This is a genomic window from Pseudomonas putida (assembly GCF_050989985.1).
In the GTDB taxonomy this organism is placed as follows: Bacteria; Pseudomonadota; Gammaproteobacteria; order Pseudomonadales; family Pseudomonadaceae; genus Aquipseudomonas; species Aquipseudomonas putida_AI.
In genome coordinates, this window is sequence record NZ_CP158815.1 from 1077360 (window position 1) to 1190709 (window position 113350).

The following is a 113350-nucleotide window of genomic DNA, read 5'->3' on the forward strand; positions in this document are numbered from 1 at the left end:
TTCTCGGTTCCGGACTCCACCGGCAAGATCGTGGGTATCGATGCTGACTACTGCCGCGCTGTGGCCGCTGCCGTATTCGGCGATGCGACCAAGGTCAAGTTCAGTCAGTTGAACGCCAAAGAGCGCTTCACCGCGCTGCAGTCGGGCGAAATCGACATCCTGTCGCGCAACACCACCATGACCAGCTCCCGTGACGCTGGCATGGGCCTGAAATTCCCGGGCTTCATTACCTACTACGACGGCATCGGCTTCCTGGCCAACAACAAGCTGGGCGTGAAGAGCGCCAAAGAGCTGGATGGCGCAACCATCTGCATCCAGGCCGGTACCACCACCGAGCTGAACGTTTCGGACTACTTCCGCGCCAACGGCCTGAAATACACCCCGATCACTTTCGACACCTCCGATGAAAGCGCCAAGTCGCTGGAATCCGGTCGTTGCGACGTGCTGACCTCCGACAAATCCCAGCTGTTCGCCCAGCGCAGCAAGCTGGCCGCGCCGAAGGACTATGTCGTTCTGCCGGAAACCATTTCCAAGGAACCACTGGGCCCGGTCGTGCGTAACGGCGACGACGAGTGGCTGGCCATCGTGCGCTGGGTTGGCTACGCCATGCTCAACGCTGAAGAGGCAGGTGTGACTTCGAAGACTGTCGAAGCCGACGCCAAGTCCACCAAGAACCCGGACGTCGCTCGTCTGCTGGGTGCCGACGGTGAATACGGCAAAGACCTGAAAGTGAAGAAAGACTGGGTTGTGCAGATCGTCAAGCAGGTCGGCAACTACGGTGAAGTGTTCGAGAAAAACCTCGGCAAGAACACCCCGCTGGAAATCGACCGCGGCCTGAACGCGCTGTGGAACAACGGCGGCATCCAATACGCACCACCAGTGCGCTGATGGTTCTATCACCCGGCAGGCCAACTGCCGGGTGATGTTCTGTTCCATTATTTCCGGGGCACTTCATGCAAAATTCAATCGGCGCACCAAAGCAGAGGCTCAGCCTCAGCGATCCTAAAGTGCGTGCGTGGCTTTTCCAGATCATCACCATTGTCGCGGTGGTCTCGATGGGCTGGTACCTGTTCGATAACACGCAGACCAACCTTCAGCACCGGGGCATCACCTCCGGTTTCGACTTTCTGGAGCGCAGTGCCGGTTTCGGCATCGCTCAACACCTGATCAACTACACCGAAGCGGACAGCTATTCGCGCGTGTTTGTCATCGGCCTGCTCAATACCTTGCTGGTGAGCTTCATCGGCGTGGTTCTGGCGACCATCCTCGGCTTCATCATCGGCGTGGCCCGACTGTCGAAGAACTGGATCATCGCCAAACTGGCGACAGTGTATGTGGAGGTTTTCCGTAACATCCCGCCGCTGCTGCAGATCCTGTTCTGGTATTTCGCGGTGTTCCTGACCATGCCGGGTCCGCGCAACAGCCATAACTTCGGCGATACCTTCTTTGTCAGCAGCCGTGGTCTGAACATGCCGGCCGCGCTGATGGCCGAGGGTTTCTGGCCGTTCGTGGCCAGTGTCGTCGTGGCCATCGTTGCCATCGTGCTGATGAGCCGCTGGGCGACCAAGCGCTTCGAGGAAACGGGCGAGCCGTTCCACAAGTTCTGGACTGGCCTTGCCATATTCCTGGTGATCCCGGCGCTGTGCATCCTGATCTTCGGTGCGCCTGTGCACTGGGAAATGCCGGTGCTCAAGGGTTTCAACTTCGTCGGTGGCTGGGTACTGATCCCGGAACTGCTGGCGCTGACCCTGGCGCTGACCGTGTACACCGCGGCGTTCATCGCCGAGATCGTGCGTTCGGGCATCAAGTCGGTCAGCCACGGCCAGACCGAAGCGGCGCACTCGCTGGGCCTGCGCAACGGTCCGACCCTGCGCAAGGTGATCATCCCGCAAGCCCTGCGCGTGATCATTCCGCCGCTGACCAGCCAATACCTGAACCTGGTGAAAAACTCCTCTCTGGCCGCCGGTATCGGTTATCCGGAAATGGTTTCGCTGTTTGCCGGGACCGTGCTGAACCAGACCGGCCAGGCGATCGAGGTGATTGCGATCACCATGAGCGTGTACCTGGCGATCAGTATCAGCATTTCCCTGCTGATGAACTGGTACAACAAGCGCATTGCGCTGATCGAGCGGTAAGGAAAAGCGCATGAGCACTCATACATTCAAACCCGACATGCCCCCACCGAGCAGTAGCATCGGCGTGGTGGCGTGGATGCGCGCGAACATGTTCTCCAGCTGGCTCAATACCCTGCTGACCCTGTTCGCGTTCTACCTGATCTACCTGGTGGTCCCACCAATCATTCACTGGGCGATTCTCGACGCCAACTGGGTTGGCACCACCCGCGCCGACTGCACCAAGGAAGGCGCCTGCTGGGTGTTCATCCAGCAGCGTTTTGGCCAGTTCATGTACGGTTACTACCCGCCGGAACTGCGCTGGCGCGTGGACCTGACCGTGTGGCTGGCGGTCCTCGGCGCGGCACCGCTGTTCATCTCGCGCTTCCCGCGTAAAGCGGTGTATGGCCTGAGCTTCCTGGTGATCTACCCGATCATTGCCTGGTGCCTGTTGCACGGCGGCGTCTTCGGCATCACTCAAGTGGCGACCAGCCAGTGGGGCGGCCTGATGCTGACCCTGGTGATCGCCACCGTCGGCATCGCCGGCGCGTTGCCGCTGGGGATCGTCCTGGCGCTGGGTCGTCGTTCGAACATGCCGGCGATTCGTGTGGTCTGCGTGACCTTCATCGAATTCTGGCGCGGCGTGCCGTTGATCACGGTGCTGTTCATGTCCTCGGTGATGCTGCCGCTGTTCCTGCCAGAGGGCATGAACTTCGACAAGCTGCTGCGGGCACTGATCGGCGTGATCATGTTCCAGTCGGCCTACGTGGCCGAAGTGGTGCGCGGCGGTCTGCAGGCGATCCCCAAAGGTCAGTACGAAGCGGCCGCGGCGATGGGCCTGGGTTACTGGCGCAGCATGGGCCTGGTGATCCTGCCGCAAGCCCTGAAGCTGGTGATCCCCGGCATCGTCAACACGTTCATCGCGCTGTTCAAGGACACCAGCCTTGTGATCATCATCGGCCTGTTCGACCTGCTCAACAGCGTCAAGCAAGCCGCCGCCGATCCGAAATGGCTGGGCATGGCCACCGAAGGCTACGTGTTCGCTGCCCTGGTGTTCTGGATTTTCTGTTTTGGTATGTCCCGCTACTCCATGCATTTGGAACGCAAGCTGGACACAGGCCACAAGCGCTAAGTCGCTACCTAATTTAGGAAGTTTTCCGATGAGCGAAGCAATCAAACAGCCTGTGGGCCCTGAAGGCATTATTCAGATGCAGGGCGTGAACAAGTGGTACGGCCAGTTCCACGTGTTGAAAGACATCAACCTCAACGTGAAGCAGGGCGAGCGTATCGTCCTGTGCGGCCCGTCGGGTTCCGGCAAGTCCACCACCATCCGCTGCCTCAACCGCCTGGAAGAGCACCAGCAGGGGCGCATCGTGGTCGATGGCGTGGAACTGACCAACGACCTCAAGCAGATCGAAGCGATCCGCCGTGAAGTCGGCATGGTGTTCCAGCATTTCAACCTGTTCCCGCACCTGACCATCCTGCAGAACTGCACCCTGGCGCCGATGTGGGTGCGCAAGATGCCTAAGCGCAAGGCCGAGGAAATCGCCATGCACTACCTGGAACGCGTACGCATTCCGGAGCAGGCGCACAAGTACCCGGGGCAACTGTCCGGCGGCCAGCAACAGCGCGTGGCGATTGCCCGTGCGCTGTGCATGAAACCGAAAATCATGCTGTTCGACGAACCGACTTCGGCGCTCGACCCCGAGATGGTGAAAGAGGTTCTGGACACCATGATCGGCCTGGCCGAAGACGGCATGACCATGCTCTGCGTAACCCACGAAATGGGCTTTGCGCGTACCGTGGCCAACCGCGTGATCTTCATGGACAAGGGTGAAATCGTCGAACAGGCCGCGCCGAACGACTTCTTCGACCACCCGCAGAACGAGCGCACCAAGCTGTTCCTGAGCCAGATCCTGCATTGATGCCAGACTGACACCAAAAACAAACCCGGCCTTGTGCCGGGTTTGTTTTTTCTACTGTGGGGTTACGAAGCAGTTAGGGTCTCGTGCTCTTTATGCACCGTATGCGTGAAGCCCCTTAAATCTGCGCCTTCACCGAGTGATTTTGCATCGGCGAGTAAATACGGATAGCGATCAAGCAGGCGCATCAGCAACACCAGTGTTTTCGGAGGAAGTACCTCACCACGTTCGTAGCGGGAAAACGCGTTGTGCCCGCCGCCGGACAGTAGTTGCACCGCGTCTTTTTGCGTCAGATGCAGTTTACGGCGGATTCGTTTCATCTCCTCGCCGATCATCTGCCTGGCTGCCATGACCAGTTCGTCACCTGCCTTCGAATGTCGGTCTGAACAACAGTCGTCCAATTCGACTTCCCCGCACATCTGGCATTCCCAGCCAGACAAATCATCCACGCGTCGTTCCATTCCGTTGACGCTCATGGTTTCACTGCGACCCTCGAAATGCCGCATTCCTTCTCTGGCTCCACAGCTGAAACACTGCTGGGTTTTCATTGGGACTTCTCCTTGAAGGAGATTACTGGCGGACCACCGCCGGGGCGATACGTCACCTTGATGTAAATCTCCATACCGTATGAATTGATGTGATACACGTCCTGCCAGACGCGATGATCGTGATAAGTGGTCATCGACTTGTACAGCATCTTTCCTTGGAGCTCGAAAACGACCTCTTGCATCTGTATGAGGTTCAAACCGAGGGTCCTGCCGCTGTTTTTAGCAGTGGTGGTGAATGCTTTGCGGCCAAGTCGCCTGACGTCCGCCTTGATCACCGCCAAGTCGTAATGGGGTGTGCTCTTCTCCATAAGAAACCGTAAACCTTATCCCTAAAATTACCCTTAAAGGGTAATTTTGACCAATCGAAAATCCCGCTCCTTTTTCCGCTCTCTGACCGTAGGCGGTTGCCGTCCTACACGAAGCTGACTAACATGTCAGAAAATTCATCCTATGATTGGATGAAAGGGCGAATTCCATGTCAGACATTTTTCCATTAGTGAAACGATCCCTGGTCGATCAGGCCCTGGATCAGTTGCGTCAGCGCATCAACCAGGGCGTGTGGGTCGTCGGCCAGCGCCTGCCCACCGAACCCGAGTTGTCCGCCGAGCTGGGCATCAGCCGCAACACCGTGCGCGAAGCGATGCGGGTGCTGGCGTTTTCCGGGTTGATCGAAATCCGCCAGGGCGACGGCAGTTACTTGCGGGCGGTGGTCGATCCGCTGGACACCCTGAAGGTGCTGTCGCAGTGCTCCCTCGAACAGGCCCGCGAAACCCGACACATTCTTGAGGTCGAGGCGATCGGCCTGGCGGCAACGCGCCGCACCGAGGAAGACCTGGTGGCCTTGCGTGAGGCGCTGGGTGTCAGCGGCAGCCACTATCACGGCGATCTCGATACCTACATCGCCTGCGACCTGGTGTTCCACCGTCGCCTGGTGGACGCCGCGCACAACCCGACCCTCAGCGAGTTGTATCGCTATTTCTCCAGTGTCGTCGGCGCCCAGTTGCGGCATTGCCTGAACATCACCCCGCGCCGCCAGGAAGTGTTCGACCTGCATGTCGAGCTGCTCGACGCTGTCGAGCAACGCGACCCGGAACGGGCCAAAGCCTTGTCGAGGCAGTTGATCAATGAACCTTGAAGCCGAGAACGCCATGTCCAGCAGCCAGATCACCGAAGCCAAACGCAAGGCGGAGCTCGAAGAGCTGCTGATCGACGCCGAAGCCGACGATGAACAGGTCCAGCAAAGTCATCCGGTTCTGCGGCGGCCGTGGTTGTTGCTGCTGGGTTTGATCCTGGTGGCGCTGAACCTGCGTCCGGCGCTGTCGAGCATGGCGCCGATGCTCAGCGAGGTGTCGAAAAGCCTTGGGTTATCGGCGTCCCAGGCCGGTTTGCTGACGACATTGCCGGTGCTGTGTCTGGGGCTTTTTGCGCCACTGGCACCGATTCTGGCCCGACGTTTCGGTGCCGAACGGGTGGTACTGGGCATTCTTTTGACCCTCGCTGGCGGGATAATCCTGCGCAGTTCGTTCGGTGAAATCGGCCTGTTCGCCGGCAGTGTGCTGGCCGGCGCGAGCATCGGCGTGATCGGTGTGTTGCTGCCGGGCATCGTCAAACGCGATTTCGCCAAACAGGCCGGCACCATGACCGGCGTCTACACCATGGCCCTGTGCCTGGGCGCGGCGATGGCGGCGGGTGCGACTGTGCCGCTCAGCGAGCACTTCGACAAAAGCTGGACCTTGGGTCTCGGTTTCTGGGTGATTCCGGCGCTGGTCGCGGCGCTGTTCTGGTTGCCGCAAATCGGGCAAAAACACGGCTCGCATCACGTTGCCTACAGGGTTCGCGGCTTGTTGCGGGACCCTTTGGCCTGGCAAGTGACCCTGTACATGGGCCTGCAATCGTCCCTGGCGTACATCGTGTTCGGCTGGTTGCCGTCGATCCTCATCGGGCGCGGATTGACGCCCACCCAGGCCGGCCTGGTGCTCTCCGGCTCCGTGATCGTGCAACTGGCCAGTTCACTGGCTGCACCGTGGCTGGCGACCCGCGGCAAGGATCAACGCCCGGCCATCGTCATCGTGATGGTGATGACCCTTGGCGGCCTGTTCGGTTGCCTTTACGCACCGATCGAAGGCCTGTGGGGCTGGGCGATTCTGCTCGGTCTGGGGCAGGGCGCAACCTTCAGCCTGGCACTGACCCTGATCGTGCTGCGCTCGCGCGATTCCCACGTCGCGGCCAACCTGTCGAGCATGGCCCAGGGCTTCGGTTACACCCTGGCCTCCATGGGGCCGTTCGCGGTGGGTATCGTGCATGACTGGACTGGCGGCTGGAACGCCGTGGGCTGGATCTTCGGTGTGATCGGCATCGGTGCGATCATCGCCGGGCTCGGCGCCGGACGAGCCCTGTACGTTCAGGTTCAAAGCGAAAAAATCTGAATATCTCGCACTGCTGGCATTCGGCCCACGAATGCCAGTGGTCTTGCGTGAGTTTGCAGACTATCGTGCAGGGCATCTTTCGATGCCAATCCGCACAACAGGGAGTCTGCCCATGAGTGAAGCCCACAGCGCCGTGATCACCCGTTTCTACGAGGCCTTCCAGCGGCTGGATGCCGAGGCCATGGCCGCTTGCTATACCGACGACGTGGTGTTCAGCGATCCGGCGTTCGGCGAGCTGCGTGGCCGAGATGCGGGCGACATGTGGCGCATGCTCACCACTCGCGCCAAGGATTTCTCCCTGACCTTCGACAACGTGCGCAGCGATGAACGCACCGGTGGCGCCCATTGGGTGGCGACCTATCTGTTCAGCCAGACCGGCAACGTCGTGGTCAACGACATTCAGGCGCGCTTCGTCTTCCGCGACGGCAAGATCTGCGAGCATCACGACCGCTTTGATCTGTGGGCCTGGTCGCGTCAGGCCCTGGGATTCAAGGGGCTGCTGCTGGGCTGGACACCCCTGGTGAGAAACGCCGTGCGCGCGCAGGCCCTGAAGGGGTTGAAGGCATTTCAGGCCGGTCGCTGATAAGATCGCGGTCTGTTTCTTTCAAGCCTTGATCCTCAAGTGACTACCCACAGCGAAAATCCTGTCGAAGCCGAACCTGCGGTGAGCAAGCGCTGGTTCGTCTACCTCGTGCGCGCGGCCAATGGTTCGCTCTACTGCGGGATCAGCGACGATCCCGTGCGCCGCTTCGCCAAGCACCAGAGCGGCAAAGGCGCGCGCTTCTTTCTCTCCAGCCCGGCCATGGCGCTGGTTTATACCGAGGCCTGCCGCGACAAAAGCGAAGCGTTGCGTCAGGAACGGTTGATCAAAAAACTCAGGAAGAGCGCCAAGGAATGCCTAGTGGCCAGTGCCGCCGCTGGCTTATCAATCTGACTGATCGGTTGCCATCAGGCAGATCCGTATTCTGCCCACCGATTGCGCGCTAAGCTGGTGATCCCTTCTGAGTGCGGCGGAGCCGAGCATGTCCGAGTTGATTCTTCATCATTACCCGACGTCCCTCTTCGCCGAAAAGGCCAGGCTGCTGCTGGGCTTCAAAGGCTTGTCCTGGCGCTCGGTGAAGATCCCGCCGGTGATGCCGAAACCCGACCTGACAGCCCTGACCGGTGGCTACCGCAAGACGCCGGTGTTGCAGATCGGCGCGGACATCTATTGCGATACAGCATTGATCGCCCGCCGGCTGGAGCAGGAAAAAGCCCTGCCGGCGTTCTTCCCGGAAGGTCAGGAAATGATCGCCGCGACCTTCGCCGCGTGGGCCGATTCGGTGGTGTTCCAGCATGCGGTCAGCCTGGTGTTTCAGCCGGAATCGATCGCCGCGCGTTTCGGCAGCTTGCCGCAGGAGGCGATCAAGGCATTTCTGGCGGATCGTGCCGGATTGTTCAGTGGCGGCAGCGCCAGCCGATTGTCCGCCGAGCAGGCCAAACATCAATGGCCGACCATCATGGCGCGTCTGGAGCAGCAGTTGCAGCGCGAGGAAGGTGACTACCTGTTTGGCGAACCCTCGATTGCCGACTTCGCCATGGCGCATCCACTGTGGTTTCTCAAGGCCACACCGGTGACGGCGCCGTTTGTGGATAACTACCCGGCCGTGTCGGCATGGTTGGCGCGGGTTCTGGGTTTCGGTCATGGCGCGTCGAGTGAGATGATTTCGGAGGAGGCGCTTGAGGTTGCGCGTAATGCCACGCCTGCTGCGTTGCCGGATGAGGTGTTTGATGAGCCGAATGGTTTCGAGGCGGGTCAGCAAGTGGTGATCGCCGCCACTGACTATGGCGTTGATCCGGTGGCGGGGGAGTTGTTGTTTGTCGGCAGCGAAGAGCTGATCCTGCGCCGCGAAGATCCGCGTGTCGGTGTGCTGCATGTGCACTTTCCGCGATTGGGTTTTCGTATCGAAGCACGCTAACACACACCTGTGGCGAGGGAGCTTGCTCCCGCTGGACTGCGCAGCAGTCCCTCTTTTGGGGGCGCTTCGCAACCCAGCGGGAGCAAGCTCCCTCGCCACAAGTGGAATGTGAACCGGATGGTTTACTTCAGCGCAGCCAGAATCGCATCCGGGTCATACCCGCGAATCAGCGTCCCGTTCACATCGAAGAATGGAATCCCGCCACCACCCAGCGCCTGGTAGGCCTTGCGCGCCTCGGCATCTTTCTCGATGTCGAATTCCTTGTACGGAATGCCTTTCTGATCAAGAAAGCGCCGGGTCTGTTTGCAGTAGCCGCACCATTCGGTGGTGTAGAGCACGACCTTGGCCGTGGCCTGGGTCTGCTCGGACACCACTTGCGAGGGATTGAGCACCCGCTCGATCTTGCCCCAGTTCTGATAAACCACGACCACCAGCAAGACCAGCAGGCATTTCTTCAGCACATTGCCCAGCATCAGTTGCGACGCTTGAGCTGGTCGGTAAGCGAGGTCGGCAACCCTTTGATGATCAAGGTGCCGGCTTCTTCGTCGTACTCGATCTTCGAGCCCAGCAGGTGCGCTTCGAAACTGATCGACAAGCCTTCGGCGCGGCCGGTGAAGCGGCGGAACTGGTTCAGGGTACGTTTATCGGCCGGGATCTCCGGCGACAGGCCGTAGTCCTTGTTGCGGATGTGATCGTAGAAGGCTTTCGGGCGTTCTTCGTCGATCAGTTCCGACAGCTCCTCCAGGCCCATGGGCTCGCCGAGCTTGGCCTGGCTGCTGGCGTAATCCACCAGGGTCTTGGTTTTCTCCCGGGCGGAGTCTTCCGGCAGGTCTTCGCTTTCGACGAAGTCACTGAAAGCCTTGAGCAGGGTGCGGGTTTCGCCGGGACCATCGACGCCTTCCTGGCAGCCGATGAAGTCGCGGAAATATTCCGAGACCTTCTTGCCGTTCTTGCCTTTGATGAACGAAATGTACTGCTTGGATTGCTTGTTGTTCTGCCACTCGGAGACGTTGATGCGCGCCGCCAGGTGCAACTGGCCCAGGTCCAGGTGACGGGACGGGGTCACGTCCAGTTCGTCGGTCACCGCCACGCCTTCACTGTGGTGCAGCAGGGCGATGGCCAGGTAGTCGGTCATGCCTTGCTGATAATGGGCGAACAGCACGTGGCCACCGACCGACAGGTTCGACTCTTCCATCAGCTTCTGCAGATGCTCCACCGCCACGCGGCTGAAGGCGGTGAAGTCCTGGCCACCCTCGAGGTATTCCTTCAGCCAGCCGCTGAATGGAAAGGCACCGGACTCCGGATGAAACAGGCCCCAGGCTTTACCCTGTTTGGCGTTGTAGCTTTCATTGAGGTCGGCAAGCATGTTCTCGATGGCGGCGGACTCGGCCAGTTCAGAGTCGCGAGCGTGGAGAACTGCGGGTGTGCCGTCGGGTTTTTTGTCGATCAGGTGGACGATGCAATGACGGATCGGCATGGGCTTCTCGGCTGGTTGGAGCGGCTGGTTGAAGAGAGCGGGGCGGGCTCCCCGAAAAAGCGCCCAGTGTACCGCAATGACACGCAGACGCCCCCTGTAGGAGCTGCCGAAGGCTGCGATCTTTTGACTTTGCCTTTTAAAAACAAGATCAAAAGATCGCAGCCTTCGGCAGCTCCTACATAGGGGAAGAAGGGCAATTGCGCGGCGACCGACGGCGCTTATGCTGTTTTTTCCCGATTTAGAGCAATAAAGCTGACCAAACGGGTAGCTGGAAGCGGATATTTCCCCGTCTCTGTGCTAGTTTTGCCCGGTCTTGCGCGAAGTCACTGCGTTAAGCGTGCAGTCAGCAAATGTCAGGTCGAACCAAACCCTGATTTCGGCATCTATAACCCGACTCGTCGCGGTTATGGCCGAGGGTGCCAGATCCAGAAGATCGGGCTCGATGGCTGACACTGCACTCTGCAATCCATATGAAATTTGATAGGGAAGGAACACTAAATGGCTCTTACTAAAGACCAACTGATCGCCGACATCGCTGAAGCCATCGACGCGCCAAAAACCACCGCGCGTAACGCTCTGGACCAACTGGGCCAAATCGTTGCCGATCAGCTGGAAAACGGCGGCGAAATCACCCTGCCAGGCATCGGCAAACTGAAAGTGACTGAGCGTCCTGCCCGTACCGGCCGTAACCCTTCGACCGGCGCTGCCATCGAAATCCCTGCCAAGAAAGTGATCAAGCTGGTTGTGGCCAAAGCCCTGACCGACTCTGTGAACAAGTAAGACGCAGCGAAAAAAACCGTGCACCGGAGCGATCCGGGCACGGTTTTTTTGTGCCTGCGATTCAGCGATTGACCCGCAAGCATTCCCCTAACCACTGTAGGAGCGAGCCTGCTCGCGATAGCGGTCTGACAGGCACATTGATGTGTCCGATCCAACGCCATCGCGAGCAGGCTCGCTCCTACAGGGGATCTGCATCATTTCTCGGATTTTTGCGCCCAACGTCCACGCCAAACCTGCTGCTGTGCCGGGGTCTGAAAGGTCCAGGCCACGAAGCGGCTTTGCTTCTGGCCCTGGGACATTTCCACTACACGGCTCTCCAACGCACCGGCCTTTTTCAGTGCCGTTTGCATCGCCGGCAGGTTCGAGGCTTTCGATACCAGGGTGCTGAACCACAACACCTGTTGCCCCACCTGCGCGCTCTCGCTGATCAATTGCGTAACGAAGCGGACCTCGCCGCCCTCGCACCACAATTCCGCCGCCTGACCGCCGAAATTCAGCACCGGCAGTTTGCGCTTCGGATCGGCCTTGCCCAGCGCTCGCCATTTGCGGCTGCTGCCGCGCGTGGCTTCCTCCAGGGAGGCGTGGAACGGCGGATTGCACATCGTCAGGTCGAACCGCTCCTCGCTCTCGAGCAAGCCCAGGAGAATCTGCTTGCGGTTGGATTGCTGGCGAATCTGGATGGCCTTGTTCAAGCCGTTGGCCGCAATGATGGTTTTGGCCGCGGCGATGGCGGTGGCATCGATGTCGGAGCCGAGGAAGTGCCAGCGATAATCGCTATGGCCGATCAGCGGGTACACGCAGTTGGCGCCGGTGCCCACGTCCAGCACCTTCACCGCGGCGCCACGGGGAATCACGTCGTCATTGCCGCTGGCCAGCAGGTCGGCGAGGAAGTGCACGTAATCGGCACGCCCCGGCACTGGTGGGCACAGGTAGTCGGCTGGAATATCCCAATGGGCAATGCCGTAGAACGCCTTGAGCAGCGCCCGATTGAACACCCGCACGGCTTCCGGGCTGGCGAAGTCGATGCTTTCCTTGCCGTACGGATTGATGATCACGAACTTTCCCAGCTCCGGCGTGCTTTTGATCAGCGCCGGGAAGTCGTAACGACCCTGGTGGCGATTGCGCGGATGCAGGCTGGCCTTCTCCCGTGGCTCCACGGCTTTGGCCGGGGTCGCGGTGTCAGGCTTTTTACGCGCGGGTTTGGGGGTACGAGGGGTGTTCATGGGCGTGATCGATTCAGGTATGGCAAAAAGTGGCGGGCATTGTCCCACATCTACAGGCAACTCCTACAGGGGATGTTGGAGTTTTTGAATAAAAAAGGGAGGCCACACGGGCCTCCCTTTTTCATTGCGATGTGCCGTTACAGGCTGGCAATCCGCGCATGCTGCTCCGCCAGTTTGCCCAGAGCCTGTTCGGCTTCGGCCAGTTTGGCGCGTTCCTTGTCGATGACTTCAGCTGGCGCCTTGTCGACGAAACCGGCGTTCGACAGCTTGCCGCCGACGCGTTGCACTTCGCCTTGCAGACGCTGGATTTCCTTGTCCAGACGCGCCAGTTCAGCACCCTTGTCGATCAGGCCGGCCATTGGCACCAACACTTCCATCTCGCCGACCAGTGCGGTCGCCGACAGCGGTGCTTCTTCGCCAGCGGCCAGCACGGTGATCGATTCGAGGCGTGCCAGTTTCTTCAGCAGGGCTTCGTTCTCGGTCAGGCGACGCTGATCCTCGGCGCTGACGTTCTTCAGGAACAGCGGCAGCGGTTTGCCCGGGCCGATGTTCATTTCGCCACGGATGTTGCGCGTGCCGAGCATCAGGCCCTTGAGCCACTCGATGTCGTCTTCGGCGGCCTGGTCGATGCGTGCTTCGTTGGCCACTGGCCAAGGCTGCAGCATGATCGTCTTGCCTTCGATACCGGCCAGCGGCGCGATGCGCTGCCAGATTTCTTCGGTGATGAACGGCATGAACGGGTGGGCCAGACGCAAGGCTACTTCCAGTACGCGTACCAGGGTGCGACGGGTGCCGCGCTGGCGCTCGACCGGCGCGTTTTCGTCCCACAGCACAGGCTTGGAGAGTTCCAGGTACCAGTCGCAATACTGGTTCCAGATGAACTCGTACAAGGCTTGTGCGGCCAGGTCGAAACGGAACTGATCCAGCTGACGGGTCACTTCGGCTTCAGTGCGTTGCAGCTGCGAAATGATCCAGCGGTCGGCCAGCGACAGCTCGTAGGCTTCGCCGTTCTGGCCGCAGTCTTCGCCCTTGTCCAGCACGTAGCGCGCGGCGTTCCAGATCTTGTTGCAGAAGTTGCGATAGCCTTCGACGCGGCCCATGTCGAACTTGATGTCGCGACCGGTGGACGCCAGCGAGCAGAAGGTGAAGCGCAGGGCATCGGTGCCGTAGCTGGCGATACCCTCGGCGAACTCGTCGCGGGTCGCTTTCTCGATCTTCTTCGCCAGTTTCGGCTGCATCAGGCCCGAGGTGCGCTTCTGCACCAGGGTTTCGAGCTCGATGCCGTCGATGATGTCCAGCGGGTCCAGGACGTTGCCCTTGGACTTGGACATCTTCTGGCCCTGGCCATCACGCACCAGACCGTGCACGTATACGGTCTTGAACGGAACCTGCGGGGTGCCGTCCTCGTTCTTGATCAGGTGCATGGTCAGCATGATCATCCGGGCGACCCAGAAGAAAATGATGTCAAAACCGGTGACCAGTACATCGGTGGAGTGGAATTTCTTCAGGAACTCGGTTTTTTCAGGCCAACCCAGGGTGGAGAAGGTCCACAGGCCCGAGCTGAACCAGGTGTCGAGAACGTCGTTGTCCTGTTGCAGCGTTACGTCCGCAGCGATGTTGTGCTTGGCACGCACTTCGGCTTCGTCGCGACCGACGTAGACCTTGCCCGACTCGTCGTACCAGGCCGGGATCCGGTGGCCCCACCACAGCTGACGGCTGATGCACCAGTCCTGGATGTCGCGCATCCAAGAGAAGTACATGTTTTCGTACTGCTTGGGCACGAACTGGATGCGGCCATCTTCAACGGCGGCAATCGCAGGCTCGGCCAATGGCTTGGTGGACACGTACCACTGGTCGGTCAGCCAAGGCTCGATGATGGTGCCGGAGCGGTCGCCTTTCGGCACTTTCAGGGCGTGATCGTTGACGCTGACCAGCAGGCCTGCGGCATCGAAGGCGGCGACGATTTGCTTGCGCGCTTCGAAACGCTCGAGACCCGCGTATTCAGCTGGGATCTTGCCGTCGATGCTCTCGTTCAGCGTGCCGTCCAGGTTGAATGCCTGGACCGCTGGCAGGACGTTGGCGTTCTTGTCGAAGATGTTCAGCAGCGGCAGGTTGTGGCGCTTGCCGACTTCGTAGTCGTTGAAATCATGGGCCGGGGTGATTTTCACGCAGCCGGTGCCGAATTCTGGGTCGCAGTAATCGTCGGCGATGATCGGGATGCGGCGGCCGACCAGCGGCAGCTCGACAAACTTGCCGATCAGGGCTTTGTAGCGTTCGTCGTTCGGGTTAACCGCGACGGCGGAGTCGCCGAGCATGGTTTCCGGACGCGTGGTCGCGACGATCAGGTAATCGTTGCCTTCAGCGGTCTTGGCGCCGTCGGCCAGCGGGTACTTCAGGTTCCACAGGAAACCTTTCTCGTCGTGGTTTTCCACTTCGAGGTCGGAAATCGCCGTGTGCAGCTTGGTGTCCCAGTTGACCAGGCGCTTGCCGCGGTAGATCAGGCCGTCTTCGTGCAGGCGCACGAAGGCTTCTTTAACGGCTTCGGAAAGACCGTCATCCATGGTGAAGCGCTCGCGGCTCCAGTCCACGGACGAGCCGAGGCGGCGGATCTGACGGCTGATGTTGCCGCCGGACTGATCCTTCCACTCCCAGACTTTCTCGAGGAATTTGTCGCGGCCCAGATCATGGCGATTCTGGCCCTGGGCTTCGAGTTGACGTTCCACCAGCATTTGCGTGGCGATACCGGCGTGGTCGGTGCCCGGCTGCCACAGGGTGTTGCGACCCTGCATGCGGCGGAAACGGATCAGGGCGTCCATGATCGCGTTGTTGAAGCCATGACCCATGTGCAGGCTGCCGGTGACGTTCGGCGGCGGGATCATGATGGTGTAGGACTCGCCCGCGCCTTGCGGGGCGAAGTAATTTTCAGACTCCCAGGTGTTGTACCAGGAAGTTTCAATGGCGTGCGGCTGGTAGGTCTTATCCATGCGCGGCGGGACCCTATTGGCATTTATTCAGGAAAAGCCGATGAGTATAGCGGGGATAAAGTGATAGGCGTAGAGCGAGGCGCCAACGGATTGGGGAAAATTCGCGACCGGCTGGGGATGTATTTTGATAATCAGGACGCCATCGCGAGCAGGCTCGCTCCCACAGAGGCAGGTGATTACTGTGGGAGCGAGCCTGCTCGCGATGGCAATTACTCAGGCAACGCGATTCAGGTCGTTATGCCGGGTTTCCTTGAGGCACAGCACGGCAATCAAACTCAGCACCGCCGCCCCGGACACATACCCGCCGACATAACTCAAACCGCCCATCGCCACCAGCTTCTGGGCGAAGAACGGTGCCGCCGAAGCGCCGACGATCCCGCCCAGGTTGTAGGCCGCCGAAGCGCCGGTATAACGCACGTGGGTCGGGAACAGCTCCGGCAGCAGCGCACCCATCGGCGCGAAAGTGACGCCCATTAGAAACAGTTCGATGCTCAGGAACAGCGCCACGCCCCAGGTCGAGCCGTGGGTCAGCAACGGTTCCATCAGGAAGCCGGAGAGAATCGCCAGCACGCCACCGACGATCAGCACCGGTTTGCGCCCGAGCCGGTCGCTGGCCCAGGCCGACAGGGGCGTCGCCGCCGCCATGAACAACACGGCGAAGCACAGCAGGCCGAGGAAGGTTTCGCGGCTGTAGCCGAGCGTCGCCACGCCATAGCTGAGGGAGAAAACGGTCGAGATGTAGAACAGCGCGTAACACACCACCATCGTGCCGGCGCCCAGCAAGACCGGCAGCCAGTACTGGCTGAACAGCTCGATCAGCGGGATCTTCACCCGTTCCTCACGGGCCACTGCATTGGCGAACACCGGTGTTTCGTGAAGTTTGAGGCGCACGTACAGGCCGACCATCACCAGTGCGGCGCTGAGGAGGAAGGGAATCCGCCAGCCCCAGGAGCGGAACTGTTCGTCGTCCAGGATCATCGCCAGGGTCAGGAACAGACCGTTGGCCGCGAGAAAGCCGATAGAAGGGCCGAGCTGCGGGAACATGCCGAACCAGGCGCGCTTGTCTTTGGGCGCGTTCTCGGTGGCCAGCAATGCCGCGCCACCCCATTCGCCGCCCAGTCCCAGGCCCTGGCCGAAGCGCAGCACGCACAGCAGGATGGGCGCCCAGGCGCCGATGCTGTCGTACCCCGGCAACACGCCAATCAAAGTGGTGCACACGCCCATCAACAGCAGGGAGGCCACCAGGGTCGATTTTCGGCCGATGCGATCACCGAAGTGACCGAACAGCGCCGAACCAAGGGGCCGGGCGAGGAAGGCGATGCCGAAGGTCAGGAAGGCCGACAGCATCTGTGCCGTGCCGGAGGTCTGCGGAAAGAACACCGGGCCGATCACCAGCGCCGCGGCGGTGGCATAGACGTAGAAATCGTAGAACTCGATGGCGGTGCCGATGAAGCTCGCCGTGGCAACGCGGCCGGCGGAGTTCGTCGGTTGCGCAGGTGTGGAATCGCTGTAAGTCGTGCTGGTCGTCATGCGGTAATCCCTGACAGTCATGTGCCCCAGTGGAGCGAATTATTATGGTCGAACACCCAGGGATGTGGGTTTGCAGCGGAGTGCGGGTAGCACGGTGCAGAGGGGGCTTGGGTAAGCGGATCGATTATAGGAAGGGAGCTAACGAATCAACAAGGACAAAAAAAATCACCACCGACGGCGGCGATCCCTTGATCTGTTATCGGGCCGCAACGATGGCGGGCGCCGAATTGGTCTGCCAGATCAATACTCGCGTCACGCGATTGTCCTCGGTTTGCAGTATTTCCAGGCGATAGCGGCCTATTTTCAGGCAGACCGCGCTCTCGGGAATGGTTTCCAGGGCTTCGGTTACCAGGCCGTTCAAGGTTTTCGGGCCATCACTGGGCAGGTGCCAGCCCAGGCTCTTGTTCAGTTCGCGGATGGTGGCGGCGCCATCGACCACCAGGCGTCCGTCGGCCTGAGGATGAATGTGCGGGTTATCCAGGCTCTGCTGGCTTTCGAATTCGCCGACGATTTCTTCGAGAATGTCTTCCAGGGTCACGATTCCCAGCACTTCGCCGTACTCGTCGACCACCATGCCCAGGCGGCGCTGCTGCTTGTGGAAATTCAGCAGTTGCAGTTGCAGCGGGGTGCTTTCCGGTACGAAGTAGGGCTCGCGACTGGCGGCCAGCAGGGCTTCCACCGTCAGGCTGCCATCGGCCAGCAAATGCCCGATTTGCCGGGTGTTGAGCACTGCTTCGACCTGGTTGATGTCACTGTGGAACACCGGCAGGCGTGTGCGGTTGTTATCGCGCAATTGTTCGATGATTTCGTCGATCGGGTCGTCGAGGTTGATTCCGTCGACTTCACTGCGCGGAACCAGGATGTCATTGACCGTAATGTTGTCCAGCGCGTGAATGCCGGGCAGCGAATGCGGGCGGCAGACGGCAGGTTCCTGATCGTCGTGCCTTTCCTTCGGTGGTTCGTCTTCGCTTTGCTGCACCACTTTGGCTTTACGCACGAAAGGGCGCAGCAGCAACTGGCTGATGGCGTTGAGCAGCCAGGCGGCCGGATAGAGGATTTTCAGCGGTATCGCCAGCAATTGGTTGCCCAGGGCCAGGATCGCATCCGGATGGCGAGCGGCGAGGGTGCGCGGCAGATAGTCGGTAAAGACAAGCAGCACTGCGCCCGCACCGAGGCACGCCGCCCAGGGACCGTTTTCCGCCCAGGTGAAAATCGCCAGCAGGGTGCAGATGACCACCACCAGCGTGCGGCACAGGGTATTGCAGAGGATCAGGCTGTTGAGCGGGAAAGTCAGCCTAGCCAGCGGCTTGTCACTTGAACGCGACGCGGTGCGCTTGGCCAGCAGCTGCTGGTGGGCGGACTCGATGGCGGAGAACAGGCCCGACCATAAAATCAGCAGAGCCACTACCGCGAGCATTGGCCCTAAGGGCAAGTCGTCCATTAATGCCGCCCGTCAGATGTGCAGGATGTATTCGCGGACCAGCTTGCTGCCGAAATAGGCCAGCATCAGCAGGCAGAAACCGGCGAGGGTCCAGCGAATGGCCTTGTGTCCGCGCCAGCCGAGACGGTTGCGGCCCCAGAGCAGGACGCTGAAGACGACCCAGGCCAGGCAGGCCAGCAGGGTCTTGTGCACCAGATGCTGGGCGAACAGGTTCTCCACGAAGAGCCAGCCCGAAATCAGCGACATCGACAACAGCGACCAGCCGGCCCAGAGAAAGCCGAACAACAGGCTTTCCATGGTTTGCAGCGGCGGGAAGTTCTTGATCAGCCCGGACGGGTGCTTGTGCTTGAGTTGATGGTCCTGGACCAGCAGCAGCAAGGCCTGGAACACCGCGATGGTGAACATGCCGTAGGCGAGAATCGATAGCAGGATATGGGCAAGGATGCCCGGCTCCTCGTCGATGACCTGCACCGTGCCGGCGGGGGCGAATTGCGCCAGCAACACGGTCGCGGCCCCCAACGGGAACAGCAATACCAGCAGGTTTTCCACCGGGATCCGCGAGCAGGCGATCAGGGTCAGGGCAATGACCGCGGCGGCAATCAGGCTGGCGGCAGTGAAGAAGTCCAGGCCCAGGCCGATCGGCGTAACCAGGTGGGCGATGAGGCTGGCGCTGTGGGCCAGCACGGCGAGCACGCCGAGTGTGACCAGCAGACGTTTGTTCGCCTTGGCGCAACTGGCCAGGCGCGTGCCTTGATAGAGAGTCGCAGCGGCATATAAGCAGGCGGCGGCGAGGGTGGTGAGCAAACTGGGTGACAAGGGGAGCATAAGTCCTGTTAGGCAAGCCCGAAAGTCGCTGAGTTTGGCATAGAACCCCCACGGCACGAAAGACCAGTCAAACTGACGGCGGGTGTGCGCCAGACGCAGTCTTCGCTATAATCCGCGACCTGCCCACGCCGCAGGCTCGCCGAGAACATGTTTCGTCCGGTCCGGGCCGCCATTATCCCGGTCTACTCAGGGCCTGAAAGGATCGCGCAATGTTTGAAAACTTAACCGACCGCCTCTCGCAGACGCTGCGCCATGTCACCGGCAAGGCCAAGCTGACCGAGGACAACATCAAAGACACCCTGCGCGAAGTGCGTATGGCGCTGCTTGAGGCCGACGTCGCCTTGCCGGTGGTCAAGGACTTCGTCAACTCGGTCAAGGAACGCGCCGTCGGCACCGAAGTGTCGCGCAGCCTGACGCCGGGCCAGGCCTTCGTGAAAATCGTCCAGGCCGAACTCGAAAGCCTGATGGGCGCGGCCAACGAAGACTTGAACCTGAGCGCCGTTCCGCCTGCCGTGATCCTGATGGCCGGTTTGCAGGGTGCCGGTAAAACCACGACCGCCGGCAAGCTCGCGCGCTTCCTCAAGGAGCGCAAGAAGAAATCGGTGATGGTCGTGTCTGCGGACGTTTACCGTCCGGCAGCGATCAAGCAGCTGGAAACCCTGGCGGGCGACATCGGTGTGACGTTCTTCCCGTCCGACCTGAGCCAGAAGCCGGTCGACATCGCCCAGGCTGCTATTAAGGAAGCAAAACTCAAATTCATCGACGTGGTCATCGTCGATACCGCCGGTCGCCTGCACATCGATGAAGAGATGATGGGCGAGATCAAGGCCCTGCATGCCGCGATCAACCCGGTCGAAACCCTGTTCGTGGTCGACGCCATGACCGGCCAGGACGCCGCCAACACGGCCAAGGCCTTCGGTGATGCGCTGCCTCTGACCGGTGTGATCCTGACCAAGGTCGACGGTGATGCCCGTGGCGGTGCCGCGCTGTCGGTCCGCGCCATCACCGGCAAGCCGATCAAGTTCATCGGTATGGGCGAGAAGAGCGAAGCGCTCGACCCGTTCCACCCTGAGCGTATCGCTTCGCGCATCCTCGGCATGGGTGACGTGCTCAGCCTGATCGAACAGGCCGAAGCGACCCTCGACAAGGAAAAGGCCGACAAGCTGGCCAAGAAGCTGAAGAAGGGCAAGGGCTTCGACCTCGAAGACTTCCGCGATCAGCTGCAACAGATGAAGAACATGGGCGGCCTTGGCGGCCTCATGGACAAACTGCCGAACATGGGCGGTGTGAACCTGGCGCAGATGGGCAATGCCCAGAGTGCGGCAGAGAAGCAGTTCAAGCAGATGGAAGCCATCATCAACTCCATGACCCCGGCCGAGCGCCGCGACCCTGAGCTGATCAGCGGTTCGCGCAAGCGCCGTATCGCCATGGGTTCCGGCACCCAGGTGCAGGACATCGGTCGCTTGATCAAGCAGCACAAGCAGATGCAGAAGATGATGAAGAAATTCTCCGCCAAAGGCGGCATGGCCAAGATGATGCGTGGCATGGGCGGTATGTTGCCCGGCGGCGGCATGCCAAAAATGTAAAGAATCCGCGCCGGTCATCGTGCCGGCGCAGACCCGCAGGGAGGCGGGATCTCCAGCAAACCCGCGCTTGGCGGGAGCTGACCGGCCGTTTTAAGCGACGGCTCTATAGCAAATCTGCATGGCGACCGATAGGCCGCCGGAAAAAGTCATTTGCAAAAGTCCGGATATTCCTTAGAATATGCGGCCTTTCGGGCACCCATGCCCGCTGTGCCTTTAGATTTGCAGCACCGACTACAGGAACGATGTTCACATGCTAACAATCCGTCTTGCCCTTGGCGGCTCCAAAAAGCGCCCGTTTTACCACCTGACCGTAACCGACAGCCGTAACCCGCGCGACGGTTCGCACAAGGAACAGGTTGGCTTCTTCAACCCTGTTGCTCGTGGTCAGGAAGTCCGTCTGTCCGTGAACCAAGAGCGCGTAGCCTACTGGCTGAGCGTTGGTGCACAGCCTTCTGAGCGCGTTGCTCAGTTGTTGAAGGACGCTGCTAAGGCTGCGGCCTGAGCAATATGAACGCGACGCCAGCTGTTGCTGATGATTTGATCGTTATCGGCAAGATTTATTCTGTCCATGGCGTTCGCGGCGAAGTGAAGGTGTATTCCTTTACTGATCCGATTAAAAACCTGCTGGATTACAAAACCTGGACGCTCAAGCGTGACGGCAATGTAAAGCAGGTAGAGCTGGTCAGCGGACGCGGGAATGACAAATTCCTGGTCGCGAAGCTCAAGGGTCTCGATGATCGTGAAGAAGCTCGTCTTCTGGCCGGTTATGAGATCTGCGTGCCGCGCAACATGTTCCCTGAACTGACCGACGGCGAGTACTACTGGTACCAGCTGGAAGGTCTCAAGGTCATCGACACCCTCGGACAACTGTTCGGGAAGATCGATCACCTGCTGGAGACCGGCTCGAACGATGTAATGGTGGTCAAGCCTTGCGCTGGCAGCCTGGATGATCGCGAACGCCTGTTGCCCTATACCGAGCAATGCGTGTTGGCCGTCGACCTGGTCGCGGGCGAGATGAAGGTGGACTGGGACGCGGATTTCTAAGCGTGGCTAATTTGCGCGTAGAAGTGATCAGTCTGTTTCCCGAGATGTTCTCCGCCATCAGCGAGTACGGCATCACCAGTCGGGCGGTGAAACAGGGGCTGTTGCAGCTGACCTGTTGGAACCCGCGAGACTACACGACGGATCGACATCACACTGTGGATGATCGCCCATTTGGCGGTGGTCCGGGCATGGTGATGAAGATCAAGCCCCTGGAAGACGCATTGGTTCAGGCCAAGGCAGCCGCCGGGGAGGGAGCGAAGGTGATTTACCTGTCCCCCCAAGGCCGTCAACTGAATCAGTCGGCGGTACGCGAACTGGCGAATCTGGATGCATTGATCCTGATTGCCGGTCGTTATGAAGGCATTGACGAGCGCTTTATAGATGCTCATGTCGATGAAGAGTGGTCGATTGGCGACTATGTACTGTCTGGCGGCGAGCTGCCGGCGATGGTCCTGATCGATGCGGTTACACGACTGCTGCCCGGAGCTTTAGGGCATGCGGACTCCGCCGAGGAAGATTCCTTTACGGATGGTTTGCTGGATTGCCCGCACTACACCCGACCGGAGGTGTATGCGGATCAGCGTGTTCCCGACGTATTGCTAAGTGGCAATCACGCGCACATCCGGCGTTGGCGTTTAAAGCAGTCCCTTGGTCGGACCTTTGAACGACGCGTCGATCTTCTGGAAAGCCGCTCGCTTTCTGGAGAAGAGAAGAAGCTGCTCGAGGAATACATCCGCGAGCGGGACGATAGTTAACAACGTATCGATGGTAGATCCGACGATTTACCTTAGGAGCACAGCATGACTAACAAAATCATCCTTGCACTCGAAGCAGAGCAGATGACCAAAGAGATCCCTACCTTTGCCCCGGGCGACACCATTGTCGTTCAGGTGAAAGTGAAGGAAGGCGACCGTTCCCGTCTGCAAGCGTTCGAAGGCGTTGTAATCGCCAAGCGTAACCGCGGCGTGAACAGTGCATTCACCGTGCGTAAGATCTCCAACGGTGTTGGCGTAGAGCGTACTTTCCAGACCTACTCCCCGCAAATCGACAGCATGGCTGTCAAGCGTCGCGGTGACGTACGTAAAGCCAAGCTGTACTACCTGCGCGACCTGTCGGGTAAAGCAGCTCGCATCAAGGAAAAACTGGCTTAAGTCCAGCTTCCGATGCAGAAAAAAGCAGCCTACGGGCTGCTTTTTTGTTGCCTGTTATTTTTGCTTGTGGGAGCGAGCCTGCTCGCGATGCGGTTTTTCAAGCCCCGCTGACCTCCGGCTGAATCAACGCCAGCAGCGTCCAGCCCGCCGACGGCTTCTGCGCGCTATCCGGTGTGACCACATGCACCCAGCCAGCTGCATCGCGCATGAACAGCAGCGTCGCGCGATCACCGTGCAATGCCCGGTAATCCTCCCAGCCGAAGCCTTCCTTCAAAGTCGTGGTGTACAACTCGGCACCCTGGCTCAGTTGACTGGCGAGCTTGCCGTAGGTCATCGCCTCGCTGCCCAGTTGATTGGCGCGATGCTCCAGGCTGGTCCGGTGCTTGTCGGAACGGCGACTCTCCTGGCCGCTGGTCAGGCCGAACATCCGCTGATGGCCGAAGTCGTGGCGAAACCGCATCAACGCCAGGGTATTCATTTCGCCTGACGGTGACAGCGCCAGCAAATGGCCAAGCCCCACCAGATCCAGATGCGCGTCCGCATGTTGTGAGGCTGGATTGCCGAAATAGGTTGGCAATCCTTCCATTCGTGCCGCCCGGATATTTTCCCAGCTGGAGTCGGTCAGCAAAACGCGTGTATCCAACTGTTGCAGTGCTTTGCCGAGGGTTCGTGCAGGGCCATTGGCGCCGATGATCAGAAAGCCGCTGGGCGCCGGCTCCGCAACCTTCAGCAGGCGCGCCAGCGGGCGAGCCGTCGCACTTTGCAGTACTACGGTGCCGATGATCACTGCAAAGGTCAGTGGCACCAGCAACAGCGCGCCGTCGTGCCCGATCTCGTCCAGGCGGATGGCGAATACGGCGGACACCGCTGCAGCGACAATGCCGCGTGGGGCGATCCATGACAGCAGTGCCCGCTCGCGCCAGTTCAGGCTTGAACCCGCCGTGCAGAGCAACACGTTCAAGGGCCTGGCAATGAACTGAATGACCAGCAGCAGAATCAATACCAGTGGCCCGAGGTCAATCAGGGCGTTCAGGTCCAGTCGCGCCGCCAGCAATATGAACAGCCCGGAAATCAGCAGGACGCTGAGGTTCTCCTTGAAGTGCAGGATATGCCGCACATCCACACCCTTCATGTTGGCCAGCCACATGCCCATCAGGGTCACCGCCAGCAGGCCCGACTCGTTCATGACTTCGCTGGCGGCAATGAAGATACCCAGAACCGCCGCCAGGGCAGCCAGGTTGTGCAGATACTCCGGTAGCCAATGCCGACGGATGATGGTGCCCAGTACCCAGCCGCCAGCAATGCCGAACAGACTCCCGCACAGAATGACCCCGGCAAAGGTGAGCAGGCTTTGCGACAGGCCACTGTCCTCGGCACTGGCGATGATGAAGCTGTAGACCACCACCGCCAGCAGGGCACCGATGGGGTCGATGACAATCCCTTCCCAGCGCAGGATGCTGGCAATCGAGGCGTTTGGGCGCACGACCCGCAGCATGGGCACAATGACGGTCGGGCCAGTGACCAGGGTCAGGCTGCCGAACAAGGCCGCCAGCATCCAGTCGAACCCCAGGAGCCAGTGCGTGGCCAGGGCGATGACCACCCAGGTCGCGAGGGCGCCGAGAGTCACCAGGCGACGGACTACGCTGCCGACTTCACGCCATTCCGACAGATGCAGCGTCAGGCTGCCTTCGAACAGGATCAACGCCACCGCGAGGGACACCAGGGGCATTAACAAGGGCCCGAACATTTCCTCGGGGTCGAGCAAGTGCAAGACAGGCCCGACCAGAATGCCGGTCAACAGCAGGAACAGAATGGCCGGCAACTTCAGGCGCCAGGCCAGCCATTGGCAGCCCAACGCTGCCGCACCAATACCGCCCAAGGCCAACAAAATCTGCTGTTCGCTCATTTCGGTTCCCTGTTCCTTGAAGTAGCGGGCTATGAAAGACTAGCGGCCGTTTTCAACGTCCATGCTGATTTTTGTGCGCAGCTGTCAATCTGCGCGACTTGAGTACCCATGCCTGCCATCGATCATCCATTGATAGACCAATTCCTCGACGCCCTGTGGCTGGAGAAAGGTCTTTCCGATAACACTCGCGATGCCTATCGCAGCGACCTCGCACTGTTCAACGGCTGGTTGCAGGACAAGGGCCTGGAACTGGCCAGTGCCGGCCGGGAATTGATCCTCGATCACCTGGCCTGGCGCGTGGAGCAAAACTACAAGCCTCGTTCCACCGCGCGATTTCTCTCCGGCGTGCGCGGTTTCTATCGCTACCTGTTGCGGGAAAAGCTGATCGCCGTCGATCCGACCCTTCGCGTCGATATGCCGCAACTCGGCAGGCCGTTGCCCAAATCTTTGTCGGAAGCAGACGTGGAAGCGCTGCTCAAGGCGCCGGATTTGAGCGAAGCGATCGGTCAGCGCGATCGGGCCATGCTCGAAGTGTTGTACGCCTGCGGCCTGCGGGTGACAGAACTGGTCAGCCTGACGCTGGAACAGGTCAATCTGCGCCAGGGCGTCCTGCGGGTAATGGGCAAGGGCAGCAAGGAGCGGCTGGTGCCGATGGGCGAGGAAGCGATTGTCTGGGTCGAGCGCTACCTGCGCGATGGGCGGGGCGAGCTGCTCGGCGGGCGTCCCAGCGATGTGCTGTTCCCCAGCCAGCGCGGCGAGCAGATGACCCGGCAGACGTTCTGGCACCGGATCAAGCATCAGGCCAAGGTCGCGGGGATCGGCAAGTCGCTGTCACCGCACACCTTGCGCCATGCCTTCGCCACGCACCTGCTCAACCACGGCGCCGACCTGCGGGTGGTGCAGATGCTGCTTGGTCATAGCGATCTGTCGACCACGCAGATCTACACCCACGTCGCCCGGGCGCGGTTGCAGGATCTGCATGCCAAGCATCACCCTCGAGGTTGAGCCACAAAACCCTGTGGGAGCGAGCCTGCTCGCGATGAGGTCGGCATATCCTGCATTAATGGCGCCTGACACTCCGCCATCGCGAGCAGGCTCGCTCCCACAGAAAAGCATTCACAAGTGCCTTGCATCACCGGCATTCGGCCCCGCGAGCCCTTATGTGATAGGCTTTGCCGGTTTGCACGATGGGCGGTTATCACCCGGTGTTTTGGTACCGGCGTTCTGATCGTCTCATTTGTCCGCCTTCAGGAGTTCTCATGCGTCTGACCCAGATTTTCGCCGCGGCCGCCATTGCGCTGGTCAGCACCTTTGCCGTCGCCGATGACGCGGCCGACAAGGCCATCCGTAAAAGCCTGGAAAACCTCCAGCTCGAAGTGCCGGTAGAGACCATCACCGCCAGTCCGTTGCCAGGCCTGTACGAAGTCAAGCTCAAGGGCAGTCGTGTGCTCTACGCCAGCGCCGACGGCCAGTACGTAGTGCAGGGCTACATGTTCCAGCTCAAGGACGGCAAGCCGGTCAACCTGACCGAGAAAACCGAACGCCTGGGCATCTCCAAGCTGATCAACGAGATTCCGGTCGCTGAAACCGTGGTGTACCCGGCCGTCGGCGAAACCAAGTCGCACATCACCGTGTTCACCGACACCACCTGCCCGTACTGCCACAAACTGCACGCCGAAGTGCCGGAGCTGAACAAGCGTGGCATCGAAGTACGTTATGTGGCGTTCCCGCGCCAGGGCCTGGGTTCGCCGGGTGACGAGCAGCTGCAAGCGGTCTGGTGCTCCAAGGACAAGAAAGCAGCCATGGACCAGATGGTCGACGGCAAGGAAATCAAGGCCGCCAAGTGTGATAACCCGGTTTCCAAACAATTCGCCCTCGGCCAGTCGATTGGCGTGAATGGTACGCCGGCCATCGTTTTGGCCGACGGTCAGGTCATTCCGGGCTACCAGCCTGCGCCACAAGTCGCCAAACTGGCGCTGGGCGCGAAGTAAATTCGCATCGTCACGGCCAGCCATGACGATCATGGTCCGGTAGCGGCATCGCCGGGCCATCAATAGAGAACCGCGATCCTGCGGTTGTTTTCACGGCCGGCCTCGAGTCGGCCGTTTTATGGGGAGTTCACAGTGAAACCGGTCAAAGTAGGCATCTGTGGGTTAGGGACCGTCGGTGGCGGTACCTTCAACGTACTTCAGCGCAACGCCGAGGAAATTGCTCGTCGTGCCGGGCGTGGGATCGAAGTGGCGCAAATTGCCATTCGCACGCCAAAGCCTCAGTTCCAAACGACCGGTATTGCGATTACCACCGATGTCTTCGAAGTGGCCACGAACCCTGAGATCGACATCGTCATAGAGCTGATGGGCGGCTATACCGTTGCCCGCGAGCTGGTACTCAAGGCCATCGAGAATGGCAAGCATGTGGTCACCGCGAACAAGGCGCTTATCGCTGTTCACGGTAATGAGATTTTCGCCAAGGCGCGCGAGAAGGGCGTGATCGTTGCGTTCGAAGCGGCCGTGGCCGGTGGCATTCCGGTGATCAAGGCGATCCGTGAAGGTCTGTCCGCCAACCGCATCAACTGGGTTGCCGGCATCATCAACGGCACCGGCAACTTCATCCTTACCGAAATGCGCGAGAAGGGTCGCACCTTCGAAGACGTGTTGGCCGAGGCCCAGGCACTGGGTTACGCCGAAGCCGACCCGACTTTCGACGTCGAAGGCATCGACGCAGCGCACAAGCTGACGATCCTGGCGTCCATCGCATTCGGCATCCCGCTGCAATTCGACAAGGCCTACACCGAAGGCATCACCAAGCTGACCACCGCTGACGTGAACTACGCCGAAGCATTGGGCTACCGCATCAAGCACCTGGGCGTGGCGCGCAGCACCGCGGCCGGTATCGAACTGCGCGTGCACCCGACGCTGATTCCGGCCGATCGCCTGATCGCCAACGTCAACGGCGTGATGAACGCGGTGATGGTCAACGGCGACGCCGCCGGTTCGACACTGTTCTACGGCGCCGGCGCCGGCATGGAACCGACCGCTTCGTCGGTGATCGCCGACCTGGTGGACGTGGTGCGTGCCATGACCTCCGATCCGGAAAACCGCGTACCGCACCTGGCCTTCCAGCCAGACTCGCTGTCGGCCCATCCGATCCTGCCGATCGAAGCCTGTGAAAGCGCCTACTACCTGCGCATCCAGGCCAAGGATCATCCGGGCGTGCTGGCGCAGGTGGCGAGCATCCTGTCGGAGCGTGGCATCAACATCGAGTCGATCATGCAGAAGGAAGTCGAGGAACACGACGGCCTGGTGCCAATGATCCTGCTGACCCACCGCGTGCTGGAGCAGCACATCAACGATGCGATCGCCGCCCTGGAAGCCCTGGCGGGCGTGGTTGGTCCGGTGGTACGGATCCGCGTCGAGCACCTGAACTAAGCCGTTATCGTTCACCGGGCCAGCGTGCTGGCCCGGCACTACGAACACTCTCCATTGGAGTCAGTCATGCGTTACATCAGTACCCGCGGCCAGGCACCGGCCCTGAATTTCGAAGACGTCCTGCTGGCTGGCCTTGCCACCGACGGCGGTCTGTACGTCCCGGAAAACCTGCCACGCTTCACCCAGGAAGAAATCGCCTCCTGGGCCGGCCTGCCTTATCACGAGCTGGCTTTCCGCGTCATGCGTCCGTTCGTTACCGGCAGCATTCCGGACGCCGATTTCAAAAAGATCCTTGAAGAAACCTACGGTGTGTTCGCCCACAGCGCCGTGGCGCCGCTGCGTCAACTGAACGGCAACGAATGGGTGCTGGAGCTGTTCCACGGCCCGACCCTGGCGTTCAAGGACTTCGCCCTGCAATTGCTCGGTCGTTTGCTCGACTACGTGCTGGAAAAGCGCGGCGAGCGCGTGGTGATCGTCGGTGCCACCTCGGGTGACACCGGTTCTGCCGCCATCGAAGGCTGCAAGCACTGCGAAAACGTCGACATCTTCATCCTGCACCCGCACAACCGTGTGTCTGAAGTGCAGCGTCGGCAGATGACCACCATTTTCGGTGAGAACATCCACAACATCGCCATCGAAGGCAACTTCGATGACTGCCAGGAAATGGTCAAGGCGAGCTTCGCCGACCAGGGCTTCCTCAAGGGCACTCGCCTGGTGGCGGTGAACTCGATCAACTGGGCGCGGATCATGGCCCAGATCGTTTACTACTTCCACGCAGCCCTGCAGCTGGGTGGCCCGTCGCGCTCGGTGGCGTTCTCGGTGCCGACCGGCAACTTCGGCGACATTTTCGCCGGTTACCTGGCACGCAACATGGGCCTGCCGATCAACCAGTTGATCGTCGCCACCAACCGCAACGACATCCTGCACCGCTTCATGAGCGGCAATCAGTACGTCAAGGAAACCCTGCACGCCACCCTGTCGCCGTCCATGGACATCATGGTGTCGTCGAACTTCGAGCGTCTGCTGTTCGACCTGCACGGTCGCAACGGCGCGGCGATTGCCGGGCTGATGGACAGCTTCAAGCAGGGCGGCGGCTTCAGCGTCGAGCAGGAGCGCTGGACCGAAGCACGCAAGCTGTTCGACTCGCTGGCCGTGGATGACGCACAAACCTGCGAAACCATCGCCGAAGTCTTCGAACAGACCGGTGAAGTGCTGGATCCGCACACCGCTATCGGCGTCAGGGCCGCGCGCGAGTGCCGTCGCAGCCTGGACATCCCGATGGTCATCCTCGGCACGGCCCATCCGGTCAAGTTCCCGGATGCCGTGGAAAAGGCCGGCGTAGGCAAGGCACTTGAACTGCCTGCCCATCTTTCCGATCTGTTTGAGCGGGACGAGCGTTGCACCGTGCTGCCGAACGACCTGAAAGCCGTGCAGGCTTTCGTCAGCCAGCATGGCAATCGCGGCAAGCCGTTGTAATTTTCAAGCAACACCTCCCTGTGGGAGCAAGGCTTGCCCGCGATGGCGATCTCTCGGACGCCATCGCGGGCAAGCCTTGCTCCCACAGGGCATGCGCTCCTTCCACCCGACAAACGCGATACCACTGTTTTTTCCCTGTCATCTTTGCCATGCATGCTCCATAGACCAGAGACGCACGCAGGCCCGCGCTCTGCATCCCGAACTTTCTTCTCGTGCCGGCGGTCATTTACTGTGAATACGCCCCAGGCACTTTGTTTCCGGACTATTGAGTGGTGATCGAGATGGAAAGTATCAGTCTCTTGCTCGGTGAGGCTCTGAGCCCGTACCAGGTGACATTGACCCCGTCAGGCCTTCAGGGCGAATGCCGGGTGACATTGAAGAATGCGAGCGGCATCAAGGTGGTCGAGCGCAAGTTCAGTCGGGAGCAATTGACCGACAAGCGTTTGCTGACCGACGTGGTCGATGGCTTGCATCGTGACGTTCTGATTGCCGAAGGACGCCTGGAGCCCTGCATGATCGCGGCGATGCGCAATGCTGCGCAGGACAAGTTGATGGCCAGCAGAACCTGAATTGTCATTTGTGGGAAACTTCCTGCATCCAGGTCAGTCAGACCCTATAACAGCAGGATCAAGCATTGTGCTCCGGTGCTTGTAGCTTGCTGCTACGGGTCTAGTGAAGACCACGTTTAACCCCGAGTCGTCTCCCCACTTCTCGGGGTTTCTTTTGCCCGGCGTTTGTCACTGCCGGGCCTGTTCCTCGAAAAATGCCTTGGCAGCTTCCAGGTATTCGCCGCGACTTTCCGGGTCGAGCCAGGCGGCGTAAGCCTCGCTCAGGTGATCGCGGGGCAGGGCGCGCAGCAGTTGGTTGATTTCGACGATGGCTTGCCGGCCCTGTGGGGTGTCCGTACAGCCAATGAAGCCGGACAGGTATTTGCCCGTGCCGTGAATCGGGTAGAACTGCAATTCATCCTCGCCAATCCCGCGTTGCTGGGCCTGGTAGCGGATTTCCGGACGATAGCCCAACAGCAACTGCAAGCGCCCCAGGCGCTGCATTTCCAGGAGGCTGCCCAAGGCCTGGTTGCCATAGTGAAGCGTGAGGGTTTTGGGTGGCGCCTGTTTAAGCAGGGCGTCGAGGTACTCGCCATAGTTGCGCTCGGCAACAATCCCCAGCGCCAGCTTGCCGGTGGCCAGCAGGGCTGCCAGATCCACCTCGCCATCCTTGATAAAAGGCGTCAGCAGGTCACGATCGACCCGTCGTATCGCCAGTCCGTTGCTCATGGCGCGGAAAACCGGGACGGAAAAGGCGATCCAGCCTTCGCGTTCCTTGCTCCAGTTCAGCGCCGCATCGCAGGTGAGGGAGGGTTCGTGGAGCATTTGCAGGCCACGCGCGCGATTGACCCGCATGACGCTGTGCTGGTACTGCGGCATGCCGGCGATCAGTTGGGTCAACAGTTGATCGATGACCCCCTGGCCCTTTTTCGGTCCTTCGAAAATAAACAGCGGCGGCAAATCACGCTTGAGCCAGACCAGGGTTTGCCTGGTTTGCGCCAATGCCGAAGGCGCCAGTGCCGCGATCAGCAGCACCCCCAGCAATGCACAGATGACCAGCCCGCTCGGCCGCAGGCAGCGCTGGGTGGTACGCGCAATCAGACGCCTGAGCTCAGATGGCCCCGTCCTTGCGCAGCTGTGTGATCTGCGACGCGTCATAGCCAAGTTCCTGGAGTACCTGTGTGTTGTGCTCACCCAACTGCGGCCCGACCCATTCACAATCTCCGGGAGTCTCTGAGAGTTTCGGCACAATCCCGGGCATCTTGAAGTCTTTGCCATCCGGCAGCTTGGCTTGCAGGAACATTTCCCGTGCCAGGTACTGCGGATCGTTGAACATGTCTTCGGCGCTGAAGATCCGGCTGGCGGGCACGTCGGCCTGGTTCAGGTGCTCCAGTACCGTGTCCAGCGGCAGCGAATTGACCCAGCGATCGATGACTCCGTAGAGCTCGTCGCGACGACTGTCACGGCCGTCATTGCTGGCCAGTACCGGATCATTGGCCAGATCTTCGCGGCCGATGATCAGCATGAAGCGTTTGAAAATCGCATCACCATTGGCGCCGATCTGCACGTGTTTACCGTCGGCGCTGGTGTGAATCGAGGAGGGCGTGATGCCGGGCATGATGTTGCCGGTGCGTTCGCGGATGAAACCGAATACGTCGAACTCCGGCACCATGCTTTCCATCATGGCGAAGATGGCTTCATACAGCGCCACGTCGACCACCTGGCCCTGTCCGCCATTGACCTCGCGGTGACGCAGCGCCATCAGCGCGCCAATCACGCCCCACAGCGCGGCGATCGAGTCGCCGATGGAGATGCCGGTGCGCACCGGTGGCCGGTCTTCGAACCCGGTGATGTAGCGCAGGCCGCCCATGGATTCGCCCACGGCGCCAAAGCCGGGCTGATCCTTCATCGGGCCGGTCTGGCCGAAGCCGGAGAGCCGCACCATGACCAGTTTCGGGTTCAGTGCGTGCAGGGTCTCCCAGCCCAGGCCGAGCTTCTCCAGCACGCCCGGGCGGAAATTCTCGATCAGGATGTCCGCTTCGCTCAGCAGCTTTTTCAGAATCTCCAGACCGTCCGGGTGTTTCAGGTTCAGGGTCAGGGACTTCTTGTTGCGCGCCTGCACGAACCACCACAGCGAGGTGCCTTCATACAACTTGCGCCACTTGCGCAGCGGATCGCCGCCGTCCGGGGATTCGATTTTGACCACATCGGCGCCGAATTCAGCGCAGATGCGCGAAGCGAACGGGCCGGCAATCAGCGTGCCCAATTCGATGACTTTGAGGCCTGAGAGCGGTTTGGCGGTGAACGGCATACGGGATCCTGTAGGACAAAGGGCTGAGCGAGTACAGAGTTTTAACATAGCCGACTGTCAGGCGCTCAAGGTAGATCGCCATCAATTCGATGATTGCCTGTCGCATCGGTTAGACTTGCCGCCTTTCCACGTCTCAAGAAGCCCGTTCATGGCCCAGCCGTCCACGACCTACAAGTTTGAACTGAACCTCACCGACCTCGACCGCAGCGTCTATGAGAGCGTCAAGCAGACCATCGCCCGTCACCCTTCGGAAACCGAAGAGCGCATGACCGTGCGTCTGCTGGCCTACGCCCTCTGGTACAACGAACAGCTGTCGTTTGGCCGTGGTCTGTCAGAAGTGGACGAACCGGCCCTGTGGGAAAAAAGTCTGGATGACCGCGTTCTGCACTGGATCGAAGTCGGCCAACCTGACGCCGAGCGCCTGACCTGGTGCTCGCGTCGCACCGAACGCACCAGCCTGTTGGCCTACGGCAGCCTGCGCGTCTGGGAAGGCAAAGTGGTGCCGGCGGCGAAAAACCTGAAAAACGTCAACATCGCTGCGGTTCCCCAGGAAGTCTTGGAGACCCTGGCCAAGGACATGCCACGCGTTATCAAGTGGGACGTGATGATCAGCGAAGGGACGATGTTCGTCACCGACGACCGTGGCCAGCACGAAGTCCAGTTGCAGTGGTTGGCGGGCGAGCGCGGCTGATCACTCACCGCTGGACCACGTCATCCTGTTTTATCCTGTGTATTCAAGAGAAGCCCCTGTCACCCCATGCGTATCGAACCTCGCCAGCTGCCCGACACCCTGCCGTTCCTCGGTGATATCCCGCCGCTGCTGACCCGCCTGTACGCGGCGCGGGGCGTGCAGTCCGAAGCCGAACTGGACAAGAGCCTGGCGCGGTTGATCCCGTTCCAGCAACTCAAGGGCATCGAGGCGGCGGTGGATCTGCTGGTGGTGGCACTTGAGCAGCGGCAGCGGATCCTCATCGTCGGCGACTTCGACGCCGATGGCGCCACCGCCAGTACCGTTGGCACCCTGGGCTTGCGCTTGCTCGGTGCGGCGCATGTCGACTACCTGGTGCCCAACCGGTTCGATTATGGCTACGGCCTGACCCCGGAAATCGTCGCGGTGGCACTGGAGCGTCAGCCTCAGTTGCTGATCACCGTGGACAATGGCATTTCTAGTGTCGAGGGCGTGGCCGCGGCGAAAAAGGCCGGGCTCAGCGTACTGGTCACCGATCACCACTTGCCCGGCGATGAACTGCCGCAGGCCGATGCCATCGTCAATCCGAACCAGCCGGGTTGCGAATTCCCGAGCAAGGCGCTGGCGGGTGTCGGGGTGATTTTCTACGTGCTGATGGCCTTGCGCGCGCGGTTGCGCAGCCTGGGTTGGTACGAAGCCCGGCCGCAACCGAACATTGGCGAATTGCTCGATCTGGTGGCCCTGGGCAGCGTCGCCGACGTGGTACCGCTGGATGCCAACAACCGGATCCTGGTGCATCAGGGCCTGGAGCGGATTCGCGCCGGGCGTGCGCGCCCGGGGATCAAGGCGATCCTCGAAGTGGCCAAGCGTGATCACGCGCGCATTACCTCCACCGATCTGGGCTTCATCGTCGGCCCGCGGCTGAACGCGGCTGGGCGTCTGGATGACATGAGCCTGGGCATCGAGTGTCTGCTCACCGAGGACGCTGGCCTTGCGCGGGAAATGGCCACCCAGTTGGACGGCATGAACCAGGACCGCAAATCCATCGAGCAGGGCATGCAGCGTGAGGCTATGGCCCAGCTCAAGGATTTGCCGGTGGAATCGATGCCGTTTGGCCTGTGCCTGTTCGATCCCGAATGGCACCAAGGGGTGATCGGTATCCTCGCCTCGCGCATGAAGGAGCGTTATTTCCGTCCGACCATTGCCTTTGCCGATGCCGGCGACGGCTTGCTCAAGGGCTCGGGCCGTTCGGTGCAGGGCTTTCATATCCGCGATGCCCTGAGTGTGGTGGCGGCGCAGCATCCGAATCTGATCACCAAGTACGGCGGGCATGCCATGGCCGCCGGCCTGACGTTGCCGGAGGCGAATTTCCCGCTGTTCGCCGAAGCCTTCGATGCCGAAGTGCGCCGGCAATTGCGCGAAGAGGACCTGACCGGCCGTCTGCTGTCCGATGGCACCCTGGCGGTCGAGGAGTTTCATCTGGAGCTGGCCCGTGCATTGCGCCATGCCGGTCCCTGGGGGCAACACTTCCCGGAGCCGCTGTTTCATGGGGTGTTTCAACTGGTCGAGCAGCGGGTGGTCGGCGAGCGGCACCTCAAAGTAGTGCTCAGAAGCGAATGTGGTTCGGTCAAGCTCGATGGCATTGCCTTTGGCATCGACCGCGACATCTGGCCGAATCCGACCATCAAGTGGGTGGAGTTGGCCTACAAACTCGACGTCAACGAATTCCGTGGCAATGAGACTGTTCAACTGATGATTGCCCACATCGAACCGCGTTGAACCCACACCTGTAGGAGCGAGCACGTTCGCGATGAACGACAAGGCACCGCGGGGCATCAGGTGCCCAGCGGTATCGTTCACGTCCATCGCGAGCAGGCTCGCTCCTGCAGGGAGAGCGACATCCCCCGATGTCGACTAGGCTCTAAGCACTGCTTGATTATCCTTGTGACGTCTTGTCCAATTTTTTGCCCGCGGGGGCGGGTGCTTTACCTTTTTCCTGTCACTCGTCGACTTTTCAAACAGAACCCTGGAGCCTGACCACTGATTTGAGAGGTGCCCCATGAGTCTGCTGCTTGAACCCTTTACCCTTCGCCAACTGACCCTGCTCAACCGCATCGCGGTATCGCCGATGTGCCAGTATTCCAGTGTCGATGGCCTGGCCAATGACTGGCATCTGGTTCACCTTGGCAGCCGCGCCATTGGCGGGGCGGGGCTGGTCTTTACCGAAGCCACGGCAGTCACCGCCGACGGGCGCATCACCGCGCAGGATCTTGGTCTGTGGAACGATGAGCAGATCGAGCCGTTGCAACGCATTACCCGCTTCATTACCGCCCAGGGCGGCGTGGCCGGTATCCAGCTGGCCCACGCGGGACGCAAGGCCAGCACCTATCGGCCTTGGCTGGGCGTACATGGCAGCGTGAAACCCGCAGACGGCGGCTGGCTGCCGGTCGGCCCGTCACCCATCGCTTTCGACCCGGAACACACCAAGCCCAAGCAGCTCGAAGAAAGCGAAATTGCCGATGTTATCCAGGCGTTCGTCGATGCGGCCAAGCGCGCGCTGATCGCCGGTTTCAAGGTGGTCGAAGTGCACGCCGCCCACGGTTATCTGCTGCACCAGTTTCTTTCGCCACTGAGCAATCAGCGGCGTGACCAGTACGGCGGTTCATTCGAAAATCGCATTCGCCTGGTATTGCAAGTCACCGAAGCGGTGCGCGCGGTGTGGCCGCAAGAGTTGCCGCTGTTTGTCCGGGTATCGGCCACCGATTGGGTGGAGGACGGCTGGAATCCCGATGAAACGGTTGAACTGGCGCGACGTCTCAAGGCGTTGGGCGTGGACCTGATCGATGTCTCCTCGGGCGGCACGGCGGTCAACGCGGAAATTCCTACGGGGCCTGGCTACCAGACGCGCTTCGCCGAGCGGGTGCGCAAGGAGTCGGGCATTGCCACCGGCACCGTCGGCATGATTACCGAGCCGGCGCAGGCCGAGCACATCCTGCGCACCTGTCAGGCGGACATCATCTTCCTCGCCCGCGAACTGCTGCGCGATCCGTACTGGCCGCTCCATGCGGACGACGACCTGGGCGGGCGCAAGGCGGTCTGGCCGGCGCAGTATCAACGGGCGACCCACCGTGATCAGCCCATCCATGAATCGGACTTGCGTGACTGAGCACCACCCTCTGTAGGAGCGAGCATGCTCGCGATGAACGAAAAGACACCGCGGGGTATCAGGTTCCCGGCGTTATCGTTCACGACCATCGCGAGCATGCTCGCTCCTACAGTGTCGAAGGCCATAAAAAAGCCCCTGGATCGCGAGATTCAGGGGCTTTGTTTTTTCGCCGGTGCGATCAGGCGGCTTCGATCTTGCTGCGGTTCTGTTCGACCTTGTTCAGGTAGTCCTTGAGCTTGTCCTGTTCCGCAGCGGTGGTGAACAGGCCGAGCTTGCTGCGACGCCAGAGAATGTCATGGGCGGTGGTGGCCCATTCTTCGCTGCACAGGTAATCGACCTCGCGGGTATAGAGACCGCCGCCGATGTGTTCGCCCATATCGCCCAGATTCTGTACGCCTTCGAGCATGCGCCAGGTACGGCTGCCGTAGGTGGTGGCCCAGCGGCGGGAAATGTTGGTCGGGATCCAGTCGAACGCGTCACGGATCTGCGAGCTCAGCGCCTGCGGGGTGGTCATGCCTTCGCCACCCGGGAGAGGTTCGTTGGCCGTCCAGCTCGGCTGGATGTGCTCGAAGTAAGGTGTCAGTTGCGCCAGCGCCGACTCGGCGAGTTTGCGGTAGGTGGTCAGCTTGCCACCGAACACCGACAGCAGCGGCGCTTCTTCACCACTGCCCGACAGCGCCAGGGTGTAGTCGCGGGTGACGGCCGACGGGTTGTCGGATTCGTCGTTGCACAACGGGCGCACGCCGGAGTAGCTGTGCAGGATGTCATCGCGGCCGATCTGCTTCTTGAAGTGGGCGTTGACCACATTGAGCAGGTAATCGGTTTCGCCTTCGGTGATTGCCACAGCAGCCGGATCGCCGGTGTATTCGCGGTCGGTGGTGCCGATCAGGGTGAAATGGTTCAGGTACGGAATGGTGAACACGATGCGCTGATCTTCGTTTTGCAGGATGTGCGCGTGCTCGCCTTCGTACAGTTTCGGCACGATCAGGTGGCTGCCCTGGATCAGGCGAATGCCGTACGGCGATTCCATTTTCAGATCATCACGAATGAACTTGGCGACCCAGGGGCCGGCGGCGTTCACCAGCGCCTTGGCGCGAATCGAAAACAGGCTGCCATCGGCGCGCTCCAAGTGCAGGTGCCACAGGCCTTTGGCGCGACGGGCGCTGACGCAACGGGTCTGGGTGTGGACATGAGCGCCTTTTTCCCGGGCGGCCATGGCGTTCAACACCACCAGGCGCGCGTCGTCGACCCAGCAGTCGGAGTATTCGAAGCCCTTGGTGATTTCGTTTTTCAGTGCGCTGTCCGGGCCGAACTTCAGGCTTTTCGAGCCTTTGAGCTGTTCCCGCTTGCCGAGGTTGTCATACAGGAACAGGCCGGCGCGGATCATCCAGGCCGGACGCAGGTGCGGGCGATGGGGCAGCACGAAGCGCATCTGCTTGACGATGTGCGGCGCCTTGGTCAGCAGCACTTCGCGTTCGGCCAGGGCTTCGCGCACCAGGCGGAACTCGTAATGTTCGAGGTAGCGCAGACCACCGTGGATCAGCTTGCTGCTGGCCGACGAGGTGTGGCTGGCCAGGTCGTCCTTTTCGCAAAGGAACACCGAGAGGCCTCGGCCGGCGGCATCCGCCGCGATCCCCACGCCATTGATCCCGCCACCGATGACGGCGATATCGTAGACCTCGGCAAGAGGGGGCACAGGCAAGGTAGAAGTGGGCATCGGCTAAGGCCTCGGAATTCTTTGATGTTCGGTATTTGAAACCGAACATGAATGTTCATTTGCGAAAATGTTAGCCGATAAACATGCGCGCAGCCAGTCGGCTTCGATTGAAAAAACTCATCGAAAGCGCGGAAAAGGAAAATATTCGAACACTGAATGCGTGTAATAGCGCAAAAAGAGTGGTGCAGGTGAAATCGCTATCGCGAGCAGGCTCGCTCCCACAAGGGCAGTGCGGACCCTGTGGGAGCGAGCCTGCTCGCGATAGCGTCGGGACAGGCGACGAGAATGTTGGGGGGTTAGACGACTTCCAGTCGAACCTTGTGCTGATTCAAAAGCTGCGTCAGCGCAGGCGAGGGTGGCTGGTCGGTGACCAGGCAATCGACCAGGCTGATCGGCCCCAGGCGGATCATGGCGTTGCGCCCGAACTTGCTGGAGTCGGCGGCGAGAATCACCTGGCGGGCGTTGGCGATGATCGCCTGGGACACCCGCACTTCCTGATAATCGAAGTCCAACAGGCTACCGTCTTCATCGATGCCGCTGATGCCGACCAGGGCGAAGTCGACCTTGAACTGATTGATGAAGTCGACACTGGCCTGACCGACCACGCCACCGTCGCGGCGCACGTTGCCGCCGGTCAACAGCACGTCGAAGTCATCCTTGGCACTGAGCATCGACGCCACGTGCAGGTTGTTGGTAATGATCTTCAGGTGATTGTGATTGAGCAGTGCGCGGGCGATGGATTCGGTGGTGGTGCCGATATTGATGAACAGCGAGGCGTGATCGGGGATCTGCGCGGCGATGGCTTCGGCAATCCGCTGCTTTTCATCGCGCATCTGATCGGCGCGCATGGCGTAGGCGGTGTTCTCGACACTGGAATCGTAGGCCGCGCCGCCGTGGTAGCGACGCAGCAAATTGGCTTCCGCCAGCTGATTGATATCGCGGCGGATGGTCTGCGGAGTGACAACAAACAATGTGGCCATTTCCTCGATGCTGACATAGCCGCGCTCGCGGACCAGTTCGAGGATTTGCTGCTGGCGGGGAGGCAGATTCATGGGGCGTCCTTTGGGCTGCCGTGCAAAATTTGCCCATGATGCCGCACGAATCCACTCCCTGCCAGTTACATCAGGGCACCAGTCTTCAGCCTGGCTTATTCAGCGCCTTCATGTGGCTCCCAGTCGCGCGTGCGGCTGACCGCTTTTTTCCAGCCGGCGTAGAGTTTTTCCTTTGCCGCTTCGTCCAGTGTCGGTTCGAACTGACGCTCGATCACCGCCTTGCCGCGCAGTTCTTCCAGGCTGCCCCAGAAGCCGCAGGCCAGGCCTGCCAGGTACGCTGCACCCAGCGCCGTGGTCTCGCGCATCTTCGGGCGTTCAACCTGGGTGCCGAGAATGTCGGCCTGGAATTGCATGAGGAAGTTGTTCGCCACCGCGCCGCCATCCACCCGCAGGGCCTTGAGGCGCTCGCCGGCGTCCTGCTGCATGGCGTCGAGCACATCGCGGGTCTGGTAGGCGATGGATTCCAGGGTCGCGCGGATGATGTGATCCACCCGTACGCCACGGGTCAGGCCGAACAGCGCGCCACGGGCATACGGGTCCCAGTAGGGCGCGCCGAGGCCGGTGAAAGCGGGGACCAGGTACACGCCGTTGCTGTCCTTGACCTTGTTGGCGAAGTACTCGGTGTCGTGTGCGTCGTTGATGATTTTCAACTCGTCACGCAGCCATTGCACGGTGGAGCCACCGTTGAATACTGCGCCTTCCAGGGCGTAAGCCACTTCGCCGCGCGGTCCGCAGGCGATGGTGGTGAGCATGCCATGACTGGATTTCACGGCTTTGTTGCCGGTATTCATCAGCAGGAAGCAACCGGTGCCGTAGGTGTTTTTCGCCTGACCGGCCTCGACGCACATCTGGCCGAACAGCGCCGCCTGCTGGTCGCCGGCGATACCGCCAATGGCAATGCCGCTTTTGGTGCGACCGTAAATTTCCGAAGAGGCTTTCACCTCTGGCAGCAGTTCCCTGGGGATATCCAGCAGCTCCAGCATCTTCGCGTCCCACTCCAGGGTGTGGATGTTGAAGAGCATGGTGCGCGAGGCGTTGGTGTAGTCGGTGACGTGGACCTTGCCGCCGGTGAATTTCCAGATCAGCCAGCTATCGACCGTGCCGAACAACAGTTCGCCGTTGCGTGCGCGTTCACGGCTGCCTTCGACGTGGTCGAGAATCCACTTGAGCTTGGTGCCGGAGAAATAAGGGTCGGTGACCAGACCGGTGGTCTCGCTGATGTATTGCTCATGACCATCACGCTTGAGCTGCTGGCAGATCTCAGTGCTGCGACGGCACTGCCAGACGATGGCGTTGTAGATCGGCCGACCGGTGCTCTTGTCCCAGACCACGGTGGTTTCACGCTGGTTGGTGATGCCGATGGCCGCGACCTGATCGTGATGCAGACCCGCTTGCGCCAGGGCCTCGACCATCACCGCACTCTGGGTGGCGAAGATCTCCATCGGGTCATGTTCAACCCAACCGGCTTGCGGGTAGTGCTGGGCGAATTCGCGCTGGGCGGTGCAGACCACGTTCGCGTCGCGGTCGAAAATGATCGCCCGGGAACTGGTTGTACCCTGGTCGAGGGCAATGATGTAGTTCTTGTTCTGTGTGTCGGTCATGTCGATTGCCTTGGACGAAAAAGGGAGCGGAGCCTGGTGCGTGATCCTGTAGGCGTAGTCATGCGCCAACGGTATCAAGAAATACGGGGTTACCGTCAGTGTCCGGTATTGGGTTCGATAAAATTCATAAACGAAAAAATATAGACAGGAAATGGGGCTGTCAAAGGTCGAAAGTGAACGGTCCATGTGGGAGCGAGCCTGCTCGCGAAAAAAAGCCCAGGCAACGCGTTCATCCAGGTCGCACAGGTTCTTGTTGTCGTCCATCGCGAGCAGGCTCGCTCCCACAATAAGCAGCACGCAACATGGGAGCCTTTTGCAGATCAATGTCCTAGAATCCGGCGCAGTGTTTTTCTACTGCCGCCCAGTCTGGAGCTGTCATGACACCTGCGTTGGATTTGCTGAAAAAGGTTCGCGCCGAACACCGTGTACACAGTTATGAACATGATCCCAAAGCCGCGTCATATGGATTGGAAGCCGCGGAGAAGCTCGGCCTTGATCCGGCGCAGGTGTTCAAGACCTTGCTGGCGGCCAGTGAAAAGAACGAACTGCTGGTGGCTGTGGTGCCGGTGGGCGGGACTCTGGACCTGAAGGCCCTGGCCCATGCCGCAGGCGTGAAGAAAGTCGAGATGGCGGATCCCGCCGCCGCACAGCGCTCGACCGGGTATCTGCTGGGCGGGATCAGCCCTCTGGGGCAGAAAAAGCGCCTGCGTACCTTTATCGACAATTCCGCCCAGTCATTTGCGAGCATTTTCGTCAGCGCCGGGCGGCGCGGCCTCGAGGTCGAACTGGCCCCTGCGGTGCTGGCCGAACATACCCAGGCGAAGTTCGCCGATATCGGCCGCGCCTGACAGCGGATGAACCACTGTAGGAGCGAGCCTGCTCGCGATGGACTCAAGAACACCGCGGGGAACCAGACTCCCCGCGTTATCGTTGACGACCATCGCGAGCAGGCTCGCTCCTGCAAGTCCTGACAAAGGGAGAATGTTATGCAGCTTGAGTTTCATCAGGTCGATGCGTTCAGTGATCGTGCCTTCAGCGGTAATCCGGCGATGGTCTATCGGCTGGACGCCTGGCTCGCCGACGAGTTGATGCAGAAAATTGCCGCCGAGCACAACCTGGCGGAAACCGCCTTTGTGGTGCGCGAAGGGCTGGGCTGGCATATCCGCTGGTTCACCCCGACCACCGAGGTGCCACTGTGCGGTCACGCCACCCTGGCCAGCGCCTATGTGCTGTTCGAAATCTACAACGAGCCAGTCGAGCGCCTGGATTTCACCTGCAAGTCAGGTCCGCTGAGCGTGAGTCGCGAAGGCGGGCGGCTGTGGTTGGATTTCCCAGCCATCGTGCCGTCGGAACTGGGCGTGACCCAGGAAGTCGAGCGCGCGCTGGGCGTGGAGATCGTCGACGTGCTGGGTTCCAATGAATTGTTCGTGGTGCTGGAGTCCGAGCAGGCTGTGCTCGATTGCCAGCCGGACATGGTCGCCCTGGCGAAACTGCCCTGGCTGGGCGCCATTGTGACTGCCCGGGGCAGCAAGCATGATTTCGTCTCGCGCTACTTCGCGCCGGCCATCGGCATCAACGAGGACCCGGTGACGGGGTCCACCCATTGCAGTCTGATTCCGTACTGGTCCAGGCGCCTGGGCAAGTCGAGCCTGACGGCTTACCAGTGCTCCAAGCGAGGTGGGGAGTTGTTCTGCCGGCTGGAAGGGGACCGGGTGAAGATTGGCGGGAATGCGACGTTGGTGGCCAGCGGAAGATTGATCCTCACCTGATGCATATCCCCTGTAGGAGCGAGCCTGCTCGCGATGGTCGTCAACGATAACGCGGGCATTCTGATACCCCACGCTGTTCTTGAGTTCATCGCGAGCAGGCTCGCTCCTACAGGGGTCAGTGAGCGTTGCTGTATCGCCGCACGCCGGACTCCACGTCCGGAATCTGCGCCGCCATGCTGCTGCTCGCCTGGAACAGCACCAGATGTTCCGCCGCCACTCGAATGCCCACCTCTGCGCCTACCTGATGATCGACATGGCTCGGGAAGATCGATTCCAGTTGCGCGCCGGTCCGCATCTGCAGGCGATAAAGTGTCGACGCGCCCTGGAACGACTTGCCGACGATCTTGGCCTTCAAGGCGCTGTCCGGTGCATAAACGATGTCGTCCGGACGCAGCAATACGTCGACCGCACCACCAACCGGCCAAGTGTAAGCCCGGTTACCGCGCAGCTCGCCCAGCTCGGTCTGTACCGATTCCGGGCTGCTCAACTGACCGCGAATGAAGTAGCCCTGACCGATGAAGCTCGCCACATAGGGGGTCAGCGGTTCGTGGTACAGGTTGTAGGGCGTGTCCCATTGTTCCAGCCGGCCTTCCTTGAACACACCGACGTGGTCACTGACCGCGAAGGCCTCTTCCTGATCGTGGGTCACCAGAATGGCGCTGGTGCCGCGGGCCTTGAGAATGTCACGCACCTCGTGGCTGAGCTTGCGGCGCAATTCGCCATCGAGGTTGGAGAAGGGTTCGTCGAGCAGCAGCAGTTGTGGTTCCGGCGCCAGGGCGCGGGCCAGGGCGACACGTTGCTGCTGGCCACCGGAAAGCTCATGGGGATAGCGCTTGCCGAGGTTCTTCAGGTTGACCAGTTCCAGCAGTTCCTCGACGACGCGCTCCTTTTGCGGATGCTTGCGAATACCGAAGGCGATGTTGTCGGCCACGGTCAAATGCGGAAACAGCGCGTAGTCCTGGAACACCATGCCGATCCGGCGTTTCTCCGGCGCGAGTGTAAATCCGGCGCTGGAAATGGTCTCGCCGGCGAGCTGGATGTCACCTTCGTGAACCGGTTCGAAACCGGCAATGGCGCGCAGGGTGGTGGTCTTGCCGCAACCGGAAGAGCCCAGCAGGCAACCGATGTCGCCGGCGTTCAAATGCAGGTTGAGGTTCTGCACCACGCGCTGGTCTTGATAGCCGCAGGCGAGGTTGCGCAGGTTAAGCAGTAATGGCTGGCTCATGCGTGGCGGTACGCCGGCTCGACCAGAAACTCGAGCAGGGCCTTTTGCGCATGCAGACGGTTCTCAGCCTGATCCCAGGCCACCGAACGCGGGTCGTCGAGCAGGTCGACGCTGATCTCTTCGCCACGGTGAGCCGGCAGGCAGTGCATGAACAGCACGTCGCTGGCTGCCAGGTCGAGCAGGGCGCGGTTGACCTGGTAAGGGGCAAACAGCTTCAGGCGCTTGGCGGTTTCTTCTTCCTGGCCCATGGAGGTCCAGACGTCGGTGCTCACCAGATGGGCGCCGCGCACGGCATCTTTCGGGTCGCGAACGATGGTCACCCGATCGCCGGCCAGGGCCACGAATTTCGGGTTCGGCTCGTAGCCTTCCGGGCAGGCGATACGCAACTGGAAGTCGAATTGGATCGCCGCTTCTATATAGCTGTTGCACATGTTGTTGCCGTCACCGATCCAGGCCACGGTCTTGCCCTGGATGGAGCCGCGGTGTTCCAGGAAGGTCTGCATGTCGGCCAGCAGTTGGCACGGGTGCAGATCGTCGGACAGGCCGTTGATCAGCGGGACGCGCGAATTGGCGGCGAATTCGGTCAATGTGCTGTGGGCAAAGGTACGGATCATCACCACATCGAGCATGCTCGACATGACGATGGCGGCGTCGCTGATCGGCTCGCCCCGGCCCAGTTGGGTATCGCGCGGCGACAGGAAGATCGCCTGGCCGCCGAGCTGGATCATGCCGGCTTCGAACGAAATGCGGGTGCGGGTCGAGGACTTCTCGAAAATCATCCCGAGCACGCGGTTTTTCAGAGGCTCGAACAGTACGCCGCGGTTACGCAGGTCCTTGAGCTCAACGCCTCGACGGATCACGCTGACCAGCTCTTCGGGCGTGCAATCCATCAGGGAGAGAAAGTGCCTTGCGCTCATCATTGACTACCTTTTTGCTACAAACCGCAGATGCTCAAAGCCTTGTTTAACGGAACAACGGGCGAGACCTGCGGCGTAAGCCGCACGGGGCGACGAAATAGGGGAAGGCGCGATCTTATAATTAAATGTCGCGTCTTACCAATAGGGCTACGGTTTTTAAGGGGATTTCAGAGAGGCTACGGGATTAACGCAGTAGCGCTTTTGAAGCCTGTTTCCTGACAGCAGCCAAGCATTTGTACACCGCGCCCGCGCAACTTGGCAAACGAACGGGCGGTGGCGGAGCACTGGCGGTCGGTTTCTGAATGGTGGTTCGCAGGGGCGCCCATTGGCGTTCCATCTGAAACATTTGCTAATGCAAAGTGCTGCGTTATAAATAAATCACCCGCGATGCAGGAAGCCTCCGCAATGGAATCGAAAGAACAGCAGCTAATGGAATTGCTCGGCCTGACGGCCCGCTCCCTGACACACCTGACCGCCTCCATGACATCAATGTCATTCGAATTGCTGCGAAGTCCCGATCCTGTGACCCGGGATGCCGGCCGCCGCATGATCGACCGCATGGCCACCATCAGCACCGGGCTCGACGAGCACTGGCGGCTGATCGGCGAACTGACCGGCGTGCACGTCGGTCACGAACAGATCGAAACGATCCAGGAGATTCAGCTGCAGGCACCGCCCGGGCTGCCGTCGAGCTGAGCTTGCACTGCCATCGGCTGGCCTGATGGTCGGCAATTCACAAGACAAACGTCGCTGGCGCGGTGGCGGGGCTGGCGCCATAGTTTTGTTCCCGCGGCTGACATTGCCCGCCCAGAACAAGACAGAGACTGGCCATGACCAAGACTCTCCATCACCGTGCCTGCCACCTGTGCGAAGCCATCTGCGGCCTGACCATCGAAACCACCGAGGTCGAGGCCGGCAATGTGCAAATCACTTCGATCAAGGGCGATCCCCTGGATACCTTCAGTCGCGGGCACATCTGCCCCAAGGCTGTGGCCCTGCAAGATATTCAGAACGACCCGGATCGCCTGCATCAGCCGATGTTGCGAGTAGGCAGTGAATGGCAACCCATCGAGTGGGAGGACGCCTTCAACCTGGTCGCCGAACGCCTGGCGGCGATTCAGGAACGGCACGGGCAAAACGCGGTGGCGGTCTATCAGGGCAATCCCAGCGTGCACAACTACGGGCTGATGACCCACAGCAACTATTTCCTCGGCCTGCTGAAAACCCGTAACCGGTTTTCCGCGACGTCGGTCGATCAGTTGCCCCATCACCTGACCAGTCACTTGATGTACGGCCATGGTTTGCTGCTGCCGATCCCGGACATCGATCACACCGACTTCATGCTGATTCTTGGCGGCAACCCGCTGGCATCCAACGGCAGCATCATGACGGTGCCGGACGTGGAAAAACGCCTGAAAGCGATTCAGGCCCGGGGCGGCAAGGTCGTAGTGGTCGACCCGCGTCGCAGCGAAACAGCCGCCATCGCCGACCGGCATCTGTTCGTGCGTCCCGGAGGCGATGCGGCGTTGTTGTTCGGCCTGCTCAACACCTTGTTCGCTGAAGGCCTGACCCGTGACAGTCATCTGCCGGTGGATGGTCTGGATCAGGTGCGCGAGTCCATCGCCGAATTTTCTGCAGAAGCGATGAGCCCGTTGTGCGCTGTGCCGGCTGAACAGATCCGCCAGTTGGCCCGGGACTTCGCCGCGGCATCGAGCGCCGTTTGCTACGGCCGCATGGGGGTTTCGACTCAGGCCTTCGGGACGTTGTGCCATTGGCTGGTGCAGCTGATCAACCTGGTCACAGGCAATCTCGACAGCGTCGGCGGTGCCCTGTGCACCGAGCCGGCGGTGGATCTGGTGGCCTCGACCTCGGGCGGGCATTTCAATCTGTGGCAGAGCCGGGTCTCCGGGCGTCCGGAATACGGGGGCGAGTTGCCGGTGTCGGCGCTGGCCGAAGAAATGCTGACCGAAGGGGAAGGGCAGGTCCGTGCACTGATCACCGTGGCGGGCAATCCCGTGCTCTCCACACCAAATGGCCGCCAGCTGGAACAGGCGCTGGACGGCCTGGAGTTCATGGTCAGCGTCGACCTGTACATCAACGAAACCACCCGGTACGCCGACCTGATCCTGCCCTCGACTTCGGCGCTGGAAAACGATCACTACGACACCACGTTCAACATGTTTGCAGTGCGTAACGTCAGCCGTTTCAACCGGGCGATCCTGGCCAAGCCCCAAGGCGCGCTGCATGACTGGGAGATTTTCGTCGGGCTGGCGAAGGCATTTGCGGCGAAGACCGGCAAGGAACTCAAGCCGACCATTGCCCCGGCCCAGATGATCGATCGCGGCTTGCGCATGGGCATGTATGGCGATGCCTCCGAGCACAAGTTGTCTTTGGCGACCTTGTTCGATCATCCCCATGGTGTCGATCTGGGAGCACTCAAGCCCAACCTGGCGTCGCGCCTGAAGACCGCCAATCAACGGGTACAAGCCGCTCCCGACGTGATCCTCGCCGACCTCGCACGCTTTGCGGCGTTGCAGGCACCGGCAGCTGATGAATTGCTGATGATCGGCCGCCGGCATGTCCGCAGTAACAATTCGTGGATGCACAACTACCATCGACTGGTGAAGGGCAAGCCGCGCCATCAGTTGTTGATGCACCCGGATGATCTGGCCAGTCGCGGGTTGAGCGATGGGCAGCGAGTGCGTGTCAGTTCTCGGGTCGGGGTGATTGAAGTGGAAGTGCTTGGCAGCCTGGATATGATGAAAGGTGTGGTCAGCCTTCCGCACGGTTGGGGCCATGCGCGACCAGGCGTGCAGATGACCATTGCCAGTGGCCAGCCCGGTTCCAGTGCCAATGACCTGACGGACGAGTGCCAGCTCGATGAGCTGTCGGGGAATGCGGCGTTGAACGGTGTTCCGGTGACCGTGGCGGCGGCCTGATCGTATCTGACGGAGAGACCGAGCAGGGTGCTCGGCTTTCCGTTACAATGCGCCACCGTGCCGACCCATGAGTCGGAAAGTTCAGCCGAGGTGCTCCATGGATATCATCGAAACGATTAAAGAGCAGATTGCCAACAACACCATTCTGCTTTACATGAAAGGTTCGCCGAATGCCCCGCAGTGCGGCTTCTCCGCGAAAGCCGCACAGGCCGTGATGGCATGTGGTGAAAAGTTTGCGTACGTGGACATCCTCCAGAATCCGGAAATCCGCGCCAACCTGCCAAAATACGCCAACTGGCCAACTTTCCCGCAACTGTGGGTCGCCGGCGAGCTGGTTGGTGGTAGCGACATCATGATCGAGATGTCTGCCGATGGTTCGTTGCAGTCGCTGATCAAAGACGCTGCCGCCAAAGCTGCAGCTGCAAAGACCGAAGCCTGATTTAGTTTTGTGTAGGAGCGAGCTTGCTCGCGATGGATTCAAGAAACCGCGGGGAATCAGATTCCCCGCGTTATCGTTAACGACCATCGCGAGCAGGCTCGCTCCTACAGGAACAGGCAATAAAAAGCCCCGCCTCTTTAAAGAGAGCGGGGCTTTTTATTGCATCGAAGTCAGCGGAATATAACTTACTCGTCGTCGCCCATCTGCGATTGCAGATAGTTCTCGATACCGATCTTGTCGATCAGGCCAAGTTGGGTTTCCAGCCAGTCGATATGTTCTTCTTCAGACTCAAGGATATCTTCGAGCAGTTCACGGCTACCGAAGTCGCCCGCAGTTTCGCAAAAGGCGATAGCTTCTTTAAGATCTTTGTGGCCGGTCTTCTCGATACGCAGATCACACTCAAGCATTTCCTTGGTGTGCTCGCCGATGTGCAGCTTGCCCAGGTCCTGGACGTTCGGCAGGCCTTCAAGGAACAGGATGCGCTTGATCAGCCTGTCCGCGTGCTTCATCTCGTCGATGGATTCGTGGTACTCGTGCTTGCCCAGCTTGTTCAGGCCCCAATCTTCATACATGCGTGCATGCAGGAAGTATTGATTGATTGCGACCAGCTCATTGGCAAGGATCTTGTTGAGATGCTGGATGACTTTAACGTCGCCTTTCATGATGGGGTCCTGCCCTTTGTTAGCCGTCTATAAGGCAGAGTTTGAGCCGCACAACTAAGAGTGTCAAACTTAAGTTATTGAATAATATATGAAAATTAATCGGAATAAGAATGTTTGTGTTCCGCGTCTAGAGTCTAAGCAGTTGATTTTCAGGCATAAAAAAACCGGACATCAGTCCGGTTCTTTGAATAAGGGGCTTTTTATGCCGCTGTAAATTCTGCAGGGAAAGGAATCGCGGCCTGGGCCGTCTGCAGTGATGTCAGGGTCTCGCGAACCACTTCCTTGGCGAGGCAGGCACATTTACCACATTGACTGGCAACGCCGGTGGCCTGGCGGACTTCCTTGTAGCTGCAGCATCCTTCATAGATCGCATCGCGGATTTGGCCGTCGGTGACGCCAGTGCAGAGGCAAACATACATAAGTGAAAACCGTCGCTTGTTTATGTCTCGAATGCGATGGATCTTAATGTTAACGAGAATGATTGTCAAAGTACTTGGTCGAGGCTTTTTACCAAGGCTGACGAACGGTTTTGCTGCGCCGTCCTGTGGGGCAATTCGCCATCGCGATTTTCACCTCTGCTGGAAAAACCGTTAAGGACAGTCCAAATACGCAGTGTATGATGGCCGGTCTTTTCGAAAGGGGGTTGTGTCACAGGGCTGTCGCTTCAGGGTGGCAGGCTGGCGCAAACCCGGATTTTCACGTTTCTACACCAGGAGATATCCAATGAGCGTACTCGTAGGCAAACAAGCCCCTGACTTCACCGTACCGGCCGTACTCGGCAATGGCGAGATCGTTGACAGCTTCACCCTGTCCTCGGCTATCAAAGGCAAATACGGCCTGGTGTTCTTCTACCCACTGGACTTCACCTTCGTTTGCCCGTCCGAGCTGATCGCCCTGGACAACCGCATGTCGGAATTCAAGGCCCGTAACGTTGAAGTGGTCGCTGTTTCGATCGACTCGCACTTCACCCACAACGCCTGGCGTAACACCCCGGTCAACAATGGCGGTATCGGCGAAGTTCGTTACACCATGGCTGCCGACATCAAGCAGGAAATCATGAAGGCCTACGACGTTCAGTCCGCTGACGGCGTTGCTTTCCGTGGCGCATTCCTGATTGACGACAAAGGCGTTGTCCGCTCGCAGATCATCAACGACCTGCCACTGGGCCGTAACATGGAAGAGCTGCTGCGTCTGGTCGACGCTCTGCAATTCCACGAAGAGCACGGCGAAGTCTGCCCTGCCAACTGGAAAAAAGGCGACAAAGGCATGAACGCTTCGCCAGAAGGCGTTGCGGCATACCTGGCCGAGCACGCTGCTGCTCTGTAAGGCGCACGCTCCTGCCATAAAAAGCAGGTGAAAAAAAACCGGCCATCAGGCCGGTTTTTTTATGGGCGAGAGATCAATCGTCGAAATCTTCCCAGCCGCCCATTTGCTTCCAGCGATTGACGATGCCGCAGAACAGCTCGGCAGTCTTCTCGGTGTCGTAACGAGCGGAGTGAGCCTCGCGACCGTCGAAGTCGATGTCGGCAGCCTGGCAGGCCTTGGCCAACACCGTCTGCCCGTAGGCCAGGCCGGCGAGGGTAGCGGTGTCGAAACTGGAGAATGGGTGAAACGGGTTGCGCTTCATGTCCAGCCGCGCAACCGCGGCATTGAGGAAGCCCAGGTCGAAGCTGCTGTTGTGCCCGACCAGAATCGCCCGCTTGCAGCCATTGGCCTTCAGCGCCTTGCGCACGCCACGGAAGATATCGTTCAGGGCGGTCTCTTCACTCACGGCCATGCGCAGTGGGTGATCGAGCTTGATACCGGTGAACTCCAGGGCCGCCGCTTCGATGTTCGCACCTTCGAAAGGCTCCACCCGGAAGAAGTAGGTGTGGTCGGGGTAAACAAAACCCTTTTCATCCATGGCGATGGTGGTCGCGGCGATTTCCAGCAGGGCGTCGGTGGCCGAGTTGAAGCCACCGGTTTCTACGTCGACGACTACGGGCAGGTAACCACGGAACCTGGCAGCCATTGGATGGCGGGAACCGCCTCCGCCACCTTGACCGTCCAGTTCGTCGTCGAAATGGTCTTCACTCACGCGTGTTCCTCCAGCAGGCGCCAGCGCAGTTTTTCACCGGCGCGCAGCGGGATAACGGTCAGCTCGCCAAACGGCAGGCTGCTTGGGGCGGTCCATTCTTCGCGAACCAGGGTGATGCGATCGGTGTTCGCCGGCAGGCCGTAGAAGCGCGGGCCGTTGAGGCTGGCGAAGGCTTCGAGCTTGTCCAGCGCATTGCGCTGTTCGAAGGCTTCGGCATACATCTCGATCGCCGCAAAAGCGGTGTAGCAGCCGGCGCAACCGCAGGCGGCTTCCTTGGCGTGCTGGGCATGGGGCGCCGAGTCGGTGCCGAGGAAGAACTTTTCGCTGCCGCTGGTGGCGGCGTCGAGCAGGGCTTCCTGATGCGTGTTGCGCTTGAGGATCGGCAGGCAATAGAAGTGCGGCCGAATCCCGCCGACCAGCATGTGGTTGCGGTTGTACAGCAGGTGATGGGCGGTGATGGTTGCGCCAACGTTGGCCGAAGCCGAGTTGACGAACTGCACGGCGTCAGCGGTGGTGATGTGTTCGAACACCACTTTGAGGGTCGGGAAACGCTCGACCACACGACGCATGTGCTCATCGATGAAGATTTTTTCGCGGTCGAACACGTCGACGTCGCCACGGGTGACTTCACCGTGGATCAGCAAGGGCATTCCCACTTCGGCCATGGCCTCCAGTGCGGGGAAGATCTTGTCGATGCTGGTGACGCCAGAGTCCGAGTTGGTGGTCGCGCCAGCCGGATACAGCTTGGCGGCGTGAATGAAACCGGTGGCCTTGGCCTCACGGATTTCTTCAGGCTGGGTGCGGTCGGTCAGGTACAGGACCATCAGCGGTTCGAACCGGCTGCCGGCGGGGCGGGCAGCGAGGATCCGCTGGCGATAGCCGTCGGCCTCGGCCGCATTGCGGACCGGAGGTACCAGGTTGGGCATGATGATGGCGCGACCAAAGGTGCGCGCGACATCCGCGACGGTATTGGTCAACACGGCACCATCGCGAAGATGAATGTGCCAGTCGTCGGGACGCAGCAGGGTCAGGCGGTCGGACATGAGGGGATTCCAGGCGGGTCAAACTGAGGGGAATGCTACCGGAAAAGACTCTTGCAGGCACTCGCTATCAAGTTTTGCCGAATGCTTCCGATATCCAACAGCTATGCCGTAAACATGTGTGTGTCGGTCTTTGTGTTGTAGAAGCCAGTGGAGCCTTCCGTGCGCCAGCGTTATTTAGCCTTGCTCAGTGTGTTTGCCAGCCTTCCCGCGATGGCGCTCACTTTCCAGACCCGTCTGGAGAGCATCGAGTGGACGGTCGAAGGCGACAAGTTCGAGTGCCGCCTGACTCAGCCGATCACCGATTTCGGCTCGGGGCAGTTCGTGCGTCGCGCCGGTGAGCAGGCGACGTTTCGGCTCAATGCCTACAACGCGATGATGGGCGGAGGTTCGGCCACTTTGCTGGCCGCTGCTGCCCCCTGGCAACCGGGGCGGGGCGATATCAACCTGGGCACGGTGCGTATCGGTAGCGGCAATGTGCTGTTCAACAGTTCACAGGCCCAGGCCGGAGGCTTGATCAGTGGCTTGATCGATGGGCGCAGTCCCGTGGTTCGGCATGCCTCCGGGGATGGCCGGGTGTCGGAAGTACGCCTGTTGCCGGTCAGGTTCAACAAGGCGTTTGCCGACTATCAGGGTTGCGTGGCCAAACTGTTGCCGCAGAATTTCGATCAGGTGAAGCAGTCACAGATCGGTTTCCCCGGTGGGGGGATCGATCTGGATGCGGCCGCGAAAGCCAGGTTGCAGGTGATGCTGGAATACATGAAGGCCGATCCGACGGTTAATCGCATTGAACTCGACGGGCACTCCGATAACGGCGGCAATCGCCTGACCAATCGTGACTTGTCCCGCCGCCGGGCCCTGGCGGTCATGGAGTTCTTCAAGGCCAATGGCATTCAGGAATCGCAGATCACCGTGCGCTTCCACGGTGAGAGTTATCCACTGGCGCCCAACACCAATAATGCCAACCGTGCGAAAAATCGCAGGGTTGCGGTACGTTTGGAGCGGGGCGCTCCCGCGGAACAAGTCGCACCCCAAGCGACAAAACCGGCTACTTCGGCAACTTCCTGACCGATTGGTCATCGTCGCGCCCTCGACATAATCTGTCGCTTCGTCGTCATAAGCTGTCGCGCCACTGTAAATTATTTTGTATGAGCGGTAGACTTCCCGGCTTTCCGTAGAACCCCGTGGAGTGATGGCATGGCGGACGTAAACAAGGTCGTTCTGGCGTATTCCGGCGGCCTGGACACTTCGGTGATCCTCAAGTGGCTGCAGGATACTTATAACTGTGAAGTGGTGACCTTTACCGCTGACCTGGGTCAGGGCGAAGAGGTTGAACCTGCACGTGCCAAGGCTCAGGCCATGGGCGTGAAAGAAATCTACATCGACGACTTGCGCGAAGAATTCGTGCGCGATTTCGTGTTCCCGATGTTCCGCGCCAACACCGTTTACGAAGGTGAGTACCTGCTGGGTACTTCCATCGCTCGTCCATTGATCGCCAAACGCCTGATCGAAATCGCCAACGAAACCGGCGCTGACGCCATTTCCCACGGCGCCACCGGCAAAGGTAACGACCAGGTTCGTTTCGAACTGGGCGCGTACGCCTTGAAGCCGGGTGTGAAAGTGATTGCTCCGTGGCGTGAATGGGACCTGTTGTCCCGCGAAAAACTGATGGATTACGCGGAAAAGCACGCGATCCCGATCGAACGCCACGGCAAGAAAAAATCCCCGTACTCGATGGATGCCAACCTGCTGCACATCTCCTATGAAGGCGGCGTGCTGGAAGACACCTGGACCGAGCACGAAGAAGACATGTGGCGCTGGACCGTCTCTCCGGAGAAAGCACCCGACAAGCCGCAGTACCTGGAACTGACCTACCGCAACGGCGACATCGTGGCACTGGACGGCGTTGAAATGACCCCGGCTACCGTGCTCGCGACCCTGAACCGTATCGGTGGTGAACACGGTATCGGTCGTCTGGACATCGTCGAGAACCGTTACGTGGGCATGAAGTCCCGTGGCTGCTACGAAACCCCGGGCGGCACCATCATGCTGCGTGCCCACCGTGCGATCGAATCGATCACCCTGGACCGCGAAGTGGCTCACCTCAAGGATGAGCTGATGCCGAAGTACGCCAGCCTGATCTACACCGGCTACTGGTGGAGTCCTGAGCGTCTGATGCTGCAGCAGATGATTGATGCGTCTCAGGTCAATGTGAACGGTGTCGTACGCCTGAAGCTGTACAAGGGCAACGTGATCGTCACCGGGCGCAAGTCCGACGATTCGTTGTTCGACGCTAACATCGCGACCTTCGAGGAAGATGGCGGCGCGTACAACCAGGCCGATGCGGCGGGCTTCATCAAGCTCAACGCCTTGCGCATGCGTATTGCTGCAAACAAGGGCCGGAAACTGTTCTGAGTTTCCCGAGCCTGTAAATGAAGTGGTGGCCTCGTCATTGGCGGGGCCACCACTTTGTTTTTATCGGTTTGAAGTCACGAAACGACGATCTCTTACCGACCTGCCTGATACCTTCTTCTTCGTATTTCACTTTTAAGACCTGCCTCATGCCCAAGTTGTTTTCAATGGGCTCCGGTCCATGCCGTCACCCTGTGTGAGTTCAAGTCGTAAGCAACCCAGCAATTGGCGCTACCGCGTTTGTTTCTCTGGTTGGAAAACTCCAAAACGCTGTCCCTCAGCGACTTTTCCAACGTGTTGTCGGTGAGAAACAGGATCATCTGGGCTTTCCCGTCCTGTCGCTTCTTTAGCCTTTCCAGCAACGTACTGAACTCCCTCCTGGTTTTCATCCAGCGTGTATCGATGATGTGCAGGCCTTTGAGCTGTTTGGGCAGGCGAATGTGCTGCAAGCCGGTTTCACCGGGTGGGGCCTGGGCGCTGCAGGAATAGCGGCCAGACCGCGGGTTTTGCACCGACGCGTTGTTTGCCGCTGGATCGACCTCGTCCATCGCTTTGAGGAAGTGTTCGTCTTTTTCGAAGTCCGAAGGCGAATACAGCGACCGGTAATTGAAGTTGAGGGTGGCGAAGAAAAGAAACAGCAGATAAAAAGGAAAGCTGATCAGAAACCAGACATAGATTTCTCTTTCATCGTTATCGAGGAAAGGCAGGGAAATGGCTGCCGATGTTTCAGACAGAGTTGCGAATGCGGCGATTATTGTCATAGGGTTGGTCATTCTTTTTTTGAACTTGGTCATGTTTATTTCTCGCTGGGTTGTCGAGGTGTGTTTGGCTGGTTCTATTTATAGATGCCGGGATTCAAGGGTTGTCGTTGTTAATGATTGTTCATGCATGATTTTTTGCTGTAAGAGCAAGTAGGTGTTCAGTGTGTGATATTTCTGGTGTTAATGTTTTGCGCGACCAGTGTCAGTAATACTTGGGTCGCCATGCGCTTTTTATTTTTTTGGATCCTGACCTTTAATCTTGGGTCAAAATCCACAGGCAAAATATTCAACGCCATGGATACAGTTTTTAAGGCGATGTGTTCGCATGATTTTTTGTAGGATAAATCCGCGAATCTTGTAGGGAATGTCTCTCGGTGAAGGTCGCCGGGGGGCGCGACATGCAACGGGTGAAACGACTAGGCTATTGTGCGGGCTCTAAAAATTCGAACAGCGAAAATTGGACCTGCCCATGAATAAAGTGCTGATCGTGGATGATCATCCCGTCATTCGTCTTGCGGTACGTATGTTGATGGAGCGTCATGGCTACGAAGTTGTCGCAGAAACCGATAACGGTGTGGATGCATTGCAAATGGCACGGGAGTTCATGCCAGATATTGTCATTCTGGATATCGGAATACCGAAACTGGACGGGCTGGAAGTTATCGCGCGACTTGCGTCGGCGGCCATGCCGATCAAGGTGCTGATATTAACTTCCCAGGCGCCCGGGCATTTTTCCATGCGCTGCATGCAGTCGGGGGCCGCCGGATATGTATGCAAACAACAGGATCTGACCGAACTTCTCAGTGCAATAAAGGCGGTGTTGTCCGGTTACAGCTATTTTCCAAATCAGGCCTTGCATACAGTGCGTGCAAGTCTGGGTAACGCCAGTGAGGCGGATATGGTGGATCGTCTGTCGGGGCGGGAGATGATGGTGTTGCAACAGTTGGCCAGAGGCAAGACGAACAAGGAGATTGCCGATGGAATGTTTCTGAGCAACAAGACCGTCAGTACTTACAAGACACGCCTGTTATTGAAACTCAACGCGCGCTCACTGGTTGACTTGATTGAACTGGCTCAACGCAATGGAATAGTGTGACTCTATTCCGGGGGTGACGATTGTGATGAGCGGGCAAATCTCTCAATGCTGCACAATGAAAAAAGCCTCCGTTTCGGGAGGCTTTCAGGTGTCATAAGTCAAAATCGTAATCGGCCAATTGCTTTTGCAGTCGGCGCTCCTCCAGAAGGTTATCGATGGTACGGCGTTTGCTCAGGTTGGTTTTCGCTACTTCGACAACCGGTTCAGCTTCATCCGCTTCAGCGGCTGTGAACTCATCATCTACGTCCAATTGCTCTTTGCCAGTGCTCATTTAGTTACCTCAGGCTAAGAAGGCCTTTGGCGCTCCTTATATCGATAATCGCCCGGCGGGTAAAAAAGATTTTTTCAATCGATATATCAGCAATTTTAATAGAGGCTCAATCGTCCGATGTCTTGTGCTTGTATTCGCACAAATCTTCGATGCGGCAACTGCCACAGCGAGGCTTGCGGGCCAGGCAAACATAGCGTCCGTGCAGGATCAGCCAGTGATGGGAGTCGAGCAGGTACTGCTTGGGCACGAACTTCATCAGTTTATTCTCGACCTCGACCACATTTTTGCCTGGTGCAATGCCAGTGCGGTTGCTGACCCGGAAGATATGGGTGTCGACCGCCATCGTCAGTTGGCGGAATGCGGTATTGAGCACCACGTTGGCGGTCTTGCGGCCCACGCCGGGCAGGGCTTCCAGCTCTTCGCGAGTCTGCGGTACCTCGCCGGCGTGGCGCTCGACCAGCAACCGGCAGGTCTCGATCACGTTCTTCGCCTTGCTGTTGAACAGGCCGATCGTCTTGATGTACTCCGACAGCCCCTCGACCCCCAATGCATGAATCGCCGCAGGCGTATTGGCGACCGGGAACAGTTTTGCTGTGGCTTTGTTGACGCCGACGTCGGTCGATTGTGCCGACAGGATCACCGCAATCAGCAACTCGAAGGGGGACGAGTAGGCCAGTTCGGTCTTCGGCTCCGGATTGTCTTCATGCAACCTGCGGAAAATTTCCAGGCGTTTTGCGGCATTCATGGGCAGTGCGTTTCCTTGAAAGCAATCATTGTTCAGGTTTCGGACGGTGCCAGGCCTGCCATGCGGCGACCAGCAATCCCAACAGAATGAAGCCGCCGGGGGCGAGGGCGACCACACGCAAACCACCGTCGGCGGTCAACATCCAGCCTTGCCAATCCGTTTGTATCCCCCCGGCCAGCCACGATAGATGAGCGCCGAGCGTGCCGGAGCCGAGCAGTTCACGCAGCAGGCCCAGGCCCACCATCAAGGCGCCAAACAGGCCACACAGGCGCAGGCGATTTCGCCAACTGGTGTGGAAGAATCCCCAGTGCTCCAGCACGACACATTGCAACGCGATCAACGCCGAATAAATTCCCATCTGGTGATGCCATTGCAGCGACCAGAGTTGCACGCAGAGCAGGGCGCAACTGGTCAGGGTTGCGCCAAGTATCACGCTTGCCAGCAAATGCGTTGATGCATGCAGGCGTGGCCGCAATACACTCATCACCCCGCCGAAAACCCCGATCACCACCAAGAACATCAACCACAGGCCCAGAGCGCTCATGACTGAGCCGGTGGCACCGATCAGTGGTGCGAGCATCAATGAGTTCTGTAGCAGCGGTGATTTACTCATGGGAAGGGCTCCCGAGCAGTTGTTGCCGGTGTTCGTCAAAGTAGCGCAGTGCATCGTGAGTGGCGTTGATCACGGCTCTTGATGTGATGGTTGCCCCGGCAATCTGGTCGAATTGTCCCTGATCTTTTTTCAATGCCCAGCCGTTATCGCCCGGGTCGCTGAGGGATTTTCCGGAAAACAGCTTGAGCCACGCATTGGGCCATTCACCGATCCGAGCTCCGAGTCCCGGCGTCTCCACCTGTTTCACGGTTTTGATACCAATCAGCCTGCCATTGAGGTCGATGGCGATCAGCAACTCGATGCTGCCCTCATATCCCAGGGTCTGGCTGCGCAACAGGACGGCATAGGGCTGGCCGGCTTTGGTTGCACGGAAACCCGTCAGCAGTGTGCTGTTGCCCAGCGTTGGATTTTCCAGCGCGAGCGGTTGCTCCAGGGGCTGATTGTCGTAACTGTCGGGCGGTAGCAGGTCCAGCAGATTACGGCTGTCGATCAGACGTTGCTGCGCTGCAATTCTCGGAGTACTGCTTTGTAGCGCGACCCAGGTCAGTCCTATCCCGAGGACGGCCAGCAAACCAAGAATGGCAACGCTCGACAGGCGGCTCATGGTGCAGTTCGCTCCTGTCTGGCAGCGACAAGCCGCTCAAGCATCGGCACACACAGGTTCATCAACAGCACGGCAAAGGCCACGCCGTCCGGGTACCCGCCCCAGGTGCGAATCAGGTATGTCAGCAGGCCGACACCGATCCCGAACAGCAATCGCGCGCCGGGACTTCTGGCGCCGGATACCGGTTCCGTGATGATGAAAAACGCACCCAGCATGCTGGCGCCCGTGAGCAGATGAAACAACGGCGAGCCATTGGAATCCGAACCCGAACCGTTCCAGCACAGGAGGCTGATGATGAACAGGCTGGCGAGCATGCCGACTGGCGCATGCCAGCTGTACACCCGTCGCTGCAGGAGGAACGCGCCCCCCGCGAGAAAGGCCAGGTTGATCCATTCCACGCCGCGACCGCCGAAGTGGCCAAACGCGGGATTCGTCGAGAACAGTTCGCCCATGGTCAGGCTTTTGTTGATTCGCAGGCTGTCCAGTGCAGTGGCGCGAACCCAGGCATCCGGCTGTTGACCGAAACCGAAGACCTGCTGCAGGCCGCTCCACAGATCCAAGCCATGGGCCGCGGGCCATTGGGTCATCGGTTGTGGAAAGGACACCATCACCAAAGCGAAACCGAGCATCGCCGGGTTGAACGGATTACTGCCGACGCCGCCGTACAAGTGCTTGCCCAGCAGCATGGCCAACACGGCGGCGCTGATGGTGAGCCACCACGGACAATAGGGCGGCAGGGCAAGAGCCAACAGGGTGGCGCTGACGAGGGCACTGCCGTCGCTCAAGGTCGGCTTGAGGGCACGCTTGCGCAGGCGCAGCACAGCCGCCTCAGCGGCCAATGCCCCGATGCAGGCCAGCAGCAGGTTGATCAACACTCCCCAGCCATAAAACCAGAACATCGCCAGCATTCCCGGCAGCGTCGCCAGGAGCACCAGTTTCATGGCCTGTTGCAGGCGAGTGTCGACCGACTCAAGAGGTGGCATGGGCATCCACCAGGCGCTCGGCTTCGCCGAGTGCACGTTCCAGGGCTTCGATCTGTTCGGCGGATGCCTGGGCGGCTTGAGCCTTTTTCAGCTCGGCGCGGCGCATGGCCAATTGGATCTTTGCCCGATTCAATTCGGCGTTCTTCGCCGGAGCGGCCGCAGGCGCGGGAACCGGGGTTGTGGGTGCTGCGTTTTCCAGTTGCGCCAGGGCCTGCTCGGCAGCCTCGAATTGTTGTTGCAGCACAATCAGCTGCGACTGCTGTTCAAACGTCGGCGGATGACCGAATGCCTTGAGGGATTTGTTCAGTTGTGCCCGGCTCATCGCCACATCGATCTTGGCTTTTTTCAGTGCCGCATCGGCATTAGCGGCTTTCTGTGCGCGCACGCGCTCAAGCGCAGCCTGCACCGGGTCGAGGATCGCTTCAGCGGGCTGGGCGGCCCGTTGCGCACGGGCTTGGCGCTCGGCGGCTTTCTGTTGTTCTTCGCGGTGCAGCCGGGCATTGCGTTGTTCAAAGCGGCGCCGTGCATGATTGCGTTTGGCAGCGCGGGCCCGTTGCTCTTCGAGGCTGAACGCCAGGCCACCGACAATCGGCAGAACCGTGGCTATCGGCAGTGGCCGCATTTCGATGCAATCCACCGGGCAGGGCGCCACACACAGATCGCAACCCGTGCATTCATCAATGATGACCGTGTGCATCAGCTTGGCCGCACCGACGATGGCATCCACCGGGCACGCCTGGATGCATTTGGTGCAGCCGATGCACTCGGCTTCGCGGATGTAGGCGATCTGCGCCGGGGCCGGACCACGGCTTACATCCAGCTCCAGTACCGGCACGTTCAGCAGTTCGGCCAGGGCATTGATGGTTTCGTTGCCGCCCGGTGGGCACTTGTTGATCGGCTCGCCGTTGGCAATGCCTTCAGCGTAGGGCTTGCATCCGGGATGACCGCATTTGCCGCATTGGGTCTGGGGCAAGAGCGCGTCGATGCGTTGAATCAGACTCATGTTTTGATCAGTCCGCTGAATCCGAGAAAAGCCACTGCGATCAGTCCGGCGCCGATCAGGTCGATCGGCAGGCCGCGAAAGGGCAGGGGAACATCGTTATCGATTGTGCGTTGGCGCAGATCGCTGAACAGGCTCAGCACCAGCCAGAATCCGAGTCCGGCGCCCAGGCTCAGGGCCGTGGCCGCCAGGAATCCCTGATCGTTGCGCACATTGAAAAGCGCCACGCCGAGCACACCGGCATTGCCCAGCAGCAGCGGCCAGAGGCCTTCGAACGACAGAGTTGGAAACACCTTTGACAGACCTGTGAGCAAAGGGCTGATCAACAGCACGCTCAGGGGCAGGAATACAAACAGGCTCAGTGACGTGATCTGCAGCGGGATCAGTAGCCAATGATAGAGCGCGTAGCCGAGCAGGCCGACCAAAAACATCAGGCACGTCGTCGCAAGGCCCAGGGCATGCACTTGCCTGCGTTGGCTGTTCAGCAGCGGATCGACACCCAGCGGCCAATGCAACACGAGGTTGTTGATCAGGGCGGTGCTGACAAGCGTGAGAAATGCTTCGGTCATGGTCGTGCCGACAGGAACGGTGGTTTTTGTAGGAGCGAGCCTGCTCGCGATGGGCACAAGAGCGCTGCGATCATCCCGGAGGCACGCATTATCGTTAACGACCATCGCGAGCGAGCTCGCTCCCACAGAAGATGGTCTAAAAAGCTTAGGCATTATCCGACCGGGGCGGAGGGTGCCCGGACATGAAAATCCCACAGTCGCGCCAGGCACGACTGTGGGATCGGTTTGCCGCTGTACCTTACTTGATCCGCTGACCAGGCTTGGCGCCGCTATCAGGGCTCAGCAAGTAGATCTCTTCACCGCCAGGACCGGCTGCCATCACCATGCCTTCGGAGATGCCGAACTTCATTTTCCGTGGCTTGAGGTTGGCGATCATCATGGTCAGGCGACCATCGAGTTTGGACGGGTCCGGATAAGCGCTCTTGATGCCGGAAAACACATTGCGCTGCTCGTCACCGATGTCCAGGGTCAGGCGCAACAGCTTGTCGGCGCCTTCCACGTGTTCGGCCTTGACGATCAGGGCGACGCGCAGGTCGACTGCGGCAAAGGTGTCGAACTCGATTTCCGGGGACAGCGGATCCTTGGCCAGTTCGCCATTGCCGGCAGGTGCAGCTGAACCGGTGTCGGTCTGGCTGGCGGTCAGGTCTTCTTTCGAAGCGTCGGTCATGGCCTGTACTTTGACCGGGTCGATTCGGGTCATCAGAGGCTTGAACTCGTTCAACTGGTGGTTGGCGAGCCAGGAAGCGTGATCGTTCCAGGTCAATGGCGCGACGTTCAGGAACGCCTCGGCATCGGCGGCCAGCAGCGGCAGCACGGGCTTGAGGAAGATCACCAACTGGCGGAACAGGTTGACGCCGGTGGCACAGATGGCCTGGACTTCATCCTGCTTGCCTTCCTGTTTGTTCAACGACCACGGTGCCTTGTCGGCGATCCAGGCGTTGGCGCGGTCGGCCAGGGCCATGATCTCGCGCATGGCGCGGGCGAAATCGCGGGCTTCATAGGCGTCGGCGATGCCAGGGGCGGCGGCCAGGAACGCTTCGGTCAGCTCCGGCGCGGCGTTGGTGTCGACCATCACGCCGGCATTGCCTTTGTGGATGAAGCCGGCGCAACGGCTGGCGATGTTGACGACTTTGCCGACCAGGTCGGAGTTGACCTTCTGCACGAAGTCTTCGAGGTTCAGGTCCAGGTCGTCGACGCCACGGCTCAGCTTGGAGGCGTAGTAGTAGCGCAGGTATTCCGGCGACAGGTGATCCAGGTAGGTCCGGGCCTTGATGAAGGTGCCACGGGACTTGGACATTTTCTGACCGTTGACGGTCAGGTAGCCGTGCACGTTGATACCGGTAGGCTTGCGGTAGCCCGCGCCTTCGAGCATGGCTGGCCAGAACAGGGCGTGGAAGTTGACGATGTCCTTGCCGATGAAGTGGTACAGCTCGGCGGTGGAGTCCTTGCCCCAGAACGCGTCGAAGTCCAGCTCCGGCGTGCGGTTGCACAGGTTCTTGAAGCTCGCCATGTAACCGATCGGCGCATCCAGCCACACGTAGAAATATTTGCCTGGCTCGTTTGGAATTTCGAAGCCGAAGTACGGCGCATCACGGGAGATGTCCCATTGTTGCAGGCCGGCATCCAGCCATTCGGCGATTTTGTTGGCCACGGCATCTTGCAGAGTGCCGCTACGGGTCCAGGTTTGCAGCATTTCCTGGAAGTCCGGCAACTTGAAGAAGAAGTGCTGGGAATCCTTGAGCACCGGCGTCGCGCCGGAGATGGCCGACTTCGGATCTTTCAGGTCGGTTGGCGCGTAGGTTGCGCCGCATTTCTCGCAGTTGTCGCCGTACTGATCCTCTGTGCCACATTTCGGGCAGGTGCCCTTGATGAAGCGGTCGGCCAGGAACATTTTCTTTTCCGGGTCGAAATACTGGGTGATCGAACGCGTGGCGATGTGCCCGGCGTCGCGCAGCTTCAGGTAGATATGGCTCGACAGCTCACGGTTTTCTTCGGCGTGAGTGGAGTGGAAGTTGTCGAAGTCCACCAGGAAATCGGCAAAGTCGCCGCTGTGTTCAGCCTGGACGTTGGCGATCAGTTGTTCCGGGGTGATGCCTTCCTTCTCCGCGCGCAGCATGATCGCCGAACCGTGGGCGTCGTCGGCGCAGACATAAATGCATTGGTTGCCGCGGTGCTTCTGGAAGCGCACCCACATATCGGTCTGGATGTATTCCAGCATATGGCCAAGGTGAATCGAACCATTGGCATAGGGCAGGGCGCTGGTGACGAGAATCTTGCGTGGCTCGGACATGGGGCTCGGCTACTTGATGAAACGGAGGTCGGCCACTATAAAGCGCCGGCGTTTATTTTTCACCCTTGGGGCCATTTCCTCCGATGATTCAATCAGTGATGGCGATATTTTCGCCATCCCGCCGAGCGATCAGAACAGGTACGATACCCCCCTCGATTTTCCAGTCCCGTTATCGGAGTTGCCCATGAGCGCCGTCAATCGCGCAGCGGTGGAAGCCGTTCTTCGCCAGTACACCGACCCTTACCTGAACCAGGACCCGGTTAGCGCCGGATGCGTGCGTAGCATCGATGTTCAGGGCGACCGCGTCAGCGTTCAGCTCGAGCTGGGCTACGCCGCCGGTCTGTTCAAAAGTGGTTGGGCGCAAATGCTGCAAATGGCCATCGAAGGTCTGGATGGCGTAGCGGCAGCCCGTGTCGATATCACCAGCGTCATTGCCGCGCACAAGGCTCAGGCGCAGGTTCCGGGCCTGGCCAACGTCAAAAACGTGGTGGCGGTGGCCTCCGGCAAGGGCGGCGTAGGCAAGTCCACAACGGCTGCCAACCTGGCATTGGCCCTGGCCCGCGAAGGCGCCAAAGTCGGCATCCTCGATGCCGATATATACGGCCCGAGCCAAGGCATCATGTTCGGCATCGCCGAAGGCACCCGCCCACAGATCAAGGATCAGAAGTGGTTCGTGCCGATCCAGTCCCACGGCGTTGAAGTGATGTCCATGGCGTTCCTCACCGATGACAACACGCCGATGGTCTGGCGCGGGCCCATGGTGTCCGGCGCCTTGCTGCAACTGGTGACCCAGACCGCATGGGGCGACCTGGATTACCTGGTCATCGACATGCCGCCAGGCACCGGTGACATCCAGTTGACCCTGGCGCAGAAAGTCCCGGTGGCCGGCGCGGTCATCGTCACCACGCCTCAGGACCTGGCCCTGCTCGACGCGCGCAAGGGCGTGGAGATGTTCCGCAAGGTCAACATCCCGGTGCTGGGCGTGGTGGAAAACATGGCGGTGCACATCTGCTCCAATTGCGGGCACGCGGAGCATCTGTTCGGTGAGGGCGGCGGCGTGAAGCTGGCCAGCCAGTACGGCGTCGAGCTGCTGGCGTCGCTGCCGCTTTCGATGGTCATCCGTGAACAGGCCGATGGCGGCAAGCCGACGGTCATCGCCGAGCCGGACAGCCAGATCGCCATGGTTTACCAGGAATTGGCTCGCCACGTGGGCGCGCGGATTGTGTTGCAGGAAGCGGCAACGCCGGCAATGCCGAACATCACAATCAGCGACGATTGATCCGCTGAAGAAACACGATCAAATGTGGGGGCGGGCTTGCTCGCGAATGCGGGGCGTCATTCAACAGATAAGTTGACTGATCCAGCGCTTTCGCGAGCAAGCCCGCTCCCACATTGCTTATGCGGTGCTTTTAGATCCGCAACCCGCCATCCATTTCCAGAATCCGACCGGTGTAGTAGTCGTTCTCGAAAATGTAGGCCGCCGAATGGGCGATCTCTTCTGGCTTGCCCATGCGCTTGAGCGGAATACCGGACGTCATTTTCTCCAGTGCTTCAGGCTTCATCCCCAAGGTCATCTCGGTTTCGATGAAGCCCGGCGCAATGCCGGCCACACGAATGCCGTAGCGTGCCAGTTCCTTGGCCCAGGTCACGGTCGCGGCGGCGACACCGGCCTTGGCGGCGGAGTAGTTGGTCTGGCCGACGTTGCCAGCACGGGAGATCGACGAGATATTGATGATCGTGCCGCTATTGTTCAGCTCGACCATTTTCGCCGCGACTTCACGGGTGCACAGGAACACACCGGTCAGATTGACGTCGATGACTGCCTGCCACTGGGCCAGGCTCATTTTAGTCATCTCGCCATCCTTGACCTTGAGCAGCAGCCCGTCGCGCAGGATCCCGGCGTTGTTGATAAGGCCATGGATCGCACCAAAGTCGTCAGCGACCTGAGCGACCATGTGAGTCACTTGCTCTTCATTGGCCACGTTGCACAAGTAGGCGCGGGCTTCGACACCTTTGGCCTGACAGGCGGCCACGGCCTCGTCGAGCTTTTCCTGGTTGAGATCGACCAAGGCCAGCTTCGCGCCCCGGGCGGCGAAATACTCGGCCATGGATCGGCCTAAACCCTGGCAACCGCCAGTGATAATGATTACTTTGTCAGTGAGTTGCATTCGCATGCCCCGGTGTCAGGTCTGAGTGGTTTCCTTTAGAGAGCCTCTCGATCTGCGCCTGACGTGGCCTGGCTGCACATGAGAACTGCCCCGATGGCGTACTGAAACTTTCATCAGTCGCCCGTCCGTTTTTCTGACGGATTCTATATAAGGAGTCATAAATTGAGCGTTGAAGTTGCCAAGCATGCACGAGAATTGCTGCTCAAGGAATACCGCGGAGTCCTGTCGACGCTCTCCAAGGCCATGCCCGGATTCCCGTTCGGTTCCGTGGTTCCGTACTGTCTGGACGCGCTGGGGCGGCCGTTGATCCTGATCAGCCGGATTGCCCAGCACACCCACAACCTGCAAAAGGATCCGAAGTGTTCTTTGCTGGTGGGCGAGCGCGAAGCTGAGGACGTGCAGGCCGTGGGGCGCCTGACTTATCTGGCCGAGGCCCGACTGATCGAGGACGAGGCTGCCATCGAAGCCGCTGCCGAGCGCTACTATCGTTACTTCCCCGACTCGCGCAATTATCACAAGGCCCACGATTTCGATTTCTGGGTGCTGGAACCGGTGCGTCACCGATACATCGGCGGCTTTGGCGCCATCCACTGGGTCAACGACCTGACCCTGGCCAACCCGTTCGCGGGCAAGGCTGAAGTGAGCATGGTCGAACACATGAACGCCGATCATGCCAAGGCCATTGCGCACTACGTCGACTTGGCTGGACTGCCGAAAACAGCACCGGCACAGATGGTCGGGATTGATTGCGAAGGCATGCACCTGCGCATCGGCCAGGGGGTCTATTGGTTGCCGTTCCAAGCCCCATGTAATACCCCGACACAAGTGCGCGAAGCCTTGGTTTTCCTGGCTCACGCCGAGCATTGGCCGAAAAATGAAGTGGCCGATGCTTGAATTCACGAAACGGCGACGTCATCTAAGTTGAACTGGCAAGGCATTCTTGCGTTGAGGAACTATTTGATGCGCCCTTTTTTGTTGCTCTTTCTGCTGTTTCCGGTGCTGGAGCTGTTCGTATTCGTCAAGGTGGCAGGGTCTATCGGGTTTTTCCCGGCCCTGCTGCTGATCATTCTTGGCTCGATGTTCGGTGTTTTCGTGTTGCGGGTAGCCGGTCTGGCCACCGCGTTGCGTGCTCGTGAAAGCCTGAATCGGGGCGAGCTGCCTGCGCAGACCATGCTCGAAGGCCTGATGTTGGCACTGGCTGGCGGTTTGTTGATTCTTCCGGGTTTCATCAGCGACGTGATCGGCCTGATCATGCTGTTGCCGATGAGCCGTCGCCTGCTGGCCAATAAAATGCGCCAGCGTGCCGAGGAACAGTCGATGCGCCAGCGTGCGTTCGCCGACGACCTTCAACCCCGTGGCGGTCCCTCGCCGCGTGAGCCGCTGGGCCGCGAGCCCAACGTGATCGAAGGCGAATTCGAACACCGCGACAGCAAGTAACCGCTCGTATCGACACGGCACCTTCGGGTGCCGTGTTCGTTTGCGGGGAATCGACCTGAAAATTTTTCGACCCCCGCCCTTGTAATAAGCTTATGCGCCCTTATGTAACGGTCACCGCAAGGTTTCTGGCAATTACGCCAGACAGACTTCCGCGTCTCGCTTGTCGAGCCGCACCCGGCACCGCCGGACTTTGTTAACCCGCCGGGACTACACCGGCCGATGAAAACCACAATTAGGAGAGATCGACAATGAAGCTTCGTCCTCTGCATGACCGCGTCGTCATCCGTCGCAGCGAAGAAGAAAAGAAAACCGCTGGCGGTATCGTCCTGCCAGGTTCGGCTGCCGAAAAAGCCAACAGCGGCGAAATCCTCGCTGTAGGTACCGGCCGTGTGCTGGAAAACGGTGAAGTGCGTGCACTGTCCGTAAAAGTGGGCGACAAGGTCGTGTTCGGTCCTTACTCCGGCAGCAACACTGTGAAAGTCGACGGCGAAGACCTGCTGGTAATGGCTGAGAACGAGATTCTCGCTGTTATCGAAGGCTGATTTCCCGCTCATTTTCCCGCTACTACAAAGTATTTAAGGAATATCGATCATGGCTGCTAAAGAAGTTAAATTCGGCGATTCCGCTCGCAAGAAAATGCTCGTTGGTGTCAACGTTCTGGCTGACGCGGTAAAAGCGACCCTGGGCCCGAAAGGCCGTAACGTGATCCTCGAGAAGAGCTTCGGCGCTCCGACCATCACCAAGGACGGCGTTTCCGTAGCCAAGGAAATCGAACTGGAAGACCGTTTCGAAAACATGGGCGCGCAGCTGGTCAAAGACGTTGCCTCCAAGGCCAACGATGACGCAGGCGACGGCACCACCACCGCTACCGTTCTGGCTCAATCGATCGTCAACGAAGGCCTGAAAGCCGTCGCTGCCGGCATGAACCCGATGGACCTGAAGCGCGGTATCGACAAAGCGACCATCGCGATCGTCAAGGAACTCAAAGCCCTGTCCAAGCCATGCGCCGACACCAAGGCCATCGCTCAGGTAGGTACCATCTCCGCCAACTCCGACAACTCCATCGGCGACATCATTGCCGAAGCCATGGAAAAAGTCGGTAAAGAAGGCGTGATCACCGTTGAAGAAGGCTCGGGCCTGGAAAACGAACTGTCGGTCGTTGAAGGCATGCAGTTCGACCGTGGCTACCTGTCCCCGTACTTCGTCAACAAGCCGGACACCATGGTTGCCGAGCTCGACGGCCCGCTGATCCTGCTGGTCGACAAGAAGATCTCGAACATCCGCGAAATGCTGCCAGTACTGGAAGCCGTTGCCAAAGCCGGCCGTCCACTGCTGATCGTGGCCGAAGACGTTGAAGGCGAAGCCCTGGCGACTCTGGTTGTGAACAACATGCGCGGTATCGTTAAAGTCGCAGCCGTCAAGGCTCCAGGCTTTGGTGACCGTCGCAAGGCCATGCTGCAGGACATCGCCGTTCTGACCGGCGGTACCGTCATCTCCGAAGAGATCGGCCTGAGCCTGGAAAGCACCACCCTGGAGCACCTGGGTAACGCCAAGCGCGTCACCCTGACCAAGGAAAACACCATCATCGTTGACGGTGCTGGCGTACAGGGCGACATCGAAGCGCGTATCGCTCAGATCCGTGCCCAGGTTGCCGAAACTTCCTCGGACTACGACCGTGAAAAACTGCAAGAGCGTCTGGCCAAACTGTCTGGCGGCGTTGCAGTGATCAAGGTTGGCGCTGGCTCCGAAGTTGAAATGAAAGAGAAGAAAGCCCGCGTTGAAGACGCCCTGCACGCTACCCGTGCAGCCGTTGAAGAAGGCGTGGTACCTGGCGGTGGCGTAGCCCTGATCCGTGCTCTGGAAGCACTGACCGAACTGAAAGGCGACAACGCTGATCAGAACGTGGGTATCGCAGTTCTGCGTCGCGCTGTAGAAGCTCCACTGCGCCAGATCGTTTCCAACTCCGGCGACGAGCCAAGCGTAGTCGTCGACAAGGTCAAGAACGGCAAAGGCAGCTTCGGCTTCAACGCTGCGACTGGCGAATACGGCGACATGATCGAAATGGGTATCCTGGACCCAACCAAGGTAACCCGTTCGGCTCTGCAAGCCGCAGCCTCGATCGGCGGTCTGATCCTGACCACCGAAGCTGCTGTTGCTGAAGCACCGAAGAAAGACGCTCCAGCTGGCGGCGGCATGCCAGACATGGGCGGTATGGGCGGCATGGGCGGCATGATGTAAGCCAGCCTTACCCCGATACTAAAAACCCCGCCTGCGAAAGCAGGCGGGGTTTTTTATTGCCAGTCAGAAAAGTGTGTTGGATCAAGGGGCCATTTTGTGGGTAAGCCCCGCTCCTGAAGCCGGTCGCAGTACTTGCGTACGCCGTGGACTTGCAGGAGCGAGGCTTGCCCGCGAAGAGGCCAGATCAGGCGCTGACCGGTTCTGCCTTGGTTGCAAGTTCATCCTTGCCCATCGGTCGATACAGGATCCAGTAATACGACCCCAGGCAAATCAGCCAGCAGAACACCGCCGTCCACACGTTGTGCGAGAAAAAGTGCGCGCCCTGCATCATCCGGCCGATGGAAAACACCGAGCCCAATGCGAAAGCGAAGGCGAGCGCCGCGCGGGCCAACCGCGGGCGACGGTCGCGCAACACGAAGAACAGCGCAAACAGCGTGAATCCGGTCGCCGCATGTCCGCCGGGCCAGCAGCGTCCGGGTTTGTCGGTATGTGGGCGAGGGCTCAGCAATTCACTGTAGGTTTCGTGGCCGCCGAACTGTTCCAGGCTCCACGGACATTGCACGGCTGTCACTGCTTTCATGGGCGTGACAAATGACGTTGCCAGACCAAGCGACAACACCAGGCAGCCCAGTTCCCGTTTGAACGGCTTGAGCTTCTCGATGAAAAACGAACCGATGAAGCCCAGGATCGCGAACACCGAGAAAGCGATGACCACCTGCTTGGCCCGGTCATGCAGGATGGTTTCGAGGAAGTAACTGTGGCGCCCGATGAAATCCCCTGCCGCGGGGTCGTAGAACAATCTGGCCAGGTCCATGTCCAGTGAAGTCAGTTCGAGCAGGACAAGAGTGATGGCGGTGACAAGGGGAACGCCCAGACACACCCATAGGTTCAGTGGTCGAGAGGCAGGGCGGGCAACGGTTGATGACATGGTGAATCCTGGACAATGGAAAAAGCCCCAGGGCATCAGCCCGGGGCGATCCGGTTATCATTTGCTGACTTGGGCGGTGCCCTCCTTGGGCACCCTCCAGCCAAGTAGCTGTTGCTTGAAGCCATAACTGGCGGTTTGGTAATAGGTGATCGCGCGGGTGATCAATGGGTCGCTGGCGCTGGATTGGGACTCGCGACTCTCGGTCAAGGCTGCATCGTGACGACGCAATCCCTGGCGCGGACTCAGAATCGCAAGGTCTTTGCCGTCGAACAACCCCAAATGCTGATAATTGCCAACCACCACGCGAGGTGGCAGCGGATTGTCCTGCAACAGATTACGCCCAAAGAATGTCGACTGATAATCCAGATTCAGCAGACCCAGCAAGGTGGGGGCCAGGTCGATCTGGCTGGCCAGCTGTGCAGTCTCGCGGGCCTCGATCAACTTCGGTGCATAAATAAACAATGGGATCTGGTAGTTGCTGATTGGCAAGTCTTCCTTGCCGGCGCTGCCTGCCGTGTGGTCGGCGACGAAGACGAAAATAGTATTGTCGAACCAGGGTTTCTGACGCGCCTGATCGAGAAACTGACCAATGGCATAGTCGGTGTATTTCACCGCACCGTCGCGCCCGTTGCCGGATTTGATGTCGATCCGATTCTCCGGGTAGGTATAAGGACGATGGTTGGAGGTCGTCATCAATTGCAGCAGAAATGGCTGTTGCCGGGCGTAGTCGGCGTCGGCCAGCTTGAGTGTCTGCTTATAGAGGTCCTCATCGGCCATGCCCCAGGCATTCTTGAAATGAATCTCTGACTCATCGACGCTGCTCTGGTCAACAACGCGATAACCGTTGCCACTGAAGAAAGCATTCATGTTGTCGAAATAACCGCGCCCGCCATAGACAAACACACTGTCGTAACCCACGGCGTTGAGTTGCTGGCCGAGGCTGGCGAAGCCGCTTTCACGACCCACACGCTTGACGATCGAACGCCCTGGCGTAGGAGGAATGGCCAAGGTGATGGCTTCCAGGCCGCGGTCGGTACGGGTGCCGGTGGCGTAGAAGTTGTTGAAGTACAGGCTCTGCTTGCGCAGCGCATCCAGGTTTGGCGTCAGGTTGCGTTCATCACCGTTGCTACCCATGTATTTGGCGCTGAAGCTTTCAATGGTGACCAGCACAATGTTGGGTTTGCGCAGCGTGCCCGGGTTATCGATGTCGCGACGAATGTCCTGTGGGTCCTCGCCAACGAAGTGGGCGTTGGGTTCTTTGAGCTCGTCGCGAATTTGCTGTGCAACGACCGCCGAAGGCAGCGTGCTGTAGAACTGCGGGTAATCCAGTTCGTTATTACGGAACGCAGCGAAGAATTGGTACGGGCCATTGCTTGCCAGCTCGTTCTGGTAAGCGTTGCCGCCCTGGGCGCGCGGGGAGTCCTGGCTAAGCAGTTGCAGGCTCAGGCCGGCAACCAGCAAAAGACCCAGCGCATTGAGCAAGCGACCACGCAAGGGCGGCAACGGGGCATCCAGTGCGGCATTGAAGGGTTTGCGCAACACGAAACTCAAGGCCACGGCCAACACCGCGAGGATACTCAGCAGCGTGCCGATCGGGTACGACTCGAGCAGGTTGTTCAGCACTTCGTCGGAATACACCAGGTAGTCGACGGCGATAAAGTTGAAACGTACACCGAACTCATCCCAGAACAGCCACTCGGCTACGGAGGTGAACAGCATTGCAAACAGGCTGATGGTGAGCAGTGCCTGAAGAAACCAGCGGTGTCCACGACGGCGCCAAAGGGCTGGCGGGCACAGCAACAGATAAAGCCCCATGGGTAACGCTGCATAGGCAAGGAAGCCAAGGTCGTAGAGCAGGCCAATACCGAATACCGACACAAATCCGCTGCCGGCCTCATCGAGATGGGTGAGGAGCAGAACGGTTCGGGTCAGAAGAAAAATGATCAGCCAGGAGCCGGTAACCAATAGCAAAAAGCGCATTGGCGCCGTCTTCAAAAAGTCCATTATCTACGTTCCTTATATCAATGGCGCGACAGCTTCAACCAACCACTGTAGACAAGGTGTGAATCGATAGTGAAAAACTTGTCAATCCAGCCAATTGGTTGAGCGAGTTGATTCCTCAGTGGCCTTCCCCTAGCCGGGAGCCATACTTGGCCTTAAGCTGCGCGGGCCAAGACGGCCGTTACTGTGTACGGAGAAGTTGCCCATGCGAATTTTATTGGTTGAAGACAACCGCGATATCCTGGCCAATCTGGCTGATTACCTGGGGCTCAAAGGCTACACCGTGGATTGCGCGCAGGACGGTTTGTCGGGTCTGCATCTGGCAGCCACCGAGCACTATGACTTGATCGTGCTCGACATCATGCTGCCCGGTATCGACGGCTATACCCTTTGCAAGCGCCTGCGCGAAGATGCCCGTCGTGACACACCGGTAATCATGCTCACCGCCCGTGATCAACTGGACGATCGGTTGCAAGGCTTCAAGTCAGGCGCCGACGATTATCTGATCAAGCCTTTCGCCCTGTCGGAGCTGGCGGCGCGTGTCGAAGCGGTCATGCGCCGCACCCAGGGTGGTGGCCGTCGGACCCTGCAAGTCGCAGATCTGAACTATGACCTCGACACCCTGGAAGTTACCCGTGAAGGCCGCTTGCTCAAGCTCAACCCGGTGGGCCTGAAGTTGCTGGCGGTGCTGATGCAGAAAAGTCCCCACGTATTGCGCCGGGAAATTCTTGAAGAGGCTTTGTGGGGCGATGACTGCCCGGACAGCGATAGTCTGCGCAGCCACGTCCACCAGCTGCGCCAGGTGATCGATAAGCCGTTTGCCAAACCCTTGCTGCATACCGTGCACGGTGTGGGTTATCGATTGGCCGAGGGGCGCGATGGAGTTTAAGCAGAGCCTCGCTCAGCGGATCATCATTGCCTTTGCACTGATGAGTGCGCTGGTGGCCGGCGCCTTCGCCATGGGCATCGTGGCGACCGTGCATCTGGTGGAAGAAAAACTGATCTCGGCGGGCCTGGGCGGCGATTTGCAGCGTCTGTTGCTGATGGATAACGTCTCGGACTGGAGCCATCGCCCCGAGCCGGACCAGTTGTTCTATTTCAGCGGCGGACCGGGCGATTTCGAGCTGCCCAAGGATTTGCGGCACCTGGATTCAGGGTTTCACGAGGTGTTCCGCGAGCAGCTGTCCTACCACGCGATGGTCGAAATCGTCGACGGACGGCGTTATGTGCTGCTGCAGGATCAGAGTGACTTCGAAGAGCGTGAGCGGGTGCTGTTCGCCGTGGTGCTCGTGGGTTTTGTGCTGAGCCTGGCATTGGCGGTCTTCCTCGGCTGGGTTCTGGCGCGCAAGGTCATGGCGCCGGTTGTGCGGTTGGCCCGTCAGGTGCGCCACCGCGACCAGTTGCTGGGTCTGGCACCGCCGTTGGCCCCGGATTACGCGGCTGATGAGGTCGGTGAACTGGCTGTGGCCTTCGATGCGACCCTTGGACGCCTGCGGCAGGCATTGACCCGGGAGCGGTTGTTTACCAGTGACGTCAGCCACGAACTGCGTACCCCATTGATGGTGCTCGCCAGTTCATGCGAACTGCTGTTGGAAAATCCCCGAATCGATCAGCGCGGTCGTTCACAGGTGGAGCGAATTGCCCGCGCCAGTGAAGAAATGCGCGAACTGGTGCAAACCTTCCTGATGCTCGCCCGTGCACAACGCGAAGATGCCAGCATGTCGCCGCAGCAATCGGTGAGCCAGGTGGCCGATGGCCTGCTCAATCTGTGGCGCGAGCCGATCGAGACCAAAGGGCTGCGGCTGATCTTTGAACCGGGCAGCGCACAAGACGCGCGTTACAACGCGACGTTACTGCACGCGGTCATGGGCAATCTGCTGCGCAATGCGCTGCATTACACCGAGCAAGGGTTCATACGCCTGACCTTGACCCGCAACGGCTTCACGGTGGAGGACAGTGGCGTTGGCATCCCCGAGGAAAAACGCGAAGCGATGTTTGAGCCTTTTGTGCGGGGAACGGAAAAGCGCGGGGAAGGATTAGGGTTGGGGCTGTCATTGGTGCAACGCATCTGTGAAAACCAGGGTTGGACGGTTAGCCTGACCACCATGGAACCCAACGGTTGTCGTTTTCAGGTGGATTTGTATAACTCGGATACAAAATGATCGGTTGAGAACCAGCTATGCTGACAGCTGGCACGCCTTGTAAAACTTCGAAATAGTTCGGGGCTTTTCATGACGAAATTTTCACAATTGGATGACCTGACGGTGACATTCCGCTACCTAAGGTGGTTGCCATTCAAAAGTACAGGAGACCTTGATGATGGCCGGCCCGATCAAACTAGACTTTTCCGAGAAATATGACGACGAACATGCGCAGCGATACCTGCGTAAGCATAAGGATGGCCTGGGCCGTCGGCTTTCGCACTGGCGTGACGTTCAGTTGGCTCGAAAGGCTCTGGCATCGGTCGGTGAACCAGGACTTGTACTTGATTTGCCCTGCGGCGCCGGGCGTTTCTGGCCAATGCTGGCGGAAAAACCCAACCGCGTGATCATCGGTGCCGACAACTCCGAGTCCATGATCAAGATCGCCACACAGGCACAACCGGCCGATGTGGTGAAACGGGTACAACCCTTGCACACTTCTGCATTCGACATCGCGTTACCTGATAACGCCGTCGACAGCATATTCTGTATGCGTTTGCTTCATCACATTGGTGAGGCAGAGCACCGGTTGGCTATTTTGCGCGAATTCGAGCGTGTTTCCCGTGACAGCGTGATCCTTTCGCTGTGGGTGGACGGCAATTTCAAAGCCTGGAAACGCAAGCGCGCAGAGAAAACCCGTGGGCAGGTAGGTTACCAAAATCGATTTGTGTTACCGGCTGCTACGGTAGAAAAGGAATTTGAGCAGGCAGGGTTCCGAATTCAGGAACGACTGGACTTTATTCCGCTCTATGCCATGTGGCGAGTTTACGTATTACGCAAGAGGTAACAGGATGGCAGTGCAGTATGCAGAGGGATCGGATATGGGTTCCCAGGACCGTTTCGACTATTTCTGGAATCAGCGCGGTGACTGGGTAGAAGAGCCCAATGTCCGCCGTGGTGGAGAAAGTGGTGTTCAGCGGGTCATGGGCAGTGATGGTCAACTGCTTTATGTGAAGCGCCAGACCGGGCATATCCATCGTACGCTACTGCACCCGTTTGGCCGGCCAACGGTGCTGCGCGAGCGTGATGCCCTCACTGGCGTCAGCAAGCTCGGTGTTCGCGTCCCGCAGATCGTTTACTGCGGCGCACAGCGCGATCCGGTGCACAAATGGCGCGCACTGCTGGTCACCAAGTCACTGGACGGTTTCGATGAAATCGAAAACTGGTACGCCAGTGGTGGCCGGGAGCGTCACGGTGAAGCTGTGCATGATCGCGTGTTGAAGGATCTGGCCGACAATCTGGCGCGTATGCACAAGGGTCGTTGGCAGCACAGTTGCCTGTATATCAAGCACGTATTTTTGCGTGTGACCGGCGAAGCTGAGGCGGCCAATGTCGAGGTGGCCCTGATCGATCTGGAGAAATGTCGGCAGCGTCTGACCCCAGGGCAAGCGGCGGCCCATGATATGAAGCAGCTGCGTCGCCACTCGTCGTTCAACCCGGCGGATTGGGGGAAACTCGTCTACTTTTACAAGACGGCGTTTGGCAGCGCTATCAAAGGTTTATAGCGATGAAACTCGAAGTTGCGCGAGGTTTGTTTCTAGTAGGAGCCTTGGCAGTTGCTTCACTGGCGGTGGCTGCATGGGAGCAGCCACGCACTCAGGTTTTCAGTTCAGGCAATGGTGAAAGTTGTCCATTGCCACGGGTTACCAAAGCATCAGTGGCTACTCAGCCTGATCACGATTTATTGCTGTTCGTGTTTGGAATGTCTCAAGGGTTGAGGCCATAGCGTTGAAACGATTGAAGCCAAAATAAAAGGCCTCGCTGATGCGAGGCCTTTTTTATGGTCTTCAGTGTTTGTCGGGTTTGGCCAGTAGCGTGTAAACGCACGGCAGTACAAACAGCGTAAACAACGTGCCGATCGACATCCCAGTCGCGATCACGGTGCCGATATCGAATCGGCTGACCGCGCCGGCGCCCGTGGCGATGATCAAGGGCACCATGCCGAATACCATCGCGGCGGTTGTCATCAGGACCGGGCGCAGGCGGATGGAGGCGGCTTCTTCCACGGCTTCTCGCGGTGTCAGGCCCTTCTCCTTGCGCAACTGGTTGGCGAACTCGACGATCAGGATCCCGTGTTTACTGATCAGGCCGATCAGCGTCACCAGCCCGACCTGGGTGTAAATGTTCATGCTCGACCAGCCGAGGAACAGCGGAAGCAATGCACCGCAGATCGACAATGGCACAGTCACCAGGATCACCAGCGGATCGCGGAAGCTTTCGAACTGTGCAGCCAGCACCAGGAAGATGATTGCCAGCGCCAGGGCAAAGGTTACCCACAAGGCACTGCCTTCCTGCACGTATTGTCGCGACGCGCCGGCGTAGTCGACGGCGAAGCCCACCGGAGCTTCTTCCCGGGCGATCTGGCGTACGGTGTCGATGGCTTCGCCCATGCTGACCAGCGGCACACCGGAGAGAATCGCCGAGTTGAGTTGCTGGAACTGGTTCAATTGCCGTGGCCGGGCCCGGTCGGTCACGGTAATCAGGGTCGACAGGGCCAGCAGTTCACCCTTGCTGTTCCTGACGTAGTAATTGTTCAGCCAGTCCGGGTTGTCACGGAACGGTCGCTCGACCTGCGCGATGACTTTGTAACTTCGTCCCTCGATGGTGAAACGGTTGATTTCCGCCTCACCCAGCAAGGTCGCCAGCGTGCCGCCGAGGTCTTGCATCGACACGCCCATCTGCGCGGCCTTGGCGCGATCGATGTCCACCACCACTTCAGGCTTGTCGAAGGCCAGGTCGACGTCGACAAACGCGAACTTGCCGGATTCCATCGCGCGCTTTTTCACCCGGTCGACCACTTGCAGCAGCAGCTCGTAATCGTTGGCGGTGTTGATGACGAACTGGAACGGCAGACCCTCGCCAGTACCCGGCAAGGAGGGCAGGTTGAAGCCGAAGATCTGCAGGCCCGCGATGCCCTCGAGCTTGGCCTGAACGTCGGGCAGGATTTGCATCTGGGTCCGGTGCCGCTCGTTCCAGGGCTTGAGCAGGAAGCCGCCGATACCCGATTGCACGCCATTGAAACCGTTGATCTGGAACGAGGAGTAGTACTCGGGGAAGGCCTTGAAGATCGAGACGAACTCGTCGGTATAGGTGTTCAGGTAGTCGAGGTTGGTCGGTTGCGGGGCGCTGGCCATCATGAAAATGATGCCCTGGTCCTCATCCGGCGCCAGTTCCGACTTGGTGAACTTGAGCAGTACCGGAATCAGGCACAGCACGATCACGGCAAACACCAGCACCACCGGCCGGGTATTGAGCGTGCCGTGCAGCAGGCTTTGGTAACGGCGTTTGAGGCTTTCGAAAATCAGATCGAGACGGTGCGCCAGACCCGTCGGGTTTTCGTCGTGGCGCAGCAGGAAGGCGCACATCATCGGTGACAGCGTCAGGGCGACGATGCCGGAGATCACCACCGCTCCGGCCAGGGTCAGGGCGAATTCCTTGAACAGCGCCCCAGTCAGCCCGGTCAGGAAGCCGATCGGCGCATACACCGCCGCCAGGGTGATGGTCATCGACACCACCGGCATGGCGATTTCCCGCGCACCTTCGAGGGCGGCCTCCAATGGCGTCTTGCCTTCCTCGATGTGTCGATGGATGTTTTCCACCACCACAATGGCGTCGTCCACCACCAGGCCGATGGCCAACACCATCGCCAGCAAGGTCAGCAAGTTGATCGAGTAGCCCATCATCTGCATGAAGAACATCACGCCGATCATCGACAGTGGGATGGTCACTACCGGGATTACTACCGAGCGCAAGGCCCCGAGGAACAGGAAGACGACCACAATGACGATCAGCACCGCTTCGAACAGGGTTTTCACGACTTCATCGATCGATGCCTGGATGAACAGCGTGGCGTCGTAGGCGATTTCCGCCTTGAGGTTGGGCGGAAGCTGGGCTTCAAGGTCCGGTATGATCTTGCGCACTTCCTTGATCACGTCCAGCGGGTTGGCGCCGGGGGTAGCCTTGATGCCGATGTACACCGAGGGCGTGCCGCCGAAGGAACTGATGGTGTCGTAGTTTTCCGCGCCCATCTCGACCCGCGCGACGTCACGCAACAGCACCCGGCTGTCGCCATCGACCTTCAGTGGGATGGCGGCAAAGGCCTCTGCGGACTTGAGTTCGGTGCTGGCGTTGATACTGGTGACCACGTACTCGCCTTTGACCTCGCCGGCGGCGGAGAGGAAGTTGTACTGGCGCACCGCATTGGTCACGTCGCTGGCCGTCAGGCCGAAACCGGCGAGTTTCACCGGGTCCAGCCACAGGCGCATGGCAAATACCTGGTTGCCGAGAATCTCGGCTTCGGCCATCCCGGGCAGGGTCGCCAGCTTCGGCTGGATGACCCGCGACAGGTAGTCGGTGATCTGCGGGTTGCTCAATTCCTTGCTGAAAAAGCTGATGTACATCAGCGCCGAGGCATCGGCGGCTTCCTTGCTCAGGACCGGGTCTTCGGCGTCCTGAGGCAACTGGTTCTTGACCTCGTTGGCCTTGGCCAGCAGCTCGGTGAACAGGCGGTCACTGTTGGAGCCGATACGCGCGTAGATCGAAATCACCGAGAAGTTCTGGCGACTGACCGAAGTCATGTAGTCGATGCCCTCGGCACTGGCCAGGCTCTGTTGCATCGGCTGGGTAATGTAGCCCTGGATGGTTTCGGCGTTGGCCCCGGGGTACGCGGTGGTGACCGTGATCAGGGCGTTTTCCATTTGCGGATACTGGCGCAGCGGCAGCTTGCTCCAGGCCTGGAAGCCCAGCAGCACAATCAGCAGGCTCACCACGGTCGCGAGTACCGGGCGGCGGATGAACGGATCGGTAAAAGCCATGTGGATTCCTTGATCAGTCAGCGCGTGGCTGGCTGTTCTTCTCGGCCAGGGTCTTGTCATCGCTGATGGCGATGTGTGCGCCGTTATCCAGTTTGATCTGGCCGGCCGTGACGACGGTTTCGCCGTTCTGCACGCCTTTGGTAATCATGACCATCCCGTCGCGCCGTTCGCCGGTTTCGACGAAACGTCGTTCGGCGACCAGGATCGGCTGGCCCTTGTCGTCTTTCTCCACGCTGCCGTCTTCGGCTTTCTTCTGTGCGGCGACATACACCGAGTTGCCATAGAGCGTGTAGGTGATCGCGCTTTCCGGCACGACGATGCGCTGTTGCGGGTTGGGCAACATGACCTGGAGGCTGGCGAACATCCCCGGCAGCAATTTGCCGTCCGGGTTGGCCAGCGTCGCGCGCACCTGCATGTTGCGCGTGCTGTTTTCGAGTTTCGGGTTGATCGCGCTGATGGTGCCGGGGAAAGACTGGGATGGATAAGCCGAGACAATGATTTCAACCGGCTGGCCGAGAGCGATTTTCGGTACCGACTGCTCCGGCACATAAAAGTCGACGTAGAGGCTGCTGAGGTCTTGCAGGGTGGCGATCATGGTGCCGCTGGCCAGGTAGTCGCCGACGTCCACCTGACGAATGCCGATGGTCCCGCTGAACGGTGCGACGATGCTCTTTTTGCCAAGTGCCGCCTTCAGCTGGTTGACCGTGGCCTTGCTCTTTTTCAGCACTGCCGAGAGTCGGTCGAATTCACCTTTGGAAATGGCCTGGCTGCCGACCAATTGGCTGCCACGGCCAAAATCGAGCTGGGCCAGCCCAAGATCTGCCTGGGCGGTTTCGAGCAAGGCAGTTTCCACGGCGCTGTCGAGTCGCAGCAGGGGTTGGCCGGCCTTGACCTTCTGCCCTGATTCGAACTGCAAATCGATGACCGTGCCGTCGGTCTCCAGGCTCAGGTCTACGCCCTGCAATGCCTTGAGCGTGCCGACAGTCGGCAGACGGGCCTGCCATGGCTTTTCGGTAGCCGTGGCCACGGCGACGCTGATGGGCGGTTTGGGCGCGGAGAAACCCTGAATCATCGTGTAGATGGAGAAGGCTTTGTACCCGGCCAGTACCAGCACGATCAGCAGAACAACACCCAACATGATCAGCATGCGGCGACGCAGCATATTTCCAGTTCCTTGGAGAAAATCAGGTGAGACAGTCGGGCACATTACCGCGACTGGGAAGGGGAATCCAACTGCCAGTTTTTACAGGTAGCAAGGTATTGGAACGTGAAAACCCTGAAAAGATCGCAGTCTGCGGCAGCCCCTGATTCAGGACGCAAAACCTGTAGGAGCGAGCATGCTCGCGATGGACTCAAGCGCGCCGCGTTAATTCAGGAAGCACGCGTTATTGTTCACGTCCATCGCGAGCAAGCTCGCTCCTACAGGGGGGACTACGCCATCAAATGCAGATGGTTGTCCCAGAGACCCGCAGGTAGCTCCAGCGGTTTTGCAACAAGGTTTGTCTGGCGGCAATCGTAGTAGCGGCAGCGGCCCTGGCCCGAGGTCACGACGAATCCGTCGGCCACTGCGCCCACACCGGCGCAATCGGGAAGGGGCGCATCCAGGCGCACTTCGCCGCTGTCCAGGTCCCAGATGAAAAAGCGGTTGCCCCGCGGCGCGGTCAACGCGACCAGGCGCAAGTCACTGTGCACTGCGACGCTCGCGGTGTAGTGCCCCATGGCCTGCAACTGGTGCTCGGGCACCGGGAACGCCACGAACGGCTGGCCGGGGCGCTTGATTGCCAGCAGCTCCGAGCGCTCATGGGATGCCCCCATGAATTGCTGGCCGGCGACGATGGTGCCGTCGCTGGCGATACCCAGATGACGCACGCTGTTCATCTGCTGGGCGAGGGTTTCCTTGCTCAGCAGGGTACCGTCGCGCTGCATCAGCACCAGGCTCGGTTCCATGGCGTCGAGGTTCATGTCGACGCGGCTTTCAGCCTCGGTGCGAATGCCGCCGTTGGCCACCACCAGGGTTTCGCCGTCGGGCATCCACGACACCTGGTGTGGGCCCAGGCCATGGGTGGAAATCTCACCGCTGTGCACCAGGCGCTCACCTTCGAACTTGTACACGCCGAGCAAACCGCGACCCGGATCCGTGGTGTCATTCTCAGTGGCATACAGCCAGTCGCCACTGTGGTGAATCACCGCATGACCGTAGAAGTGCCGGTTCGGCTGCGACGTCACCGTTTGCAGCAGCGTGCCATCGCGCAAGTCGATCAGGTAGCTCTCGGTGCCCGGACGCCGAGCAACGAACAGGGCGATAGGCAAATTCGGGTGGTTGATGATGTCGTGGCAGCGCTGGCCGACCTGGGTGGCAAACACCCGGGTGCCGTCCAGTCGATAACCGACGGCGTAGTGCTTGCCGTCGGTATCGTCCCGCGCCGACAGCAGCAACGGGCTCTGATCCTTGCGCTTGAACAGCGTCCAGCCGCCCAGTGTCACTGCTCCCAGCAGCAAACTACCTAAAGTCAGAGCCTGGCGTCGCAGCATGTCACTCTCCCTCATCAGTCACCGTCGTTGGCATTGAAGCCCAGTTGAATGCCCAGCGCCTTGGCCAGATCGCTTTCGTGCAGGCGGTGGACGACGTTGAGGCTGTCATAGAGATCGTTGAGTTGCTGGCGACCGGCATCGTCATTGAGCATTTCGGTCAGCGAACGCTGGTTGCTGGCGAACAGTTTCAAGGACGCTGCATAGGCGGCGTCGATCTTGTCGGCCAAGGGTTTCTGGTCGCTTGGCAGCAAACCGCGCAGCCCTTTGTTGTCGACGCCTTCCCACACTGTTCTGGCGGCGGCAAGGCTTGCTTCCATTCCGGTCAGGGACGACTGGCTGCGCCATGCGTCGGCCTGGAACGGCTGTGGCACACCCTTGGTCTGACGGCCCATCGGCGTGCCGAGTTTTTTCTTCAGGGTGTCGAGGGCGGTGACCTGCACGCGAAGCAGATCGGCGATCGCTTCGTGGGAGTCGGCATAGCGCTGGTTGGGGAATTTGCTCAACTGCGCGAGCATGCCGTCGGTGTTGTTCCAGGTTTGCAGAATCTCTTCGGCCAGCTGCTTCTGACGCTCGCCAATGGCGATCAGCAGTGGGCAGTACTTGGCTTTCTGCTCGGCGTTGGCCACATCAGGCTTGCTGTCGAACAGAATGTATTCGTAGGCCGACAGGCCCTGAACCACAACACTGGACTTGGCCAGCGCGGCGGCGTCGATCTGTGGTTGCGCGGTCACCAGTTGCTCGACCTGACGGCCGACGAGGTTTTTCTTGTCCGGCCAGAACTGAATCTGCCAGGCACGGTTGCCTTCGGCCAGCGGCCCGATCAGCAGCGGTTGCAGCTCGGCCCAGGCTTTTTGTGCGTGCAGGAAGTCGGCCCGGGCGGTTTCCAGGGTTTCCTTGCCTTCGCAGTAGGCGAGGGCGCTGACGGCCAATTGACGGTCGGCTTCAACCCAACGGGTGTAGGTCGGCAGAATCACGGACTTGGCGATGGCCGCCGAAGTGACAGCCTGCGGGTCCTGTGGCGAACAGGCGCCCAGGGCAAGCGCGGCAAGGCTGGTGAACAACAGTTTGGGACGGAACATCTCGGGCTCCCGCGGGTGGAATGGGTATTAAAGGGAATTCAAAAACGCCAGCAGGGCAGCGCGCTGCTCGGCATTGAAAGACAAAACCTGTTGCTGTGCCGCTTGCGCCTCGCCGCCATGCCAGAGCACGGCTTCGAGCAGGTTGCGGGCACGGCCGTCATGCAAAAACTGGGTGTGGCCGCTGACCGCTTCGGTCAAGCCGATGCCCCACAACGGCGGGGTGCGCCAGTCGCGGCCGCCGGCCTGGAATTCGCTGCGGTTGTCGGCCAGACCGTCGCCCATGTCATGCAGCAGCAGATCGCTGTAAGGGCGAATCACTTGATTGGCCAGTTCAGGTTCGGCGGCGTTGGCGGCGGTGGTGTATTTGGGGGTGTGACAGGACTGGCAACCAGCCTGATAAAACAGGTTCTTGCCGGCCAGCACTTCAGGCGTGCCGACATCACGGCGCGCCGGTACGGCGAGGTTGCGGGTGTAGAACAACACAAGGCGCAGAATGTTATCGCTGACTTCCGGCTCGCCATTGGGGCCGTTGCCACTCGGTGCCTGTTTACAGGCGGTTTGTGCATCCGTGCAGTCATCAAAGGGTCTCAGGCTGGTCGTGAGGCCCATATCACCAGAAAACGCGTGAACATTCTGTTGATTGAGGTTCGGTTGCCCGGCCTTCCAGCCAAATCGCCCGAGGACGGTCTTCTGTTGGGCGTCGTCCCAGACCCGGTTCGGGCGTCCGGCGATGCCGTTTTTTTCTTTCGCCTGCGCCTCTGCGTTCGCCAGGATGGCCTCTTCAGGGATGGCTTCCAGCAAGCCCAAGCCGATCATCGGTGGTGCAACCCGTGCCGAGAAGCGGGTGTCGGGATGCATCGGGCCATAGCCCAATTGGGTGATGCTCAAGGTCGGCTTGCGCAGTTCGACTTCGGTACCGTCCTTGAAGCGGACCGGCACCGTCGTGTAGTCGACCCGCACTTTGCCTTCCGGGGCGACGCCGGGCACGGCCATGTCCTGGAACTGCCCGCCGTAAACCGGCTCCGGCACGACACCCTGCTTTTCAATGATGCTGGCATAGGCCGGGGCGTCCGGAATCGACAGGCGCACCAGCATCGACACGGCATTGGCCGCATCGGGCGCAGGGGGGTGACCGCGGCCATCCTTGATATGGCAGCCCTGGCAGGCATTGGTGTTGAACAACGGACCAAGGCCGTCGCGGGCGGTGGTGGTCGATGGAGCGATCACCCAGGGGCTGCGAAAGAAACTGTTGCCGACACTGAAGTCCACGCGCCGCGACGGCGGCAGGTTCGCTGATGGTAACGAGAAGGCGTTCTGATCGGTCTTGCGCACGGTCGCACTGCCCCCGGAGCGGGCTTCACCGGGTTCTGCCTTGGTAAAACGCGGGGCGTCATCGCAGGCACTCAGGCCCAGGGCCAGAAACAGTGCGGACAAGCGAAGCAGCAGCGGGGGCATCAGACATCCTGCAAGACGAGTAAAACGAGGGCGCAAAGTCTAACAGGGCAGTGGAGTTTGAATAAGAGGAATTATCGTTTACTTGATGTGGAGCACGATTGACGAGCACACCACAAACACCTGTGGGAGCGGGCTTGCTCGCGAAAGCGGTGTGTCAGTCTCCAAAAATGTTGAATGTGGCGCCGCCTTCGCGAGCGAGCCCGCTCCCACAGTGATTTGTGAATGACAGGTACAAAAAAGGCGACCCGAAGGTCGCCTTTCTGTTCAGCCAGCGTTGATCAGAACTCGTGATCAGCGTTGTCCGGGTTCAGGTCGGCGATGCCCAGTTTGCCAGCGGCGGCTTCGATCGAGCCGGTCTGCTTGACCAGGGACGCGATGGCGTCACGCACGATCTGGTTGCCAGCGGTGTTGCCGGCGGCGATCAGCTGGTCGTAGTGCTCACCCTTGTTGGCGTGATCAACCATGAGCTGGATCTTGGCTTCGGTCGCGGCCAGGTCTGCTTTCAGCGCGGTGTCGGCCGCCGGGTCGGCCTTGGCCACCAGCGACGACAGGCTGGCGCCGGTCATCTTGGTGCCGTCGACGCGGGTGTACTCGCCCAGGTACACGTTGCGGATGCCCTTGGCATCGTAGAAGTGCGAGTTGTGGGTGTTGTCGCTGAAGCAATCCTGTTCGTCTTCCGGGGAGTTGGCTTCCAGGGAAACCTTCATGCGCTCGCCCGCCAGTTCGCCCAGGGACAAGCTGCCCATGCCGAACAGCATTTTACGCAGGCCGCTTTCAGCCGGTTCCGCTTCCAGGGTGGCGCGGTAGTTGTCGGCCACGTTCGGCTTCCAGTTACCAACCATTTCTTCCAGATCGCTGACCAGCAATTGGGTCACGGATTTCAGGTAGGCGCGACGACGGTCGTTGTGGCCGCCGGTGGCGCCGGCGCCTTCCAGGTAGTCCGAAGCCGGACGGTTGCCGGCGCCAGGGCCGGTGCCGTTCAGATCCTGGCCCCACAGCAGGAATTCGATGGCGTGGTAGCCGGTGGCGACGTTGGCCTCGGAACCGCCCAGCTCGTTCAGGCTGGCGAGTTTTTCCGGGGTGATGTCCTTCACGTCGACCTTGTCTTCGCCGATCTGGATTTCGGTATTGGCGATGATGTTGGCGGCGGCGCCCGGGTTACCCAGTGCGTGCTCGTAGGATTTGTCGACGTAGTCGATCAGGCCTTCGTCCAGTGGCCAGGAGTTCACCTGACCTTCCCAGTCGTCGATGATGGTGTTGCCGAAGCGGAATACTTCGCTCTGCAGGTAAGGAACACGGGCCGCGATCCAGGCTTCCTTGGCCGCTTTCAGGGTGTCGGCGTTCGGCTTGGCGAGGAAGGCATCAACGGCTTTTTGCAGGTTTTTCGCGGTGGATTCGGCATCACTGTAAACGGCGAAAACCATGTCGGCGTAATGAGCGACAACGGCTTTGGCAGCGGCTTCATCGACTTTGCCGGCAGCGGCAGGCGCGGCGGCTGGAGCAGCCGGGGCAGCAGCGGTGCTGGCAGCGGGGGCAGGTGCGGCAGCTTTTTCTTTGTCTTTGCCTTCACCGCAACCGGCGAGGGAAATTGCGATGGCCAACAGACTGGCGGTAGCCAGAGGCATACGAATCATGGCGAACATCCTGCTTCGAGAGGGGGGGTATGGCGCGTTCGTCGCGCAAAACCGCGACATAATGCAAATCTTTCGCATTATGTGTAAAGAGTTGTTCTTGGAAATATTTCTTATTCACAGAGCAATTGCTTTGACCCTGTGGGAGCGAGCTTGCTCGCGATGGACGTGAACGATGATGCGGGGCATCTGGAAAAATGAGTCGTCTTCATCGCGAGCAAGCTCGCTCCCACGGATTACCAGATTGCGGCGTTGCTGCGCTGGGCCTGCTTCAAGTAAGCCCCCAATTCCCTGGCCGACAGCGGTTTGCTGTAGTGATAGCCCTGACCTTCATGGCAGCCTTCGGAGATGATGTAGGCCTCTTGCTCGGCGGTTTCCACGCCTTCGGCAATCACCTGCATGCCCAGGCTCTTGCCCAACTGAATGATGGCGCGAACGATGGTCGCGTCATCGTCGTCATCGAGCAGGTCCTGCACAAAGCTCTTGTCGATCTTGATCTTGTCCAGCGGCAGGCTTTTCAGGTAACTCAGTGACGAGTAGCCCGTACCGAAGTCGTCAATCGCAATCAGCGCGCCGGAGCGGCGCAGGCTGAGCAAATGCTGGGCGGCGGTGCTGATGTCTTCCATCAGGCCGGTCTCGGTGACTTCCAGCTCCAGGCTGCGCGGCGGCAGGCGATACATCTGTAGCAGGTTGTTGACCACCCGTGGCAACTCGGCGTGGTGCAGTTGCACGGTGGAAAGGTTCACCGCCATGCGCAAATCGCTGAAGCCCTGGTCATGCCAGTCGCGCAATTGCTTGCAGGCCTGGTCCAGCACCCACTCGCCGATGGCAATGATGGTGCCGTTCTGCTCGGCCAGCGGGATGAACAGATCCGGTGGAACCAGCCCATGTTCGGGATGTTGCCAGCGAATCAAGGCTTCGACGCCCACAACGCGGTTATCGCGGTAGCTGATTTGCGGCTGGTAGACGAGGTAGAACTGTTCGCGGGCCAGGGCATCGCGCAGGTCTTTTTCCAGTTCGCGACGACGGCGCATCTCGGTGTCGACGCTGGCGATATAGAACTGATAGCGGTTGCGCGAGCGGGTCTTGGCCAGGGTCATGGTCTGCTCGGCTTTTTGCAGCAGCTTCTCGGTGCTGTCGCCGTCTTCGGGGAAGAGGGTGATGCCGATGGTGGCGCGCAGGCGGATTTCCTGATGATCGAGGGCAAACGCCGCTTCCAGGTCATCGAGAATGCTTTGCGCCAGCTCGGCGGCCTCGTAGGGCTGTTCGATATCGGCCTGCACCAGGGCGAACTGGTCACCGCCCAGACGGGCGAGGGCGCCGAGGCGTCCGCTGTGCGCTCGCAAGCGGTCGGCCAGGGCCAGCAGCAGTTGGTCACCGGTCTGGTAGCTGAATTGTTCGTTGATGCCCTTGAAGTCATCGAGACCGACACACAACACCGCAACCCGACGCTGCAGCTTGCCGGCGTCGACCAGGATCTTGTCCAGTTGGGTCTGTAGTTGCTGACGGTTCGGCAGGCCGGTCAGGAAGTCGTACTGGGCCATGCGCAACAGGCTGTTTTCCGCCTCGTGGCGCAGGTGGGTGTTGCGCTCGATGGACTCCAGCAGCTGGTTGGCGGTGTTGATCCAGATGCCCAATTCGTTCTTTTCGTGGCCCTTGAGCTGCGGGATCTTGTGTTCGCTGGGGCGGTCCGGGTTGATTTCGGTCAGGTGCTCGATGATCCGCGACAGCGGCTTGGTCAGCAGCCAGTGATAGACCAGATACAGCACCAGCCCCATTGCCATGGCGCGCAGTACGCCGGAAATGAAGATGATCACCGAGCTGACGATGAAACCTTGCCCATAGGTGGCCGTGTCTAGGGTGATGCTTAAGTCACCGTAATACTCGCTGTAAGGCCCGCGTCCCACCAGTTGGGTGGTGAAGGTGCGTTCCTGGCCCAAAATAAGGTCGGTCAGCCAGCGGCTGTTGGAGTGCTGCAAGTCGCGGGATTTTTGCGCGAGCATGGCTTCATTGGGATGGCCGATGGAGGCCTGGCGCACGGCGTCGTCCTGGAACAGGCCTTCGATCACCTGCATGCCCATCTCCCGGTCCAGGCTGTAGACGGCCTGGGTCGAGGGATCGCGAAACATGTCGAGGATGCGTTCGGCATCGTTGGCGACGGCCTGGCGTGTTTTATAGGCATCGAAAACGATCTGCGCGCAGCTCAAGACCACGCCGACGATCAATGCCGACAGGAGCACGACCCGGAGCAACTTCACCGACAAGCTGTTCTTGAGTTCCAGCTTCAAAGGGTTATTCCTTGTTCCGTGCGGGTAGCATCAAGTTGCCATGAGTATTGGCAATCCCGTGATGGCAGTCAAAGGGTCAATCATGCCTGCAGGATTTTGCCTGCAGCTTGGCCGATATGCTGTTGACTGGATTAATTATCCGATTAGTACTGTGTCGGTTGTCGAGTCCTTCAACTTGAGGGGATGTGCTGATAATTTCCTTTGAATTGATGGTAGACGGGTGTGGCTCTGGGGCAAGGGGTTGGGGGGCGTTTCATCGTGGCGGCCTTTGGGCCGACCAGGCTGGGGTTGGGTTGTGTGTATATCCGTTTCTTCGGTAACGGCGACTTATGGTTTCGCCCTTACGGCGAGTCACTTTTAACAAACGCCTTAAAAGTAACCAAAAACGCTTGCCCCGGCGTCCGGCCCCTCGCTGAGGCTCGGGGTTCCTTCGCTCCAGCATTCATCCGGGGGCATCGCCTCCGGTTTGCTTCGCTGCACCTCCTCTCGATGTGTGCGGCTTCGCCGCACGGCGCTGCGCGCCTTACCCCCGGATGAACGCCTCCACTCAGCCTCCCGAAGGGGCGGGTGGATCAAAATCAAAAGCTTGCAGGCGAGCTAACGCTCGGCCTGTTGAGTGGTGAGAAGCAGGTCAGGTGTACGCCGTCCCCTGTGGGAGCGGGCTTGCCCGCGAAGGCGGCCTGACAGCCGACCTCATTTTTGCGACTGAACCACAATCCCTGTAGGAGCGAGCCTGCTCGCGATGGCGGCCCGGCAGGCACTGAGCCTCTTGCACCCATAAAAAAACCCGGCATGTAAGCCGGGTTTTTGTCTGGCATCGAGCTTAAGCGGTGAAGGTTTTGCCTTCGAACTGCTCAGCAACGAATTTCCAGTTAACCAGGTTCCAGAATGCTTCGACGTATTTTGGACGCAGGTTGCGGTAGTCGATGTAGTAGGCGTGTTCCCAGACGTCGCAGGTCAGCAGCGGGGTGTCGCCGTTGGTCAGCGGGTTGCCGGCGCCGATGGTGCTGGCCAGGCCCAGGGAGCCGTCAGCTTTTTTCACCAGCCAGCCCCAGCCGGAACCGAAAGTGCCGATGGAAGTCTTGCTGAATTCTTCCTTGAACTTGTCGAAGGAACCGAAAGCGGCGTTGATGGCTTCAGCCAGTGCGCCGGTTGGTTGACCGCCGGCGTTTGGCGCCAGGCAGTTCCAGTAGAAAGTGTGGTTCCAGACCTGAGCGGCGTTGTTGAAGATGCCGCCCGAGGAAGTCTTGACGATTTCTTCCAGGGTCTTGCCTTCGAACTCGGTGCCTGGCACCAGGTTGTTCAGGTTCACGACGTAGGTGTTGTGGTGCTTGTCGTGGTGGAATTCCAGAGTTTCCTTGGAAATGTGCGGCTGCAGTGCATCGTGAGCGTAAGGCAGTGGCGGCAATTCGAAAGCCATGGTGGATCTCCTAATCAGGTCAGGTGCGGTGAGCGCAAGGCCGATCACGGGCGGCCAGACAAGCGCCGGGGAGTTTTGTACTCTTTGCGGCGCAGGGTCGGATCATAGCACCGGGGGTGCGGCATAACCACGCAACAACTGTGTGGAATAGAGGTTCCAGAGCTGTTTGGAATAAATCAGCCGGCTGTGATCAGTTGCACAGCTACCGCGAACATCATGACCGCCACCAACAGATCAAGAATGCGCCAGGTGCTTGGGCGAGCCAGCCATGGCGCCAGCCACGCGGCACCCAGGGCCAGGGTAAAGAACCACAGCAACGAAGCACTCGCCGCCCCCACGACATAAGCGCCGGGCTCGGTTTGTTGCGCGCCAAGGGAGCCGATCAGCAATACGGTGTCCAGATACACATGCGGGTTGAGCAGGGTCACGGCCAACGCACTGAGCATCACTGCCCGCAGCGAGCGAACGGTCTGGTTTTCACCCTGCTGCAGGCTTTGCTGTGAAAGGGCCCGGCGCAACGCCTGGCTGCCGTACCAAATCAAAAACACCGCGCCACCCCAACGGGCGACCGCCAACAGGGTCGGATTCTGCGCCAGCACTGTCGCCAAGCCGAACACTCCGGCGGCTACCAGCAGCGCATCACAGGCCACGCACAGTGCCGCCACCGGCAGGTGATGTTCACGTCGCAGACTCTGCGCCAGCACAAAAGCGTTTTGCGTGCCGATCGCCATGATCAGGCCGAAGGCCACCAACAGGCCATTTACATAGCTTTGCCACATGATGATTACTCCGCGTTCGCTGCCAGGTCGCGCAGCACTTGCATCGCGCGTTCGGCGTCGGCCTGGCCGACGAACAAATGGTCGTGGTAGAAGCCTGCGATCACGTTGCAGCTGATGCCCGCCCGGCCCAGTGCCGTGGCGAACGCGGCGGTGAGGCCGACGGCTTCGAGGGCCGAGTGCACGTTCAAGGTGATCCAGGCCGCGATGTAGTCGAAGCTGAAACCGGCCTGTTCGGCGCGGGAGCGTTCGAGAATGACCGTCAGGCCTTCCTGCTCCCGAAAGCTGCCGATGATCTCCAGGCCGTGGGGCAACTGGCCGTCGCTCAAGGTGCAGAACACGTATTCGCCAGCGTTGAGTTGCGGGCTCATGCTGCGCAGCAGCGTTGCCAGTGAAGTTTCGCCAGCCATTGGAGTGTTTCCTGTTCAAGAGATCGTGCTGGTCATTCTCGGGTACATCGCTGTATAAGAAAAACCAATACTGCTGATCGCTCATTAGGAAAACTGATGTTCGACTATAAATTGCTGTCCGCCCTGGCCGCCGTGGTCGAGCAGGCGGGTTTCGAACGGGCCGCGCAAGTGCTGGGGTTGTCGCAATCGGCGATTTCCCAGCGCATCAAATTGCTCGAGGCGCGGGTGGGGCAGCCGGTGTTGGTGCGGGGCACACCGCCGTCGCCGACGGAAATCGGCCGGCGCCTGCTCAACCATGTGCAGCAAGTGCGCCTGCTTGAGCGCGATTTACAAAGCCTGGTGCCGGCGCTGGATGAAGAGGGGCTGCCGGAACGTTTGCGCATCGCGTTGAACGCCGACAGCCTGGCGACCTGGTGGGCGCAGGCCGTGGGGGATTTTTGCGCCGACCAGCATGTGTTGCTGGAGCTGATCGTGGAAGACCAGACCGTCGGCCTCAAGCGCATGCGCGCCGGGGAAGTGGCGGCCTGCCTGTGTGCCAGCGAGCGGCCGGTGGCCGGCGCCCGTAGCGTATTGCTGGGGGCGATGCGTTATCGCGCGCTGGCCAGCCCGGCCTTCATCGAGCGGCATTTCCCGCAGGTTGTGCGTGCCGACCAATTGGCTCGCACTCCGGCCCTGGTCTTCGGCCCGGATGATTTCCTGCAGCATCGCTACCTGGCGTCCCTCGGCGTCGATGGCGGCTTCGAACACCATTTGTGTCCATCGTCCGAAGGCTTCATGCGCCTGGCCGAAGCCGGACTTGGCTGGGGCCTGGTGCCGGAGTTGCAGGTTCGCGATCAGTTGAAAAACGGCACTTTGCGCGAGCTTTTGCCAGATAAGCCGATCGATGTGCCGCTGTACTGGCATCATTGGCGCAATGGCGGCCAGTTGCTCGGGTTACTCACCGATCAATTGCTGTGCGCAACGAAACAATGGCTCGTGCCCTTCAAGCCGCTTTAAGCGTCAAGCTGCAAACGGCTAGTGAGAGCCGGCGCATTAACTAACTTGCAGCTTGAACCTCAAAGCCTGCAGCTGTATCCGAAGGAATACCCCATGAAAATTCTGGTCACCGGCGCAAGCGGCTTCATTGGCGGGCGCTTTGCGCGTTTCGCCCTGGAGCAGGGGCTGGAGGTGCGGATCAACGGACGCCGGGCCGAAGGTGTGGAGCATCTGGTGCGGCGTGGTGCCGAGTTCATCCAGGGTGATCTGAGCGACCCGGAGTTTACCCGCCAGCTGTGTGCCGACGTCGAAGCCGTGGTGCATTGCGCCGGTGCGGTCGGCCTGTGGGGGCGCTATCAGGACTTCCATCAGGGGAACGTCGAGGTCACGGAAAACGTGGTCGAAGCCTGCCTGAAGCAACGGGTCCGGCGGCTGGTGCATTTGTCTTCGCCATCGATCTATTTCGACGGTCGCGATCATTTGGGGCTGACCGAAGAGCAGGTGCCCAAACGCTTTAAACATCCGTACGCCGCGACCAAATACCTGGCCGAGCAAAAGGTCTTCGGCGCCCAGGAGTTCGGGCTGGAAACCCTGGCCCTGCGCCCGCGCTTCGTCACCGGTGCCGGCGACATGAGCATCTTCCCGCGCCTGCTCAAGATGCAGCGCAAGGGGCGTCTGGCGATCATTGGCAACGGCCTGAACAAGGTCGATTTCACCAGTGTGCAGAACCTCAACGAGGCGTTGCTCAGCAGTTTGCTGGCCAGCGGTTCCGCCCTGGGCCGTGCCTACAACATCAGCAACGGCACGCCGATTCCCCTGTGGGATGTGGTCAATTACGTCATGCGCAACATGGAAGTCCCACAGGTTACCCGCTACCGTTCCTACGGCTTGGCCTACTCTGTCGCAGCGCTCAATGAAGGCGCATGCAAGTTGTGGCCGGGTCGCCCGGAACCGACGCTGTCGCGCCTGGGTATGCAGGTCATGAACAAGAATTTCACCCTCGACATCAGCCGCGCCCGGCATTATCTGGACTACGACCCGAAGGTCAGCCTGTGGGCTGCCCTCGATGAGTTCTGCACCTGGTGGAAAGCCCAGGCGATGGGCTGAGCAGCCCCGCACTGAACCGACTTCGGGCTTGAGGGTCAATCGTTGCGGCAGTTGGGGGGTATACTCGCAGCATAAAGCCATCACTGGTTCACTAAGGTTGACTCAATAGCCATGCGTAACGATGCCAACGACGACTTCGATGTACCGAGCCTGCGTGCCGACAGTCTCGACGACGATGATTATCCGGTCACGGCCCGCACCTCCGTGCACTCACGCCCCGCGCCGGTGGTGAAGGTCCGCAGCGCGAGCACCGGGCCGCTGTGGGCACTGGTCGGCGCGTTGTTCTTTGCGTTCGCCGGCCTGGCCTGGTGGAGCTTTCAGCAGATTTCGCTGATGGAGCAGCAACTGGTCGCGACCCAGGAAAGCTTCGCGCGGATCAGCGAGGAAGCGGCGGGGCGTTTGCAGGACATTTCCGGCAAGGTGGTCGCCAGCCAGACCAACGTCACCACCGACAGCGAAGCCTTGAAGCTGCAAATCAGGCAGCTGGAAACCCGGCTGCGGGATCAGGACCAACAGCAACAAGGCGTGGCCGGTCAGGCCTCGGATCTGGACAAGCGTCTGGCACAGATGAGCGCCCAGACCGTTGAGCTGGACAAGCGCCTGGCGCAGGCCGTTGCCCAGAACACCGAACAACAGGCCGCCAACGCTCAATTGCAGGCCCAGCTCAAAACCGTGACCAGCGAACTGACGGCACTGAAAAATGCCCCGGCTGACACCGAGAAGTTCGATGCACAACTCAAGAGCCTGGGTGCCGACATCACTGCACTGAAGAAACAGGGCAACCCGAGCGCTGCCATCGAGCGGCTGGAGCAGGAAATCGTGGTGCTCAAAAGCGAGCAGGACAATCGCCCGGCACCGGCTCAAGGCTCGACCAACACCGCCGAATTCGACGCCTTCCGTGGCCAGGTGACCCGCAACATCAACACCCTTCAAGCGCAGATCCAGAATCTGCAGCAACAGCTGCGCGCACGGCAGTAACGCGATCACCTGTAGGAGCGAGCCTGCTCGCGATGGTCGTCAACGAAAACGCGGGGCTAATGGATATGCGCGGCGCTCTTTAGAACATCGCGAGCAGGCTCGCTCTTACAGGTCGTGCTCGCTTTTTCCTGAATATTCGTACATATCCCCAAGCCGTTCTACGCTCTTGAAACATCAACAGGAGCAGGGGATGCGCAATGGGGTTTCTGCATAAATTCGTCTTGCTGTGCGGCATGTTTTTACTGGGGCTGGGCCAGGTGCAAGCGGCCGGAACGGAAAAGGCCGACAGCCAGGCCGCCATCGCCTTGCTTGAAAAAGCCCTGGCTTACTATCACGACAACGGCGACAAGGCCTTCGCTGCGTTCAGCCGTCAGGGCGAGTTCGTCGACAAGGACCGTTACGTCTTCGTCCTCGACACCAACGGCGTGATGCTCGCCAGTGGCGGGCCGTCGGCGGCGCTGATTGGGCGTGATGTGTCGACGGTCCTCGGGCCGGATTTGCAGAAAACCTTCAAGGACGCCCTGAAAGTGCCGGAAGGCAATGGCATTCAGCAGGCCGATTACCGCTGGCAGAACTGGGCCGACGGCAAGGTCGAACGCAAGCATGTGTACTACCAGCGCGTCGGTCAGCGAATTCTTGCGGTTGGCTATTACCAGCCACGGGCGTCGGCGGAACAGGCCATGGCCCTGCTGAATAAAGCGGCGATCGACCTGGCCAAGGACGAAAAGGGCACGTTGGCGGCGATCAACTCCCTCAAGGGCGGTTACCTGCAGGATGACCTGTATGTGTTTGTCGTTGACCTCAACACCCAGCGTTACCTGGCCCACGGCACCAACCTGCGTTTGATCAACACCGATTTTGGCAAGATCAAGGACCCGGAAGGCAAACCGGTGGGTGAGCCGATCCTGGCGCTGATGAGCAAGCAGGATTATGGCGAGTACGAATATCGCTGGAGGAATCCGGTGACGGGCAAGGTCGAGGACAAGCATGCCTACCTGAAGAAGGTCGGGCATTTGCTGGTGGCTGTGGGGTATTACAGCCCTTGAAAGCAAAGATCAAAAGATCGCAGCCTGCGGCAGCTCCTACATTGGAATGCGTACCCCCTGTAGGAGCTGCCGCAGGCTGCGATCTTTTGCTTTAACGAACCTTGTCTTCCCGCCCACGCAACAACCGGTTCGGCATGGCAATCGCCGCCGCCAGCCCCAGCAGCGAAACCCCCGCACTGACCATCAGCAGATGCTGGAAGGTCAGCAGCAGTTCGCCGCGCAAGGCATTCTGCGCATCCCCCGGGGCGGCGTTCAGGCCGTCCAGCAGGACATTGCCTGAATGCCCTTCGCCGACCAGCGCCGAGCCGGTCAAATGGGCGAAGCTCGAATCCTGCAACAACGCCAGCAACAGCGCCGACATGAGCGCCACGCCCACCGCACCACCCAGGGCGCGGAACAGGTTGGTGGTACTGGTGGCGACGCCGATATCGCGCTGCTCCACGGAATTCTGCGCCCCCACCAGTGACGTCGGGAACTGCATCCCCGAAGCGATGCCGCTGATCAACATGAACAGGCTGCTCCACACAAAGGCCTGGGGCGGGCTAAGCGCCATGCCAAGGATCGCGAGCGGCATCAGCAGGGCGCCGGTGAGAATCTGGGGCTTATAGCGCCCGGTTACAGAGGTACGGCGCCCGGCAAAGTACGCACCGATCGGCAAGCCCATCGCCAGCGGCAGCAAGTGCAGCGCTGCGCTGTCGGCCCCGGCGCCGGTCACGCTCTGAAAGCGCAACGGCATCAGTACGGTCAGGGAAATCGCCTGGAAGCTGGTGATGAAAATTGCGCACCAGCACAGCAATGCGTTGCTATTGGCGAACAAATGCATGGGCAGCAACGGCTCCCGCGCGCGACGTTCGTGCCAGACGAACACCGCCAGCACCACCACCGCACAGGCAAACAGACCCAGCACCTGGCTGCTGGTCCATGGATGCCCCTGGCCGACCTCGGTGATGCCGAGCAACAACGCGGTCAGGCCGATGATCATCAACAGGGTGCCCAGGTAATCGATGACCGGTTTGCGTTGAGGTATCGGCAAGCCCATCAGATTGCGTCGGGCGACCCAATACGCGCCGAGCCCCAGCGGCAGGTTGATCAGGAACACCCAGCGCCAGGACAGGTACTCGGTCATGTAGCCGCCCAGTACCGGCCCGGCCACGCTGGCTGCCGCATACATGCTGCTGAAATAACCCTGATAACGCCCCCGTTCCCGCGGCGGCACGATGTCACCGATGATCGCCTGGCTGACGGAAATCATCCCGCCGGCGCCGATGCCCTGGAAAATCCGCGCCAGCACCAGTTGTTCCATGCTCTGGGCCATGCCGCAAAACAACGAGGCGAGGGTGAACAGGCCCATGCCGAACAGCATCAATTTGCGCCGCCCGTACAGATCGCCGAGTTTGCCGTAGATCGGCACGGATACCGTCATCGCCACCATATAGCCGGAAATCACCCAGGCCAGCAGGCTGACATCCTTGAACTGCGCGGAGATGGCCGGCATCGACACGGCGACGATGGTCTGGTCCAGGGCGCCGAGAAATATCGCCAGCATCAGCGCGATCAACACGCTGCGGATGGCGGGCTTGGGCGTTTCGGGATGGTTGAGATTGGTCACGGGAGAACCTGCGGGCAGTGAAGGTCCCGCGCGAGGCAAGGGCGAGCGGGGATGCTCGCCAGTGTAAGTCGGTAGCAGGCTATTCGATAGCCTCATAAGGAAGCCCGACGTAATTTTCTGCGATGGTTTTGCGACCGGCCTCGGAGTCGATGAAATAGTCCAGTTCCGACTCGGCGATGCGCTGGCTAAAGGCATCCTGATCCTGGAAACGGTGCAACATCGAGGTCATCCACCAGGAAAAACGCTCGGCTTTCCACACTCGGCGCAGACAGACGTCCGAGTATTTCTCCAGCAGATCGAAGCGACCCTCGCGGTAAACCTTCAGCAGGATATTGAACAGCGTACTGACATCGCTCGCCGCCAGGTTCAAGCCCTTGGCCCCGGTGGGCGGGACGATATGCGCGGCGTCGCCGACCAGGAACATCCGTCCGTACTGCATGGGCTCGACCACGAAACTGCGCAACGGCGCGATGCTTTTTTCGATGGACGGCCCAGTCACCAGATTGTGGGCCAGCGCCTGGGGTAGACGGGATTTGAGTTCATCCCAGAAGCGTTGGTCGGACCAGTCTTCGACCTTCTCTTCGGCGGGGACTTGCAGGTAATAACGGGTGCGCGTGGGCGACCGCATGCTGCACAGGGCGAAGCCGCGTTCGTGGCGGGCGTAGACCAGCTCTTCATGGACCGGCGGGGTGTCAGCCAGGATCCCCAGCCAGCCAAAGGGGTAGACCCGCTCGAACACCTTCAGGCACTCGGCGGGAATCGACTGTCGCGCCACGCCATGGAAACCGTCGCAGCCGGCGATGTAGTCGCAATCGAGACGATACAACTCGCCGTCCTTCTCGAAGGTAACGAAGGGTTCTTCGGTTTTCATGCCATGGGGGGTGACCTTGTCGGCCTGGTAAATCGTCCTCGCACCGGCCTCCCGACGAGCGGCCATCAGGTCACGGGTGACTTCGGTCTGACCGTAGATCATTACGGTCCTGCCGTCGGTGAGGGCTTGCAGATCGATGTGTACGCGACGACCATCGAGGGCCAGTTCGAAGCCGCCGTGGACCAGCCCTTCGGTGTCCATGCGCTGACTCACGCCGGCCTGGCGCAATAGCTCTACCATGCCTTGTTCGAGGACGCCGGCACGGATGCGGCCGAGTACATAGTCGGGGGTCTGGCGTTCGAGAATCAGGGTGTCGATACCGGCGTTGTGCAGCAACTGACCGAGCAACAGACCGGAGGGACCGGCGCCAATAATGGCGATTTGGGTTTTCAAGGTTTTCATTGTTTTTATGACTCGCAAGCCTCACGCGGCCCAGGCCGGTGAATGATTTTTATGGATCGAGTGCTTGCATTTTTCACTTGCGGGTCTGTCAATTGAAGGTGAAAACTGAGCCGATATCTGTACTTTCTGCCAATCGGTGCGATTATCGCCCGTCATCAACTCCGAGGCCTGGATTGAAGTGATGAACAAGCCTGACCTGCCTTCGATTCCAGTGTTCAAGCTCTACGGTGAAAGCCTGGATTGGCCGACCCCGGACTTGCTGCACTGTGAAACCATCTCCAAACGCAGCCGCGAACATCAATGGGAAATCAAACCCCACCGCCACGCCGATTTGTGCCAGTTGCTCTTCGTATTCAAAGGTCAGGCAGAGCTTGAAATCGAAGGCAAACGTACGCAACTGACTGAACCGGCGATCCAGATCCTGCCACCGTTGTCGGTGCACGGATTTCGTTTCTCAGAGGACGTCGAAGGGTTCGTAGTGACCCTGGCAGCCCCCTTGATCGCTCACCTTCAGGCGCAACTGGGGCATTCGGTGAATGCGCTGGCCCACGCCGAGAGCTACCCGGCCGGCCAGGACGCCGACTACCTCCACAGCCTGTTCGCCGCCCTGCAAGCCGAATACACCAGCCACCAGCCAGCCCGGGACATGCTCATGCATTCGCTGGTCAGCGTGATCATGGTGTGGGTCAGCCGCCAGGTGATCCAGCGACACACGGCCACGCAACGGCCGCAGCGCGCCAGGGAATACCTCAACGGGTTCATTCAACTGGTGGAAGAGACTTATCGACAGCACGTCAAGGTCGAGGACCTGGCCCATCGCCTGGGCATTTCCGTGTCGCACCTCAATGGCACCTGTCGCGAACTGGCGGGGCAGCCGGCGCTGCAGATCATGCACGAGCGGCAGTTGCTGGAGGCCAAGCGCTTGCTGACCTACACCAGCATGACGATTTATGAGATGTCGGACCTGTTGGGCTTCTCCGATCCGACCAACTTCACACGCCTGTTCCGGCGTCGAGTAGGCATCTCGCCCAAGGCGTTTCGCGACCGATTGAAGGCCGACCAGGACAACCAGGCCTGAGCCTGCCGTCAGCGCAGGGCGTTGAGGGTGGCGTTGTGGGGAATGCAACGCTCGAAATTGCAGCTGGCGTAGTCACGGGGCAGGTTGCGCAACTGCTCGACGCGCCAGGCTGCGGCGCCATACAGCCCGAGCGTGACCGCGCAGGTGATGAAAATCGCCAGGTACCTTCTTGTTCTGATGTTCATGGCGTAGACCTCTGAACGAATACCCTTGGGTATTACCTTGAGCATAGGTCAGGGCCAGTGAGTTGCCAGCAGGACGATCTGCGGTTGTAAGCCGGTATTCAGAACACTGATGTTTCCCATTGTGGGAGCGAGCCTGCTCGCGAAAGCGGTCCAACGTTCAATACATTCGTCGACTGACACAGCGCATTCGCGAGCAGGCTCGCTCCCACAGGGGATTGCGGTTATAGGCCAACATCCCACGTCGGTTTTTCCGGAAATCTCACCACCAGAAAATCCAGCAAGCTGCGCAACGCCGCGGGCATGTGTTTGCGTGAGGCATACACCGCGTACACGTTCATCTGCCGGGGTTCAGCCCCTGGCAGCAGGCGTACCAGTTCACCGCTGTGGATATGCACCCCGGCCTGATAGGTGGGCAGCATCGCCACGCCGGCACCGGCCATCGCCGCGCGCAGCAGGGTGCTGGCTTCGTTGGCGCTGATGTTGCCCTGCACCGGGACCGAGATCTGTTCGCCATCCTGTTCGAAATGCCACAGGCTCTTGCCGAAGTAGGAATGGGTCAGGCAGTTGTGCCGGCTCAGGTCCTCGACCCGTTGCGGCGTCGGGTGCTCGCGCAGGTAAGCGGGGGAGGCGCAGATCACCGAACGACAGACGGTCAGGCGCCGGGCGATCAGGTTGGGGTCCAGGTCGCTGCTGGTGCGAATCGCCAGATCGATGCGCTCATCCACCAGGTTCACCGTGCGATCGAGCATCTGCAAATCGATGCTGACGCCGGGGTAGCGCTTGACGTAGGCCGCCACGGCGTCGGCCAGTTGCGCCTGACCGAACGAAGTACTGACGCTGATGCGCAGCAGGCCGCGCGGTGCGTCGTCCGGCTCGCTGACGGCAGCCTGCAAGTCGTTGCACAGCTCCAGCATTTGCCGGCAACGGGGCAGGGTTTCAATGCCGGCGGCAGTCAGGCTCAACTTGCGGGTGGTGCGGTGCATCAGGCGCGCGCCGACCCAATCCTCCAATTCCGCCAGATACCGTGAAACCACCGGCCGAGACAGCTCCAGATGATCGGCGGCGGCCGACTGGCTGCCGAGGTCGACCACCGTGACGAACACCCGCATTGCTTGTAGACGATCCATGATTTGCCCGATTTCAGAAACAAACTGTGTCCCAGCATCGCATTTTTTGTACTGAGTCAGGCAACTAAGCTCTGCTCCCATGTCCTCTCGGGCGTCTGCTCTTCTGTGGGAGCGAGCCTGCTCGCGATGGTCGTCAACGATAACGCGTGCAGACAGGGTTGAACGCGTTGCCCTTGCGACCATCGCGAGCAGGCTCGCTCCTACAGGAGGGCAAGCAATCCAAACCACGGAGCAACAGATGATCGGATTCACCTCTCTCAAACGCATTCTGCTGGCCACCGCCCTCGGTTTCGCCGGCCAGGCCAGCGCATCGACCTTGACGCTGGACGTCTACAACCCTGGCGACAAGGCGATTTTCCCGGTGACCTCGGTGCTGGTCAGCGGCGACAAGGACGCGATCCTGGTGGACGCTCAATTCGGCAAATCCCAGGCCGAGCAAGTGGTGGAAAAAATCCGCGCCAGTGGTAAGCAACTGACCACCATTTACATCAGCCATGGTGACCCGGATTACTACTTCGGCCTCGACACCCTGACCGCTGCATTCCCCAAGGCCAGGGTTCTCGCTTCGCAGCCGACAGTCGATCACATCAAGCAGACAGTGGCCGGCAAACTGGCGTTCTGGGGACCGAAGTTGGGGGCTGATGCGCCGGCCAAAACCGTCGTGCCAGAGGTGCTCAAGGGCGACAGCCTGATCCTCGAAGGGCAGAAGCTGCAGGTGGTCGGCCTGGATGGCAAACAACCGGATCGCAGTTTTGTGTGGATTCCGTCGATCAAGGCGGTGGTCGGTGGCGTGGTCGTGGCGCAAAACATCCACGTGTGGATGGCCGACACCCAGACGCCACAGTCCCATGCCGATTGGTTGGCTACGCTGCATTCGATCGAAACCCTGAAACCGAAAACCATCGTGCCCGGCCATTACCTCGGTGAGAGTGCGCGATCCCTGGCTGCCGTGCAGTTCACCGCCGATTACATCAAGGCCTTCGACGAAGAAACCGCCAAGGCCAAGGACTCTGCCGCGCTGATCGCTGCCATGAAAAAACGCTACCCGACCCTGGGCGAAGAAAGCTCCCTGGAGCTGAGCGCCAAAGTCGCCAAGGGCGAGATGAAGTGGTAACCCGTGTTGCTTGATGCTGCAGCTTTTGTGGCGAGGGAGCTTGCTCCCGCCGGAGTGCGAAGCGCTCCCCTGCGTGCTTTCAGGTTTACGACTGCTGCGCAGCCGAGCGGGAGCAAGCTCCCTCGCCACAAAAGCAATGTTTGCCGCACACCTTTCAAAGATACACCTCAGCCAACTGGAGAACGTCATGAGCAAAATCGCAATCATCGGTGCCACCGGCCGTGCCGGCAGCCAACTGCTGGAAGAAGCCCTGCGTCGCGGTCACAGCGTCACCGCTATCGCCCGCAATCCAGCGAAAATCGGCCAGCGTGAAGGCGTGGTCAGCAAGGCGGTCGATGCGCTGGATGGCGCGGCGTTGCAGGCGGCAGTCGCCGGGCATGACGTGGTCATCAGCGCGGCGCATTTCGCGACGCTCCCGGCCAGCGCCGTCATCGGGCCGGTGAAGGCGGCCGGGGTCAAGTGCCTGCTGGTGGTGGGCGGTGCCGGTTCGTTGTTGTTGCCGGGCGGTACGCGGGTAATCGACAGCGAAGGCTTCCCGGCGGAGTACAAGGCAGAGGCTGGCGCCGGTGCGTTGTTTCTGGAAAACCTGCGTCAGGAAAAGGATCTGGACTGGACCTTCCTGTCACCGTCGGCGGAGTTTGTCGAAGGCGAGCGCAGCGGGTCGTATCGGGTTGGCAAGGATGATTTGCTGGTGAGCAGTGCAGGGCGCAGCTGGATCACGTTTGCCGATTATGCGATTGCGATGCTGGATGAAATCGAAGCACCGAAGCATACAAAACAACGGTTCACAGTCGGCTACTGATCCACGCTAACTGATCGTTCCCACGCTCTGCGTGGGAATGCCTCAACGGACGCTCTGCGTTCGGCTTTGGAGGGGACGCGGAGCGTCCCGGGCTGCATTCCCACGCAGAGCGTGGGAACGATCCGGGCAGAGAGTGCCGCAGGGGTCAGCGTGACTGAGCCTGTTCGACCAACCACCCCATCAACTCGCGCAACTTCGGCGAAGGCGCGGGTTTTTCCGGGAAAACCATGTAATACGCCAGCCCGGTTTTTACCTTCAGTTCAAAGGGCATGACCAGCCGTCCGGCATCCAGGTCATCGCCGATCAGCGACCAGTCGCCAATCGCTACGCCCGTCCCCTGGGACGCCATCGACATCGCCAGGTCCAGGGTTTCGAAGTGCTGACCCTTGCTGACATTGGTCAGGTGCACGTCCGCCGCTTTCAACCAGGCTTTCCAGTCCCGTTCATCGCGGGTGGGGTGCAGCAGCAGGTGATGTTGCAAGTCCGTCGGCGCCTGCAAGGCCAGCGCCCCTTCGAGAATGGGCCGGGAACAGACCGGCGTGAGTTGTTCGTCGAACAGCAGGTGCGACTCCAGCGCGCTATCCGGTGGCGCGCCATACATCACCGCCGCATCGAATTGTTCGAGATGAAAGTCGACCCCGTGCTTGACCGTGGTGGTCAATTCCACCGGCACGTCCGGCCGCTCCCTTTGCCATTGCAGCAGCCGGGGCAGCAACCAGCGCATGACACAGGTCGGGGCCTTGAGTTGCAGGGTTTCGCGCTTCTCGCCGATCTGCTCCACCGCCTCGTCGATCAGGCCGAAAACCTGCTGCACCCGCGGCAGCCATTCACGCCCTTCGGCGGTCAGGTCCAGGCCGCGGGCCTGGCGGATGAACAATTCATAACCGAGAAAATCTTCCAGCCCGGCGATCTGTCGGCTGACCGCGCCCTGGGTGATGTGCAGTTGCTCGGCGGCCCGGGTGAAATTGCAGCACTGCGCGGTAATCAGAAAAGTGTGCAGCGCCGGCAGGGGAGGCAGTCGTTTCATTGGGATCCAAGGTATGACGTGAGGACATGGCTAGTATGACTTTTTATCCATTGTTACGGCTACGTGTCGCCCGTTCCAATGAGGCCATCCCTGGACCTGCAAATTCATCATAAACACTGCGCAGGCCCGGCGTCTCAAACGAACAAGAAGGGCATACACATGGCGACGTGCGGCGAAGTATTGGTCAAGTTACTCGAAGGTTACGGAGTCGAGCAGGTATTCGGCATTCCGGGGGTTCATACCGTTGAGCTGTATCGCGGGCTGGCCCGTTCGAGCATCAACCACGTCACCCCGCGTCACGAGCAGGGCGCCGGCTTCATGGCCGACGGCTATGCCCGCACCAGCGGCAAGCCGGGTGTGTGCTTCATCATCACCGGCCCGGGCATGACCAACATCACCACCGCGATGGGCCAGGCCTACGCCGATTCGATTCCGATGCTGGTGATCTCCAGCGTGCAATCGCGCAGCCAGTTGGGCGGCGGTCGCGGCAAACTGCACGAGCTGCCGAACCAGAGCGCACTGTGCGCCGGTGTCGCGGAGTTCTCCCACACCTTGATGTCGGCGTCGGAGTTGCCGGTGGTCCTGGCCCGTGCCTTCGCACTGTTCCAGGCCGGTCGCCCGCGTCCGGTGCACATCGAAATCCCATTGGACGTGCTGGTTGAAGAAGCCGATGAGCTGCTCGCCAGCCTGCCGGTCAACATCGACCGCGCCGGTGCTGCACCATCCGCCGTGAGCCGCATGACTGACCTGCTGGCCTCCGCCCAGCGTCCGCTGATCCTGGCCGGTGGCGGTGCCATCGATGCCGCTGCCGAGTTGACCCAACTGGCTGAATTGCTGGACGCACCGGTGGCCCTGACCATCAACGCCAAGGGCATGCTCGAGTCTGCTCACCCGCTGTTGATCGGTTCGACCCAGAGCCTGGTCGCGACCCGTGCCCTGGTGGCCGAGGCCGACGTGGTGCTGGCCATCGGTACCGAGCTGGCCGAGACCGATTACGACGTCACCTTCAAAGGTGGTTTCGAGATTCCGGGCAAGCTGCTGCGCATCGACATCGATCCGGACCAGACCGTACGCAACTACCCGCCGCACGTGGCACTGGTGGCCGACTCGCGCAACGCCGCCCAGGCTTTGCTCAGCTCTCTGTCCCACAAGTCCCTGGCGGCGCGCCGCAACGATTGGGGCCAGGTACGTGCTGCCCGTCTGCGCGAAGAACTGGCCGCCAGCTGGGATGCCCCGACCCTGGCCCAGACCCATTTCCTGGAAACGGTTCTGCGCGAATTGCCAGACGCGGTATTCGTCGGCGATTCGACCCAACCGGTGTACACCGGCAACCTGACGTTCAACCCGGAGCGCCCGCGTCGCTGGTTCAACTCGTCCACCGGCTACGGCACCCTCGGCTATGCCTTGCCGGCGGCGATTGGCGCCTGGCTCGGCGGCAGCACTGAAAGCGGCGCACGCCCGCCGGTGGTGTGCCTGATCGGTGACGGCGGCCTGCAATTCACCCTGCCGGAACTGGCCAGCGCCGTTGAAGCGCAAACCCCGGTGATCGTGCTGCTGTGGAACAACCAGGGCTACGAAGAGATCAAGAAATACATGGTCAACCGCGCCATCGAGCCGGTGGGCGTGGACATCTACACCCCGGATTTCATCGGTGTGGCCAAGGCCCTGGGCTGCGCTGCAGAAGCCGTCAGCGACGCCGAGAAACTGCGTAGCGCCCTGCGTGTCGCCGCCGATCGCCAGGGCCCGACCCTGATTGAAATCGATCAGACCGCATGGACCAAGGCGGTGTCGAAATGAGCGTCTCCCTGACTTTGCCAACCACTCTGGATGGCCTGTACATCGACGGCAAATGGTCCGCCGGCAACGAGCACCTGCGGGTGATCAATCCGGCCACCGAAGCGCTGCTGACCACTGTGGTGGGCGGTGATGAACAAGCAGTCGAGCAGGCCGTCAGCGCGGCCACCCGGGCTTTCGCCGACTGGTCGAAGACCACCGGCGCCGAGCGCGCTGCAATCCTGCGCAAGATCGCTGCCGGCGTGTCGGCCAGCCGTGAGCGCTTGATGCAGTTGCAGTCGAGCAACAACGGCAAGCCACAGTTCGAAGCGGCCATCGACGTCGATGACGTGATCGCCACCTTTGAGTACTACGCCGGTCTGGCCGAAGGGCTGGACGCGAAACAGGACAGCACCGTCGAGCTGCCAAGCGATGATTTCAGCGCACGCCTGCGCCGCGAACCCTGCGGTGTGGTCGGTCTGATCGTGCCGTGGAACTTCCCGATGGTCACCACTGCCTGGAAACTCGCCCCGGCCCTGGCTGCCGGTTGCTGTGTGGTGCTCAAGCCCTCGGAAGTGACACCGCTGCCGGAACTTGAACTGGCAACCATCATTGCCCAGGCCGGCCTGCCGGCCGGTGTGTTCAACCTGGTCTGTGGCACTGGCCTGGCCGTGGGCGCGCCGCTGTCGGCGGACCCGCGCATCGCCAAGATTTCCTTCACCGGCAGCAATGCGGTGGGTGTTCAGGTCATGCAGCGCGCCGCCGAAACGGTCAAAGGCGTGAGCCTGGAACTGGGCGGCAAGTCGTCGCTGTTGGTGTTGGCCGATGCCGACATCGACCTGGCGGTGGACGTGGCGTGCGGTGGCGGTTTCTTCAACGCCGGGCAGATGTGCTCCGCCACCAGCCGCGTGCTGGTCGCCGACGAGCTGGCCGACGAGTTCATGACCCGCTTGAAGGCCCGTGCCGAAGCTATTCGCGTGGCCGACCCGTTCGACCCGGATGTGGAGATGGGTGCGCTGGTCAATCAGGCGCAATACCAGCGCGTGCTCGGCCACATCGATCGAGGCTTGAGTGCCGGTGCCAAGCTGGTTTGCGGCGGCAACCGTCCGGCAGACCTGTCGCGCGGATATTTTTTGCAGCCGACGGTATTCACCGACGTGCCCCTGGACAGTGCGCTGTGGTGTGAAGAGATCTTCGGCCCGGTTATCTGTGTACGCCGTTTCAGCTCCGAAGCCGAGGCGATTGCCCTGGCCAACGATAGCCAGTTCGGCCTGGTGGCCAGCGTGGTCAGCACCAGTGCCGAAACCGCCGATCGCGTCGCCAACGCTTTGCAGGCGGGGCTTGTGTGGATCAACGCACCGCAGGTGATCTTCCCGCAGACCGCCTGGGGTGGTTACAAGCAGAGCAGCATCGGCCGCGAATTGGGGCCGTGGGGCTTGCAGGCTTTCCAGGAAATCAAACACGTGATTCGGGCTGTCTGACGGCACGAAAAAGGTGAGCGCATGCCTCAAAGCGAGGCATGCGCTGGCGTCATGGCTTCAATGAGTTTTTATCGATAGTCAGGTGTTTTACACGACCTCAGGATGAACTCACCGGTTCAGCGAAACCCCCGAAAATACGGGAGCCAGCGCTGGTCCGACCGCGCGGATGCAACAGTTTCGACCTGCCTCATACCTACAAAAACAAAGGGAGTCCGTAATGGGCGAGCATGATCTGAACAGACGTCAATTTATCAAGACCGTGGGCGTAGCCTCGGTTGCAGCAGCGGCCATGAGCATGCCGTTCATCAAGGCCAATGCCAGCGATACCCGTTTTGCCGGCAAGACCCTGAAACTGCTGACCTGGTCCGATGACACCGGCCTGGCAGCGTTGCGCAACATCGCCGCGACCTTCGAAGACAAGTACGGTTGCAAGGTCGTCGCCGACCGCACCGGCAGTACTTCGGAAATGGTCGCCAAACTCAAGGCCGGCGGTGATCGTCCGCAGTACGACATCATCACCCTGGCAGGCGTCGGCGCCGAAGGTCTGGCCGCCGCGAACCTGCTGGAAAAGCCTGATCTCAACCGCATTCCCAACCTGGTCGACGTACCGGAGAAATACCGCACCGGCGCCAATGGCCACGGTATCGGTTACCTGCTCTGGTGCAACAGCCTGGTCTACAGCACCCGCACCCAGAAAGAAGCTCCGACCAGCTACGCCTCCCTGTGGGATGCCGATGCGGCGCCGAACATCTTCCTGCCGCCGCCGAACTGGACCGAGGCCATGGACCTGATCATCATCGCCGCCAAACTGGCCGGTGGTGACGAACACAACATCGAGCCTGGCTTCAAGAAGCTCGCCGAGCTGAAGGATCGCGTGGTGACCCTGGGTGAAAACCCGAACCAGATCGCCGAGCTGTTCCGCACCGGTTCCCTGGACATGGGTGGCCTGTACGCGCCGGCCTTCTTCCCGAAACAGATCCGCGATCCGAACTACGGCCTGGGTGCCACCTTCGGCATGAAGGAAGGTTTCTACACCGACCTGATGCTCTCGGTGATGCCGAAGAATCGTCCGGGCGACACCGACATGGCCTACGCCTTCATCAACCACTCTCTGGACCCATTGGTGCAGGGCAAGATGGCTGAAGACATCTACAACGGCCCGGTCAACGCCAAGGCGATCATCTCCGCCGAAGCACGCAAGAGCCCGTACATCCTCACGCCTGAGCAGATTGCCGAGAAGGCGATCATGCACGACAACGCCTTCCTGGCGACGGTGCATGACCAATGGATTCGTCGTTACACGGAAATCTTTTCTTCCTGATCGAGTGACGAACACAAGTCTTTAGAACACTGCAACACCCTGTGGGAGCGGGCTTGCCCGCGATGACGGTCTTCGTGTCGGCAAAGATGTGAATGACAGATCGCTTTCGCGGGCAAGCCCGCTCCTACAGGTTTTGCGGTGGCTTTCAAAGTTGTGTTTGTCAGCTGCTTTCCATTGACGAGACCCTTGCTATGGAACACCAACCTCTGACCCATCCGGTGAGTGCCGCCCCCGTGCGCGCCGATCGCGGTATTTCGCCGACGGCCCGTGCCTGGTTTTTCCTCACGCCTTCGATGCTGTTTCTGGGCGTGCTGATCGCCGCCAGCCTGCTGGTACTGCGCATGAGCGTGGGCACCAAAGGCGCGGAGTGGTCCGGGTTCAGCCTGGCCAGCTACGCCCAATTGCTGGAACCCTATTACCTCAAGTCCCTGCTGCTGACCCTGCGCCTGGCGCTGATCAGTGCGGTGATTGCCGTGGTGCTGGCCATTCCGGTGGCCTACACCATGTCACGCCTGACTTCGCCGTTCGTACGGCGGATTTTCCTCGCTGCGGTGCTGCTGCCGTTGCTGGTCAACCTGCTGCTGCAAAGCTATGGCTGGCTGGTGATTCTGGGGCCCGGCGGGATGCTCAACCAGACGCTGATGGGCCTGGGCCTGATCAAGCGTCCGATCATGCTGTTGTACAACCAGAACGGCGTATTGATGGGCCTGGTCCAGACCGCCTTCCCGCTGGCTGTCCTGCCGATTGCCAGTGCCATGCGCGGCGTTGCCCGCAGCTACGAAGAAGCCGCCGCCACCCTCGGCGCCAGTCGCTTCCAGGTGTTCCGTCAGGTGGTGCTGCCCATGAGCCTGCCGGGGATCATTACCGGTGCGACCCTGGTGTTCGCCTACAACGCCAGCAGCTTCGTGGTCCCGCTGCTGCTCGGTGGCCGTCGCGTGCCGATGCTGGCGGTGATGGTGCATGACCAGATCGCTCCGCTGATGAACTGGCCCGCCGCGTCCGCCGCCGGCGTGGTGTTGATCGTCACCACCCTGGCGATCATGACGCTATCCGAATACATCACTGGCCGTCGTCGGCGCATGTTGGAGGCTTCGCAATGAGTACCCTGATCAAAAAGCGCCAGTCACTGCTGCCAGGTGAAACCGGCAAGTTCGCCGGGACCCTTTCGGGTTTCATCCTGCTGCTGGCGGTACTGCCGATCCTGACGATGATCGTCATGTCGTTCAGCGGTTCGTCGAACCTCGACTTCCCGCCCACCAGCTACAGCCTGCAATGGTACAAGGCCGCCTGGCACACCTTCGTCTCGCCGGACGCCAGCGACGTGCTGAGCCTCGGCCAGGCCATGACCACCAGCCTGATGGTGTCGTGCCTGACCATGATCTTCGCCACGCTGATCGCGGTGCCGGCCGCTTACGCACTGACGCGCTGCGAGTTCCGCGGCAAGGCCGTGGCGCTGCAACTGATGTCGCTGCCCCTGGTGTTCCCGATGGTGGTGCTGGGCCTGGCCTTGCTGCTGGTGTTCGATAGCCTGCCGTTCCACATGACCACCTCGCGGCTGGTGATCGCCCACGTGATCCTTGCCTTGCCGTTCGTGGTGAAGAATTGCACGGCGGCCATGCTTTCCATCGGCAGCGAAGTGGAAGAGGCCGCGCAAATGCTCGGTGCCTCGCCACTACGAGCGATTGTCGACGTGGTGGTGCCGTTGATGAAGTCGGGGATTCTGGCGGGCATGCTGCTGGCGTTCATCGTCTCGTTCAACGAGTTCACCGTGACCTATTTTCTCTACACCATCGACGTGATGACCGTGCCGATCTGGATGTACAGCCGCACCGTGTCTTCGCTCGACCCAACCGTATTTTCGTTTGCCGTGCTGATCGTGCTGATCGACTTCGTCCTGATCTGGGCGCTGGAGAAGCTGGTTGGTGAAGGTGGCGTTTCGTTCTGATTTCTTGAGGTGATTTATGTCTGGTCTGATTCTGGAAAACGTCGAGAAACACTACGGCTCGGCCTGCGCGGTAAAGGATGTGAACCTGCATTTGCCCGAGGGCAAGCTGGTGTGTTTCCTCGGTCCTTCGGGATGCGGCAAAACCACCTTGCTGCGCATGATCGCGGGGCTTGAGTCCCTGACCGGCGGCGAGATTCGCCTGGACGGTGAGGACATCGGGCACACCCCGGCGCACCTGCGCAATTTCGGTATGGTCTTTCAATCCCTGGCGCTGTTCCCGCACATGACGGTGGGGGAGAACATCGCTTATCCGCTGAAACTGCGCGGGGTCAGCAAGGCTGACCAACATGCGCGAGTGGTGGAGTTGCTGGAACTGATCCAGCTGCAACCGATGATCGATCGCCCGGTGGCCAAGCTGTCTGGCGGGCAACGCCAGCGTGTGGCGATTGCCCGGGCGATTGCCAACCACCCGAAAATCCTTCTGCTCGATGAGCCGCTGTCTGCGCTGGACGCCAAGCTGCGCGAATCGATGCAGGTGGAAATCCGTCAGCTGCAACAACGCCTGAACATCACCACCATCATGGTGACCCACGACCAGCGCGAGGCCATGACCATGGCCGATATCGTGGTGGTATTGGGTGAGCATCGGGTGCAGCAGGTGGGGACGCCGATCGAGATCTATCGGCATCCGGCCAACGAATTCGTCGCGGACTTCATCGGCTCCGGCAACATCTTCCCGGCCACGGCGCTGGGCAACGGCAAGGTCAGCCTGCCCGGCGGCGACGCGCTGCAAGTGCCGATCTGCAGCAGCATCGTGGTCGGGGAGAAGGTGAAGATGCTGATCCGCCCTGAAGACCTGCAACTGTCCGCCGCGCAGGCATCAGCGGGTAATCGCCTGCTGGGCAAGGTGACGTTCGTGCGTGACATTGGCGCGACCATCGAGACCACGGTGGAGTGTTCCGGGGTGACCTTTACCGCGCTGAGCACGCCGAATCAGGGCGTGGGCCTGAGCGTTGGGCATCCGGTGTCGGTGACCTTGCCGGCGGAGGCTTGCCGGGTACTCGGGGCCTGATCCGGATGTGATGTTGGCCGCACTGGCCTATCGCGAGCAGGCTCGCTCCTACAATGGATCGGTGTACACCGCCCCAATGTGGGAGCGAGCCTGCTCGCGATGGGGCCGGCAAACGCGCCGCGAAAACCGGATCAAACCGACAACCGCAACCGCGCCAGATCCCGCAGCGGCGGCGCACCGAACAACCGGCTGTACTCCCGGCTGAATTGCGAAGGGCTTTCATAGCCCACCCGATACCCCGCCGCCGAAGCTTCCAGTCCTTCGGCCAGCATCAGCCGCCGGGCTTCCTGCAGGCGCAACTGCTTCTGATACTGCAACGGACTCATCGCCGTCATCGCCTTGAAGCGGTGATGCAGGGTCGACACGCTCAGGTTCACTTCCCTGGCCAGATCATCGATGCGCAACGGCTGCTCAAAGTTGCCGTTGAGCCATTTGATCGCCTGGCTGACGCGGTGGCTCTGACTGTTGGCAATGGCGATTTCATACAACCGATGGCCCTGCGGGCTGCGCAGCAATCGATAGAGAATTTCCCGGCGGATCAGCGGCGCGAGCATGGCGATGTCTTTCGGCGTGTCGAGCAGTCGCGCCAGGCGCACTACCGCATCGAGCATCGCAGCGTCCAGGCGCTCCACATACAGTCCTCGCCCGATCGGCCGGGTGGGCACGCCCATGGGGCCGGCATCGGCGATCAGTGCAGTGATCTCAGCCGGATCGATATCCAGCCGTACGGCCAGGATCGGTTCTTGCACGGTGACATTCACCACCCGACCGCTGAGGGGCATCGAGACCGAGACCACCAGGTAGTTCAGCGGATCGTAATTGAAGTATTCGTCCGCCAGCCGAACTTCCTTGCGCCCCTGGGCCATGATGCACAGCGCCGGTTGCGCGAGCACCGGGGCGAAGTCGTGGTTCTGGCTGTGGCGCGACATGAACAGCGAATCGACCGCGGTGGCATAACTGCCATCTTCGGCGGTGTTGCGCCGGATGATCGCCGCCAGTTCAGCGCGCTGCTTTTCCATCTCGGCATCCAGCGGGTCTGGCTGCGGCTGAGAAAAGTGATCGAATGACGACATGCAAGGCATCCTCGCAAGGGCAGAAGGGATGGGGCAGAGCATATGTTTGTGCAAGCGGCAGCGGTAGACACATCCTGTCGAATGCTTGCCTGATTCTGCACGGGGTTGTTTTCTCACTCTGACAAGGCAGAGAGCAGACGGGAAAACTTGCTTGAAACTCGTCTGGCAGTACGGTGACAGTGTTTTACACCTTGTTACAGGCTGTCGACGCAGTTTCGCAGGATTGTGCAACGCACCGGCAGGAATCGACTAACGACAGCAGCACCCGGGCCCTTAACCTTGGATCCTGTCGCAGCCCGTCCCCGGCTGCCACGCGACTCCCCGGGAGGGTTGAACATGTCCAAGCAAATCCCCGTCAGTCATATGGCTTTTGTCCGCGCACGCGCCGGGCGTTCGCAAGAGCTGGGTGTGCGCCTGAGCGCGCTGATCGAACCGTCCCGCGCGGCATCGGGCTGCCTGAGTTTTGCCCTGCAGCACTCCCAAGGCGATCCGGACCTGTGGCTGGTGTCCGGTTTCTGGGTCAATCAACAGGCCATGACCGCGTATTTCAGCACCCCGGCCATGGAGGTGTTTGCCGAGCTGGTGCAGGACCTGGTGGTCAACAGCCTGGATTTCCACACCTTCAAGGAAGTCTCGGAAGCGCAGGCCCTGCGACAATCCGGGGCGGCGGTACACAAACTGGCCGGTTGAGGGTTTAATGTCCGGCTTATTTGGCTGAGCCAGGACCTGTTACATGGCACGTAAAGAGTTCGAACACTTCGAAGCGGTTTCCGCTGTAGTTCCCGTCGAGTTGGGCGCAAACAAGGGTTATCACGCAGCGATCGCCGTCAAGGCACTGGTCGGTGGTGGTGCGCCACGTTTTCACAAGCTGCTGGAGGGGCAGGTTTTTCCGGGGGCCATCGCCGCCGATGAGGCCGCCATCAAAGAGCTGGAGCGCCTCAAGGGTGTCGACGATGACGCCGAGCTGATCTGGTAACTACTTCTTCGCTCCCGGGCGATACATCTTGAATAACGCCTCGGGCCCCAGCTGGAAGTAATCCGCCGGCCCGCCGCCGCGCAGAATCGGTTCTGCCGCGGCGGTGTCGTATACCCCGTCCTTCAACAGCCACCTGGCGATATGCACGGCGACCACTTCGCCGAGGATCAGCCAGCTCGGCACCACGTTCCCGTCCGCGCGCTGCAACTGAATGATCTGCGTGACCTTGCACTCGAAGGACACCGGGGTTTCCGCCACCCGTGGCACCGAAATGATTTTCGAGGCCACCGGGGTCAAACCCGACAGCTCGAACTCGTCGACTTCCGGTCCCACGGCGGCGCAGCTCTGGTTCATCTGCTCGGCCAATGGCCGGGTCGCCAGGTTCCAGGCGAACTCGCCGGTCTGTTCGATGTTGTTCAGGCTGTCTTTGCGCCCGATGCTGGAAAAACCAATGATCGGCGGAATGTAGTTGAAGGCGTTGAAGAAACTGTAGGGCGCCAGGTTCAAGCGGCCTTGGGCATCCTGTGAAGAGATCCAGCCAATGGGGCGCGGGCCGACGATCGCGTTGAACGGATCGTGAGGCAGGCCATGGCCGTTGGCGGGTTCGTAAAAGTGGATGTCGTCGGGCATGGCCAGTCTTCCTGAAGGCTTGAATCGAAGGAGAGCCATAGTGCTAGGGCTTGCAGCTGATTTCCAGTC

At 60.1% G+C, this 113350-nt stretch carries 107 protein-coding genes (1 of these 107 running past the window's edge); 57 read left to right on the top strand and 50 right to left on the bottom strand.

The genetic code is table 11. From position 1 onward, the window contains the following. The 4 genes from ABTV29_RS05125 to ABTV29_RS05140 all read left to right on the top strand — a co-directional run. Window positions 1-888, top strand: partial view of an amino acid ABC transporter substrate-binding protein gene (locus ABTV29_RS05125; RefSeq protein ID WP_433769112.1) — the 3' portion only. Its footprint begins 144 nt before the window's first position; the window shows 888 of its 1032 coding nt (coding positions 145-1032); its start codon lies beyond the left edge, outside the window; it ends in the stop codon at window positions 886-888. A gap of 65 nt (window positions 889-953) precedes the next feature. After that, window positions 954-2135 (top strand): amino acid ABC transporter permease, encoded by a 1182-nt coding sequence (locus ABTV29_RS05130; protein ID WP_433769113.1) that lies wholly within the window; start codon window positions 954-956, stop codon window positions 2133-2135. 10 nt (window positions 2136-2145) lie between these two features. Further along, window positions 2146-3243, top strand: coding sequence for an amino acid ABC transporter permease (locus ABTV29_RS05135; protein ID WP_433769114.1), 1098 nt, complete (start codon window positions 2146-2148; stop codon window positions 3241-3243). A 28-nt stretch (window positions 3244-3271) separates the two neighbouring features. Continuing rightward, on the top strand, window positions 3272-4036 hold the full coding sequence (locus ABTV29_RS05140) for an amino acid ABC transporter ATP-binding protein (protein ID WP_433769115.1): 765 nt from the start codon (window positions 3272-3274) through the stop codon (window positions 4034-4036). A gap of 62 nt (window positions 4037-4098) precedes the next feature. Here ABTV29_RS05140 and ABTV29_RS05145 read toward each other — a convergent pair whose 3' ends face one another. Beyond that, on the bottom strand, window positions 4099-4581 hold the full coding sequence (locus ABTV29_RS05145; protein ID WP_433769116.1) for a type II toxin-antitoxin system MqsA family antitoxin: 483 nt from the start codon (window positions 4579-4581) through the stop codon (window positions 4099-4101). Further along, window positions 4578-4889, bottom strand: coding sequence for a type II toxin-antitoxin system MqsR family toxin (locus tag ABTV29_RS05150; protein WP_433769117.1), 312 nt, complete (start codon window positions 4887-4889; stop codon window positions 4578-4580). Before ABTV29_RS05150 ends, ABTV29_RS05145 begins: the two co-directional genes overlap by 4 nt. Window positions 4890-5056: 167 nt before the next feature. Between ABTV29_RS05150 and ABTV29_RS05155 the strand changes: the two genes are divergently transcribed. The 5 genes from ABTV29_RS05155 (at window position 5057) to ABTV29_RS05175 (ending at window position 8965) form a co-directional block, all read left to right on the top strand. After that, window positions 5057-5716: a FadR/GntR family transcriptional regulator gene (locus ABTV29_RS05155; RefSeq protein ID WP_433769118.1), complete on the top strand. Its 660-nt coding sequence runs from the start codon at window positions 5057-5059 to the stop codon at window positions 5714-5716. Continuing rightward, window positions 5706-7007, top strand: coding sequence for a CynX/NimT family MFS transporter (locus tag ABTV29_RS05160; RefSeq protein WP_433769119.1), 1302 nt, complete (start codon window positions 5706-5708; stop codon window positions 7005-7007). Before ABTV29_RS05155 ends, ABTV29_RS05160 begins: the two co-directional genes overlap by 11 nt. 112 nt (window positions 7008-7119) lie before the next feature. Next, window positions 7120-7590 (top strand): nuclear transport factor 2 family protein, encoded by a 471-nt coding sequence (locus tag ABTV29_RS05165; protein WP_433769120.1) that lies wholly within the window; start codon window positions 7120-7122, stop codon window positions 7588-7590. A 39-nt stretch (window positions 7591-7629) separates the two neighbouring features. After that, window positions 7630-7941: a GIY-YIG nuclease family protein gene (locus ABTV29_RS05170; RefSeq protein WP_433769121.1), complete on the top strand. Its 312-nt coding sequence runs from the start codon at window positions 7630-7632 to the stop codon at window positions 7939-7941. Between the two features lie 88 nt (window positions 7942-8029). Further along, complete coding sequence (locus ABTV29_RS05175) at window positions 8030-8965, top strand: glutathione S-transferase family protein (protein WP_433769122.1); 936 nt, start codon at window positions 8030-8032, stop codon at window positions 8963-8965. A gap of 122 nt (window positions 8966-9087) precedes the next feature. Here the strand turns inward: ABTV29_RS05175 and ABTV29_RS05180 are convergent, their stop codons facing one another. Together ABTV29_RS05180 and yejK are read right to left on the bottom strand one after the other, a co-directional pair. After that, window positions 9088-9438, bottom strand: a complete 351-nt coding sequence (locus ABTV29_RS05180; RefSeq protein ID WP_433769123.1) for a glutaredoxin family protein — start codon at window positions 9436-9438, stop codon at window positions 9088-9090. Then, on the bottom strand, window positions 9438-10442 hold the full coding sequence (gene yejK, locus ABTV29_RS05185) for a nucleoid-associated protein YejK (protein ID WP_433769124.1): 1005 nt from the start codon (window positions 10440-10442) through the stop codon (window positions 9438-9440). The genes ABTV29_RS05180 and yejK overlap by 1 nt, the downstream gene beginning before the upstream one ends. 498 nt (window positions 10443-10940) lie before the next feature. On the opposite strand from yejK, the gene ABTV29_RS05190 reads away from it, so the two are divergent. Next, on the top strand, window positions 10941-11222 hold the full coding sequence (locus ABTV29_RS05190) for an HU family DNA-binding protein (protein WP_110964745.1): 282 nt from the start codon (window positions 10941-10943) through the stop codon (window positions 11220-11222). A 194-nt stretch (window positions 11223-11416) separates the two neighbouring features. Here the strand turns inward: ABTV29_RS05190 and rlmF are convergent, their stop codons facing one another. The 5 genes from rlmF to ABTV29_RS05215 all read right to left on the bottom strand — a co-directional run bounded on the left by rlmF (window position 11417) and on the right by ABTV29_RS05215 (window position 19225). After that, window positions 11417-12445 (bottom strand): 23S rRNA (adenine(1618)-N(6))-methyltransferase RlmF, encoded by a 1029-nt coding sequence (rlmF, locus tag ABTV29_RS05195; protein WP_433769125.1) that lies wholly within the window; start codon window positions 12443-12445, stop codon window positions 11417-11419. Window positions 12446-12582: 137 nt separating this feature from the next. After that, complete coding sequence (locus ABTV29_RS05200) at window positions 12583-15429, bottom strand: valine--tRNA ligase (RefSeq protein WP_433769126.1); 2847 nt, start codon at window positions 15427-15429, stop codon at window positions 12583-12585. Window positions 15430-15642: 213 nt separating this feature from the next. Then, complete coding sequence (locus ABTV29_RS05205) at window positions 15643-16959, bottom strand: MFS transporter (protein ID WP_433769127.1); 1317 nt, start codon at window positions 16957-16959, stop codon at window positions 15643-15645. Between the two features lie 196 nt (window positions 16960-17155). After that, a complete protein-coding gene (locus tag ABTV29_RS05210) occupies window positions 17156-18400 on the bottom strand; it encodes an HlyC/CorC family transporter (RefSeq protein WP_433769128.1) in 1245 nt (414 codons plus the stop codon). 12 nt (window positions 18401-18412) lie between these two features. Further along, complete coding sequence (locus ABTV29_RS05215; RefSeq protein WP_433769129.1) at window positions 18413-19225, bottom strand: cytochrome C assembly family protein; 813 nt, start codon at window positions 19223-19225, stop codon at window positions 18413-18415. A gap of 209 nt (window positions 19226-19434) precedes the next feature. Between ABTV29_RS05215 and ffh the strand changes: the two genes are divergently transcribed. The 5 genes from ffh to rplS all read left to right on the top strand — a co-directional run bounded on the left by ffh (window position 19435) and on the right by rplS (window position 23006). Then, on the top strand, window positions 19435-20811 hold the full coding sequence (ffh, locus tag ABTV29_RS05220; RefSeq protein ID WP_433769130.1) for a signal recognition particle protein: 1377 nt from the start codon (window positions 19435-19437) through the stop codon (window positions 20809-20811). A gap of 250 nt (window positions 20812-21061) precedes the next feature. Then, entirely contained in the window at window positions 21062-21313 is a 252-nt protein-coding gene (rpsP, locus tag ABTV29_RS05225) for a 30S ribosomal protein S16 (protein ID WP_007944872.1), read from the top strand. A 5-nt stretch (window positions 21314-21318) separates the two neighbouring features. Further along, window positions 21319-21855, top strand: coding sequence for a ribosome maturation factor RimM (rimM, locus tag ABTV29_RS05230; protein ID WP_433769131.1), 537 nt, complete (start codon window positions 21319-21321; stop codon window positions 21853-21855). Between the two features lie 44 nt (window positions 21856-21899). Beyond that, entirely contained in the window at window positions 21900-22610 is a 711-nt protein-coding gene (gene trmD / locus ABTV29_RS05235; RefSeq protein WP_433771748.1) for a tRNA (guanosine(37)-N1)-methyltransferase TrmD, read from the top strand. Window positions 22611-22655: 45 nt separating this feature from the next. Further along, entirely contained in the window at window positions 22656-23006 is a 351-nt protein-coding gene (gene rplS / locus ABTV29_RS05240) for a 50S ribosomal protein L19 (RefSeq protein WP_003175895.1), read from the top strand. Window positions 23007-23103: 97 nt separating this feature from the next. Here rplS and ABTV29_RS05245 read toward each other — a convergent pair whose 3' ends face one another. Then, the gene (locus tag ABTV29_RS05245) at window positions 23104-24912 is read right to left on the bottom strand and encodes a cation:proton antiporter (protein WP_433769132.1); all 1809 of its coding nucleotides are present in this window, start codon (window positions 24910-24912) and stop codon (window positions 23104-23106) included. Window positions 24913-25020: 108 nt separating this feature from the next. On the opposite strand from ABTV29_RS05245, the gene xerD reads away from it, so the two are divergent. From xerD to ABTV29_RS05270, 5 genes are all read left to right on the top strand, one after another. Continuing rightward, complete coding sequence (gene xerD, locus ABTV29_RS05250) at window positions 25021-25917, top strand: site-specific tyrosine recombinase XerD (RefSeq protein WP_433769133.1); 897 nt, start codon at window positions 25021-25023, stop codon at window positions 25915-25917. Between the two features lie 254 nt (window positions 25918-26171). Continuing rightward, window positions 26172-26903 carry a bifunctional protein-disulfide isomerase/oxidoreductase DsbC gene (gene dsbC / locus ABTV29_RS05255; protein ID WP_433769134.1) on the top strand — a complete coding sequence of 244 codons (732 nt, stop codon included), beginning with the start codon at window positions 26172-26174 and terminating at the stop codon, window positions 26901-26903. 132 nt (window positions 26904-27035) lie between these two features. Continuing rightward, on the top strand, window positions 27036-28340 hold the full coding sequence (locus ABTV29_RS05260; RefSeq protein WP_433769135.1) for a homoserine dehydrogenase: 1305 nt from the start codon (window positions 27036-27038) through the stop codon (window positions 28338-28340). Window positions 28341-28406: 66 nt separating this feature from the next. Next, window positions 28407-29816, top strand: a complete 1410-nt coding sequence (thrC, locus tag ABTV29_RS05265) for a threonine synthase (RefSeq protein WP_433769136.1) — start codon at window positions 28407-28409, stop codon at window positions 29814-29816. A gap of 281 nt (window positions 29817-30097) precedes the next feature. Continuing rightward, entirely contained in the window at window positions 30098-30385 is a 288-nt protein-coding gene (locus ABTV29_RS05270; protein WP_433769137.1) for a DUF3509 domain-containing protein, read from the top strand. Window positions 30386-30553: 168 nt separating this feature from the next. Here the strand turns inward: ABTV29_RS05270 and ABTV29_RS05275 are convergent, their stop codons facing one another. Together ABTV29_RS05275 and ABTV29_RS05280 are read right to left on the bottom strand one after the other, a co-directional pair. Continuing rightward, the gene (locus tag ABTV29_RS05275) at window positions 30554-31522 is read right to left on the bottom strand and encodes a TIGR02285 family protein (RefSeq protein ID WP_433769138.1); all 969 of its coding nucleotides are present in this window, start codon (window positions 31520-31522) and stop codon (window positions 30554-30556) included. After that, entirely contained in the window at window positions 31476-32675 is a 1200-nt protein-coding gene (locus tag ABTV29_RS05280; RefSeq protein WP_433769139.1) for a CaiB/BaiF CoA transferase family protein, read from the bottom strand. Before ABTV29_RS05280 ends, ABTV29_RS05275 begins: the two co-directional genes overlap by 47 nt. Window positions 32676-32823: 148 nt before the next feature. On the opposite strand from ABTV29_RS05280, the gene ABTV29_RS05285 reads away from it, so the two are divergent. The 3 genes from ABTV29_RS05285 to ABTV29_RS05295 all read left to right on the top strand — a co-directional run bounded on the left by ABTV29_RS05285 (window position 32824) and on the right by ABTV29_RS05295 (window position 36529). Then, window positions 32824-33366, top strand: a complete 543-nt coding sequence (locus tag ABTV29_RS05285) for a YaeQ family protein (RefSeq protein WP_433769140.1) — start codon at window positions 32824-32826, stop codon at window positions 33364-33366. A 66-nt stretch (window positions 33367-33432) separates the two neighbouring features. Continuing rightward, the gene (recJ, locus tag ABTV29_RS05290; RefSeq protein ID WP_433769141.1) at window positions 33433-35142 is read left to right on the top strand and encodes a single-stranded-DNA-specific exonuclease RecJ; all 1710 of its coding nucleotides are present in this window, start codon (window positions 33433-33435) and stop codon (window positions 35140-35142) included. Between the two features lie 280 nt (window positions 35143-35422). Beyond that, window positions 35423-36529: an NADH:flavin oxidoreductase/NADH oxidase gene (locus ABTV29_RS05295; RefSeq protein ID WP_433769142.1), complete on the top strand. Its 1107-nt coding sequence runs from the start codon at window positions 35423-35425 to the stop codon at window positions 36527-36529. A gap of 178 nt (window positions 36530-36707) precedes the next feature. Here the strand turns inward: ABTV29_RS05295 and glpD are convergent, their stop codons facing one another. From glpD to glpK, 3 genes are all read right to left on the bottom strand, one after another. Beyond that, on the bottom strand, window positions 36708-38246 hold the full coding sequence (gene glpD / locus ABTV29_RS05300; RefSeq protein WP_433769143.1) for a glycerol-3-phosphate dehydrogenase: 1539 nt from the start codon (window positions 38244-38246) through the stop codon (window positions 36708-36710). A gap of 296 nt (window positions 38247-38542) precedes the next feature. Further along, complete coding sequence (locus tag ABTV29_RS05305; protein WP_433769144.1) at window positions 38543-39298, bottom strand: DeoR/GlpR family transcriptional regulator; 756 nt, start codon at window positions 39296-39298, stop codon at window positions 38543-38545. A gap of 95 nt (window positions 39299-39393) precedes the next feature. Continuing rightward, complete coding sequence (gene glpK / locus ABTV29_RS05310) at window positions 39394-40899, bottom strand: glycerol kinase GlpK (RefSeq protein WP_433769145.1); 1506 nt, start codon at window positions 40897-40899, stop codon at window positions 39394-39396. Window positions 40900-41276: 377 nt separating this feature from the next. Here glpK and ybaK point away from each other — a divergent pair, with 377 nt between their 5' ends. Then, on the top strand, window positions 41277-41747 hold the full coding sequence (gene ybaK / locus ABTV29_RS05315) for a Cys-tRNA(Pro) deacylase (RefSeq protein ID WP_433769146.1): 471 nt from the start codon (window positions 41277-41279) through the stop codon (window positions 41745-41747). Between the two features lie 138 nt (window positions 41748-41885). Then, complete coding sequence (locus ABTV29_RS05320; protein ID WP_433769147.1) at window positions 41886-42668, top strand: PhzF family phenazine biosynthesis protein; 783 nt, start codon at window positions 41886-41888, stop codon at window positions 42666-42668. Window positions 42669-42783: 115 nt separating this feature from the next. On the opposite strand, the gene ABTV29_RS05325 is transcribed toward ABTV29_RS05320, so the two are convergent. Further along, the gene (locus ABTV29_RS05325; protein ID WP_433769148.1) at window positions 42784-43893 is read right to left on the bottom strand and encodes an ABC transporter ATP-binding protein; all 1110 of its coding nucleotides are present in this window, start codon (window positions 43891-43893) and stop codon (window positions 42784-42786) included. After that, window positions 43890-44810 carry an ornithine carbamoyltransferase gene (gene argF / locus ABTV29_RS05330; protein WP_433769149.1) on the bottom strand — a complete coding sequence of 307 codons (921 nt, stop codon included), beginning with the start codon at window positions 44808-44810 and terminating at the stop codon, window positions 43890-43892. Before argF ends, ABTV29_RS05325 begins: the two co-directional genes overlap by 4 nt. 405 nt (window positions 44811-45215) lie before the next feature. Here argF and ABTV29_RS05335 point away from each other — a divergent pair, with 405 nt between their 5' ends. From ABTV29_RS05335 to grxD, 3 genes are all read left to right on the top strand, one after another. Beyond that, window positions 45216-45506 carry a hypothetical protein gene (locus ABTV29_RS05335; RefSeq protein WP_110964718.1) on the top strand — a complete coding sequence of 97 codons (291 nt, stop codon included), beginning with the start codon at window positions 45216-45218 and terminating at the stop codon, window positions 45504-45506. A 134-nt stretch (window positions 45507-45640) separates the two neighbouring features. Further along, window positions 45641-47749 carry a molybdopterin oxidoreductase family protein gene (locus ABTV29_RS05340; RefSeq protein ID WP_433769150.1) on the top strand — a complete coding sequence of 703 codons (2109 nt, stop codon included), beginning with the start codon at window positions 45641-45643 and terminating at the stop codon, window positions 47747-47749. Between the two features lie 97 nt (window positions 47750-47846). Then, complete coding sequence (gene grxD, locus ABTV29_RS05345) at window positions 47847-48188, top strand: Grx4 family monothiol glutaredoxin (protein ID WP_433769151.1); 342 nt, start codon at window positions 47847-47849, stop codon at window positions 48186-48188. A 185-nt stretch (window positions 48189-48373) separates the two neighbouring features. Here grxD and bfr read toward each other — a convergent pair whose 3' ends face one another. Both bfr and ABTV29_RS05355 read right to left on the bottom strand, forming a co-directional pair. Next, window positions 48374-48850 (bottom strand): bacterioferritin, encoded by a 477-nt coding sequence (gene bfr / locus ABTV29_RS05350; protein ID WP_433769152.1) that lies wholly within the window; start codon window positions 48848-48850, stop codon window positions 48374-48376. Window positions 48851-49050: 200 nt separating this feature from the next. Then, entirely contained in the window at window positions 49051-49269 is a 219-nt protein-coding gene (locus ABTV29_RS05355) for a bacterioferritin-associated ferredoxin (RefSeq protein WP_096509240.1), read from the bottom strand. 304 nt (window positions 49270-49573) lie between these two features. Between ABTV29_RS05355 and ABTV29_RS05360 the strand changes: the two genes are divergently transcribed. Next, window positions 49574-50176: a peroxiredoxin gene (locus ABTV29_RS05360; RefSeq protein ID WP_433769153.1), complete on the top strand. Its 603-nt coding sequence runs from the start codon at window positions 49574-49576 to the stop codon at window positions 50174-50176. A gap of 73 nt (window positions 50177-50249) precedes the next feature. On the opposite strand, the gene rnt is transcribed toward ABTV29_RS05360, so the two are convergent. Together rnt and pyrC are read right to left on the bottom strand one after the other, a co-directional pair. Next, window positions 50250-50927, bottom strand: a complete 678-nt coding sequence (gene rnt / locus ABTV29_RS05365) for a ribonuclease T (protein WP_110964713.1) — start codon at window positions 50925-50927, stop codon at window positions 50250-50252. Beyond that, window positions 50924-51970 (bottom strand): dihydroorotase, encoded by a 1047-nt coding sequence (pyrC, locus tag ABTV29_RS05370; RefSeq protein WP_433769154.1) that lies wholly within the window; start codon window positions 51968-51970, stop codon window positions 50924-50926. The genes rnt and pyrC overlap by 4 nt, the downstream gene beginning before the upstream one ends. A 159-nt stretch (window positions 51971-52129) precedes the next feature. On the opposite strand from pyrC, the gene ABTV29_RS05375 reads away from it, so the two are divergent. Further along, window positions 52130-53035, top strand: coding sequence for a flagellar protein MotY (locus tag ABTV29_RS05375; protein ID WP_433769155.1), 906 nt, complete (start codon window positions 52130-52132; stop codon window positions 53033-53035). A 129-nt stretch (window positions 53036-53164) separates the two neighbouring features. After that, entirely contained in the window at window positions 53165-54382 is a 1218-nt protein-coding gene (locus tag ABTV29_RS05380; protein WP_110964710.1) for an argininosuccinate synthase, read from the top strand. Between the two features lie 161 nt (window positions 54383-54543). Here ABTV29_RS05380 and ABTV29_RS05385 read toward each other — a convergent pair whose 3' ends face one another. After that, window positions 54544-55173 carry a hypothetical protein gene (locus ABTV29_RS05385; protein ID WP_433769156.1) on the bottom strand — a complete coding sequence of 210 codons (630 nt, stop codon included), beginning with the start codon at window positions 55171-55173 and terminating at the stop codon, window positions 54544-54546. 436 nt (window positions 55174-55609) lie between these two features. On the opposite strand from ABTV29_RS05385, the gene ABTV29_RS05390 reads away from it, so the two are divergent. Then, a complete protein-coding gene (locus tag ABTV29_RS05390; RefSeq protein ID WP_433769157.1) occupies window positions 55610-56236 on the top strand; it encodes a response regulator in 627 nt (208 codons plus the stop codon). 91 nt (window positions 56237-56327) lie between these two features. Here the strand turns inward: ABTV29_RS05390 and ABTV29_RS05395 are convergent, their stop codons facing one another. The 8 genes from ABTV29_RS05395 to metG form a co-directional block, all read right to left on the bottom strand. Beyond that, window positions 56328-56507, bottom strand: coding sequence for a PA3496 family putative envelope integrity protein (locus ABTV29_RS05395; RefSeq protein ID WP_433769158.1), 180 nt, complete (start codon window positions 56505-56507; stop codon window positions 56328-56330). Between the two features lie 106 nt (window positions 56508-56613). Further along, a complete protein-coding gene (gene nth, locus ABTV29_RS05400) occupies window positions 56614-57252 on the bottom strand; it encodes an endonuclease III (protein ID WP_433769159.1) in 639 nt (212 codons plus the stop codon). A 25-nt stretch (window positions 57253-57277) separates the two neighbouring features. Then, window positions 57278-57865 carry an Rnf-Nqr domain containing protein gene (locus tag ABTV29_RS05405; protein WP_433769160.1) on the bottom strand — a complete coding sequence of 196 codons (588 nt, stop codon included), beginning with the start codon at window positions 57863-57865 and terminating at the stop codon, window positions 57278-57280. Further along, window positions 57858-58469, bottom strand: a complete 612-nt coding sequence (locus ABTV29_RS05410) for an RnfABCDGE type electron transport complex subunit G (RefSeq protein WP_433769161.1) — start codon at window positions 58467-58469, stop codon at window positions 57858-57860. The genes ABTV29_RS05405 and ABTV29_RS05410 overlap by 8 nt, the downstream gene beginning before the upstream one ends. Continuing rightward, the gene (locus tag ABTV29_RS05415) at window positions 58466-59452 is read right to left on the bottom strand and encodes an RnfABCDGE type electron transport complex subunit D (RefSeq protein ID WP_433769162.1); all 987 of its coding nucleotides are present in this window, start codon (window positions 59450-59452) and stop codon (window positions 58466-58468) included. The genes ABTV29_RS05410 and ABTV29_RS05415 overlap by 4 nt, the downstream gene beginning before the upstream one ends. Next, window positions 59439-60455, bottom strand: a complete 1017-nt coding sequence (gene rsxB, locus ABTV29_RS05420) for an electron transport complex subunit RsxB (protein ID WP_433769163.1) — start codon at window positions 60453-60455, stop codon at window positions 59439-59441. Before rsxB ends, ABTV29_RS05415 begins: the two co-directional genes overlap by 14 nt. Beyond that, window positions 60452-61021 carry an electron transport complex protein RnfA gene (locus ABTV29_RS05425; protein WP_433771750.1) on the bottom strand — a complete coding sequence of 190 codons (570 nt, stop codon included), beginning with the start codon at window positions 61019-61021 and terminating at the stop codon, window positions 60452-60454. Before ABTV29_RS05425 ends, rsxB begins: the two co-directional genes overlap by 4 nt. 238 nt (window positions 61022-61259) lie before the next feature. Then, window positions 61260-63311 carry a methionine--tRNA ligase gene (gene metG / locus ABTV29_RS05430; protein WP_433769164.1) on the bottom strand — a complete coding sequence of 684 codons (2052 nt, stop codon included), beginning with the start codon at window positions 63309-63311 and terminating at the stop codon, window positions 61260-61262. A 184-nt stretch (window positions 63312-63495) separates the two neighbouring features. Here metG and apbC point away from each other — a divergent pair, with 184 nt between their 5' ends. After that, entirely contained in the window at window positions 63496-64590 is a 1095-nt protein-coding gene (gene apbC, locus ABTV29_RS05435; RefSeq protein WP_433769165.1) for an iron-sulfur cluster carrier protein ApbC, read from the top strand. A gap of 130 nt (window positions 64591-64720) precedes the next feature. On the opposite strand, the gene ABTV29_RS05440 is transcribed toward apbC, so the two are convergent. Continuing rightward, a complete protein-coding gene (locus ABTV29_RS05440) occupies window positions 64721-65479 on the bottom strand; it encodes an SDR family oxidoreductase (RefSeq protein ID WP_433769166.1) in 759 nt (252 codons plus the stop codon). Window positions 65480-65641: 162 nt separating this feature from the next. Between ABTV29_RS05440 and ABTV29_RS05445 the strand changes: the two genes are divergently transcribed. From ABTV29_RS05445 to groL, 4 genes are all read left to right on the top strand, one after another. Further along, entirely contained in the window at window positions 65642-66373 is a 732-nt protein-coding gene (locus tag ABTV29_RS05445; RefSeq protein ID WP_433769167.1) for a HugZ family protein, read from the top strand. 66 nt (window positions 66374-66439) lie between these two features. Continuing rightward, on the top strand, window positions 66440-66916 hold the full coding sequence (locus ABTV29_RS05450) for an FxsA family protein (protein ID WP_433769168.1): 477 nt from the start codon (window positions 66440-66442) through the stop codon (window positions 66914-66916). A gap of 248 nt (window positions 66917-67164) precedes the next feature. Next, the gene (locus tag ABTV29_RS05455; protein ID WP_110964697.1) at window positions 67165-67458 is read left to right on the top strand and encodes a co-chaperone GroES; all 294 of its coding nucleotides are present in this window, start codon (window positions 67165-67167) and stop codon (window positions 67456-67458) included. A gap of 49 nt (window positions 67459-67507) precedes the next feature. After that, on the top strand, window positions 67508-69154 hold the full coding sequence (gene groL, locus ABTV29_RS05460) for a chaperonin GroEL (RefSeq protein WP_110964696.1): 1647 nt from the start codon (window positions 67508-67510) through the stop codon (window positions 69152-69154). A 184-nt stretch (window positions 69155-69338) separates the two neighbouring features. Here the strand turns inward: groL and ABTV29_RS05465 are convergent, their stop codons facing one another. Continuing rightward, window positions 69339-70082, bottom strand: a complete 744-nt coding sequence (locus ABTV29_RS05465) for a phosphatase PAP2 family protein (RefSeq protein ID WP_433769169.1) — start codon at window positions 70080-70082, stop codon at window positions 69339-69341. A 57-nt stretch (window positions 70083-70139) separates the two neighbouring features. Continuing rightward, a complete protein-coding gene (locus ABTV29_RS05470; protein WP_433769170.1) occupies window positions 70140-72086 on the bottom strand; it encodes an LTA synthase family protein in 1947 nt (648 codons plus the stop codon). Window positions 72087-72288: 202 nt separating this feature from the next. Between ABTV29_RS05470 and colR the strand changes: the two genes are divergently transcribed. From colR to ABTV29_RS05495, 5 genes are all read left to right on the top strand, one after another. Then, the gene (gene colR / locus ABTV29_RS05475) at window positions 72289-72972 is read left to right on the top strand and encodes a two-component system response regulator ColR (RefSeq protein WP_110964693.1); all 684 of its coding nucleotides are present in this window, start codon (window positions 72289-72291) and stop codon (window positions 72970-72972) included. After that, a complete protein-coding gene (locus ABTV29_RS05480) occupies window positions 72962-74245 on the top strand; it encodes a sensor histidine kinase (protein WP_433769171.1) in 1284 nt (427 codons plus the stop codon). The genes colR and ABTV29_RS05480 overlap by 11 nt, the downstream gene beginning before the upstream one ends. A gap of 157 nt (window positions 74246-74402) precedes the next feature. After that, complete coding sequence (locus tag ABTV29_RS05485) at window positions 74403-75071, top strand: class I SAM-dependent methyltransferase (protein WP_433771753.1); 669 nt, start codon at window positions 74403-74405, stop codon at window positions 75069-75071. Window positions 75072-75075: 4 nt separating this feature from the next. Beyond that, window positions 75076-75789 carry a lipopolysaccharide kinase InaA family protein gene (locus ABTV29_RS05490; RefSeq protein WP_433769172.1) on the top strand — a complete coding sequence of 238 codons (714 nt, stop codon included), beginning with the start codon at window positions 75076-75078 and terminating at the stop codon, window positions 75787-75789. 2 nt (window positions 75790-75791) lie between these two features. Next, window positions 75792-76010: a hypothetical protein gene (locus tag ABTV29_RS05495; RefSeq protein WP_433769173.1), complete on the top strand. Its 219-nt coding sequence runs from the start codon at window positions 75792-75794 to the stop codon at window positions 76008-76010. Between the two features lie 61 nt (window positions 76011-76071). Here the strand turns inward: ABTV29_RS05495 and ABTV29_RS05500 are convergent, their stop codons facing one another. The 10 genes from ABTV29_RS05500 to ABTV29_RS05545 all read right to left on the bottom strand — a co-directional run bounded on the left by ABTV29_RS05500 (window position 76072) and on the right by ABTV29_RS05545 (window position 90689). Continuing rightward, window positions 76072-79098, bottom strand: coding sequence for a multidrug efflux RND transporter permease subunit (locus ABTV29_RS05500; protein WP_433769174.1), 3027 nt, complete (start codon window positions 79096-79098; stop codon window positions 76072-76074). 13 nt (window positions 79099-79111) lie between these two features. Further along, the gene (locus tag ABTV29_RS05505) at window positions 79112-80260 is read right to left on the bottom strand and encodes an efflux RND transporter periplasmic adaptor subunit (RefSeq protein WP_433769175.1); all 1149 of its coding nucleotides are present in this window, start codon (window positions 80258-80260) and stop codon (window positions 79112-79114) included. A gap of 269 nt (window positions 80261-80529) precedes the next feature. Next, window positions 80530-81630, bottom strand: coding sequence for a DUF1513 domain-containing protein (locus ABTV29_RS05510; RefSeq protein WP_433769176.1), 1101 nt, complete (start codon window positions 81628-81630; stop codon window positions 80530-80532). Window positions 81631-81644: 14 nt separating this feature from the next. After that, window positions 81645-82709 carry an imelysin family protein gene (locus ABTV29_RS05515; protein WP_433769177.1) on the bottom strand — a complete coding sequence of 355 codons (1065 nt, stop codon included), beginning with the start codon at window positions 82707-82709 and terminating at the stop codon, window positions 81645-81647. Between the two features lie 27 nt (window positions 82710-82736). Then, on the bottom strand, window positions 82737-84164 hold the full coding sequence (locus ABTV29_RS05520) for a di-heme oxidoredictase family protein (RefSeq protein ID WP_433769178.1): 1428 nt from the start codon (window positions 84162-84164) through the stop codon (window positions 82737-82739). A gap of 278 nt (window positions 84165-84442) precedes the next feature. Next, on the bottom strand, window positions 84443-85798 hold the full coding sequence (locus tag ABTV29_RS05525) for an imelysin family protein (protein ID WP_433769179.1): 1356 nt from the start codon (window positions 85796-85798) through the stop codon (window positions 84443-84445). Window positions 85799-86031: 233 nt separating this feature from the next. Next, window positions 86032-88083: a putative bifunctional diguanylate cyclase/phosphodiesterase gene (locus ABTV29_RS05530; protein WP_433769180.1), complete on the bottom strand. Its 2052-nt coding sequence runs from the start codon at window positions 88081-88083 to the stop codon at window positions 86032-86034. A gap of 823 nt (window positions 88084-88906) precedes the next feature. Continuing rightward, window positions 88907-89503: a superoxide dismutase gene (locus ABTV29_RS05535; RefSeq protein WP_008052532.1), complete on the bottom strand. Its 597-nt coding sequence runs from the start codon at window positions 89501-89503 to the stop codon at window positions 88907-88909. 176 nt (window positions 89504-89679) lie between these two features. Beyond that, window positions 89680-90282 (bottom strand): LysE/ArgO family amino acid transporter, encoded by a 603-nt coding sequence (locus tag ABTV29_RS05540; protein ID WP_433769181.1) that lies wholly within the window; start codon window positions 90280-90282, stop codon window positions 89680-89682. 5 nt (window positions 90283-90287) lie between these two features. Next, window positions 90288-90689 carry an ACT domain-containing protein gene (locus tag ABTV29_RS05545; RefSeq protein ID WP_433769182.1) on the bottom strand — a complete coding sequence of 134 codons (402 nt, stop codon included), beginning with the start codon at window positions 90687-90689 and terminating at the stop codon, window positions 90288-90290. Window positions 90690-90785: 96 nt separating this feature from the next. Between ABTV29_RS05545 and ABTV29_RS05550 the strand changes: the two genes are divergently transcribed. The 4 genes from ABTV29_RS05550 (at window position 90786) to ABTV29_RS05565 (ending at window position 94795) form a co-directional block, all read left to right on the top strand. Further along, window positions 90786-91685, top strand: a complete 900-nt coding sequence (locus ABTV29_RS05550) for a LysR family transcriptional regulator ArgP (RefSeq protein WP_433769183.1) — start codon at window positions 90786-90788, stop codon at window positions 91683-91685. Between the two features lie 93 nt (window positions 91686-91778). Beyond that, window positions 91779-92771 (top strand): NAD-dependent epimerase/dehydratase family protein, encoded by a 993-nt coding sequence (locus ABTV29_RS05555; protein ID WP_433769184.1) that lies wholly within the window; start codon window positions 91779-91781, stop codon window positions 92769-92771. 105 nt (window positions 92772-92876) lie between these two features. Next, window positions 92877-93749 carry an ATPase gene (locus tag ABTV29_RS05560; protein ID WP_433771755.1) on the top strand — a complete coding sequence of 291 codons (873 nt, stop codon included), beginning with the start codon at window positions 92877-92879 and terminating at the stop codon, window positions 93747-93749. 197 nt (window positions 93750-93946) lie between these two features. Next, the gene (locus tag ABTV29_RS05565) at window positions 93947-94795 is read left to right on the top strand and encodes a cache domain-containing protein (protein WP_433769185.1); all 849 of its coding nucleotides are present in this window, start codon (window positions 93947-93949) and stop codon (window positions 94793-94795) included. A 91-nt stretch (window positions 94796-94886) separates the two neighbouring features. On the opposite strand, the gene ABTV29_RS05570 is transcribed toward ABTV29_RS05565, so the two are convergent. After that, window positions 94887-96404 carry an MDR family MFS transporter gene (locus tag ABTV29_RS05570; RefSeq protein ID WP_433769186.1) on the bottom strand — a complete coding sequence of 506 codons (1518 nt, stop codon included), beginning with the start codon at window positions 96402-96404 and terminating at the stop codon, window positions 94887-94889. Window positions 96405-96483: 79 nt separating this feature from the next. Next, window positions 96484-97668, bottom strand: coding sequence for a 4-hydroxybenzoate 3-monooxygenase (gene pobA, locus ABTV29_RS05575; RefSeq protein WP_433769187.1), 1185 nt, complete (start codon window positions 97666-97668; stop codon window positions 96484-96486). A gap of 190 nt (window positions 97669-97858) precedes the next feature. Between pobA and ABTV29_RS05580 the strand changes: the two genes are divergently transcribed. Beyond that, on the top strand, window positions 97859-98755 hold the full coding sequence (locus ABTV29_RS05580; protein ID WP_433769188.1) for a helix-turn-helix domain-containing protein: 897 nt from the start codon (window positions 97859-97861) through the stop codon (window positions 98753-98755). A gap of 8 nt (window positions 98756-98763) precedes the next feature. Here ABTV29_RS05580 and ABTV29_RS05585 read toward each other — a convergent pair whose 3' ends face one another. Then, window positions 98764-98940, bottom strand: a complete 177-nt coding sequence (locus tag ABTV29_RS05585) for a hypothetical protein (protein WP_170948630.1) — start codon at window positions 98938-98940, stop codon at window positions 98764-98766. Between the two features lie 221 nt (window positions 98941-99161). Continuing rightward, window positions 99162-100067 carry a LysR family transcriptional regulator gene (locus ABTV29_RS05590; RefSeq protein WP_433769189.1) on the bottom strand — a complete coding sequence of 302 codons (906 nt, stop codon included), beginning with the start codon at window positions 100065-100067 and terminating at the stop codon, window positions 99162-99164. 238 nt (window positions 100068-100305) lie between these two features. Between ABTV29_RS05590 and ABTV29_RS05595 the strand changes: the two genes are divergently transcribed. Then, a complete protein-coding gene (locus ABTV29_RS05595; protein WP_433769190.1) occupies window positions 100306-101181 on the top strand; it encodes an MBL fold metallo-hydrolase in 876 nt (291 codons plus the stop codon). Between the two features lie 187 nt (window positions 101182-101368). Further along, window positions 101369-101983: an NAD(P)-dependent oxidoreductase gene (locus ABTV29_RS05600; RefSeq protein ID WP_433769191.1), complete on the top strand. Its 615-nt coding sequence runs from the start codon at window positions 101369-101371 to the stop codon at window positions 101981-101983. A 145-nt stretch (window positions 101984-102128) separates the two neighbouring features. Here ABTV29_RS05600 and ABTV29_RS05605 read toward each other — a convergent pair whose 3' ends face one another. After that, complete coding sequence (locus ABTV29_RS05605; protein ID WP_433769192.1) at window positions 102129-103010, bottom strand: LysR substrate-binding domain-containing protein; 882 nt, start codon at window positions 103008-103010, stop codon at window positions 102129-102131. Between the two features lie 159 nt (window positions 103011-103169). Here ABTV29_RS05605 and ABTV29_RS05610 point away from each other — a divergent pair, with 159 nt between their 5' ends. From ABTV29_RS05610 to ABTV29_RS05635, 6 genes are all read left to right on the top strand, one after another. Then, a complete protein-coding gene (locus ABTV29_RS05610; RefSeq protein WP_433769193.1) occupies window positions 103170-104807 on the top strand; it encodes a 5-guanidino-2-oxopentanoate decarboxylase in 1638 nt (545 codons plus the stop codon). A gap of 8 nt (window positions 104808-104815) precedes the next feature. Continuing rightward, the gene (locus ABTV29_RS05615) at window positions 104816-106264 is read left to right on the top strand and encodes an aldehyde dehydrogenase family protein (RefSeq protein WP_433771757.1); all 1449 of its coding nucleotides are present in this window, start codon (window positions 104816-104818) and stop codon (window positions 106262-106264) included. Between the two features lie 217 nt (window positions 106265-106481). Next, entirely contained in the window at window positions 106482-107585 is a 1104-nt protein-coding gene (locus ABTV29_RS05620) for an extracellular solute-binding protein (RefSeq protein WP_433769194.1), read from the top strand. Window positions 107586-107776: 191 nt separating this feature from the next. Then, window positions 107777-108685, top strand: coding sequence for an ABC transporter permease (locus tag ABTV29_RS05625; RefSeq protein ID WP_433769195.1), 909 nt, complete (start codon window positions 107777-107779; stop codon window positions 108683-108685). Continuing rightward, on the top strand, window positions 108682-109530 hold the full coding sequence (locus ABTV29_RS05630) for an ABC transporter permease (protein ID WP_433769196.1): 849 nt from the start codon (window positions 108682-108684) through the stop codon (window positions 109528-109530). Before ABTV29_RS05625 ends, ABTV29_RS05630 begins: the two co-directional genes overlap by 4 nt. Before the next feature lie 16 nt (window positions 109531-109546). Next, a complete protein-coding gene (locus tag ABTV29_RS05635) occupies window positions 109547-110602 on the top strand; it encodes an ABC transporter ATP-binding protein (RefSeq protein WP_433769197.1) in 1056 nt (351 codons plus the stop codon). A 131-nt stretch (window positions 110603-110733) separates the two neighbouring features. Here ABTV29_RS05635 and ABTV29_RS05640 read toward each other — a convergent pair whose 3' ends face one another. Then, window positions 110734-111675: an AraC family transcriptional regulator gene (locus ABTV29_RS05640; protein ID WP_433769198.1), complete on the bottom strand. Its 942-nt coding sequence runs from the start codon at window positions 111673-111675 to the stop codon at window positions 110734-110736. 336 nt (window positions 111676-112011) lie between these two features. Between ABTV29_RS05640 and ABTV29_RS05645 the strand changes: the two genes are divergently transcribed. Both ABTV29_RS05645 and ABTV29_RS05650 read left to right on the top strand, forming a co-directional pair. Further along, window positions 112012-112365 (top strand): antibiotic biosynthesis monooxygenase family protein, encoded by a 354-nt coding sequence (locus ABTV29_RS05645; RefSeq protein WP_433769199.1) that lies wholly within the window; start codon window positions 112012-112014, stop codon window positions 112363-112365. A gap of 43 nt (window positions 112366-112408) precedes the next feature. Next, entirely contained in the window at window positions 112409-112651 is a 243-nt protein-coding gene (locus tag ABTV29_RS05650; protein ID WP_433769200.1) for a hypothetical protein, read from the top strand. Here ABTV29_RS05650 and ABTV29_RS05655 read toward each other — a convergent pair whose 3' ends face one another. Then, window positions 112652-113281 (bottom strand): flavin reductase family protein, encoded by a 630-nt coding sequence (locus tag ABTV29_RS05655; RefSeq protein ID WP_433769201.1) that lies wholly within the window; start codon window positions 113279-113281, stop codon window positions 112652-112654. Window positions 113282-113350 lie beyond the last annotated feature (69 nt).

Coding starts and splice junctions, on each gene's coding strand:
- ABTV29_RS05130 (WP_433769113.1), top strand. CDS start 954: ATGCAAAATTCAATCGGCGCACCAAAGCAGAGGCTCAGCCTCAGCGAT.
- ABTV29_RS05135 (WP_433769114.1), top strand. CDS start 2,146: ATGAGCACTCATACATTCAAACCCGACATGCCCCCACCGAGCAGTAGC.
- ABTV29_RS05140 (WP_433769115.1), top strand. CDS start 3,272: ATGAGCGAAGCAATCAAACAGCCTGTGGGCCCTGAAGGCATTATTCAG.
- ABTV29_RS05145 (WP_433769116.1), bottom strand. CDS start 4,581: ATGAAAACCCAGCAGTGTTTCAGCTGTGGAGCCAGAGAAGGAATGCGG.
- ABTV29_RS05150 (WP_433769117.1), bottom strand. CDS start 4,889: ATGGAGAAGAGCACACCCCATTACGACTTGGCGGTGATCAAGGCGGAC.
- ABTV29_RS05155 (WP_433769118.1), top strand. CDS start 5,057: ATGTCAGACATTTTTCCATTAGTGAAACGATCCCTGGTCGATCAGGCC.
- ABTV29_RS05160 (WP_433769119.1), top strand. CDS start 5,706: ATGAACCTTGAAGCCGAGAACGCCATGTCCAGCAGCCAGATCACCGAA.
- ABTV29_RS05165 (WP_433769120.1), top strand. CDS start 7,120: ATGAGTGAAGCCCACAGCGCCGTGATCACCCGTTTCTACGAGGCCTTC.
- ABTV29_RS05175 (WP_433769122.1), top strand. CDS start 8,030: ATGTCCGAGTTGATTCTTCATCATTACCCGACGTCCCTCTTCGCCGAA.
- ABTV29_RS05180 (WP_433769123.1), bottom strand. CDS start 9,438: ATGCTGGGCAATGTGCTGAAGAAATGCCTGCTGGTCTTGCTGGTGGTC.
- yejK (WP_433769124.1), bottom strand. CDS start 10,442: ATGCCGATCCGTCATTGCATCGTCCACCTGATCGACAAAAAACCCGAC.
- ABTV29_RS05190 (WP_110964745.1), top strand. CDS start 10,941: ATGGCTCTTACTAAAGACCAACTGATCGCCGACATCGCTGAAGCCATC.
- rlmF (WP_433769125.1), bottom strand. CDS start 12,445: ATGAACACCCCTCGTACCCCCAAACCCGCGCGTAAAAAGCCTGACACC.
- ABTV29_RS05200 (WP_433769126.1), bottom strand. CDS start 15,429: ATGGATAAGACCTACCAGCCGCACGCCATTGAAACTTCCTGGTACAAC.
- ABTV29_RS05205 (WP_433769127.1), bottom strand. CDS start 16,959: ATGACGACCAGCACGACTTACAGCGATTCCACACCTGCGCAACCGACG.
- ABTV29_RS05210 (WP_433769128.1), bottom strand. CDS start 18,400: ATGGACGACTTGCCCTTAGGGCCAATGCTCGCGGTAGTGGCTCTGCTG.
- ABTV29_RS05215 (WP_433769129.1), bottom strand. CDS start 19,225: ATGCTCCCCTTGTCACCCAGTTTGCTCACCACCCTCGCCGCCGCCTGC.
- ffh (WP_433769130.1), top strand. CDS start 19,435: ATGTTTGAAAACTTAACCGACCGCCTCTCGCAGACGCTGCGCCATGTC.
- rpsP (WP_007944872.1), top strand. CDS start 21,062: ATGCTAACAATCCGTCTTGCCCTTGGCGGCTCCAAAAAGCGCCCGTTT.
- rimM (WP_433769131.1), top strand. CDS start 21,319: ATGAACGCGACGCCAGCTGTTGCTGATGATTTGATCGTTATCGGCAAG.
- trmD (WP_433771748.1), top strand. CDS start 21,900: ATGTTCTCCGCCATCAGCGAGTACGGCATCACCAGTCGGGCGGTGAAA.
- rplS (WP_003175895.1), top strand. CDS start 22,656: ATGACTAACAAAATCATCCTTGCACTCGAAGCAGAGCAGATGACCAAA.
- ABTV29_RS05245 (WP_433769132.1), bottom strand. CDS start 24,912: ATGAGCGAACAGCAGATTTTGTTGGCCTTGGGCGGTATTGGTGCGGCA.
- xerD (WP_433769133.1), top strand. CDS start 25,021: ATGCCTGCCATCGATCATCCATTGATAGACCAATTCCTCGACGCCCTG.
- dsbC (WP_433769134.1), top strand. CDS start 26,172: ATGCGTCTGACCCAGATTTTCGCCGCGGCCGCCATTGCGCTGGTCAGC.
- thrC (WP_433769136.1), top strand. CDS start 28,407: ATGCGTTACATCAGTACCCGCGGCCAGGCACCGGCCCTGAATTTCGAA.
- ABTV29_RS05270 (WP_433769137.1), top strand. CDS start 30,098: ATGGAAAGTATCAGTCTCTTGCTCGGTGAGGCTCTGAGCCCGTACCAG.
- ABTV29_RS05275 (WP_433769138.1), bottom strand. CDS start 31,522: ATGACGCGTCGCAGATCACACAGCTGCGCAAGGACGGGGCCATCTGAG.
- ABTV29_RS05280 (WP_433769139.1), bottom strand. CDS start 32,675: ATGCCGTTCACCGCCAAACCGCTCTCAGGCCTCAAAGTCATCGAATTG.
- ABTV29_RS05285 (WP_433769140.1), top strand. CDS start 32,824: ATGGCCCAGCCGTCCACGACCTACAAGTTTGAACTGAACCTCACCGAC.
- recJ (WP_433769141.1), top strand. CDS start 33,433: ATGCGTATCGAACCTCGCCAGCTGCCCGACACCCTGCCGTTCCTCGGT.
- ABTV29_RS05295 (WP_433769142.1), top strand. CDS start 35,423: ATGAGTCTGCTGCTTGAACCCTTTACCCTTCGCCAACTGACCCTGCTC.
- glpD (WP_433769143.1), bottom strand. CDS start 38,246: ATGCCCACTTCTACCTTGCCTGTGCCCCCTCTTGCCGAGGTCTACGAT.
- ABTV29_RS05305 (WP_433769144.1), bottom strand. CDS start 39,298: ATGAATCTGCCTCCCCGCCAGCAGCAAATCCTCGAACTGGTCCGCGAG.
- glpK (WP_433769145.1), bottom strand. CDS start 40,899: ATGACCGACACACAGAACAAGAACTACATCATTGCCCTCGACCAGGGT.
- ybaK (WP_433769146.1), top strand. CDS start 41,277: ATGACACCTGCGTTGGATTTGCTGAAAAAGGTTCGCGCCGAACACCGT.
- ABTV29_RS05320 (WP_433769147.1), top strand. CDS start 41,886: ATGCAGCTTGAGTTTCATCAGGTCGATGCGTTCAGTGATCGTGCCTTC.
- ABTV29_RS05325 (WP_433769148.1), bottom strand. CDS start 43,893: ATGAGCCAGCCATTACTGCTTAACCTGCGCAACCTCGCCTGCGGCTAT.
- argF (WP_433769149.1), bottom strand. CDS start 44,810: ATGAGCGCAAGGCACTTTCTCTCCCTGATGGATTGCACGCCCGAAGAG.
- ABTV29_RS05335 (WP_110964718.1), top strand. CDS start 45,216: ATGGAATCGAAAGAACAGCAGCTAATGGAATTGCTCGGCCTGACGGCC.
- ABTV29_RS05340 (WP_433769150.1), top strand. CDS start 45,641: ATGACCAAGACTCTCCATCACCGTGCCTGCCACCTGTGCGAAGCCATC.
- grxD (WP_433769151.1), top strand. CDS start 47,847: ATGGATATCATCGAAACGATTAAAGAGCAGATTGCCAACAACACCATT.
- bfr (WP_433769152.1), bottom strand. CDS start 48,850: ATGAAAGGCGACGTTAAAGTCATCCAGCATCTCAACAAGATCCTTGCC.
- ABTV29_RS05355 (WP_096509240.1), bottom strand. CDS start 49,269: ATGTATGTTTGCCTCTGCACTGGCGTCACCGACGGCCAAATCCGCGAT.
- ABTV29_RS05360 (WP_433769153.1), top strand. CDS start 49,574: ATGAGCGTACTCGTAGGCAAACAAGCCCCTGACTTCACCGTACCGGCC.
- pyrC (WP_433769154.1), bottom strand. CDS start 51,970: ATGTCCGACCGCCTGACCCTGCTGCGTCCCGACGACTGGCACATTCAT.
- ABTV29_RS05380 (WP_110964710.1), top strand. CDS start 53,165: ATGGCGGACGTAAACAAGGTCGTTCTGGCGTATTCCGGCGGCCTGGAC.
- ABTV29_RS05385 (WP_433769156.1), bottom strand. CDS start 55,173: ATGACCAAGTTCAAAAAAAGAATGACCAACCCTATGACAATAATCGCC.
- ABTV29_RS05390 (WP_433769157.1), top strand. CDS start 55,610: ATGAATAAAGTGCTGATCGTGGATGATCATCCCGTCATTCGTCTTGCG.
- ABTV29_RS05395 (WP_433769158.1), bottom strand. CDS start 56,507: ATGAGCACTGGCAAAGAGCAATTGGACGTAGATGATGAGTTCACAGCC.
- nth (WP_433769159.1), bottom strand. CDS start 57,252: ATGAATGCCGCAAAACGCCTGGAAATTTTCCGCAGGTTGCATGAAGAC.
- ABTV29_RS05405 (WP_433769160.1), bottom strand. CDS start 57,865: ATGAGTAAATCACCGCTGCTACAGAACTCATTGATGCTCGCACCACTG.
- ABTV29_RS05410 (WP_433769161.1), bottom strand. CDS start 58,469: ATGAGCCGCCTGTCGAGCGTTGCCATTCTTGGTTTGCTGGCCGTCCTC.
- ABTV29_RS05415 (WP_433769162.1), bottom strand. CDS start 59,452: ATGCCACCTCTTGAGTCGGTCGACACTCGCCTGCAACAGGCCATGAAA.
- rsxB (WP_433769163.1), bottom strand. CDS start 60,455: ATGAGTCTGATTCAACGCATCGACGCGCTCTTGCCCCAGACCCAATGC.
- ABTV29_RS05425 (WP_433771750.1), bottom strand. CDS start 61,021: ATGACCGAAGCATTTCTCACGCTTGTCAGCACCGCCCTGATCAACAAC.
- metG (WP_433769164.1), bottom strand. CDS start 63,311: ATGTCCGAGCCACGCAAGATTCTCGTCACCAGCGCCCTGCCCTATGCC.
- apbC (WP_433769165.1), top strand. CDS start 63,496: ATGAGCGCCGTCAATCGCGCAGCGGTGGAAGCCGTTCTTCGCCAGTAC.
- ABTV29_RS05440 (WP_433769166.1), bottom strand. CDS start 65,479: ATGCAACTCACTGACAAAGTAATCATTATCACTGGCGGTTGCCAGGGT.
- ABTV29_RS05450 (WP_433769168.1), top strand. CDS start 66,440: ATGCGCCCTTTTTTGTTGCTCTTTCTGCTGTTTCCGGTGCTGGAGCTG.
- ABTV29_RS05455 (WP_110964697.1), top strand. CDS start 67,165: ATGAAGCTTCGTCCTCTGCATGACCGCGTCGTCATCCGTCGCAGCGAA.
- groL (WP_110964696.1), top strand. CDS start 67,508: ATGGCTGCTAAAGAAGTTAAATTCGGCGATTCCGCTCGCAAGAAAATG.
- ABTV29_RS05465 (WP_433769169.1), bottom strand. CDS start 70,082: ATGTCATCAACCGTTGCCCGCCCTGCCTCTCGACCACTGAACCTATGG.
- ABTV29_RS05470 (WP_433769170.1), bottom strand. CDS start 72,086: ATGGACTTTTTGAAGACGGCGCCAATGCGCTTTTTGCTATTGGTTACC.
- colR (WP_110964693.1), top strand. CDS start 72,289: ATGCGAATTTTATTGGTTGAAGACAACCGCGATATCCTGGCCAATCTG.
- ABTV29_RS05480 (WP_433769171.1), top strand. CDS start 72,962: ATGGAGTTTAAGCAGAGCCTCGCTCAGCGGATCATCATTGCCTTTGCA.
- ABTV29_RS05485 (WP_433771753.1), top strand. CDS start 74,403: ATGGCCGGCCCGATCAAACTAGACTTTTCCGAGAAATATGACGACGAA.
- ABTV29_RS05490 (WP_433769172.1), top strand. CDS start 75,076: ATGGCAGTGCAGTATGCAGAGGGATCGGATATGGGTTCCCAGGACCGT.
- ABTV29_RS05495 (WP_433769173.1), top strand. CDS start 75,792: ATGAAACTCGAAGTTGCGCGAGGTTTGTTTCTAGTAGGAGCCTTGGCA.
- ABTV29_RS05500 (WP_433769174.1), bottom strand. CDS start 79,098: ATGGCTTTTACCGATCCGTTCATCCGCCGCCCGGTACTCGCGACCGTG.
- ABTV29_RS05505 (WP_433769175.1), bottom strand. CDS start 80,260: ATGCTGCGTCGCCGCATGCTGATCATGTTGGGTGTTGTTCTGCTGATC.
- ABTV29_RS05510 (WP_433769176.1), bottom strand. CDS start 81,630: ATGCTGCGACGCCAGGCTCTGACTTTAGGTAGTTTGCTGCTGGGAGCA.
- ABTV29_RS05515 (WP_433769177.1), bottom strand. CDS start 82,709: ATGTTCCGTCCCAAACTGTTGTTCACCAGCCTTGCCGCGCTTGCCCTG.
- ABTV29_RS05520 (WP_433769178.1), bottom strand. CDS start 84,164: ATGCCCCCGCTGCTGCTTCGCTTGTCCGCACTGTTTCTGGCCCTGGGC.
- ABTV29_RS05525 (WP_433769179.1), bottom strand. CDS start 85,798: ATGATTCGTATGCCTCTGGCTACCGCCAGTCTGTTGGCCATCGCAATT.
- ABTV29_RS05535 (WP_008052532.1), bottom strand. CDS start 89,503: ATGGCTTTCGAATTGCCGCCACTGCCTTACGCTCACGATGCACTGCAG.
- ABTV29_RS05540 (WP_433769181.1), bottom strand. CDS start 90,282: ATGTGGCAAAGCTATGTAAATGGCCTGTTGGTGGCCTTCGGCCTGATC.
- ABTV29_RS05545 (WP_433769182.1), bottom strand. CDS start 90,689: ATGGCTGGCGAAACTTCACTGGCAACGCTGCTGCGCAGCATGAGCCCG.
- ABTV29_RS05550 (WP_433769183.1), top strand. CDS start 90,786: ATGTTCGACTATAAATTGCTGTCCGCCCTGGCCGCCGTGGTCGAGCAG.
- ABTV29_RS05555 (WP_433769184.1), top strand. CDS start 91,779: ATGAAAATTCTGGTCACCGGCGCAAGCGGCTTCATTGGCGGGCGCTTT.
- ABTV29_RS05565 (WP_433769185.1), top strand. CDS start 93,947: ATGGGGTTTCTGCATAAATTCGTCTTGCTGTGCGGCATGTTTTTACTG.
- ABTV29_RS05580 (WP_433769188.1), top strand. CDS start 97,859: ATGAACAAGCCTGACCTGCCTTCGATTCCAGTGTTCAAGCTCTACGGT.
- ABTV29_RS05585 (WP_170948630.1), bottom strand. CDS start 98,940: ATGAACATCAGAACAAGAAGGTACCTGGCGATTTTCATCACCTGCGCG.
- ABTV29_RS05590 (WP_433769189.1), bottom strand. CDS start 100,067: ATGGATCGTCTACAAGCAATGCGGGTGTTCGTCACGGTGGTCGACCTC.
- ABTV29_RS05595 (WP_433769190.1), top strand. CDS start 100,306: ATGATCGGATTCACCTCTCTCAAACGCATTCTGCTGGCCACCGCCCTC.
- ABTV29_RS05600 (WP_433769191.1), top strand. CDS start 101,369: ATGAGCAAAATCGCAATCATCGGTGCCACCGGCCGTGCCGGCAGCCAA.
- ABTV29_RS05605 (WP_433769192.1), bottom strand. CDS start 103,010: ATGAAACGACTGCCTCCCCTGCCGGCGCTGCACACTTTTCTGATTACC.
- ABTV29_RS05610 (WP_433769193.1), top strand. CDS start 103,170: ATGGCGACGTGCGGCGAAGTATTGGTCAAGTTACTCGAAGGTTACGGA.
- ABTV29_RS05620 (WP_433769194.1), top strand. CDS start 106,482: ATGGGCGAGCATGATCTGAACAGACGTCAATTTATCAAGACCGTGGGC.
- ABTV29_RS05625 (WP_433769195.1), top strand. CDS start 107,777: ATGGAACACCAACCTCTGACCCATCCGGTGAGTGCCGCCCCCGTGCGC.
- ABTV29_RS05630 (WP_433769196.1), top strand. CDS start 108,682: ATGAGTACCCTGATCAAAAAGCGCCAGTCACTGCTGCCAGGTGAAACC.
- ABTV29_RS05635 (WP_433769197.1), top strand. CDS start 109,547: ATGTCTGGTCTGATTCTGGAAAACGTCGAGAAACACTACGGCTCGGCC.
- ABTV29_RS05640 (WP_433769198.1), bottom strand. CDS start 111,675: ATGTCGTCATTCGATCACTTTTCTCAGCCGCAGCCAGACCCGCTGGAT.
- ABTV29_RS05645 (WP_433769199.1), top strand. CDS start 112,012: ATGTCCAAGCAAATCCCCGTCAGTCATATGGCTTTTGTCCGCGCACGC.
- ABTV29_RS05650 (WP_433769200.1), top strand. CDS start 112,409: ATGGCACGTAAAGAGTTCGAACACTTCGAAGCGGTTTCCGCTGTAGTT.
- ABTV29_RS05655 (WP_433769201.1), bottom strand. CDS start 113,281: ATGCCCGACGACATCCACTTTTACGAACCCGCCAACGGCCATGGCCTG.